The organism is Halomonas citrativorans (assembly GCF_014898005.1).
GTDB classification, from domain to species: domain Bacteria; phylum Pseudomonadota; class Gammaproteobacteria; order Pseudomonadales; family Halomonadaceae; genus Vreelandella; species Vreelandella citrativorans.
Map to the genome: position 1 here is coordinate 1 of NZ_JABUYX010000006.1, position 115,343 is coordinate 115,343.

The 115,343-nt window shown below is 52.3% G+C and carries 107 protein-coding genes and 1 pseudogene; 68 read left to right on the forward strand and 40 right to left on the reverse strand.

Translation table 11 applies throughout. The annotated features are described in order from the left end of the window. A pseudogene (locus INT20_RS08705) lies at positions 1-225 on the reverse strand (IS256 family transposase); the annotation flags it as partial. A gap of 420 nt (positions 226-645) precedes the next feature. On the opposite strand from INT20_RS08705, the gene INT20_RS08710 reads away from it, so the two are divergent. The 3 genes from INT20_RS08710 (at position 646) to rho (ending at position 3,468) form a co-directional block, all read left to right on the forward strand. Continuing rightward, a complete protein-coding gene (locus tag INT20_RS08710; RefSeq protein ID WP_193056802.1) occupies positions 646-960 on the forward strand; it encodes a hypothetical protein in 315 nt (104 codons plus the stop codon). 1,063 nt (positions 961-2,023) lie between these two features. Then, positions 2,024-2,422 (forward strand): GFA family protein, encoded by a 399-nt coding sequence (locus INT20_RS08715; protein ID WP_193053176.1) that lies wholly within the window; start codon positions 2,024-2,026, stop codon positions 2,420-2,422. A gap of 86 nt (positions 2,423-2,508) precedes the next feature. Next, the gene (gene rho / locus INT20_RS08720) at positions 2,509-3,468 is read left to right on the forward strand and encodes a transcription termination factor Rho (protein WP_193053175.1); all 960 of its coding nucleotides are present in this window, start codon (positions 2,509-2,511) and stop codon (positions 3,466-3,468) included. A gap of 135 nt (positions 3,469-3,603) precedes the next feature. On the opposite strand, the gene INT20_RS08725 is transcribed toward rho, so the two are convergent. After that, the gene (locus INT20_RS08725) at positions 3,604-4,791 is read right to left on the reverse strand and encodes a DEAD/DEAH box helicase (protein ID WP_193056803.1); all 1,188 of its coding nucleotides are present in this window, start codon (positions 4,789-4,791) and stop codon (positions 3,604-3,606) included. Positions 4,792-5,014: 223 nt separating this feature from the next. Here INT20_RS08725 and sugE point away from each other — a divergent pair, with 223 nt between their 5' ends. Then, positions 5,015-5,332 carry a quaternary ammonium compound efflux SMR transporter SugE gene (gene sugE / locus INT20_RS08730; RefSeq protein WP_193053173.1) on the forward strand — a complete coding sequence of 106 codons (318 nt, stop codon included), beginning with the start codon at positions 5,015-5,017 and terminating at the stop codon, positions 5,330-5,332. A 129-nt stretch (positions 5,333-5,461) separates the two neighbouring features. Here sugE and soxR read toward each other — a convergent pair whose 3' ends face one another. Further along, positions 5,462-5,941: a redox-sensitive transcriptional activator SoxR gene (gene soxR, locus INT20_RS08735; RefSeq protein ID WP_193053172.1), complete on the reverse strand. Its 480-nt coding sequence runs from the start codon at positions 5,939-5,941 to the stop codon at positions 5,462-5,464. Between the two features lie 95 nt (positions 5,942-6,036). On the opposite strand from soxR, the gene INT20_RS08740 reads away from it, so the two are divergent. The 7 genes from INT20_RS08740 (at position 6,037) to INT20_RS08770 (ending at position 10,208) form a co-directional block, all read left to right on the forward strand. Continuing rightward, complete coding sequence (locus tag INT20_RS08740; RefSeq protein ID WP_193053171.1) at positions 6,037-6,462, forward strand: VOC family protein; 426 nt, start codon at positions 6,037-6,039, stop codon at positions 6,460-6,462. 45 nt (positions 6,463-6,507) lie between these two features. Beyond that, complete coding sequence (locus INT20_RS08745) at positions 6,508-7,068, forward strand: flavodoxin family protein (RefSeq protein WP_193053170.1); 561 nt, start codon at positions 6,508-6,510, stop codon at positions 7,066-7,068. 369 nt (positions 7,069-7,437) lie between these two features. Continuing rightward, positions 7,438-7,884, forward strand: a complete 447-nt coding sequence (locus INT20_RS08750; RefSeq protein ID WP_193053169.1) for a GNAT family N-acetyltransferase — start codon at positions 7,438-7,440, stop codon at positions 7,882-7,884. A 13-nt stretch (positions 7,885-7,897) separates the two neighbouring features. Continuing rightward, on the forward strand, positions 7,898-8,173 hold the full coding sequence (locus INT20_RS08755; protein ID WP_193053168.1) for a putative quinol monooxygenase: 276 nt from the start codon (positions 7,898-7,900) through the stop codon (positions 8,171-8,173). Positions 8,174-8,300: 127 nt separating this feature from the next. Next, positions 8,301-9,032, forward strand: coding sequence for a glucose 1-dehydrogenase (locus tag INT20_RS08760; protein ID WP_193053167.1), 732 nt, complete (start codon positions 8,301-8,303; stop codon positions 9,030-9,032). A gap of 185 nt (positions 9,033-9,217) precedes the next feature. Then, positions 9,218-9,640: a tetratricopeptide repeat protein gene (locus INT20_RS08765; RefSeq protein WP_193053166.1), complete on the forward strand. Its 423-nt coding sequence runs from the start codon at positions 9,218-9,220 to the stop codon at positions 9,638-9,640. 85 nt (positions 9,641-9,725) lie between these two features. After that, positions 9,726-10,208 (forward strand): YehS family protein, encoded by a 483-nt coding sequence (locus INT20_RS08770; protein WP_172118236.1) that lies wholly within the window; start codon positions 9,726-9,728, stop codon positions 10,206-10,208. A gap of 95 nt (positions 10,209-10,303) precedes the next feature. Here the strand turns inward: INT20_RS08770 and poxB are convergent, their stop codons facing one another. The 3 genes from poxB to INT20_RS08785 are packed head-to-tail and all read right to left on the reverse strand — an operon-like array spanning position 10,304 to position 13,968. After that, the gene (gene poxB, locus INT20_RS08775) at positions 10,304-12,040 is read right to left on the reverse strand and encodes a ubiquinone-dependent pyruvate dehydrogenase (RefSeq protein ID WP_193053165.1); all 1,737 of its coding nucleotides are present in this window, start codon (positions 12,038-12,040) and stop codon (positions 10,304-10,306) included. Between the two features lie 8 nt (positions 12,041-12,048). Then, positions 12,049-13,551: a malate dehydrogenase (quinone) gene (gene mqo / locus INT20_RS08780; RefSeq protein ID WP_193053164.1), complete on the reverse strand. Its 1,503-nt coding sequence runs from the start codon at positions 13,549-13,551 to the stop codon at positions 12,049-12,051. A gap of 21 nt (positions 13,552-13,572) precedes the next feature. Next, positions 13,573-13,968: a cupin domain-containing protein gene (locus tag INT20_RS08785; RefSeq protein WP_193053163.1), complete on the reverse strand. Its 396-nt coding sequence runs from the start codon at positions 13,966-13,968 to the stop codon at positions 13,573-13,575. A 272-nt stretch (positions 13,969-14,240) separates the two neighbouring features. Here INT20_RS08785 and INT20_RS08790 point away from each other — a divergent pair, with 272 nt between their 5' ends. Further along, positions 14,241-15,284, forward strand: coding sequence for a linear amide C-N hydrolase (locus tag INT20_RS08790; RefSeq protein WP_193056804.1), 1,044 nt, complete (start codon positions 14,241-14,243; stop codon positions 15,282-15,284). 214 nt (positions 15,285-15,498) lie between these two features. Continuing rightward, complete coding sequence (locus tag INT20_RS08795; RefSeq protein WP_172118231.1) at positions 15,499-15,903, forward strand: DUF4019 domain-containing protein; 405 nt, start codon at positions 15,499-15,501, stop codon at positions 15,901-15,903. On the opposite strand, the gene INT20_RS08800 is transcribed toward INT20_RS08795, so the two are convergent. The 3 genes from INT20_RS08800 to INT20_RS08810 form a co-directional block, all read right to left on the reverse strand. Beyond that, positions 15,904-16,689 (reverse strand): class I SAM-dependent DNA methyltransferase, encoded by a 786-nt coding sequence (locus INT20_RS08800; RefSeq protein ID WP_193053161.1) that lies wholly within the window; start codon positions 16,687-16,689, stop codon positions 15,904-15,906. 136 nt (positions 16,690-16,825) lie between these two features. Beyond that, positions 16,826-17,281 (reverse strand): carboxymuconolactone decarboxylase family protein, encoded by a 456-nt coding sequence (locus INT20_RS08805; protein WP_193053160.1) that lies wholly within the window; start codon positions 17,279-17,281, stop codon positions 16,826-16,828. A 50-nt stretch (positions 17,282-17,331) separates the two neighbouring features. Next, a complete protein-coding gene (locus INT20_RS08810) occupies positions 17,332-18,135 on the reverse strand; it encodes a helix-turn-helix transcriptional regulator (protein WP_193053159.1) in 804 nt (267 codons plus the stop codon). A gap of 317 nt (positions 18,136-18,452) precedes the next feature. On the opposite strand from INT20_RS08810, the gene INT20_RS08815 reads away from it, so the two are divergent. After that, the gene (locus tag INT20_RS08815) at positions 18,453-18,770 is read left to right on the forward strand and encodes an antibiotic biosynthesis monooxygenase family protein (RefSeq protein ID WP_193053158.1); all 318 of its coding nucleotides are present in this window, start codon (positions 18,453-18,455) and stop codon (positions 18,768-18,770) included. Between the two features lie 36 nt (positions 18,771-18,806). Here INT20_RS08815 and INT20_RS08820 read toward each other — a convergent pair whose 3' ends face one another. Continuing rightward, on the reverse strand, positions 18,807-19,409 hold the full coding sequence (locus INT20_RS08820; protein ID WP_193053157.1) for a YqaA family protein: 603 nt from the start codon (positions 19,407-19,409) through the stop codon (positions 18,807-18,809). Positions 19,410-19,536: 127 nt separating this feature from the next. Beyond that, positions 19,537-20,211, reverse strand: a complete 675-nt coding sequence (locus tag INT20_RS08825) for a LysE family translocator (RefSeq protein WP_193053156.1) — start codon at positions 20,209-20,211, stop codon at positions 19,537-19,539. 146 nt (positions 20,212-20,357) lie between these two features. Here INT20_RS08825 and INT20_RS08830 point away from each other — a divergent pair, with 146 nt between their 5' ends. Together INT20_RS08830 and INT20_RS08835 are read left to right on the forward strand one after the other, a co-directional pair. Further along, positions 20,358-21,215: a methylated-DNA--[protein]-cysteine S-methyltransferase gene (locus INT20_RS08830; protein WP_193053155.1), complete on the forward strand. Its 858-nt coding sequence runs from the start codon at positions 20,358-20,360 to the stop codon at positions 21,213-21,215. 18 nt (positions 21,216-21,233) lie between these two features. Continuing rightward, positions 21,234-21,746, forward strand: a complete 513-nt coding sequence (locus INT20_RS08835; RefSeq protein WP_193053154.1) for an O-acetyl-ADP-ribose deacetylase — start codon at positions 21,234-21,236, stop codon at positions 21,744-21,746. A gap of 6 nt (positions 21,747-21,752) precedes the next feature. On the opposite strand, the gene INT20_RS08840 is transcribed toward INT20_RS08835, so the two are convergent. Next, positions 21,753-22,673 carry a glutaminase gene (locus tag INT20_RS08840; RefSeq protein WP_193053153.1) on the reverse strand — a complete coding sequence of 307 codons (921 nt, stop codon included), beginning with the start codon at positions 22,671-22,673 and terminating at the stop codon, positions 21,753-21,755. A 345-nt stretch (positions 22,674-23,018) separates the two neighbouring features. On the opposite strand from INT20_RS08840, the gene INT20_RS08845 reads away from it, so the two are divergent. The 3 genes from INT20_RS08845 to INT20_RS08855 all read left to right on the forward strand — a co-directional run bounded on the left by INT20_RS08845 (position 23,019) and on the right by INT20_RS08855 (position 26,704). After that, positions 23,019-24,380, forward strand: coding sequence for a cytochrome P450 (locus INT20_RS08845; protein WP_193053152.1), 1,362 nt, complete (start codon positions 23,019-23,021; stop codon positions 24,378-24,380). Between the two features lie 152 nt (positions 24,381-24,532). Then, on the forward strand, positions 24,533-25,984 hold the full coding sequence (locus INT20_RS08850; RefSeq protein WP_193053151.1) for a cobyric acid synthase: 1,452 nt from the start codon (positions 24,533-24,535) through the stop codon (positions 25,982-25,984). A 159-nt stretch (positions 25,985-26,143) separates the two neighbouring features. After that, on the forward strand, positions 26,144-26,704 hold the full coding sequence (locus INT20_RS08855) for a hypothetical protein (protein WP_193053150.1): 561 nt from the start codon (positions 26,144-26,146) through the stop codon (positions 26,702-26,704). Between the two features lie 28 nt (positions 26,705-26,732). Here INT20_RS08855 and INT20_RS08860 read toward each other — a convergent pair whose 3' ends face one another. Next, positions 26,733-27,914, reverse strand: coding sequence for a vWA domain-containing protein (locus INT20_RS08860; protein WP_193053149.1), 1,182 nt, complete (start codon positions 27,912-27,914; stop codon positions 26,733-26,735). A gap of 3 nt (positions 27,915-27,917) precedes the next feature. After that, complete coding sequence (locus tag INT20_RS08865; protein ID WP_172118209.1) at positions 27,918-28,772, reverse strand: AAA family ATPase; 855 nt, start codon at positions 28,770-28,772, stop codon at positions 27,918-27,920. 583 nt (positions 28,773-29,355) lie between these two features. On the opposite strand from INT20_RS08865, the gene INT20_RS08870 reads away from it, so the two are divergent. After that, entirely contained in the window at positions 29,356-29,961 is a 606-nt protein-coding gene (locus INT20_RS08870; protein ID WP_193053148.1) for an OmpW/AlkL family protein, read from the forward strand. An 89-nt stretch (positions 29,962-30,050) separates the two neighbouring features. On the opposite strand, the gene pepQ is transcribed toward INT20_RS08870, so the two are convergent. From pepQ to INT20_RS08905, 7 genes are all read right to left on the reverse strand, one after another. After that, positions 30,051-31,349 carry a Xaa-Pro dipeptidase gene (gene pepQ / locus INT20_RS08875; protein WP_193053147.1) on the reverse strand — a complete coding sequence of 433 codons (1,299 nt, stop codon included), beginning with the start codon at positions 31,347-31,349 and terminating at the stop codon, positions 30,051-30,053. A gap of 14 nt (positions 31,350-31,363) precedes the next feature. After that, the gene (locus INT20_RS08880; RefSeq protein ID WP_193053146.1) at positions 31,364-32,275 is read right to left on the reverse strand and encodes a LysR family transcriptional regulator; all 912 of its coding nucleotides are present in this window, start codon (positions 32,273-32,275) and stop codon (positions 31,364-31,366) included. Between the two features lie 49 nt (positions 32,276-32,324). Then, positions 32,325-33,371, reverse strand: a complete 1,047-nt coding sequence (locus INT20_RS08885; protein WP_193053182.1) for an ABC transporter ATP-binding protein — start codon at positions 33,369-33,371, stop codon at positions 32,325-32,327. A gap of 17 nt (positions 33,372-33,388) precedes the next feature. Beyond that, positions 33,389-34,405 carry an ABC transporter ATP-binding protein gene (locus INT20_RS08890; RefSeq protein WP_172118205.1) on the reverse strand — a complete coding sequence of 339 codons (1,017 nt, stop codon included), beginning with the start codon at positions 34,403-34,405 and terminating at the stop codon, positions 33,389-33,391. A 7-nt stretch (positions 34,406-34,412) separates the two neighbouring features. After that, complete coding sequence (locus INT20_RS08895) at positions 34,413-35,369, reverse strand: ABC transporter permease (protein WP_193056805.1); 957 nt, start codon at positions 35,367-35,369, stop codon at positions 34,413-34,415. Next, on the reverse strand, positions 35,366-36,415 hold the full coding sequence (locus INT20_RS08900; RefSeq protein WP_193053145.1) for an ABC transporter permease: 1,050 nt from the start codon (positions 36,413-36,415) through the stop codon (positions 35,366-35,368). Before INT20_RS08900 ends, INT20_RS08895 begins: the two co-directional genes overlap by 4 nt. 156 nt (positions 36,416-36,571) lie before the next feature. Beyond that, positions 36,572-38,143, reverse strand: coding sequence for an ABC transporter substrate-binding protein (locus tag INT20_RS08905; protein WP_193053144.1), 1,572 nt, complete (start codon positions 38,141-38,143; stop codon positions 36,572-36,574). Positions 38,144-38,433: 290 nt separating this feature from the next. On the opposite strand from INT20_RS08905, the gene INT20_RS08910 reads away from it, so the two are divergent. Continuing rightward, positions 38,434-38,934 (forward strand): hypothetical protein, encoded by a 501-nt coding sequence (locus INT20_RS08910; RefSeq protein WP_226912108.1) that lies wholly within the window; start codon positions 38,434-38,436, stop codon positions 38,932-38,934. An 11-nt stretch (positions 38,935-38,945) separates the two neighbouring features. On the opposite strand, the gene INT20_RS08915 is transcribed toward INT20_RS08910, so the two are convergent. After that, positions 38,946-39,335, reverse strand: coding sequence for a glutaredoxin family protein (locus INT20_RS08915; RefSeq protein WP_193053180.1), 390 nt, complete (start codon positions 39,333-39,335; stop codon positions 38,946-38,948). Positions 39,336-39,625: 290 nt separating this feature from the next. Here INT20_RS08915 and mpl point away from each other — a divergent pair, with 290 nt between their 5' ends. From mpl to INT20_RS08930, 3 genes are read left to right on the forward strand one after another with little or no spacing between them, the layout of a single operon-like run. After that, positions 39,626-41,011 carry a UDP-N-acetylmuramate:L-alanyl-gamma-D-glutamyl-meso-diaminopimelate ligase gene (gene mpl / locus INT20_RS08920; protein ID WP_193053143.1) on the forward strand — a complete coding sequence of 462 codons (1,386 nt, stop codon included), beginning with the start codon at positions 39,626-39,628 and terminating at the stop codon, positions 41,009-41,011. After that, positions 41,008-41,661, forward strand: a complete 654-nt coding sequence (locus INT20_RS08925) for a flavin prenyltransferase UbiX (protein ID WP_287077089.1) — start codon at positions 41,008-41,010, stop codon at positions 41,659-41,661. Before mpl ends, INT20_RS08925 begins: the two co-directional genes overlap by 4 nt. Next, positions 41,658-42,278: a LysE family translocator gene (locus tag INT20_RS08930; RefSeq protein ID WP_172118359.1), complete on the forward strand. Its 621-nt coding sequence runs from the start codon at positions 41,658-41,660 to the stop codon at positions 42,276-42,278. Before INT20_RS08925 ends, INT20_RS08930 begins: the two co-directional genes overlap by 4 nt. A 5-nt stretch (positions 42,279-42,283) precedes the next feature. On the opposite strand, the gene INT20_RS08935 is transcribed toward INT20_RS08930, so the two are convergent. The 3 genes from INT20_RS08935 to INT20_RS08945 are packed head-to-tail and all read right to left on the reverse strand — an operon-like array spanning position 42,284 to position 45,481. Continuing rightward, positions 42,284-43,681, reverse strand: coding sequence for a bifunctional DedA family/phosphatase PAP2 family protein (locus INT20_RS08935; protein WP_193053142.1), 1,398 nt, complete (start codon positions 43,679-43,681; stop codon positions 42,284-42,286). 28 nt (positions 43,682-43,709) lie between these two features. Then, positions 43,710-44,636 (reverse strand): diguanylate cyclase domain-containing protein, encoded by a 927-nt coding sequence (locus INT20_RS08940; RefSeq protein ID WP_193053141.1) that lies wholly within the window; start codon positions 44,634-44,636, stop codon positions 43,710-43,712. After that, positions 44,633-45,481, reverse strand: coding sequence for a hypothetical protein (locus INT20_RS08945; protein ID WP_172118362.1), 849 nt, complete (start codon positions 45,479-45,481; stop codon positions 44,633-44,635). Before INT20_RS08945 ends, INT20_RS08940 begins: the two co-directional genes overlap by 4 nt. 198 nt (positions 45,482-45,679) lie before the next feature. On the opposite strand from INT20_RS08945, the gene INT20_RS08950 reads away from it, so the two are divergent. The 11 genes from INT20_RS08950 (at position 45,680) to lipB (ending at position 56,083) form a co-directional block, all read left to right on the forward strand. Then, entirely contained in the window at positions 45,680-46,987 is a 1,308-nt protein-coding gene (locus INT20_RS08950; RefSeq protein ID WP_193053140.1) for a glutamate-5-semialdehyde dehydrogenase, read from the forward strand. A gap of 46 nt (positions 46,988-47,033) precedes the next feature. Next, positions 47,034-47,693 carry a nicotinate-nucleotide adenylyltransferase gene (nadD, locus tag INT20_RS08955; RefSeq protein ID WP_193056806.1) on the forward strand — a complete coding sequence of 220 codons (660 nt, stop codon included), beginning with the start codon at positions 47,034-47,036 and terminating at the stop codon, positions 47,691-47,693. A 78-nt stretch (positions 47,694-47,771) separates the two neighbouring features. Then, positions 47,772-48,158 (forward strand): ribosome silencing factor, encoded by a 387-nt coding sequence (gene rsfS, locus INT20_RS08960; RefSeq protein ID WP_193053138.1) that lies wholly within the window; start codon positions 47,772-47,774, stop codon positions 48,156-48,158. Beyond that, positions 48,155-48,622, forward strand: a complete 468-nt coding sequence (gene rlmH / locus INT20_RS08965; protein ID WP_193053137.1) for a 23S rRNA (pseudouridine(1915)-N(3))-methyltransferase RlmH — start codon at positions 48,155-48,157, stop codon at positions 48,620-48,622. The genes rsfS and rlmH overlap by 4 nt, the downstream gene beginning before the upstream one ends. A gap of 70 nt (positions 48,623-48,692) precedes the next feature. Then, complete coding sequence (gene mrdA / locus INT20_RS08970) at positions 48,693-50,600, forward strand: penicillin-binding protein 2 (protein ID WP_193053136.1); 1,908 nt, start codon at positions 48,693-48,695, stop codon at positions 50,598-50,600. Positions 50,601-50,603: 3 nt separating this feature from the next. Then, positions 50,604-51,764 carry a rod shape-determining protein RodA gene (rodA, locus tag INT20_RS08975; protein ID WP_193056807.1) on the forward strand — a complete coding sequence of 387 codons (1,161 nt, stop codon included), beginning with the start codon at positions 50,604-50,606 and terminating at the stop codon, positions 51,762-51,764. 103 nt (positions 51,765-51,867) lie between these two features. After that, positions 51,868-52,836: a lytic murein transglycosylase B gene (mltB, locus tag INT20_RS08980; protein ID WP_193056808.1), complete on the forward strand. Its 969-nt coding sequence runs from the start codon at positions 51,868-51,870 to the stop codon at positions 52,834-52,836. Then, complete coding sequence (locus tag INT20_RS08985; protein WP_193053133.1) at positions 52,833-53,807, forward strand: septal ring lytic transglycosylase RlpA family protein; 975 nt, start codon at positions 52,833-52,835, stop codon at positions 53,805-53,807. The genes mltB and INT20_RS08985 overlap by 4 nt, the downstream gene beginning before the upstream one ends. A 58-nt stretch (positions 53,808-53,865) precedes the next feature. Then, positions 53,866-55,065, forward strand: coding sequence for a D-alanyl-D-alanine carboxypeptidase family protein (locus INT20_RS08990; RefSeq protein WP_193053178.1), 1,200 nt, complete (start codon positions 53,866-53,868; stop codon positions 55,063-55,065). 55 nt (positions 55,066-55,120) lie between these two features. Next, positions 55,121-55,432, forward strand: a complete 312-nt coding sequence (locus INT20_RS08995; protein WP_193053132.1) for an HP0495 family protein — start codon at positions 55,121-55,123, stop codon at positions 55,430-55,432. Continuing rightward, the gene (lipB, locus tag INT20_RS09000) at positions 55,433-56,083 is read left to right on the forward strand and encodes a lipoyl(octanoyl) transferase LipB (protein WP_193053131.1); all 651 of its coding nucleotides are present in this window, start codon (positions 55,433-55,435) and stop codon (positions 56,081-56,083) included. A gap of 112 nt (positions 56,084-56,195) precedes the next feature. Here lipB and lipA read toward each other — a convergent pair whose 3' ends face one another. Both lipA and INT20_RS09010 read right to left on the reverse strand, forming a co-directional pair. Then, entirely contained in the window at positions 56,196-57,248 is a 1,053-nt protein-coding gene (gene lipA, locus INT20_RS09005) for a lipoyl synthase (protein ID WP_193053130.1), read from the reverse strand. A 167-nt stretch (positions 57,249-57,415) separates the two neighbouring features. Beyond that, positions 57,416-58,402 carry a LysR family transcriptional regulator gene (locus INT20_RS09010; protein ID WP_193053129.1) on the reverse strand — a complete coding sequence of 329 codons (987 nt, stop codon included), beginning with the start codon at positions 58,400-58,402 and terminating at the stop codon, positions 57,416-57,418. Positions 58,403-58,639: 237 nt separating this feature from the next. On the opposite strand from INT20_RS09010, the gene INT20_RS09015 reads away from it, so the two are divergent. The 6 genes from INT20_RS09015 to INT20_RS09040 all read left to right on the forward strand — a co-directional run bounded on the left by INT20_RS09015 (position 58,640) and on the right by INT20_RS09040 (position 66,220). Continuing rightward, on the forward strand, positions 58,640-61,012 hold the full coding sequence (locus INT20_RS09015) for a DUF3141 domain-containing protein (protein WP_226912109.1): 2,373 nt from the start codon (positions 58,640-58,642) through the stop codon (positions 61,010-61,012). A 305-nt stretch (positions 61,013-61,317) separates the two neighbouring features. Next, on the forward strand, positions 61,318-63,945 hold the full coding sequence (topA, locus tag INT20_RS09020) for a type I DNA topoisomerase (RefSeq protein ID WP_193053128.1): 2,628 nt from the start codon (positions 61,318-61,320) through the stop codon (positions 63,943-63,945). Beyond that, complete coding sequence (locus tag INT20_RS09025; protein ID WP_193053127.1) at positions 63,942-64,403, forward strand: DUF6586 family protein; 462 nt, start codon at positions 63,942-63,944, stop codon at positions 64,401-64,403. Before topA ends, INT20_RS09025 begins: the two co-directional genes overlap by 4 nt. Positions 64,404-64,494: 91 nt before the next feature. Continuing rightward, a complete protein-coding gene (locus INT20_RS09030; protein ID WP_193053126.1) occupies positions 64,495-64,959 on the forward strand; it encodes a ferritin family protein in 465 nt (154 codons plus the stop codon). A gap of 158 nt (positions 64,960-65,117) precedes the next feature. Further along, positions 65,118-65,747, forward strand: a complete 630-nt coding sequence (locus INT20_RS09035; protein ID WP_193053125.1) for a L,D-transpeptidase family protein — start codon at positions 65,118-65,120, stop codon at positions 65,745-65,747. 209 nt (positions 65,748-65,956) lie between these two features. After that, positions 65,957-66,220, forward strand: coding sequence for an Lpp/OprI family alanine-zipper lipoprotein (locus tag INT20_RS09040; protein WP_087107516.1), 264 nt, complete (start codon positions 65,957-65,959; stop codon positions 66,218-66,220). Between the two features lie 100 nt (positions 66,221-66,320). Here the strand turns inward: INT20_RS09040 and INT20_RS09045 are convergent, their stop codons facing one another. Both INT20_RS09045 and mfd read right to left on the reverse strand, forming a co-directional pair. Further along, a complete protein-coding gene (locus INT20_RS09045; RefSeq protein WP_193053124.1) occupies positions 66,321-67,442 on the reverse strand; it encodes a L,D-transpeptidase family protein in 1,122 nt (373 codons plus the stop codon). Between the two features lie 82 nt (positions 67,443-67,524). Then, a complete protein-coding gene (gene mfd, locus INT20_RS09050) occupies positions 67,525-70,974 on the reverse strand; it encodes a transcription-repair coupling factor (protein WP_193053123.1) in 3,450 nt (1,149 codons plus the stop codon). A gap of 239 nt (positions 70,975-71,213) precedes the next feature. Between mfd and INT20_RS09055 the strand changes: the two genes are divergently transcribed. The 9 genes from INT20_RS09055 to sthA all read left to right on the forward strand — a co-directional run bounded on the left by INT20_RS09055 (position 71,214) and on the right by sthA (position 80,985). Next, positions 71,214-72,674 (forward strand): glyceraldehyde-3-phosphate dehydrogenase, encoded by a 1,461-nt coding sequence (locus INT20_RS09055; protein ID WP_193053122.1) that lies wholly within the window; start codon positions 71,214-71,216, stop codon positions 72,672-72,674. Between the two features lie 311 nt (positions 72,675-72,985). Continuing rightward, positions 72,986-74,335 (forward strand): Na(+)-translocating NADH-quinone reductase subunit A, encoded by a 1,350-nt coding sequence (locus INT20_RS09060; protein ID WP_193053121.1) that lies wholly within the window; start codon positions 72,986-72,988, stop codon positions 74,333-74,335. A gap of 2 nt (positions 74,336-74,337) precedes the next feature. Then, positions 74,338-75,561 carry an NADH:ubiquinone reductase (Na(+)-transporting) subunit B gene (locus tag INT20_RS09065; RefSeq protein ID WP_193053120.1) on the forward strand — a complete coding sequence of 408 codons (1,224 nt, stop codon included), beginning with the start codon at positions 74,338-74,340 and terminating at the stop codon, positions 75,559-75,561. Next, positions 75,561-76,382 carry a Na(+)-translocating NADH-quinone reductase subunit C gene (locus INT20_RS09070; RefSeq protein ID WP_193053119.1) on the forward strand — a complete coding sequence of 274 codons (822 nt, stop codon included), beginning with the start codon at positions 75,561-75,563 and terminating at the stop codon, positions 76,380-76,382. The genes INT20_RS09065 and INT20_RS09070 overlap by 1 nt, the downstream gene beginning before the upstream one ends. 2 nt (positions 76,383-76,384) lie before the next feature. Beyond that, complete coding sequence (locus INT20_RS09075; protein WP_087107502.1) at positions 76,385-77,053, forward strand: NADH:ubiquinone reductase (Na(+)-transporting) subunit D; 669 nt, start codon at positions 76,385-76,387, stop codon at positions 77,051-77,053. Between the two features lies 1 nt (position 77,054). Further along, positions 77,055-77,672 carry an NADH:ubiquinone reductase (Na(+)-transporting) subunit E gene (gene nqrE / locus INT20_RS09080; protein ID WP_087107500.1) on the forward strand — a complete coding sequence of 206 codons (618 nt, stop codon included), beginning with the start codon at positions 77,055-77,057 and terminating at the stop codon, positions 77,670-77,672. Positions 77,673-77,743: 71 nt separating this feature from the next. Next, positions 77,744-78,976, forward strand: coding sequence for an NADH:ubiquinone reductase (Na(+)-transporting) subunit F (gene nqrF / locus INT20_RS09085; protein ID WP_193053118.1), 1,233 nt, complete (start codon positions 77,744-77,746; stop codon positions 78,974-78,976). A 267-nt stretch (positions 78,977-79,243) separates the two neighbouring features. Continuing rightward, positions 79,244-79,498 carry a (Na+)-NQR maturation NqrM gene (gene nqrM / locus INT20_RS09090; RefSeq protein WP_087107496.1) on the forward strand — a complete coding sequence of 85 codons (255 nt, stop codon included), beginning with the start codon at positions 79,244-79,246 and terminating at the stop codon, positions 79,496-79,498. Between the two features lie 95 nt (positions 79,499-79,593). Then, positions 79,594-80,985 (forward strand): Si-specific NAD(P)(+) transhydrogenase, encoded by a 1,392-nt coding sequence (gene sthA, locus INT20_RS09095; protein WP_172118387.1) that lies wholly within the window; start codon positions 79,594-79,596, stop codon positions 80,983-80,985. Positions 80,986-81,075: 90 nt separating this feature from the next. Here sthA and INT20_RS09100 read toward each other — a convergent pair whose 3' ends face one another. The 5 genes from INT20_RS09100 to leuS all read right to left on the reverse strand — a co-directional run bounded on the left by INT20_RS09100 (position 81,076) and on the right by leuS (position 86,664). Then, on the reverse strand, positions 81,076-82,005 hold the full coding sequence (locus INT20_RS09100; RefSeq protein WP_193053117.1) for a PA2778 family cysteine peptidase: 930 nt from the start codon (positions 82,003-82,005) through the stop codon (positions 81,076-81,078). A gap of 10 nt (positions 82,006-82,015) precedes the next feature. Beyond that, a complete protein-coding gene (locus tag INT20_RS09105) occupies positions 82,016-82,420 on the reverse strand; it encodes a PA2779 family protein (RefSeq protein ID WP_087107490.1) in 405 nt (134 codons plus the stop codon). A gap of 103 nt (positions 82,421-82,523) precedes the next feature. After that, entirely contained in the window at positions 82,524-83,591 is a 1,068-nt protein-coding gene (holA, locus tag INT20_RS09110) for a DNA polymerase III subunit delta (RefSeq protein ID WP_172118388.1), read from the reverse strand. Beyond that, on the reverse strand, positions 83,588-84,082 hold the full coding sequence (locus INT20_RS09115) for an LPS-assembly lipoprotein LptE (protein WP_193053116.1): 495 nt from the start codon (positions 84,080-84,082) through the stop codon (positions 83,588-83,590). The genes holA and INT20_RS09115 overlap by 4 nt, the downstream gene beginning before the upstream one ends. Next, the gene (gene leuS / locus INT20_RS09120; RefSeq protein WP_193053115.1) at positions 84,079-86,664 is read right to left on the reverse strand and encodes a leucine--tRNA ligase; all 2,586 of its coding nucleotides are present in this window, start codon (positions 86,662-86,664) and stop codon (positions 84,079-84,081) included. Before leuS ends, INT20_RS09115 begins: the two co-directional genes overlap by 4 nt. Before the next feature lie 160 nt (positions 86,665-86,824). Here leuS and INT20_RS09125 point away from each other — a divergent pair, with 160 nt between their 5' ends. Further along, the gene (locus INT20_RS09125) at positions 86,825-87,346 is read left to right on the forward strand and encodes a zinc ribbon-containing protein (RefSeq protein WP_193053114.1); all 522 of its coding nucleotides are present in this window, start codon (positions 86,825-86,827) and stop codon (positions 87,344-87,346) included. A 118-nt stretch (positions 87,347-87,464) separates the two neighbouring features. Here INT20_RS09125 and INT20_RS09130 read toward each other — a convergent pair whose 3' ends face one another. After that, entirely contained in the window at positions 87,465-88,781 is a 1,317-nt protein-coding gene (locus INT20_RS09130) for a hypothetical protein (RefSeq protein WP_193056809.1), read from the reverse strand. A 109-nt stretch (positions 88,782-88,890) separates the two neighbouring features. Between INT20_RS09130 and INT20_RS09135 the strand changes: the two genes are divergently transcribed. Then, entirely contained in the window at positions 88,891-89,412 is a 522-nt protein-coding gene (locus INT20_RS09135; RefSeq protein WP_087107479.1) for a GNAT family N-acetyltransferase, read from the forward strand. A 200-nt stretch (positions 89,413-89,612) separates the two neighbouring features. Here INT20_RS09135 and pgaC read toward each other — a convergent pair whose 3' ends face one another. From pgaC to INT20_RS09155, 4 genes are all read right to left on the reverse strand, one after another. Then, the gene (gene pgaC, locus INT20_RS09140; RefSeq protein ID WP_192528027.1) at positions 89,613-90,863 is read right to left on the reverse strand and encodes a poly-beta-1,6-N-acetyl-D-glucosamine synthase; all 1,251 of its coding nucleotides are present in this window, start codon (positions 90,861-90,863) and stop codon (positions 89,613-89,615) included. Further along, positions 90,860-92,821 (reverse strand): poly-beta-1,6-N-acetyl-D-glucosamine N-deacetylase PgaB, encoded by a 1,962-nt coding sequence (gene pgaB / locus INT20_RS09145; protein WP_193056810.1) that lies wholly within the window; start codon positions 92,819-92,821, stop codon positions 90,860-90,862. The genes pgaC and pgaB overlap by 4 nt, the downstream gene beginning before the upstream one ends. Further along, a complete protein-coding gene (pgaA, locus tag INT20_RS09150; RefSeq protein WP_193056811.1) occupies positions 92,818-95,244 on the reverse strand; it encodes a poly-beta-1,6 N-acetyl-D-glucosamine export porin PgaA in 2,427 nt (808 codons plus the stop codon). The genes pgaB and pgaA overlap by 4 nt, the downstream gene beginning before the upstream one ends. A gap of 494 nt (positions 95,245-95,738) precedes the next feature. After that, the gene (locus tag INT20_RS09155; RefSeq protein ID WP_193056812.1) at positions 95,739-96,623 is read right to left on the reverse strand and encodes a LysR family transcriptional regulator; all 885 of its coding nucleotides are present in this window, start codon (positions 96,621-96,623) and stop codon (positions 95,739-95,741) included. Positions 96,624-96,797: 174 nt separating this feature from the next. On the opposite strand from INT20_RS09155, the gene leuC reads away from it, so the two are divergent. From leuC to INT20_RS09230, 15 genes are all read left to right on the forward strand, one after another. Beyond that, entirely contained in the window at positions 96,798-98,249 is a 1,452-nt protein-coding gene (gene leuC / locus INT20_RS09160; RefSeq protein WP_193054626.1) for a 3-isopropylmalate dehydratase large subunit, read from the forward strand. 3 nt (positions 98,250-98,252) lie between these two features. Further along, complete coding sequence (gene leuD / locus INT20_RS09165) at positions 98,253-98,900, forward strand: 3-isopropylmalate dehydratase small subunit (protein ID WP_193054627.1); 648 nt, start codon at positions 98,253-98,255, stop codon at positions 98,898-98,900. Positions 98,901-99,016: 116 nt separating this feature from the next. Continuing rightward, complete coding sequence (gene leuB, locus INT20_RS09170) at positions 99,017-100,096, forward strand: 3-isopropylmalate dehydrogenase (protein WP_172118399.1); 1,080 nt, start codon at positions 99,017-99,019, stop codon at positions 100,094-100,096. Positions 100,097-100,223: 127 nt separating this feature from the next. Then, positions 100,224-101,336 (forward strand): aspartate-semialdehyde dehydrogenase, encoded by a 1,113-nt coding sequence (asd, locus tag INT20_RS09175; RefSeq protein WP_193054628.1) that lies wholly within the window; start codon positions 100,224-100,226, stop codon positions 101,334-101,336. A gap of 223 nt (positions 101,337-101,559) precedes the next feature. Then, on the forward strand, positions 101,560-103,056 hold the full coding sequence (locus INT20_RS09180; protein WP_193054629.1) for a type IV pilus assembly protein FimV: 1,497 nt from the start codon (positions 101,560-101,562) through the stop codon (positions 103,054-103,056). 184 nt (positions 103,057-103,240) lie between these two features. Continuing rightward, a complete protein-coding gene (gene truA, locus INT20_RS09185; protein ID WP_193054630.1) occupies positions 103,241-104,188 on the forward strand; it encodes a tRNA pseudouridine(38-40) synthase TruA in 948 nt (315 codons plus the stop codon). Further along, a complete protein-coding gene (locus INT20_RS09190) occupies positions 104,175-104,813 on the forward strand; it encodes a phosphoribosylanthranilate isomerase (RefSeq protein ID WP_193054631.1) in 639 nt (212 codons plus the stop codon). Before truA ends, INT20_RS09190 begins: the two co-directional genes overlap by 14 nt. 180 nt (positions 104,814-104,993) lie before the next feature. Continuing rightward, the gene (trpB, locus tag INT20_RS09195) at positions 104,994-106,181 is read left to right on the forward strand and encodes a tryptophan synthase subunit beta (protein ID WP_193054678.1); all 1,188 of its coding nucleotides are present in this window, start codon (positions 104,994-104,996) and stop codon (positions 106,179-106,181) included. Positions 106,182-106,202: 21 nt separating this feature from the next. After that, positions 106,203-107,006 carry a tryptophan synthase subunit alpha gene (gene trpA, locus INT20_RS09200; RefSeq protein ID WP_193054632.1) on the forward strand — a complete coding sequence of 268 codons (804 nt, stop codon included), beginning with the start codon at positions 106,203-106,205 and terminating at the stop codon, positions 107,004-107,006. A 93-nt stretch (positions 107,007-107,099) separates the two neighbouring features. Then, entirely contained in the window at positions 107,100-108,104 is a 1,005-nt protein-coding gene (gene accD, locus INT20_RS09205) for an acetyl-CoA carboxylase, carboxyltransferase subunit beta (RefSeq protein WP_193054633.1), read from the forward strand. Next, positions 108,082-109,383: a bifunctional tetrahydrofolate synthase/dihydrofolate synthase gene (folC, locus tag INT20_RS09210; protein WP_226912111.1), complete on the forward strand. Its 1,302-nt coding sequence runs from the start codon at positions 108,082-108,084 to the stop codon at positions 109,381-109,383. The genes accD and folC overlap by 23 nt, the downstream gene beginning before the upstream one ends. Positions 109,384-109,410: 27 nt before the next feature. Beyond that, complete coding sequence (locus INT20_RS09215) at positions 109,411-110,148, forward strand: SPOR domain-containing protein (RefSeq protein WP_193054635.1); 738 nt, start codon at positions 109,411-109,413, stop codon at positions 110,146-110,148. Positions 110,149-110,151: 3 nt separating this feature from the next. Further along, positions 110,152-110,724, forward strand: coding sequence for a CvpA family protein (locus INT20_RS09220; RefSeq protein ID WP_193054636.1), 573 nt, complete (start codon positions 110,152-110,154; stop codon positions 110,722-110,724). 131 nt (positions 110,725-110,855) lie between these two features. Next, on the forward strand, positions 110,856-112,376 hold the full coding sequence (purF, locus tag INT20_RS09225; RefSeq protein WP_172118409.1) for an amidophosphoribosyltransferase: 1,521 nt from the start codon (positions 110,856-110,858) through the stop codon (positions 112,374-112,376). 41 nt (positions 112,377-112,417) lie between these two features. Then, on the forward strand, positions 112,418-113,623 hold the full coding sequence (locus INT20_RS09230) for an O-succinylhomoserine sulfhydrylase (RefSeq protein WP_193054637.1): 1,206 nt from the start codon (positions 112,418-112,420) through the stop codon (positions 113,621-113,623). A gap of 112 nt (positions 113,624-113,735) precedes the next feature. Here INT20_RS09230 and INT20_RS09235 read toward each other — a convergent pair whose 3' ends face one another. After that, the gene (locus INT20_RS09235) at positions 113,736-114,023 is read right to left on the reverse strand and encodes a hypothetical protein (RefSeq protein WP_172118411.1); all 288 of its coding nucleotides are present in this window, start codon (positions 114,021-114,023) and stop codon (positions 113,736-113,738) included. 641 nt (positions 114,024-114,664) lie between these two features. On the opposite strand from INT20_RS09235, the gene INT20_RS09240 reads away from it, so the two are divergent. After that, on the forward strand, positions 114,665-115,222 hold the full coding sequence (locus INT20_RS09240) for a cytochrome b (RefSeq protein WP_193054638.1): 558 nt from the start codon (positions 114,665-114,667) through the stop codon (positions 115,220-115,222). The last annotated feature ends 121 nt before the right edge of the window (positions 115,223-115,343 follow it).

A 115,343-nucleotide genomic window follows, 5' to 3' on the forward strand; every position in this document is an offset into this window, starting at 1 on the left:
GGTTAGCTCAAAGCGGCCTGCAGGGCTTTTCATGGTCTTGGGAGAGCCCCCGTTTTTGCGGTTGGGCGTCTCTTGATTGTCGAGATGCGCGTCGAGCTCCGCCTGCATGGCAGCCTCGGTCAACTGCTTGATGAGCGGCGTCAGAATGCCCTCCTTGCCGGTGAGATCTTTCCCTTCTCGCAGGGCTTTCAGCGCCGCGTCCATGTCAAATGTTGGTTGTGTCATACATCACCTCTTTCCTCTTAGGGTAGAAGTGACACAGAATTCTGAACACTACCATTGTGACGTCTGCAAGCAGATTCGCCCTTTTCAAGACATGCGTCCCCGAGGCAGTGGCGCTGGCATGGCGATAAAAGCTCTTGAGTCTGGCACTTCATGTTTTGAGTTCTCATGTGTTTCTTGCAGGAAATCGCATCGTCTGTATCTGGTGGAGCAACTGCTTGGTGAGGGTTTTATTCGGATACAGAAATTTGGAGAGCTACCTAGAGCCAAGCTAAACAGGGATCGTAACCTTCAGAGGTTCTTGAAAGGCGATCGCGATAATTATGAAAAAGCCATTGTTTGCCTTTCGCACGAATACGGGATCGCTGCCTTCGCTTATTCCGCCGAATAGTAGAGAACAACATTTATAGGTTGCTGGACCTTGTGCAGGAAGATGCGCAATCTTCTGAGACCGAAAGTGAAGACCTAGAAGCCATAGATGAGCTTCGAAAAGAATCACCAATGAGCGAAAAGATTAAAGTGGCAAACCGAGCATTACCCGAACACCTCAAGCCGGATGGTCTAAATCCATTAGGGCGCCTATACCAAGCGCTAAGCCAAGGTGTGCACAGTTTGTCTGATGAAGAATGTCTCACAAGAGCAAATGAAATCAGCGTATGTTTGGCCTTCCTGGTTAGTGAGTTGGCAACACGAAAAGCTCACCGAGAAAATTTCAAAAGAATGGTTAGAAAGCTGTAAGGCTAACAAGGCCAAGCACAGTGACAGCGTTATAACGTTTTTACGCTCAGAAGTGTGATTGGATATTTTTAATAATCGAGAGTTAGCTACAGCTGCTCTTATTATAGTCGTCTTTATTTGGGCGTCTATAAAAAGTAAGGAGGTTCTGACTGCTATAAAGTTAGTCGTCAAATCCTTTTTTCAAAAAAGCCATACTGATAACCACTTTGACTTTTCTTTTATATATTTCAGCAGTTGTATATCTGCTCTATAGTATTAATATTTGGAATATAGGGTAGCTTAAAAATACGATACTGTGGTTTTTCTTTATCGGTTTTGTTCAGCTTATGAATACGACCAAAATAACCGATCCCCAAAAGTATTTGAAAATATCTTTAAGCTCTCAGGTTAAGCTCATTATACTAGTTGAGTTCCTCGTAGCGTTTCATACTTACGGCTTTATAACTGAATTTATTTTAGTAACGACAGCTACATTGTTGGCGTGTTGTAGTGCATTTGTTAAAAACAAACCTGAGTATCAGCAAGTACGAAAAGTATGTGACAATATTTTAGTCATAATGGGAACCTTGATTTTCATCAGCTCGATCTTAAATATATATGATGAGCCAGGTAGGTTTATCAGTATTGATATATTCAGGGATTTCTTGGTGCCAATATTGTTATCTGTATCTTTACTGCTATATGTGTATGTGTTTTATTTTTTTTTGGCGTACGAAAGAGCATTTATTATGACCCGTATCTATACTGATTCTCGACAACTTCAATGGTACGCAAAATTTCGCTCATTTGTTGCCTTCAAAGGTAAGCCAAAACATATCCATGAGTGGTTGCACTATTCTTGCATTTCAGAGTTTGAGTCAAGAAAAACGATTCGACTGTCAATAAGGAAATTTAAAGAACAGCAGCGTAGCTCAACAGTATAAAAAAGCGTTTAAGGCAGATTTCGCAACGCCCGCCATTTTTAGCTCAGGCTGAGTTTTTGTTTACGAAGCAATGGTTTTGATTAGGTGGTAGACGTCGCTCATTACTTAGCGCGGTGTTATCAAATAGAGAGTTTGAAAAAATGACCCTATCAGGTAGCTGCCTATGCGGCGGCGTCCAATACGAAATAACAGGCCCTCTTACCGACGTCTACTACTGCCATTGCACAATGTGCCGCAAGCTCCACGCGGCCGCGTTTCGAACCTGTGCCAAGGTGCAGTCCGAGCATTGGCGAACCGTCAAAGGCGAAGAGCTGCTTAAAACCTACGAGTCATCGCCCGGGGAGTTCAAGGTGTTCTGCTCGACCTGTGGGTCCAGCATTCATACCCGGTTCACTGAAAAGCCGGAGGTTTACGCGCTTCCTCTTGGCACCCTCGACACCGACCCCGGTGCGCGCCCAGGCCGCCATGTGTTCGTGGGCAACAAGGCGCCGTGGTACGAGATTGCCGATGACTTGCCCCAGTTCACCGAGAACGGCTGAGGCAGTGTTGCTCAGGCTTAATATCATTTTCAAAGCCCAGCCATTACTCTATGCACCCAGCTTACCCAAGGCGATCCACCAATCTTATGACGAGAAAAATACTAGGCTTGAAAGTCAAACGGCAGCAAGAAGCCAAGCCCGCCAACGAAGTTGAAGATCAATTCTCCGATGACCCCGAAAAACGCTTTCTAAATGGCGTCGCCATCCATCCGTCCCCACGCATTGATTTAGAAGCGGGTTCCAGTCAGCGCAGCGTACGAGCGATGGACTTGATCACGCCCATAGGGATGGGCCAACGCGGCTTGATCGTAGCACCGCCAGGCTCGGGCAAAACGACGCTACTCAAACATATCTGCCAGGCCGTGGCCGAGGCGCACCCGGATATCAAGCTGTATGCCTTGCTGATCGATGAGCGCCCGGAAGAGGTGACGGACTTCAAGCGCAGCGTGTCGGCAGAGGTACATGCGTCGTCTTCAGATGAAACCTACACCCACCATGTGCGTATGGCCGATAAGCTCCTTGAGGCGGCGCGTAAGCAAGCGGGTGAGGGGCACGATGTGATGATCGTGATCGATTCGCTGACTAGGCTTTCACGCGTTCATAACGCCGAGCAGCGGGGCAATGGCCGCACGATGACGGGTGGGCTGGATGCCCGAGCGATGGAAATACCCCGCAAGTTGTTCGGCGCCGCGAGAAAGATCGAAAACGGTGGGTCGCTCACGATTCTGGCTACCGTGCTGGTAGATACGGGAAGCCGTATGGATCAGGTGATTTTCGAGGAGTTTAAGGGCACGGGCAATATGGAGATTGTGCTGTCACGCGAGGTGGCCAATCAGAGGATTTTCCCGGCCATAGATATCTCCAAGAGTAGTACCCGCCGAGAAGAGCTTTTGATTGATACAAAGGATATTGAAAAAGTACGCACACTGCGTAGAGCGTTGACCCAGCTCAAGCCAGTCGAAGGCGCGCAGAAGTTATTTGAGTTATTAGGGAAATATCCAACCAATGCCGAGCTATTGGACGCGTTTTCACCAGGCTCCGCCTAGTCGTTAGAAAGACCTTTAATGGCCACACATGTTTACCCATGGCTTGGTAAAACAGGCCTTAATTGCAAACGCCTTTAGCAGAGAAGCTCACCTTTTATTCGTTAAGAGGTGAGCTTCTTTGTTATGGTTTAACGGTTACTTTTTCTTAAAGTTCAGGTTTGAAGCGGGCACTACTTTTCGAACTGGAAAGCCTTCAATTTCTCTGCGCTCAATGATGCTGTTTAATCGCCTTTCAATGGCACAAAGATTTTTAAAGTCAGCCAAGGCGACAAACGAGATAGCTTCACCAGAGGCACCCGCACGGCCGGTTCGGCCAATACGGTGAATGTACTCTTCTGGCTGAAAGGGTAAATCGTAATTCACCACACGGCTTAGCTCGCCAATATCCAAACCCCGTGCGGCAACCCCTGTGGCGACCAGGTACTTTAGCTCACCAGATTTGAACTGCGCCAAAATCTTTTCGCGCATGGCCTGGCTTCTGTCGCCATGAATGGAATCCGCTTTGATACCACGCTTTGCGAGTTGGTCAACCAGCTTGGCCGCGCCGTGTTTTTTCTCGATAAAAATAAGCGCCTGATCCCACGCTTGCTCGTTAATCAGGTGGCTCAGCAGGGCGGACTTGGTGTCTTTGTCTACCGCGATTAGCCATTGCTTGATGCTGGCGGCGGCGCGCTCGTTGGGAGAAATGGATATTTCAGACGCCAGGTCGGTCATCTTGCTGTCTGAAAAACCGTAGGCCAGCGCCCGAACGTCGCCATTCATGGTGGCCGAAAACAGCAGGTTCTGACGGTTTTCAGGCAGGCGTTCAATGATTTTGTTGATATCGTCGACAAAACCCATGTCGACCATTCTGTCCGCTTCGTCCAACACCATGGCTTTGAGTTCATCAAAGTGCAGCGCACGCTGATGCGCCAAATCCAGCAACCTGCCCGGTGTGGCGACGAGGATATCAATCCCTTCTATCAAGCGCTGTTTTTGAGGTTCGCTATCAACACCGCCATACACCGCCATGGAGGTTAAGTGCAGATGTTTAGCGTATTGAGCCACGCTGGCTTCAACCTGAACCGCTAGCTCGCGGGTCGGTACGAGAATCAGCGCACGGATGCGTTTGCCACGTAGCGTTCCCGCTGTACTGAACCGTTCTAGCAGAGGCAGAACAAAGGCTGCGGTTTTGCCTGTTCCGGTTTGTGCGGTGGCGATTAAATCGTTACCCGAAAGAATGGCAGGAATCGCTTGTTCCTGGATGGGAGTCGGGGTTTTGTAACCTAGTTCGGTAATCGCTTGAACTAGTGGGCTGGATAAGCCTAGTTTTGCAAATGACATAGGGGGCTCTGACGGGATGTCGTAAGGGGTGTCGAAATGAAAATATGTCGCAGTATAACGTAGTGCTTGTAGTAGCGCTGATTTACCGTGTTGCGTGAACTTTGCACATGCCTTGCTGCTCCGCATCCAAATTCCGAATAGGGCAGGCTGACCCGCAACGCCGTACGCCATTATGAGATAATCGAGTCAGAGAATTGATTAAGCAATCGACGAAGAGGAATACATGAGCTGGTTTATATTGTTTGTAGCGGGCCTTCTGGAGATTGGCTGGGCCATCGGGCTGAAATATTCGGTGGGCTTTACAAAACTCTGGCCGACTGCCTGGACGCTACTTTCGCTAGTGGCGAGTTTTCTACTGCTGGGCTTGGCGCTGAAAACCCTGCCCGTGGGTACCGCTTACGCGATATGGGTAGGGATTGGCGCAGTGGGGACGGCCATTTTAGGCATCGTGCTGTTTGGCGAATCTTTGGGCGTACTCAAATTAATGAGTTTAACGCTGATCGTTGCGGGGCTTGTCGGGCTTAAACTCGCCCACGCCTGATATCCATGGAAACCGCTAGTGGCTGCCCGTTCATTAAGCGTACCGGGGCGTGCTACCCGAAAGGCCACCGGGAGTACGTTGTTGAAAGTACGTTGTCGAAATCTGCTCTGTTAATGCCACCGTTATTGTTCATGACGCTTGATCATGTTTATCACCGGCAGCCCGCTCCTCCGCCTGATCCAACAGTACTGGGCCACTACCTGCCTCCGCCAACTCATCATCCGGGTTATACAGCGGGCAGCGGGTCATGCTTAAACAGCCGCAGCCGATACAGCCGCTGAGGTTATTGCGCAGCGTTTGCAGGTAGGCAATGCGGCCATCCAGCATGCGCTGCCAGTTCCGGGATAGCTGCTGCCAATCTTCCACCGTGGGCGTGCGGTTATTGGGCAGAGACTCGAAAGCTTGCTTGACCTCGTCCAGGCTGACGCCCACTTTTTGCGCGGCTTTAATCACTGAAATGCGCCTTAGCACCTCCGGTTTATAGCGGCGTTGGTTGCCCGCATTGCGCGAGCTTTGAATTAGCCCCTGCTGTTCGTAAAAGTGCAGGGCGCTGATATTAATGCCGCAGCGCTTGGCGACTTTGCCGACACTCCAGTTTGCCTCCGCCATTCTCGCTCCCGTTTTTCTTCTGGTTCAAAAAAAGCTTTACCTCAACTTGGGTTGAGGTTTTAACCTTTTATCCGAACCCACGCAAGGAGAGCAATATGTACTTGGAACACGTGAATCTGGTCGTTGCTGATATGAATGCCATGCTGGAGTTTTACCGCGCTGCCTTCCCACATTGGCATATACGCGATGAGGGGCAGGGTGAGTGGTACGGCAAACCGCGCAAGTGGGTGCACTTTGGTGATGAAAGGCATTACCTGGCGTTAAGCGATCATGGCGAAGGACAGAACCGAGCGCTGGAAGGCCATAGTGTTGGTCTGGCGCACTTTGCCTACGTGACCGATAACCTGGATGCCGTAGTGGCTCGATTAAATAACGCGGGCTTTTCCGTTGCCAAACCGGGTGCCACCGAGCCGTTTCGTAAAAACGTTTACTTCGTTGATCCAGCGGGGTTTGAGGTGGAGTTTGTTGAGTATCTGAGCGACATCCCGGCAGAACGTAATTTAAATCGCGATGCGCAGTAACCAGCAGTGTAGAAAGAATCAGAGCAACGGAAGGGAGATACTGTAGTGAAAGTCGTCGTCATTTTTCATTCTGTAACAGGCACTACCAAAAAGCTGGCCCACTCGATTGCATCAGGTGCTGCAATGGAGCCTGGTGTTGAAGTGGTCACAGTAGAAATTGTTGGCGCCGATATTGTTGAAGGGCGTTTCCGTAACATCGAGCTGCTGCGGCAACTCGATAATGCTGATGCGATTATCTTTGGCTCACCTACTTATATGGGCTGCGTATCAGCACAGTTTAAAGCGTTTACGGATGCCACAAGTGAGTGGTGGGCAAGGCAAGCATGGGCAAACAAAATTGCCGCGGGTTTTACCATTGGTGCTAACTTAAGTGGTGATCAACTGAGTACGATTCAGTACCTGCAAGTGTTCGCTAGTCAACACGGTATGTTTTGGGTGGGTCTGGATACACCGGGCAACTATGATCCTGCAATGCGTAACAGGCTTGGTGCACAGTCCGGGCTTATTGCCCATTCCGTGGATACTGATCTCAATGAAACGGACTTACTTACTGCGCGTTATTTAGGTCAGCGGGTAGTACAAACCGCTAAAAAGCTCGCGGCTTGAAGGAGAGAACGTGCAAATTTGTGAAACGGGATAGTATGAAACAGAGCGGTGCATTGAATGACAGCACATTGAATATGACAAGTGTTTAATGAATGATGAGCTTCGTAAGCATCTCGCGCCAAAACATAAGATAAAGTTAAAGCTTTCTATGAAGTGGCACTTAAAGTGGGGTGGAACATGCAAGGGCGCACGGGGTTACAGGCATAATTATCATACTGCCTTTATTCTGAAATAGGAATCGACATCACAGGGGCATTTAAATATGCCTACTCGTATGAAATTTTGGAGTACATGGGTAGCTAATAAAGGCCTCCATGAATGCTGTAACTCAGCGGTACTAATCTCCATCGTTATGGGCTTGAGATAAGAATGGACTATCTAGAAGTCAATGCCAGTGACATTCCCACCCAGCTTTTACTGGAAGCCGATCCTTCTGAACAGAGCATCGCATCTTATCTGGATGGCGCTTGGTGCTTCGCGGCAAAGCTAAACGGAAACGTCGTTGGTGCCTGTGTCACAAAATCTATTAACACCGACATCGCTGAAATATTTAATATCTCGGTTTACCCGGAATTTCAGCAGCAGGGCCTTGGTTCTGGACTGTTGAGCTTTGCCTTGTCTGAGCTGAAAAGCAAAAAAATACAGCGTGTGGAATTAAGTACCGGCACTTTTGGATATCAACTGACCTATTACCAACGCCATGGGTTTAGAGTTGATCATGTGGTTAAAAACTATTTTCTGAATAATTACCCTGAGCCGATTCTTGAAGATGGCATACAGCATCAAGACGCGCTGCGGTTGTACGTAACGCTATAAAAAGGTGAGTTCAGTGGCAAAAGTAACCTTAAAAGGGTTTATCGAGGTTCCCGGTAGCGATCTTGATGGCGTGCAAGCCGAACTTAACACTCACCGCCAACTTACTCTTGAGGAGCCTGGCTGCATAACGTTTAAGGTTACTCAAGATAAAACTGACCCGTGCCGTTTTGATGTTTATGAGGAATTTATTGACCGCAAAGCCTTTGAGGAACATCAACAGCGGGTGGCAAGCTCTGACTGGGGCAAGCTAACCCGTAACGTGAAACGCCATTACGATGTGTTTGAGTAGGTTATCGTATCGTTTTACTAATCAAGAGAGACTTCGATAGGCGGTTTTGCGACGCAGTAAAACTTGCCTGAGATGCGCCCTCGCTGCAAGGTAACCCCTTAATATCACCATTTTTCGAGGAATTCTTGTGAAAAAAGTCGCCATCGTAACCGGCGGAGGGCGCGGTATTGGCGCCGCTACTTCAATTAGGTTATCGGGCCAAGGGTATGCCGTTTGCGTTAATTACCTTAAAAATAAAGCAGCAGCAGACGCAGTGGCGGCGCATATTATTGAAGCGGGCGGTAGAGCGATGGTCTTCCAAGCGGATGTTTCAGTGGAAAGTGAAGTGCATTCACTGTTTGAGGCAACCCGAAAGCGGTTGGGAAAAGTAACGCACTTGGTTAATAACGCGGGCATTCTATATACCCAATCTGTGTTTACCGATATTAGTGCTGAGCGCTTTCAGAAGGTGTTGAGCGCCAACGTGATGAGTGCTTTTCTATGTTCGAAGGCATTTATCAATCAGGCAGAGGGAGCGGGCGCGATTGTCAATGTCTCTTCCGCTGCGGCACGCACCGGTGCGCCGTTTGAGTATATTGACTATGCCACATCAAAAGGTGCGATGGATTCGATGACCAAAGGCTTGGCTCTTGAGCTTGCTGACAGGAGTATTCGCGTTAACGGAGTGCGGCCAGGCTTTATCCATACGGATATGCATGCCGATGGCGGTGAACCGGGGCGGGTTGAGCGCTTGGCGCCCCAAATCCCTTTAAAACGTGGCGGCACCCCTGAAGAGGTTGCTCAGGCTATCACTTGGCTTCTATCGGATGAGGCTTCTTATGTGACCGGCTCGTTTATTGATATTGCGGGTGGTCGGTAGTTTGTCTTAAGCGAGTAGAGGCTTTTTCAATCGCCAACTCGACGTTACTGTCGGAAAAACCTTCAAGAGAGCGCTTCATGGGTATAATGCGGCCCATCGCCCATTGCCGTAGTGTGGGCGCGCATATCGGGTCGTATCGGCGAGTTTACCAGTCGATTCTCATTTTACTGTAGAAGGTAGCTGACATGATCAATACCAAAATTTACAAGGCCGTTTATGAGTTGGCTGAAAAGCTGATGAAGGCGGCAGAGAAGGACGATCGAGAGACGTTTGATTCGCTTTATGCAGAGCTGAACGCTATTTGTATCGAGCATGAAGATACCGATAAGGATCATCCGGAGCAGTGGGAAACGTTGGCGGATTTTACCGAAGAGCTGGATGACGCGCTGGTGATGTATGAAAAGGCGCTTCACAAAGCCGAGGTCGCCAATGCTAAAGACCACCTGTCGTCTATCGGTTTTTCAATGGCGACCCTGCAGGTTGAGTTGGGCCAGGAAGAGGCTGCTATTCAACATCTGAAAAATGCCAAAATCAGTGCCAACAAGATTGAAGATAAAGATTTGAAAGCAGAAATTGATGAGCTGCTTGAAAAACTGACAGCGAAATAGCTGGCTTTGTTGTTACCATGATGATCTTGATAAATGCACATCCAACGGGATTGTGCTGGGTTTTCCTAAGACCAGGAGCTATCGTTTGACCAATAATGATATTTTTCGCCGTATCCGGTACTGCTTTGATTTAAAAGATACTGCCGTATTGAAAGTTTTCGCGCTGGCAGAGTTCACAGTATCTGAGGAGCAGGTGTCCGGGTGGCTGAAAAAGGAGGAAGACGAAAAATTCCTCAAAATGAGAGACCGCGAGTTGGCCGCGTTTCTTAACGGATTTATTAGCTATAAGCGTGGGAAGCGCGACGGCGAGCAGCCCGCGCCAGAAAGTAACTTGAACAACAATATGGTGTTCCAGAAGCTGCGCATTGCGCTGAATTTAAAAGCCGATGATATTCTAGCTATTTTTGAGCAGGCCGAGTTTCGGTTGAGCAACCACGAGTTAAGTGCTTTCTTCCGCAAGCCTACGCATAAAAATTATCGTGAGTGTAAAGACCAGGTGTTGCGTAATTTTTTAATGGGTCTTCAGTTCCAGCAACGCCCTGAATCCAGGGGTTCAGAAGAAGTCTGAGGTTGTCACGCCGCTGCGATTTACAGGGTTTCAGAAGTAAAAATGGCCATTCAATGCGAATGGCCATTTGCTGTTAAGCGTTTTTTAAACAGAACCTAACGCTTTAGCAGGTTGGTTTTGGCCAGATCAATGACTTCGTGCATGCCGCCATCCATGACGGCACGTAGCCCCCAGAGGCTAAACCCTTTGACCTGCTCCATGCCGATGGTGGGCGGCAGTACCAGCTCTTGTTTGGCTGTTACTACATCAAGTACGGCGGGGCCATCGTGGGCTAATACATTGTCGATGGCATCGGCCAGCTCGCCAGGGTTTTCAACACGACGGGCATAAATGCCCATTGCGCTTGCAACGGCAGCAAAGTCGGGATTGTCCAGGTCTACGCCCGTATTAATGAAACCGGCTGCTTTCATTTCAAGTGCAACGAAGCCGAGTACTCCATTATTAAAGATGACGATTTTGATCGGAATGTTGTGCTGTTTAAGTGACAGTAAATCGCCCATCAGCATGGAAAGGCCACCGTCGCCGGAGAACGTAATAACTTGCCGACCCGGCTGCGCGTACTGAATGCCAATCGCCTGAGGCATGGCGTTAGCCATCGAGCCATGCGAGAACGAGCCGATAAGACGACGTTGGCCGTTCATTTTAAGGTAACGTGCCGACCAGACTGTGCACGTTCCTACATCGGCAGTAAAAATCGCATCCTCATTGGCCTTTTCGCTCAACAAGCGCGCAAGGTACTGTGGGTGGATAGGTGAGTGGGCCGAGTGATTTTGCGCCTGTTTGTCCAGGCCTTCGCGCGCTTTAACGTAGTGGGCCAGCGCTGCATCCAGAAAGTGCCGGTCAGTGCGCGTATGAAGCGCCGGCAGAATGGCCTCAATGGTTAACCCGATATCGCCGACCACGCCCAATGCCAGCTTGGCGCGCCTGCCCAGGTTTTCAGGGCGAATATCGACCTGCACGACGTTGGTCTTTTGCGGTAAAAACTGTTTATACGGAAAATCCGTGCCCAGCATCAGCAGCAGGTCGCACTCCTGCATGGCCGCGTAACCTGATGAGAACCCGATAAAGCCGGTCATGCCGACATCATAGGGGTTGTCGTATTCGACGTGCTCTTTGCCGCCGAGTGCGTGCACGATGGGGCTCTTAAGCGCATCGGCCAATTGCATTAGCTGGGCGTGTGAACCGGCGCAGCCTCGGCCAGCGAAAAGCGTAATGCGCTCTGCATCGTTGAGTAGTTTGGCGAGTGCTTCCACTTCGGTTTTGGCGGGCACCACACGTGGCGTGGGGGGTAATAAGCCATGGCGCTGCGTTACCGTTTTAACCGGTGAGGCGCGCAGTGCAACATCACCAGGCAACACCACGACCGCAACGCCACGCTGCCCAACGGCGGCGCGGATGGCATTGTCCAGCACATAAGGTAATTGGCTGGCGTCGGAGACCAGCTCACAGTAGTGGCTGCATTCACGAAATAGTTCTTGGGGGTGGGTTTCCTGGAAATAGCCGCCGCCGATCTCTGAAGAGGGAATATGCGCGGCAATGGCCAGCACCGGCGTGCGCGTGCGGTGGGCATCGAACAGGCCGTTGATAAGATGCAGGTTGCCGGGACCGCAAGAGCCGGCACAAACGGCTAGGCTACCGGTTAGTTGTGATTCGCCGCTGGCGGCGAATGCGGCAACTTCCTCATGGCGTAGGCCCACCCATTCGATGCCGGGCCGCTCGCGTATGGCCTCGGTTAGTCCATTCAGGCTGTCGCCGACAACGCCGTAGATCCGCTCAACACCACTTTCCACCAGCGTTTCGATCACTAAATCAGATACGTTTTTGATAGACATGAGAGACCTCAAACAAAGTCCAGGTTTAACGTTGCGGCTGTTTGCTTGCGCGTGTCGTAGCAGGCCTCTTTATCCGTTTTAAGGTCGATGCCGTAGGTGGGAATGATCGTCTTGAGTTGGGGGAGCCAGCCATCAGCAGTTAGCTTGTCGGCAAAGCATTTCTCCAATACCTCTAGCGCGATAAAGGCCGCCGTTGATGCGCCAGGAGAAGCGCCTAGTAACGCGGCGAGGGAGTGATTGGATGAGGCGATTAGCTCGGTGCCAAACTCCAACACACCGGCTTTTTCATGGCTGGGTTTAATGATTTGCACGCGCTGACCCGCCACGGCGTGGGTCCAGTCGTGATGGCGTGCCATTGGGTAGTATTGGCGCAGCATCTCAAATTGGTGGCTCTTGCTTTGCAGTACCTGGGAGACCAGATACTCCGTTAGTTGCCAGTTATCCTTTGCAACATCAAGCATGGGCATCACATTATCCAGGTGTACCGAACGGAACATGTCCGTTAGAGAACCTTGCTTGAGAAAGCGCGATGAAAAACCGGCGTAAGGGCCGAACAGCAGCGATTTTTTATCACCAATAATGCGCGTATCCAGGTGGGGAACTGACATCGGAGGCGAGCCATGGGCCGCCTTGCCGTACACCTTGGCGTGGTGACGTTCACTAATGCTGTCTATATCGCAGCGTAGCCAAATACCACTGACGGGGAAGCCGCCGTAGCCGTGCCCTTCAGGAATGCCAGACTTTTGCAGCAGTTCGATAGCGCCGCCACCCGCGCCGATGAAAACAAACCCAGCCTGAATGCTTTCATGGTGCTTGCTGTGCGTGTCGTGCATTTTCACGCACCAGCGGTTGTCGTTTTGTCGAGTAATATCCTGTACGTGCTTTAAGTAGTGAATTTCAAACCCGGATTGCTGCGACAAATGGTCGAACAGCAGGTGGGTAAGCGCGCCATAGTCGACATCAGACCCTGATACGATACGCGTCGCCGCGACGGGCTCGCCATCGCTGCGTCCTTCCATGATGAGCGGGGTCCACTGCTCAATCTGCGCGGGGTCTTCGCTATATTCCATGCCGTGATAGCAGTGGTGCGATGACATCTGTTTAAAGCGCTGGCGTAGATAGTTGACGTTATCCTCGCCCCAGACAAAGCTCATGTGCGGGCAGGGATTAATAAATGCCTGTGGGTTGGGAATGGCCCCTTTCTTGACCAGATAGGTCCAGAGTTGGCGTGAAATATCGAACTCTGTGTTGACCTCCAGCGCCTTGCTGATATCAACCGTGCCGTCTGAGCGAGCAGGGGTGTAGTTCATTTCGCAGTTGGCGGCATGCCCGGTACCTGCGTTATTCCAACCATTGGAGCTTTCCTGGGCGCAATCTTTCAGTGTTTCCAGCACCACAATCTTGAGTGAAGGTTCTAGCTCTTTGAGAAGAGTTGCGAGCGTGGCGCTCATGATGCCCGCGCCGACCATTACAATATCTGCCCGCTCGGGAATCTGTGCTGATGTAGGCATGAACGTTCTCCGCTTAGGAACTCAGCACTTGCTTGATGCGCTGATAAAGGGAAGGTCAATATCCTGCGGCACTATGGCATACACGCGTCGCCAGGGCTGGTTATCGATTAGATGCCAGCGGTGGCCGCCACCTGTGGTGTCTTCCGCCAATAAAATGTCGCCGGGGTGCAGCGTGAATGAGTCGCCCGTGCGCGTCTCGAAAGTGAGTGTGCCGCTAAGCGTTAAGACGAATTGACGGTTAGGAGCGTCATGCCAGCTAAAGCTGCCGCCTTCGCTTGTTTCGCGAAAGGAGATGCTGGTCGTTTCGATGACATCACTGAGCAAGTCATGGCGCTCACCTTTGGGAAGATCAATCCATCCTTCTTCAAAACACGATTGATGGTTACTGCCTGTCCATAACCTTACACATCGGAACATTACTGACTCCTGATTGTGAGTAGTGACAAAACATGATGAAAAATAGAACAATCATCTGAGTTTAAATACTAGTTCGGATTTTGTGCAATAAGGTGCGTGACCAAAGCTAAATTTATGCCTAAGGTGAAGTGGGTTTGATAATTTAAATATGGGCATGGGCTGGGGATTCCATGCCGCTATTCTTTTTATAAAAAAGGGGTTGGCGCTTTTCTGGTTAGCCGCCAATTATCTCTGGCAGGCTCTATAACGTTTGTAAATAAAAGGAAACCACCATGGGAATCAAAAAAAAATTAACGCTAGCGGCAAGCATGTGTGCCTTGTTCGTGGCCATCACAGCGGATGCATGCACGCGCGCGGTATATCAGGGCCCTGATGACATGATTATCACGGCGCGCTCCATGGATTGGAGGGACGAAATACATCCGAACCTATGGCTGTTTCCAAAGGGAATGGAGCGCGATGGTGCGGCTGGACCCAACTCCGTTACTTGGACATCCCAGTATGGAAGTGTCGTTACCAGCGCGTTTGATATCTCAAGCACTGATGGCATGAACGAAAAAGGCTTGGTGGCTAACCTGCTATGGCTTGCTGAGGCAGAGTATCCTGAATTTGGGCCGGATGACGAGGGGCTTTCCGTGGCTGCCTGGGTCCAGTATGTTTTGGATAATTTTGCGACCGTTGATGAGGCGGTGGAGGCGCTGCGCGATGAGCCCTTTGTGGTCGTCTCTGCTGAAATACCGGGCACCACTCGATTTGCTACGCTTCACTTGTCAATTTCAGATGCCAAGGGTGATAGCGCAATATTTGAGTATATCGGCGGTAAACTCACTATTCATCACTATACGTCATACAATGTGGTGACAAACTCGCCCACCTTCGAGCAGCAACTGACGCTGGATGACTACTGGAGACAGATCGGTGGTTTGGTCATGCTGCCTGGCACAAACCGTGCCGCAGATCGATTTGTCAGAGCGTCGTTCTACATGGATGCCATCCCTAAAACGAGCGATACAAGAGTCGCTGTTGGCAGTGCATTTAGCGTGATTCGCAATGCGTCTGTTCCTTTCGGCATCTCATCAGAAGAGGAGCCGAATATTTCTTCCACCAGGTGGAGAGCGGTATCTGATCAGAAACACCTTGTTTATTATTTCGAGACGGCACTTACGCCTAACACGTTTTGGGTGGATATGAAGGATGCCGACTTTACTGAGGGCGTGCCTGTTCGCAAACTGAGCCTCAAGAATAACAGTGTTTATGCAGGCAATACGGTCAACGCGTTTGAGGACGCCGAGCCCTTTGAGTTTGCTGGCCTGTAAGGTGCGTTAAGGGCATTTTTTTGCTAGTTAGCGCATGAAATAGCCCCCTGTGTCGCGGTTAGCGCAGGGGGCTTTCTCTTACTTAATAAAGCCAAGGGATAGAAAAAACTGCGGTTAGCTTGTTCGATTATTGTGATTAATACTAAAGTAATGGCGGCTGGTACCGATATTAAATTAAGCACACCTATTTACTGATCGCTGCCTAGAGTTATCCATGCCAAAAATCGTGATCTGTTTCATTACAGCCCTGCTACTGCTGGCACCGTATGCTCAAGCGAACACCGATGCGGCTGAGGCCGCGGCGCTGGCATGGCTTGATGCAATCGATAGTGGCGAGTATGAGCTGGCTTGGGAGGAGTCATCACCGCTTCTTAAGAGTCCGCTTTCGCCCAGTATGCTAGAGCGGATCATTAGCGCAGCGCGCCGTGACTTCGGGTCGGTGGAGGCAAGACGCCGCACACGCGTCATCACGCAAACCTCTATGCCCGGCGCTCCCAAAAATGATTACAAAAAGTTCATCTACCAAACGCGTTTTGCCAACAAGTCTGATATTACCGAAACCATTACGCCGCACTTTGAAGACGGCGTTTGGAAAGTAAGTGGGTACTATGTGAACTGATCAGCAACAAGTGGATTGCCCCGTTGCTACAACCGTGGGGGGGTGAATCTTCACGCAGGCAAAAATGGCGTTCCCCGAAGTGGTGTTCCACGGCGTGATAGCTTCAAAGTTGTGCTCGAATACATGCACTTCAAAGTAGGGCTCAAGCAGCGTAATTAGCTCAGCAAAACTAACCGCGACCATGGGGTGCTCATCGTTCCATACTTGGGTATCGCACGCGTTGGTTTTTGCAATACTAAGTTTGAGGGCCTGTTTTTCACCGCTACCGCTGTAATGCCACCCGGAACGAAACGTGAAGGCATCGTCGGCTTTTTTAACGGTGTGGCTCACAAACAGATTGTTATCGATTTTATCTTTATCGACTGCGTTGAAGCAGAAAACCCCGCCACTCATTAAGGCGCTGTGCGCACTTTCAATACACGCTTTGAGCTTTTCAATTCCGTCGCTGTAGTGAATCGAATATAAAAAACAGGTAATCAAATCCTGCGGGTCGCTTACCTGGAAGTTGCCCATGTCCTGACACGTAAACTGGGCCTCAGGGCAACGTGTGGCAGCAATATCCAGCATGGGCTGGTTAATATCCAGCCCGCTGCTCACATAGCCATTATCAATAAAATGGCGAACATGAGGCCCGGTACCACACGCGACATCGAGGTGAAGGTTGCCACCGTTACCAAAAATTTGGTGAAGCCTTTGCACGGCGTTGCTTTGCGCCCGGTAGTCGATGTCTTCGCACATCACATCGTAATAGCCAGAAAGGTCGGTATAGAGTGCGTTAAAGGACATGGCGGCCTGGGTAGCTTGGGAGTGAGGGTGGCGCATAGTAAACGAGTGGAGTGGCTTTTAGAAGCCAGCCGTGCGGAAGGGAATTTTGATCAAGACATCGCAGGCCGTCGCACAGGCTTGCGATGTCTTTTTCGGTTTATAGCGAGATGTCAGGCGCAAACTGCATACTTACCGCCACCCGGTTCCAACTATTAATGGCTAGAATCACCGTGGTTAGCTCAAGAAGGTCCTGTTCGCCAAAGGCAGCCAGAGCATTCTGGTAGACGCTGTCGCTAACAGACTGTTGGCTGATTAAGGTAAGCGCTTCGGCCCACTCAAGGGCTGCACGTTCCTGTTTATTGAAGCAGGGGGCTTCCCGCCAGGCAGGCAGTACATCCAGTCTTACCTGATGCTCGCCGTCGTCTCGGGCTTCCTGAGTATGCATATGCTGGCAGAAGCAGCACTGGTTGATTTGGGAAACGCGTAGCTTAACGAGGTGGATGATGGCAGGCGTTACCGCGCTATTAGCCGCTACTTCGCCCAGAGGCACCAAATGTTTAGCAAGGCGAGGGGTTAGCTTGTAAACGGCTTGTCGAGAAATACGCTGAGACATGGCAGTGACCTCGTTGATTGGTGAGGTCTCAGCTTATAAAGGTGTGCGTACTACGCCTTGTAAATTTGCGACAACTTGCGCTGGCGGTAAGAGGCGGGTGTTTCGTTGGTAAAAGATTGGAAGGCGTGGGTAAAGTGTGGCTGATCATAGTAGCCACAGTGGAGCGCTATTTCTGATAGCGGCCGGTCAGCTTCAAGTAAGCACCGTCGCGCTCGGTTGAGGCGAGCATACGTCACCAACGCGCCTGGCGAGACACCGACTTCACGTTTTAATCGACGTTCCAGGGTGCGTCGGGTTAACCCAACATTGGCAGCTAACTGCTCAGGTGGGAGCTGTAACTGGTTAATCGCCTGGATGATTCCTGGCACAGGGCTTTTACTCGTTAGTCGACTTTTGAGTAAACCCAGAAGCCATGTTTCAAGCAGGGCTAATCCTTTGGGTGCATCAAGCTGATAAAGGCGCTCCACCACCGGCATTAAACTGTCCATCCAGGAGGGGTTTATGTCATCGCCCAAGCAAAGATGCGCGTCTATACACTGTTCCGGGGCTAAGCCCAGGAGGCTATACATACTGGTCGGTTTAAACCGAATGCCCATCCGGGGGGTGGACGTATCAAACGTCTCAAGCAACATGTGTCTGTTAAAGCAGAGCGTGACGATGGGACGAGAGCTTCCAAGGTGAATGGTGAGGCTGGCGCCTGCATCGGGGTAAAGCTTTTCTACGATGGGGTGCGCAAGGGTGCTTTGCCCGCCCATCGACCAAAGGCATTGCACCCATGTGCGAAGGTTGGTGTTGGGCAGGCGCTGCTGGAAATTCAAATGAACGGCGTTACCGGGCAGAATAAAGTGGGCCATGGCGACAACCTGCTTTGTTGATGAATGGACTTCATCGCATAAGCTGTATTAAAGCCTAAACACAGGGGCTGGGAAAGTGGCTATGCTTGGACAGTGAAGTTCTCACTTCGCAATGAACTGTTTAATCATCAATCCACGTGGTTGAGCCCTTCAAAACAAGCGTCAAGCTGGGGCTCTTGCCCGCTGTGCCGTAGGTAAAGCACCATCTCACGCGCAACGATATTGATTTGATGAGTAAACACCAATAATTAGCTATGGAGTCTACTGCTTCGCCTACGGTATGCTTTTTTGAACTGCTTTCAGCTCAAGAGAACTTCATGGCCCTTATCTCAACGACTCCAGAACCCCCTTACTACGCCGTTATCTTCACTTCCGTGCGCACGGATATTGAAGATGGCTATGATGACATGGCGGAGCGTATGGTTGAGTTAGCCATGCAGCAGCCAGGTTTTTTAGGCGTTGAATCGGCTCGAAATGAGGTGGGGGTTACGGTTTCCTACTGGGCTGACTTGGCCTCGATTAAAGCGTGGAAGGCGCATGCCGAACATAAAGAAGCACAGCGGCTTGGGCATCAGCAGTGGTATCAGCACTTTAAAACTCGGATTGCCAAGGTTGAGCGGGATTACGGCATCTAGCGGATGCTACTTCCCTAGTCTTCTGCTTTATGTCGGTTACATCATCAAGCGCGTGAGTGCTTGTAGCCCCAGAGCAATCAACAGCACTATTACGCCGCCTATCAAGCTGGTAAACAACGCATGGCGCTTCCATAGCAACAGCACTCGATTACCGAAGCGATAAACCAGCCAGGCTAAGCCATAGTAGCGCAGGCCACGAGCAATTAATGCCGCCAGCAAGAATAGCAAGACAGGGTAGCCCGAAATGCCCGCCGTTATCATGGCTATCGGAAAGGGGATAGGCAGGATGCCCATGGCTATAATGGCAGCGAAACCGTATTGATTAAAAAACAGTTGAAACGCCTGAAAGCTCTCCTGCATACCGGTGACGTTGATAAACCATGTGCCTACCGACGTAAATAACAGCAAGCCTACGCTGTAGCCCACCAGGGAGGCGATCAGACAGCCCAATGTAGTGATGGTAGCCAAAAGCCAGATCCGCTGCTTGTTGGCTGCCATTAGCGGGATGAGTATTAGCTCAATGGGAATGGGTAAAATAATGGTTTCAAGAAATGAGAACACGCCCAGTAGCCATAGCATATTCTTTGAGCCGTTAATGCGCTCGAACCACACTTTAGGACTTTTTGAGATAATGGCCATGGATGGGGTCTACATCGGCGGACTAATACGGCGGTACATACTGGGTCAGTCCCATGGTATTGTCTAGCGTGAGCGGTGAGGTGGCGACACGCAGGCGGTAGGGTCATTTTACTCTTCATCACTTCTCTTATTGGCTGAGATATAACAGATGCCCCCACACTCTTCTCCTTTCGCAGCTCCTGTTTTTTGGCGTGACCCAAAATGCCGTATATAGAGCTTCGCAAAATAGGCAGCTAGCAGCCAATAACGCTGCAAGCAGTCGATTAATAGCGACTAACAATCGAGGCGTTTGAATGTAGCGCTTTAAGAAAGCCCCCGCGTAAACCCAGCTGGCTAACGATAACCAGCAAATAGGCAGGTAAAGCGCCGCGAACATGGCTATTTGAGCCGGGTCGTTACCCATTGTATAAGCGCCAATGCCAGACGCCGATGCAATCCATGCTTTGGGGTTTAGCCATTGCATGAGCGCACCTGTTATAAAACCAGGCGGTTTGGTGGTTGCTTGCACAGGCAACTTGCCGTCATCCATTGCTAACCTGATACTTAGATAAAGCAGAAACGCTACTCCGGCCCAACGAAGTAACACTTCAAGTAGAGGCACGGTGGTGAGTAAAGCGTAAAGCCCTGCACCAATTCCTAGAAACAGCGCTATAAACCCTAGTGTGGCTCCTGTCACAAAGATTAACCCTTTAACAATAGGGTAGTGGGTGCCGCTACTGAGGCATATCAAATTGACGGGGCCTGGGGAAATGGATGCGGCAAGGGCAAAGGCTGACATGGGGAGTAATAGCGAAATGCACATTGTGATCCTCCTAAACAGTGAGGGGAGTATGCGATGACGTGGCGACGGCGTATTGTATAAAATTGATATGCGCAAGATTCGGGTCGGCAGGCCGCTAGGGAGCGCTTAAGCTAGGAGAGCTTCGGTATCACACAGAGGAACCGGCAATGGATGATTATGCGCGTATCGAAAAGGCGATGGTCTACATGGTCGAGCGGGCGGTATTGCAACCCAGTTTGGAAGAGGTTGCGGCTCATGTGCATTTAAGTGCCTACCATTTTCAGCGCCTGTTCTGCCGCTATGCAGGTATTTCGCCCAAGCGCTTTTTGCAGGCCCTCACCCTGGAGAGGGGTAAGCAGTTATTAAAAGAGCCGCGGGCATTACTGGATGTTGCCCATGAGCTTGGGCTGAGCGGTGGCTCTCGGCTTTATGATCACTTTGTGCAGTTAGAAGCGGTGACGCCTGGAGAGCATAAACGTCAAGGGGAGGGCGTCTGTATCGAGTACGGCGTGCATGCAACGCCCTTGGGCAGCGTGCTGGTAGCGGTGACTCCGCGCGGCGTTTGCCGTATGGGCTTTGTGGATGCTACGAGCGCTGATGAACTGCTGGCGCGGCTTGCCAAGGAGTGGCCGCGAAGCTCGCTCAATCATCGCCCAGCGGCGACGGCGTATGTGGTGGATGCGCTATTGGCAACTTCTAAAACAAAACCTGGTACGTTATCGCTTCACGTGACCGGTACCAATTTCCAAGTCGCAGTATGGCGAGCACTACTCACCATTCCTGAAGGCCAGTTGGCAAGCTATACGCATATTGCTCAAGCGCTGGGCATGCCTAAATCGTCGCGAGCCGTAGGCAATGCGGTGGGTGCTAACCCAATTGCGTTATGGATCCCTTGCCACCGTGTTATCCAGCAAAGCGGGGCGTTAGGCGGCTACCGTTGGGGCGTCGCTAAAAAGCAGATGGTGCAGGCCTGGGAGCTGGCGCACTTAACACCTGAAGTGGAGCCGCTCGGTGCATTTAAATAGTCAACAAGGAGGTTTTAAATGAACATTACCGCGATACAAGCCGATATCACTACGCTTCATGTTGATGCCATTGTTAACGCGGCTAACACCTCATTACTGGGTGGCGGAGGCGTAGATGGCGCCATTCACCGTGCGGCCGGACCGGAACTACTTGATACCTGCCGAACGCTGGGTGGCTGCGCCACTGGCGATGCAAAACTGACCGAAGGCTTTAAACTGCCAGCACGTACTATTATCCATACCGTTGGCCCTGTATGGCACGGCGGAACACGCGGCGAAGCTGAATTATTGGCGTCTTGCTATCAGCGCTGCTTGGCTCTGGCTGAATCGGTAAACGCACGCTTGGTGGCGTTTCCAAGCATAAGCACGGGCGTATACCGTTATCCTATTGAAGAAGCTGCATGGATTGCTGTCTCAACGGTGAGCGAGGCTCTAAGGCAGGGCTCTACCGTTGAGGCGGTTACGTTTTGCTGCTTTTCTGCCGGGGATTTAGCGGTGTATGAAGCGTGTCTTGATCAATCTGGACGTTGAAGCGATTTAATGCCCAAACACTGACCAGCCGGTGCGTTGAGCAAACATTTCAAGTGCTTTCGTGCCCAGCAGACTATTGCCATATTCATCCAGGCCTGGTGACCAGACAGCAATGGCGCCTTGGCCTGGGGCGATTGCCAGGATGCCGCCACCGACGCCACTTTTTCCTGGTAGCCCCACCCGAAAAGCAAACTCACCTGAGGCGTCGTAATGCCCGCACATCATCATCAACGAGTTAATACGCCGAGCTCGTTGAGGGGAGACGACGCGAATGTTGCTGGGCTGGTTAACGCCATCAGACGCCAAAAATAGCCCTGCGTGAGCAAGCTGTTGGCAGCTCATGGCAATGGCGCACTGGTGAAAATAGGTACCCAAGACTTTATCGACATCGTGGCGCAGGCGGCCAAATGCTTTCATAAAGTGGGCAAGCGAGGCGTTGCGGTCACGGTGCGCCATTTCAGAAGCAGCGACAGTATGGTCAAAGCAGATGCTGTCGTCGTCCGCGATATAGCGCACAAAGCTTAGCAGTTCGGCAAGCGTTTCCCTGGGTTCATGACCCATCATGATGGCGTCAACGACCGCTATCGCTCCGGCATTAATAAAGGGATTCCGCGGTTTGCCCCCTTCGTGCTCAAGTTGAACGATAGAGTTAAATGGATCACCCGATGGCTCACGGCCTACATTGGACCAAAGCGCATCACCCATTTTTCCCAGTGCAATCGTCAGCGTAAATACCTTCGAGATACTCTGAATTGAGAAAGGGGTAGTGGCACAACCGGCGGAATAGCGCTCGCCCTTTACGGTGGCAAGAGAAATGGCAAATTGTTGGGGATCCACATGAGCAAGCTCAGGGATATAGTCGGCCACCTTACCACGCTCGGTTTCGGCGGCCATTGCCCTTGCGATCTCATTGAGTAAATCTTGCATTTATAGCCGTTAATTTTGGGTAAAAGAGGGCTGCCAAAATACCCGAAAACGGCGGCAATGTCTGCCAGAAGCCTATCGCTAGTAGGCCAGTGAAGAGCCTTGAGCAGTTAGATGGTTATTCTTCTTTATTGTACGAAATAGTGAAATAAGCAAACAATCGGTAAAGATCCCATTTTTTTAGTTTTACGATGGTAAAAGCATTTGCCGATTTCTTTAATTATTACTCATAAAATTATTTTATTTTAACAAAGGTTTGAAAGGCTAAAGATTTAAAGCGTTTCGCTTGCGGTGCGTTAAGGGGCATCTAGACTTGGCTCTCATGGACGATTTAAAAGGAGAGCGCTAATGGCAAAGGAAACCGTCACCGATTCACTGCCCACGGCATCGTTTAGCGAAACAGTATCGTTCTTGTTTAAGGTCATGGCGCCCAATATTGCCAAGGGCGTCATTATTCGCCGCCCAGGCGTTATGCACGTTGCTGAGCGATGGGCACTGGACAAGCGCTCCATTAAACAAGTACAGGCGTTTAATAATAAATATGGAAAGGGCCCGCTACTTTTTAAAACACCGTTCAAACCCATGGCATTGATATTAGACCCGGATGATGCAACCCGGGTAATAGAGGAAACGCCCGAGCCCTTCGCCACGGCTGAATCAGCAAAAAAGAGCGCACTTGCCCATTTTGAACCGGATGTAGCGTTGATCTCAAAGGGTAAGGCCCGCGAAGAGCGGCGGCGGTTAAATGAAGACGTTTTAGAAAGCGGTTGTCCGATGCACCGTTTTTCTGATCACTTTACCCAAGTGGCTGAGCAGGAGGTAAACGCACTCTTAAAGGCCGTTTATCATCATAATAATAAGCTGGACTGGCCCTTGTTTTTTGATGCCTGGAACCGTGTCGTGCGTCGCGTGGTGTTGGGGGATGCTGCTCGGGATGATTACCCGCTCACCCAAGAACTTATTCAACTGCGTAAGGCTGCTAATTGGGGATTCATGCGTCCCAAGCGCAAGCGGTTACGGCAAAAATTTCATAATCGTTTAGCGCACTATGTCGATCAGTCTGAAACCAATAGCCTGGCGGCGAAGGTGTCCCATTACGCCATCGGGAGCCAGGCAAAACCTGTGGGCCAGATGCCTCAGTGGCTATTTGCGTTTGAGCCTGCCGGTATGGCGACGTTTCGAGCGTTGGCGCTGCTATGCGCCCATCCGGCTCAGGCTGAACGGGCTCAGCGTGAAATTAACCTCTCCCCACCGCCAGACAACCCCTTTTTACAAGCCTGTGTGCTGGAAGCCTTGCGGTTGTGGCCAACAACGCCCCTTATTCTGCGCGAAACAACAGAGCGAACGTGCTGGTCGCAAGGCGAAATGCCTACCAATACCACGCTGCTTATCCATGCGCCCTATTTTCACCGTGATGACCGCACATTGGACATCGCCAACCGCTTTGCGCCCGATATTTGGCTAAACCCTGAGCAACTTAAACACTGGCCACTGCTGCCTTTTAGCGGAGGGCCGGGTATTTGTCCCGGAAGAAATATCGTCCTGCTGGTGACCAGTGCGGTACTGGCCGCGCTGATGAACAACCACACGTTTACGTTAAACCCGCCCGACAGGCTCACAGAAGATGAGCCCATGCCGGCGTTATTAAGCAACTTCCATCTCTGTTTTCAGGTTAAACAATCAGATGCTTTATCACGCCAGGAGGGCTGAGGGCGTGTAAAGCGCTTGTTTGAATCGCTAAGCCTGCTGGGGGTGCCGTCGCAAGGGTGGTCTTCTTTGCCCTTGATGTGCGTTGCATCCTTGTAGAGTGCTCGCTACAGTTCGGCCTTTGCTGGGCTAACTGAACGTATGGAGCATGTCGCATGGCCACCTTAATGATTCAAGGCACCACGTCAGATGCAGGTAAGAGCACCGTGGTCGCCGGGCTATGCCGAGTGCTTAAACGTCGAGGCTTTCGTGTGGCTCCTTTCAAGCCTCAAAACATGGCATTGAACAGTGCCGTAACGGAAGATGGCGGAGAAATCGGCCGCTCTACCGCTCTACAAGCACAGGCCGCTGGCGTGGTACCTCATAGTGATATGAACCCCGTGCTGCTTAAGCCGGAATCGGACCGTGGCGCTCAGATAATTTTGCGCGGTAAGGTGTACGGCCATATGGGGGCGCTGGATTACCACGCCTTTAAGCGGACTGCTCAGGAAAGTGTCATGGCCGCTTGGCATGCATTGCAGCGCCGTTATGATGTCATTATTGCCGAAGGGGCAGGCAGCCCTGCCGAAATTAATCTGCGAAAGGGCGATATCGCGAATATGGGGTTTGCGGAGTCGGCAGATTGCCCCGTATTACTGGTCGGCGATATTGATCGAGGAGGCGTATTTGCCCAGTTGGTAGGCACGCTTGAATTGCTCAGTAAAAGCGAGCAGGCGCGTACCAGGGGATTTATTATCAACCGTTTTCGCGGCGACATTGGCCTGCTGAACCCAGGGCTTGAGTGGTTGACCCAGCGGACAGGTAAACCTGTGTTCGGCACCTTGCCGTATCTGCAGGGATTATTACTGGATGCTGAGGATAGCGTTGGCCTCACCCAAAAAACAGCGCAGGCAGCGCCATTAACTATTGTTGTGCCGGCGCTTCCACGTATCAGTAACCATACCGACTTTGACCCGCTGCGCCTTCATCCTCACGTGGCGTTGCATTTTATTGGACCGGACCAACCGATTCCCGCGGCAGATGTCATCATATTGCCGGGCAGTAAAAGCACTGCCCACGATCTGGCGTGGCTAAAGCGCGAAGGATGGGAGGTGGCCATTAAACGTCACCTTCGCTATGGCGGCAAACTGCTGGGTATTTGCGGCGGTTTTCAAATGTTGGGCGAATGGGTAGAAGACGCAGACGGCCTTGAAGGTCCACCAGCGCGCGTTGCGGGGCTTGGGTTATTGTCGCTTACCACACAGATGGTCTCGGGCAAGCAGTTGCGTAACGTTGTGGGTCAGCTGCTGCCTGAAGGGGCCAGTGTCACCGGTTATGAGATCCATAATGGGGTTAGCGAGGGCGCGGCGCTGGCGAACCCGCTATTTGATTTGGAAAACCGTCACGAAGGGGCTGTTAGTGACGATGGACAAATAATGGGTACCTATCTGCACGGCTTGTTTGACCATCCTGATGCGTGCCAAACGCTCTTGAAGCGCTTTGGGCTGACCGAAGTAGGCCAAGTGGATTACCTGGCCCATCGCGAAAAAGAGCTTGAGCGTTTAGCGGATTCGCTGGAGGCGCATTTGGAAATAGAGGCAATTATTAAGCTTATCCAGCAAGCTTAATGGTCTGATAGCAAGCAGGGCTGGTCGTCTGCCTTGCAGTTGTGTCTTTGCTGATGCTGTCATAAGGATAAATTCTGGCTGGTATGCCGCGTCGGTATCCTCTAACCTTGCGGCGTTAACGTAGCTGATACTGGTCGCAACAGCGTAAAAGAGAGCGTCATGAAGGTAGTTCAGATTAAAGAAGCGGGGCAGCGAGATGCCTGTTTAGCGCAACTGTGCGCTAGCGTTTATGGTCAGCAGGCAGGATTAACCCCGCTGGTGGTGTTTGCCGGTACGCGCAAGGTGCTGTTTACCCAGGAAATAGCCCGTTTGGTGGCGGGTGTTGATGGCGCAGGTAAGCCGTTGTCGCTGGCGCTGTTGGTATTGGATGAGGCGGGCGAAGGCATGACGATTACTCACGCCTGCGAGTTTGAGCAAGGCGCCAAGCAGCGGCTCATCAGCGAATTGGCGCTTAAAGCGCCGCTGCGCGTTGAGGTGGATAATGCGGAGCAGGAGGCGGTTTATCAGGCGAGCGGTATCAAGCGCTGGTTTGATGGCGCTGACAGCAAACGCATTGGCTTAAGCGGCCGCCATCCGGCCAGTAATGCAGGCGAACTGGCCGCGACCGTTGTGTTGGATGAGGCGCTCATTTTACGACGCTTTAAGCACGACCCAAAAGCATTTGAAAGCGCCAAGCAGGACTTTCTAAACGGCTTGAACCAGTTTCCCGCAACGCTCTGAGCATGCTTATCCTGTGAGCTGGCCGAGGCTACTTTTTGGCCAGCTCGCGCATGGCGCTTTCCAGCCCTTCCAGTGTCATGGGGTACATGCGGTCCTCAATAATGTCACGAATCAACTGCGTGGAATACGTGTACTCCCAAGCGCGAGGTGGCATAGGGTTAAGCCATGCCAAGTGGGGAAAGGTCTCGCAGACGCGTTTCAGCCATGCGCCGCCGGGCTCTTCATTAAAATGCTCGACGCTGCCACCTCGGTGAGTAATCTCATAAGGTGACATGGCCGCATCGCCTACGATGACTACCTGATAATCCGCGCCGTAAGTGTGGAGCACGTCCATGGTGGGGATGCGCTCGCTGCCGCGTCTTGAATTATGTCGCCAGACCCCTTCGTATAAACAGTTATGAAAGTAGTAGTGTTCAAGATGCTTGAATTCAGATCGGGCAGCCGAAAACAGCTCCTCACAAACGCGAATGTGGTCATCCATGGAGCCGCCTACATCCAGAAACAGCAGCACCTTAACGGCGTTGTGGCGCTCAGGGCGCATCTGAACGTTTAGTAAGCCCCCATCGCGCGCTGTTTCACGAATAGTACTGTCGACATCGAACTCTTCCACTGCACCCTGGCGGGCGAACTTACGTAGTCGGCGCAGCGCCATTTTGATATTGCGGGTACCCAGCTCCAAAGAGTCGTCATAGTCGCGAAAGCGCCGTTCATCCCATACCTTTGTTGCGCGGCGATGGCGTGAGCCTTCCTGGCCGATACGAATGCCTTCAGGGTTATAGCCATAGGCGCCAAATGGGCTAGTGCCGCCTGTGCCAATCCACTTGTTACCGCCTGCGTGGCGCTCTTTTTGCTCTTCTAGGCGTTTTTTAAAGGTGTCGATCAGCGCTTCCAGGCCGCCTAGCGATTCAATGTTGGCTTTCTCTTCATCAGACAGCTGCTTTTCGAATTCCCGGCGCAGCCAGTCATCGGGAATCAACGCCTCAATGGCGGCGTCCATGTCTTCAAGGCCTTTAAACCAGGCAGCAAACGCACGATCAAAGCGGTCAAAGTGGCGTTCGTCTTTAACCATTACCGTGCGAGTGACTTGGTAAAATGCTTCCATATCGGCAAATACGACGCCACGTTCAACCACCGCGTGCAGGTCCAATAACTCACGCAGCGACACAGGCACGCCCGCACGCTTTAAGGTTTCGAACAGACCAATAAACATGGCTTAACGACCTGTGCCTTTCTGACGGCGTAACATAAACGCCAGGCGTTCAAGCAGCTGGGTATCCTGCTCGTTTTTAACCAGTGCGCCGGCCATGGGCGGCAGTGCCTTGGCTGGGTCGCGGTTGTAGAGCGCTTCCTGGGCAATTTCATCCGCCATTAGCAGCTTAAGCCAATCAACCAGTTCAGAGGTTGAAGGTTTCTTCTTAAGGCCGGGCGCATCACGTAGTTCGAAAAATACGTTCAGCGCTTCGCCGACCAGCCGCGGTGCAATATCCGGAAAGTGCACATCCACTATCGCCTGCAGAGTGGCTCGGTCGGGAAATTCAATGTAATGAAAAAAGCAGCGGCGCAGAAATGCATCGGGTAGCTCTTTTTCATTATTGGACGTGATGATAATAATGGGGCGTTGATCGGCTCGGATCGTTTCACCGGTCTCGTAAACGTGGAACTCCATGCGATCCAGTTCCTGGAGCAAGTCGTTCGGAAACTCGATATCGGCCTTATCTATCTCGTCGATCAAAAGCACGACACGTTCATCGGCCGTAAAGGCTTCCCACAGCTTGCCGGGCTTTATGTAGTTGGCCACGTTCTCCACGCCTTCGACACCTAGCTGAGAATCGCGCAGCCGGCTAACCGCATCGTACTCATAAAGCCCTTGGGCTGCCTTGGTACTGGATTTTATATGCCAGGTAATTAGCTGAGTGCCCAATGACTCGGCCAGCTCTTCCGCGAGCAGGGTTTTACCGGTGCCAGGCTCGCCCTTAATCAGCAACGGCCGTTCAAGAACAATCGCCGCGTTAACCGCTTGCTTTAGTGCATCAGTGGCAATGTAGGAAGAAGTAGAGTCAAACGCCATGAAGAGTGCCTCGACGGGTCGAAAACGTATTCAAACAAGTGTACGTGAGGGTAGGTGTCGGGGCCAACAGCCGATTCCGATGGCGTTAAATAGAAACACCAAGACCCAATGGATACACACAGTACCTTTTTGCACACACGGTACCTTTAGGGGGCAAAACTACCTAAGCACGAACAGGGTTGGTGCACTTTCTTCGCATGAGATATTGAGGTAGGCGAGTTGAGTGCAGGCGCTTTGTGTATATTTTTGTATTTTAATGATTTTTAGGATGTTGGCACGCAGTTGGCTATATCGTAAATAAGAAGCAAATGAACAGCATCACTAGCCACATTGGATGCTCTTCCTTCTTTACTACATCGCCACGGTAATGACCGTTTTGCGATACACCGTGTGAGCTGGCGTGCTCCACTTGGGTCCCCTTCGGGGGGCTTTTTTTTATGTTTGAAGAAAAGAGTTAACATTTTCAACATATAACAAGAATGTCACAAGAAATTTGGAAACACTGTTCGATTGGTATATATTGTATAGGTAAGCCGGTTGGTCGACACCAATCCCAAGCTAAAATGCATAGAGGGTGAACCTAATGAGCAATATGAAATTAATTTCAGCCGCTGTGGTAACTGCTGGCTTAGCACTGGCAAGCCAGGTTGCCTTAGCGTACAACGCTGGCGATGCATTTGTTCGTGGTGGCGTCGCTCAAACCGATACAGGATCAGGCAACGGCAATATCAATGGAGAGTCACTGAACGTTCAAAGCGAGACAGGCTTCACGTTCGGCGCTGGTTATCTATTTACTGATAAAGTGGGTGTTGAGCTTAATAGTTCTGAAAAGTTTGAACATCAGCTCAATGCGGCATCACAAGACCTGGGAAGCATTGACCGCTTACCCGTAAATTTATTAGTAAATTACTACCCCATGGGTGGGCTGGATTCACGTGTTCAGCCGTACGTTGGCGCAGGTCTTAACTACACACGCTTCTCGGGTGGTCCTGACAATATTGACGTACGCAGAAGCTATGGCGCTATCGGCCAAGCCGGTGTGGATTTAGCAGTCACCCAGAACGTGTTACTGAATGGCTACGTAAGCTATGCGGATGTTGATGGCGAGATCAAACGTGATGGCGAGCATATCGGTAAAGTCGATATGGACCCGGTCACCATCGGCGGTGGCGTGACATTCCGTTTCTAAGGCATAAGCCAGCTTCAAAATATCATCTAACACCCGGCCTTGCGCCGGGTGTTTTTGTTACGACTTAACAACAGGTTCTGCTACGGGCCTTATGGGGTCAGATTATCGTAACCATTTTCAGTGACCACTACGTTATCCTCGATACGAATACCACCACAGGACATTAACTGATCCACCAGCGTCCAGTTAATTGGAAGCGATGTGTCGCGCAACGGGTTTAGGAGCATCGGAATAAAGTAGAGTCCTGGCTCAACGGTTACCACCATGCCGGGTTTCAAAATACGCGTTAAGCGCAGGGCGGGATGTTCGCTGGGGGCGGGGGCCGCTGAGCCATCAGGGTGACGTAAACCGGCTACGTCATGCACTTGAAGTCCCAGGGAGTGACCTAAACCGTGTGGGCAGAAGGCGCGAGTGACTCCTTCGCTTACCGCTTGCTCGACGGTGCCTTTAAATATGTCATGGGCAACGAGGACGCTTCCCAGGGCTTGGTGCATTTGCTGGTGTAACTCAACAAAAGAGGCGTCCAGTTCGATGCGACTAATAATGTCATCTTTTAGATGGTGTAGCGCCGTTACCAGCTCTTCAAAAATCGCGGGGGCATCAGGCCCTGCGTGGGTGCGGGTGATATCTGCGCAGTAACCTCTAAAGCGTCGCCCGGCATCTACTAACAAGCTGTAGCGCTGGCTGGGTGGTGTTATATCGTAATGTTGGTAGTGCAGGACGCCTGCATGTCCATTCAAACCAATAATATTCTGGTAGGGAACGTTAGATTCGCGCTGTCGGCTAGCCGCTAGGTAGGTCAGTTGTATATCGAGCTCGCCTGAAGCGCCAATAAAGGCGGCTTGGGCGGCCTCGTGACCTGCCATTGCAAGGTGATTGGCTTCTCGTAGACAGGCAACTTCGTAAGGTGTTTTGAACATGCGAAGTTCATCAAGCGCTCGCACAACCTCATCAGGGGCTGTTTCAGCGTTCAGCGCTTGCTGAATATCGGGCGCCGTGCTTGCTATATCGCCGATGACGGCGCTGCGGCCCTCTAAATGAGGTGCGCGTGCGTGGGCACACTGATGTACATCAATGACGGATAGCCAAGGCTCATCGGGTAGCTGAGTAGGCTGATGCCAAAAATCAGCGGGCGCATGCAGATAAAACTGCGGTTTTTTACCAGGCTCAATGACTAGCCAGCTGTGCTGAATGTCCGCAAGGCCTACCCAGTGCATAAAATGGCCATAGGTTTGGAAAGAGGCGGCATGATCGTCAGCAAAATGATGGCTGGCGTGGCCGCTATAAATCACCAGACTGTCAAAGCCGTACTTTGTTAACACCTGCTCATAGGCATGCTGTAAATGAACGATATGATCAAGCTGCAGGTTAAAAAGCGTTGTTGACATGAAAATCTATCCTGTTAACTACGTGACGGGGCGAGTTCGCTCCAGAGTTTGTCTAGTTCTGCATGGTGCTGATGCTGATGGCGGTATAAGCGCAGCTCCATGGGCACATCCCAGCGGCTATCGCCTGCTCTGACAAGGGTGCCTTGGGCGAGCTCATGTGAAACGTTGCGCTCTGGCAGCCAGCTCATGCCATATCCCAGCAGTACCAGCTCTTTTATACCTGCCGCGTACAGATTTTCACTTTGTGCCACCAGGTGGGTGCTTTGAGGTAATCTGGCCAGGTGTGCCTTTATTGCAGAGCCCAGCAGGCCTCGCTTGGGGTAGGCAAGCCAAGGCGAGGGCTGCTGGCGTGTGCCCGGTAAAACGGTACAAGGCTCGCCTTGAGGGGCAAGGCCTGTCACGGGAATTAGCCGCTCATGGCCGATCACCCGATAGGTACAAGCGCTTGTATCGATATCCAGATCGCAACGCCCGGCAGGCCAGTAACAGATAGCCAGGTCGCACTCTGCGCGCATTAACGCTTGAAAATAGTCGTGAGCAATCCACCCGGTTGCGCGCAGGTAGGGCTGTACATGGTCCTGCCAGCCGGTAGACGCTAGCCATTCAGGCAGGAAATTCCCCAGCAGGCTTTGCGGGGCGGCTACCATAATGCGCCGCTGTTGACCGGCATTAATCTCGCGCAATCGGTCACGCGTTAAACGAACGCGCTCCGTTACCTGTTCGCATAAGGTGAGGAACTCCTCTCCGGCGGGGGTTAACGAAAGCGGTAGCGTTTGGCGATTAATGAGCGTAATGCCCATCTCTTCTTCCAACAGTTTAATCCGTCTAGAGAAGGTCGGCTGGGTTACGTTTTGGTCATCAGCGGCACGTGAAAAGTGCCGAGTCCTGGCCAGGGCAATAAAGTCTTCTAGCCAGCGAATTTCCATGCTTTACCTCGCAGTGAGATGGCGTGACTGGCCAGTAAATGCCTACGCTTCATAGGCGGCCTTCCTCAACAGCGTGGCAGGCTACACGCGTGCCGTCATCCTGCATTTTTAATTGCGGGATTTCTTGAATGCAGCGCGCATTGGCATACGGGCAGCGACCATGAAAAACACAGCCGCTCGGTAAGTTAACCGGCGTTGGCACCTCACCTTTAAGGCGAATATGTTGTGGCCGGTCATCTTCAAGGCGCGGAATAGATGAAAGGAGTGCTTGGGTGTAGGGGTGGCGGGGCTTGGCGAACAGAGTCGAGGTCGTGGCTATTTCGCACACGGTGCCCAGATACATCACGGCAACCCGCGTACCAAAATGCTCCACTACCGCAAGGTCATGGGTGATAAACAGGTAGGTCAAATTGCGCGCGTGCTGGGCTTCCATCAACAGGTTCAGCACCTGTGCCTGAATAGAGACATCCAGCGCTGAAATGGGCTCATCAGCAACAATAAACTCAGGGTCCACTGCCAGCGCTCGCGCAATGGCAATACGTTGACGCTGGCCGCCGGAGAATTCATGACCAAAACGCTTGCCCCAGTCTGGGTCAATGCCCACCGAGCTCATTACTTCTTCGACCTTATCGGCAATCTGCTGACGGTTCCATGCGGGGTGGTGCAAGCGCAGTGGCTCTTCCAGTGTTTGCTGGATGGTCATCCGCGGATTAAGCGACGCGTAAGGGTTTTGGAAGATCATCTGCATGCGCTTGCGATACGGCAGCAAATGGCGCGAGCTTAAATGGTCAATGCGCTGACCATCATAGTGAATCTCGCCTACAGATGGCGTAATGAGCCCCATGACTGTACGGGCAACGGTCGATTTACCGCAGCCGGATTCGCCAACGACGCAGAGTGCCTCGCCACGCATTATCTCCAGGTTTACGCCATTAATAGCGTGTACGTGTTCCTGGTGACGAACGAGCTTGCCGCCTTTAAATCGCAACTGGTCAAGAAAATCGCCTGATAGCGAAAACCGCTTTTTGAGATCGCGGATTTGCAGAAGTACTTGGGCTTCTTCGACGTTTTCAGCGGGGATGTGATGCTCTGCCATCGCACTTGCCTGCGTACTCATTGGCTTTCCTCCTTTAAACGACGATCTTCCAGCAGTTCAGCCACCATATGGCAAGCTACCTGGCAGTTGCCCGCTTGTACAAATCCGGGCACTTGCTCAATACAAGCGGGGCGGGTTTGTCCATCGGCGCGCTTAATAAAGTCGCAGCGCGGGTGAAAGGCGCAGCCGCTGGGGAGATTGGAAAGCGAAGGCATACTGCCACGGATCTGATTCAGTCTTTCACCGGGCGTTGCCATCTGGGGCAGGGCATTAATCAGCCCTTGGGTGTAAGGATGCTGCGGGTCATTAATGATCTCACGCGTTGGCCCTTGTTCAATCACGCGGCCGGCATACATGACCAGCATGCGTTGAGTGACCTGACTCACGACGCCAAGGTCGTGAGTAATCAAAATAAGCCCGACATTGTGCTGTTCGCAGAGATCCAGCAATAGCGCCATGATTTCTGCCTGAATGGTGACATCCAGCGCCGTTGTAGGCTCATCGGCAATAATGATGTCCGGGTCAAGCAGCAACGCAATGGCAATAATAATGCGCTGCCGCATGCCGCCGGAAAGTTCATGAGGGTATTGTTCCAGACGCTTTTCCGGTGAGGGAATTTGCACCTGGCGTAATTTATCCAGTGCAATGGCGCGGGCCTCTTTAGAGGAAATTCGTCGGTGAGCTTTTAGACACTCCACCATTTGAGCGCCAATCGATAACACCGGGTTCAGCGTCATCATTGGATCCTGGAAGATCATTGAGATTCGGTTGCCACGTATTTTACGCAGCCCGCGCTCCGACATGGTATTCAGCGTTTGTCCTTCAAACGTAATACTGCCACCGGCAATAAATCCGGGCTTGGCAATCAGATTAAGCAGCGAAAACGCCGCAACCGATTTGCCAGCACCAGACTCGCCTACAATGCCTAAACGCTCACCGCGCTCTAGCGTAAAGCTAACATCACGCAGTGCACGTACTTCGCCCTGGCGCAGGCCAAACCGTACATCCAGTTGGGAAACTTCAAGTAATGCCATGGTGCCCTCAGCCTTTATAGAGTCGTGGGTTCATGACATCGCGCAGCCAGTCGCCCAATAGATTGATAGACAGCACCAGCACTACCAGTACCGCACCGGGAATTAGCGTGATCCACCAGGAGCCTGATTGAATGTAGTCAAAGCCTGCCTTGATTAACGAACCAAGCGATGGACGGGTCTCGGGCATTCCCAGGCCCAAAAACGACAGCGCCGCTTCAGAAATAATGGCGTTGGCAATTTGCACGGTAGAAATAACGAAAATAGGCGATAACGTATTAGGCAACACATGGCGGAACATGATCCGTTTGCTGCGCAGTCCCATTACTCGTGCAGCGTCTACGTACTCCTTGTTTTTCTCGGCAAGTACGGAAGCGCGCACGGTACGGGCGTATTGTGGCCACTCGGCCAAGCCAATAATCAGTACCAGCATCAGTACTGCGTATTGACTATAAAAAGAGCTACCCAAGGTGGCCTTCACCACAGCGCCGACCACGATAGCCACCATCAAGGTGGAAAATGACAGCTGAATATCCGCCAGGCGCATAAAAAAGGCATCCACACGGCCGCCCAAATAGCCTGCCATTAGGCCAAACGTTACGCCTAAAAGTGCCTGCAAGATCACCGCACCAAAGCCGATCAAAAGCGATACTCGCGTACCGTACAAAATAATCGACCAAAGGTCTCGGCCCTGGGCATCGGTGCCCAGTGAGTAGCGTTCATCCGCTCCGTCGACCCAGAACGGTGGCAATTCGGAGGCCATAATATCGATCTGACGCAAATCGTAGGGATCGGTAGGTGCAATAAGAGGCGCGGCAAAGGCAGCCACTACCAGGCAGATAAATACCGCCAGGCAGAGCTGTGCCGTGCGGTCACTCTTGAAGCTGTACCATAAATAGGAGTCGCGAAAGCGTTGGAAATGGCTGGGCGATTTGCTCTTGGGCACGCTCTTTGTTGTCATCGTCATGCGGGTTTACCCGTCAGTTTTACGGTGGGGTTCACAAAGCTGTAAATCAAATCCACGATGGTGTTGGTCACCACGAAAATGACACCGACAATCATTAGATAGGCCACGATTAGCGGGATATCAGCCCGGTTGATCGCATCCAAAAACATCAGGCCCATGCCCGGCCACTGGAACACGGTTTCGGTCAGAATGGTGTAAGCCACCATCGTGCCGATTTGAACACCGCCTACGGTGATCACCGGTAGCATGGTGTTTTTAAGCGCGTGGACAAAATAGACGCGGCGCATTGAAATGCCCTTGGCGCGGGCATACTTGACGTATTCAGACTGCAGTACTTCCATCATTTCAGCGCGGATCAAGCGAATAAACAGCGGCAGCATGATAGAGGCGAGTGAAATGGCGGGCAGCACCAGGTGTTGCAGGCCGCTCCAGGTGGCCAGGTTGGTATCCCAATAGCCAAACACGTGCACCAGGTCATAACCGCGCCCAAACGAGGGCATATTACCTTGAGTGGATAGCGCACTGTTTAACCAGGCCCCCCACGCGGTCCCTTCGGGAAAAATTGAGACGGTAATGCCGATAGCAAAAATTTGAATTAATACAATCGCGGTTAAGAACACCGGAATCGAAATACCGATAATCGATGCCCCCATAAAAAAACGCGAGATAATCGAGCGCGGTTTGATAGCGCTGTACACCCCGATAGGTGCCGAAAAAACCACGATAATTAAGGTGGCCGCAAAGACGAGCTCAAGCGTTGCTGGCAGGTGGCGTGCAATAACGCTGAGTGCCGGCTCGCGGTAGAAGTAGGAGTTGCCAAAATCGCCTTGTACGGCATTTTTGGCAAAGCGCACATACTGCACCATGAAAGAATCATTAAGCCCCAAGCGCTCGCGCAGGGCCTCTCGTTCACTTTCGGGGACCGATTGTCCAACCATCTGCTGTATCGGGTCACCCAGGTTATCCTGGATGGCGAAGGCCAGCACGCTGATGATGAACATCACCAATACCGCGTGCATCAGCCGCTTGATTAAAAAGGCAATCATGGCGTACGCCACCTATGTAATAGTGTTTAGCAAAGGAAGTAGAGGTCAGTGCCGTTAAACATTTCGCAATGGGTTTTGACACAACAAGCGCTTCGCCCTCCAGTTGGCTGGAGAGCGAAGCATCCGTGCAGGCAATTTACAAACCGTTAGTCAAACTTAGCGGTTAATAACGAGATCGCCCAAGTAGGGGAAGTCGATGGCGTTAACGACAGGTTCAATCTCAACGCCTTCGGCAGCGGCATACGCAAGGTTCTGCCAATGCAGCGTAATAAAACCAACATCTTCATACAGCATGGCTTCTGCTTCACGCAGCATTTCATTGCGCCGCTCAAGATCGGTTACGCTGTCGGCTTCAGTGACCAGCGCGTCGATCTCTTCATTGCAGTAATTGCCATAGTTGTATTGGCCCGCACCGCTCTCTTCATCAATACAGAAGGTGAGGTACTGGAAGAAGTTGGCAGTATCTTCAGTATCCGAATGCCAGCCAAGCATGGCGATATCCGATTGACGGGTATCATACTCTGGCCAGTACTGGGCAAGCGGCATGGTGCGCAGGTTAACGTTGATATTGATACGCGATAGCATGTTCGCTACCGCTTGGGCAATTTGTGCGTCGTTGACGTAGCGATTGTTGGGCGCAATCATGTCAACGCTAAAGCCGTCTTCATAACCCGCTTCCGCCATTAGCTCTTGAGCGCGGGTCAGGTCATAGCGTGGTACCAGATCCGGGTTGTGACCGGAGTAGCCTTCCGGTGAAAACTGCCCAGCAGGCGTCGCAAAGCCACGCATTAAGCGATCAGCGATGCCTTCCTGGTTGATGGCAAGATCAACGGCTTGACGAACGCGCACGTCTTTGAAGGCTTCAACTTGTTCTTCGTTAAGCTGGAAGCCGATAATACGCGTGCCCGGTACTTCGAAAAGCTCAACGTCACTTGCTTCACGAACGCGCTCCAGATCATTCGGCGGCACAGCGTCAATAAAATCGACGCCGCCTGAGAGCAAGGCTGCTACGCGCGCGGCGTTTTCCGCAATCGGCGTGAGTACAATGCTTGAGACATTGCCTTCGCTTTCAGTATCCCAATAATCTTCAAAGCGTTCAAAATCGACACGTACGCCTTGGCGACGGTCAGTAAGAACGAAGGGGCCGGTACCGGAAACATTGCGTGAAGCAAACGAGTTGCCTGCTTTTACGATCTCCGCTTTATCGACGCCATTTTCGGTTTCACCAGTATAGAACTGGCTATCCATGGGAAAAATGTAGGTCGCCAGGTTGAGCAACAGCGGATAGGGGGTCGTCGTCGTGATTTCCACCGTGTAGTCATCAACCGCTTCGGCGGTAGCAATGGGCTCAAAAATGGCGCGGTAGTCAGGGCTCTCTTTTAAGCGCTCAATCGTCCATACCACGTCTTCAGCCGTCAGCTCGTTACCCGAATGAAACTTGACGCCTTCACGAAGCGTCATGCGCATATGCGTATCGTCTGTTTGTACCCATTCAGTTGCCAAGCGGGGCTCAAACTGAAAGTCCTTGGTCCAGCGGACGAGAGGATCAAACGCCAAGTGGGAGAAACGCAGCATACCGCCGGAAAGTTGTTCGTGAATATCAAGCGTTTCCGGATCGGCGGAGTAGCCAATGCGCAACGTTTCAGCGTTTGCTGTCAAAGGGAGCACTGCGCTACCCGCAACAGTTGCACCGACAATAGTGGCCAGTATCTTTTTTTTGAGCGCCATAATCGTTCCCGTCTTATTGATAATTTTATTGTTCACATTACCGTCTAAACGCTATTGGCGAGACAGCAAAGCAGACACGGTCAGCTTGTAAGCTATCCTATTAACATAGAGAGTGTTGAATGCGTCATACAATCGAAATAGTGATAGACCCTATTCAACTATTGAATGATTGGGCTTGTAGCAGTGAATACTGGAGTGCAAGCTAGTCTAAAGTCGTAGATGAAAAATAAACGGGCGTTTGGTATCAGCCCACGAAAGCCATTAGTGACCCGCTGGAAGGCAGGCTGAAAATGATGAAATGGAATCAATGGATCATTCTGGTGTTAATCGGTTGGCTTCCATTAACCGCACAGTCTGACACTATTGACGGCATGCTGGACGGCGAGCCGCGGGAGTGGTTTGTGCTGAGCCAGGGCCGTGACTCCAATGCTTCTTTTGTAGAGGTTGGCGATCAACGCCAAATCACTATCACAGGGTTTGTCGAGCCTGATCAAAGGGACGCCTACGAAGGGTTGTCTATTAGCCTGGCGGTTGAAGACAACCAGCTTATCGATGCCCAAGTGGTACAACTGATCGGTAGCACCACCGTACCGCCGCTTTACACCTCTGAAGGAGGCAGTGTTACCGTCACGTTGACGCAGCTTGAGCAGCAAGGCAGCCACATTCATATTGCTGGACGTGTCGAAGGCGTATTGGCGTTGCAAACTGCACTGGACGACGCGCCCAGCCGGGCTGAGGGAATCGACATCGATGTGCAGTTTGACGTTAATGCCTATCGAGCACGGTTCTAACAAGCACGGTTTTAAGCTCCAAATTGCTGATGCAGCCATGCATTAATATCATCAGACTCATACAGCCACTCTTCGCGACCATCTTCGTGGTGAATCTTTAAGCAAGGCACTTTGGTTTTGCCGCCGCCTTCAAGGAGGTCCTGCTTATGTGCGGGGTCATGCTGAACATCGCGCAGCTCAATGGTTAGTCCTAAGCGGGCAATTTCTTTACGCACCTTAATGCAGAAAGGGCAGGTACGGAATTGATAAAGGGCTAGGCGTTGGCAAGCCTGGTCGACGCGCGCTTGATCGGCGGGGGCACGCTCAATCGCGTTAGGCGTTGAGAGTTTTTCACTGATAAGCATGACCGGTGCCAGCACCAAACGAACACCACGGAAAAAATAGCGAATTAATACACGCATAATAAACTCCATCGCTAACCCTGGGGCATGGGTCAGCGTTCTTAGAAAAAGTACGTCATTGGAAACAGCGATGCTACGCGCCAACAGGTGGGCTTTAAACAAGCGTGCGCGCATCCTGCAATAATCGAACGCATTTGTCACTTGGCGACGCTCGCTATACGTATATTGGGGCATTTTCTAACCCCCAGGTGTGCTTAAATCCTTGCTTCTGGGTGAGTAAACAAGCCGAGCATGCTAGTCTTTTCAGCTATTTTAAGCTGTGTTTATTACGTTGTTCAGGGACAGAAACCATGCATCTCCATATTATCGGTATCTGCGGCACCTTTATGGGTAGTCTTGCGCTGCTCGCGCGCGAGCAGGGCCATCAGGTTAGCGGGTCAGATGCAAACGTCTATCCTCCGATGAGTACTCAGCTTGCTGAAGCAGGCATTACGTTAATGGAAGGTTATCGAGCAGAGCACCTTGGTGCTTCGATTGACCTGGTGGTAGTGGGGAATGCGCTGTCACGCGGAAATCCTGAAGTAGAGGCGCTACTTAACAGCGGTTTGCCGTATACCTCAGGAGCGCAGTGGCTTGCTGAGCATGTGTTACCAGGGCGGCGGGTAATTGCTATCGCCGGTACCCATGGTAAAACCACCACCGCCAGTTTGCTGGCCTGGCTATTGGAGAGCGCGGGCCAAGTACCGGGCTTTTTAATTGGCGGTGTGCCGCGTAACTTTGGTGTTTCCGCGCGGCTGGGGGATCCTCAGGGGCCTTTTATTGTTGAAGCAGATGAGTACGATACGGCCTTTTTTGATAAACGCTCCAAGTTTGTACACTATCGCCCCGATATTGCTGTGCTCAATAATCTTGAGTTTGATCATGCGGATATCTTTCCGGATTTAGCTGCTATTGAACGCCAGTTCCATCACCTTGCGCGCACCGTACCCAGCCAAGGGCGCCTGCTAGTAGCCGATGAACAGCCAGCGCTAGAGCGCGTCATAGCGATGGGAGCCTGGACACCCATTAAGCACTTTGGTGAGCAGTCCCAAAGTGCGTGGCAGCTCTGCCTTGAGCGCCCTGATGCCAGCCGTTTTCAGGTGATTCACCGCACAGACCAGGGCGAAGAGGATAGCGTCGTCGAGTGGTCGTTAAGTGGCGTTCACAACGCGCGAAATGCCTTGGCAGCGTTGGCGGCTGCCCACGAGTGCGGAGTTGATTTAGCCCGGGCATGCGCAGCACTAGCGCGTTTCGAAACGCCACGACGGCGCCAGGAAGTGCGTGGAGAAGTGGGGGGCGTTCAAGTCATTGACGACTTTGCCCATCACCCCACGGCGATTGCGGCGACCTTGCAAGGCTTGCGTGCCACAACGACCAAAGGGCGCTTGCTGGCGGTCATTGAGCCACGTTCCAATACCATGCGGTTAGGTGCGCTACGCGATCGACTCAACGACAGCATCGCTGGTGCGGACCAGGTGTATTGGTATCAACCTGCCGGTATTGATTGGTCGATGGAGGCGCTGGTAGCTGAGCAAGGTGCTAAAGCTCATCTTTATCAGCAGATTGAAACACTGGTAGAGGCGGTTGTTCGCCATGCCGAACCGCTGGATCGGATTGTGGTGATGTCCAACGGTGGCTTTGATGGCGTACATGAACGTCTACTAAATGCCTTAACGGCCAAGGAATTGAACGCGTGAGTACAGATTCCCTGTTCAAAAAGCCGATCACCGTGGCATTAACGGGCGCTTCTGGGGCGCAGTATGGCCTGCGGCTGATAGACGTATTGGTAGAGGCAGGCCATGAAGTGTGGGTCATGATCTCCAAAGCGTCACACATGGTGATTGCCACGGAAACCGACATTAGCCTGCCTGCTCAGCCAGAACGGCTGGCTGCTGCATTGAGAGAGCGTAGCGGCGCCGCGGCTGGCCAAATCCGCTGCTTTGGGCGAGAGGACTGGATGGCGCCTGTTGCCTCCGGGTCTGGAGCGGCCTCGGCTATGGTGGTATGCCCATGCTCGACGGGAACGCTCTCGGCTATTGCCACTGGGGCAAGTAACAACCTGATTGAGCGGGCGGCCGATGTCGCGATTAAAGAGCGCCGAACGCTAGTGCTGGTGCCCCGGGAGAGCCCATTTTCGCCTATCCATTTGGAACACATGCTGGGGCTAAGCCGCATGGGGGTTGTTATTTTACCTGCCGCCCCGGGGTTTTATCACCGCCCGCAATCCATTGATGACCTCATTGATTTTATTGTGGCACGCATTCTTAATCAGTTGGGCATTCAGCATACCTTGATGCCTCGCTGGGGCGAGGATGAAGCCGATAACATGTCTAAGGATAAGCAATGAACTGGGCCACGCTCTCTATATTTGTACCCACGTTTTTATTTGTGTCACTCACGCCGGGTATGTGCATGACGCTTGCCATGGTGCTGGGCATGACCCAAGGCGTGAAACGTACGCTGTGGATGATGATGGGAGAGCTGGTGGGCGTAGGGCTGGTCGCCGCAGCAGCAGGCGCTGGGGTAGCCGCCTTAATGCTCCGTCAGCCTGAACTCTTCACGGTGTTCAAGTGGGTGGGCGGCGCTTATTTGGCCTATTTGGGCATTATGATGTGGCGCTCTCGTGGGCGTATGGCGATACCCAGTGAACTAAATGCGGGGCCTGCCGCCGGGCGGCTAACACTTGCCATGCAAGGGTTTGTGACCGCTGTGGCTAATCCGAAGGGGTGGGCATTTTTTATGGTACTGCTGCCCCCCTTTTTGGATAGCAGCCGCCCGCTGGGTAGCCAGCTGGTTCTGCTGATTGTGGTTATTTTGTTGATCGAGTTTGCCAGCCTGTTGGTGTATGCCGTCGGCGGTAAAACGCTGCGTAAAACGCTGGGAAAAAGCGGCAATGTTCGTTTACTTAACCGCATTGCCGGCACGTTAATGATGGGCGTTGGATTATGGCTGGCGCTAGGCTAGGCCGCTTAAACCGGTGGGAAGAAAATCACGCGAAGGCTGATTAACACCAGCGAGGCCGACCCCAATAGCAGCCAAGGGCAGGGCGTTAATGGCTTTCGAGGATAGCGCTGCCAGCTTAAACGAACCAGCGCACAGATCATCAGCCCAAGCAGAGCGCCGCCGACCAGGTCACTAAACCAGTGCACGCCAATAACGAGCCGTGACAGTGCCATTGGCACCGCCAAAGCAATCGCCACCCAATAGATCCAGATACGTTTTTGGAGAGGTAGCTCTGAGGCAATAAACGCGGCGGCCAGGCCCAATACGACAACCGAGGTTGACGTATGGGCACTCGGATAAGAGAGCGAGCCGGTCAGGTAATCGGGGGTGTCAGGTCGAGCACGCCCGAAAATGGCTTTACCCAGTGTGTTAAGAAGCGCTACGCCTCCCACCGCCGCTCCCCAATGCAGCAAGGCATCCCATCTTCTATAAAAGATCATCCATAGTGCCCACGGCAGCAACAGGACAGCAATGCCCAACTTGTCGCCAATTTTGGCAAATACGGCACCAATAGCGATAAGGGTGTCACTTTGAAGCCAGCTAAAGAGCCGTTGGATATAGAGGTCGAGCGTCAATGGACCATTGTGATGCACAACCAGCAGTGTCCAACCCGAAAGGCAGGTTAAGGCAATAATAAATAGCAGCAGCGAAGCGAGAGGAACTTCGCCAGATTGGCTCATGACAAGCCAGGGGCGGCGCATAAACGGAATACGACGTGCTAAACGGGCGGTAGCAAGGTAGAGGCGTCCATGACGGCCCACCTGTGCTCGCCCCCAGGAGAACACTACCGCGAGTACCACCACGCTGGCGGCTATTATGAGCAACGCTGTTTCAATGCCCGGGGGTAAATCAAGGTGTTCTTGCCATGTTCGTCCGAGCAAATAGCCTGGCAGTACATAGGCAGGTGCCCACAGTGCGGCAGATGTGATATTTGCCCATAAAAAATTACGGGGTGGCATCCGCATCATGCCCGCTATGAGCGGAATGACGGGTCTTACCGGGCCAACAAATCGGCCAATAAAGACCGAGTAAAGACCATAACGATCAAAAAAGCGGGAGCCTCTGCCTAGCCATTCCGGATGTAGGGAAAGTGGCCAGCGTTGAGTGATTTGTGCATGGTGGCGATAACCAAGCCTGAAACTAATGCCGTCGCCGATCACCGCGCCTAAAAAGGCGGCCATTACTAACCACACTATCCCGATAGACTCATGCCCCGCCAGGGAGGCCACTGCCGTAATCAGCACCACGCCGGGCACCAACAGGCCCACTAATGCTAACGATTCTGCAAGCGAAATGAGCAGCATCAGCAGAAGAAGCATGAAAGGAGAGAGCGAGAGCTGTTGAAAGGTTTCGACTAAAGACACGAGGGACTCCTTGAAGGGCGATACGCTGTCATCCGTTTGCCAGCGCATGAGCACGGGCGTGCAGGCGTTGTATATAGCGCTCGAAGCTCTCTTTATGAGGCAAACAAGCTGCAATGCGGGCTTCAAGATGACCGGTTTCAACCAATACACACTGGGAAAGTGCATGCTGTAGCCGCTCACGAACCAGCAGCGCACCGCTTTCACTGGTGTCGGGCAGCACCAGCCAGAAGGTGGCCTCGCCAGCGCGCCCCAGTATGTCATGATCACGGCAGCGACCTATCACTTCGCTACACAGTGTATCAAGTAGCGCGATTTTAGCTCGAGAGCCGAACTGCTCTTCGGCCATATCCAGCTGTGGCAGGTGAATGACCAGTACCGCTAAGCGCTTGTTAAGCATGGCAGCACGCTGAAATTCGTTGTTTAAGCGCTCCTTTAGCGTTTCGTAGTTGTAGGCGCGACAGTGACAATCATAGGGGTCGGTGGCCTGTAGTAATGCGCGGCGGCGAGCATGCTCCCATCGAGGGAGGGCCAGCAGTAAAAGCAAAATAACATAGCCGAGATAGAAGGGTGGCTCAGGTGTCGGGTGAGAGATAAACAACCAGACAAGGGGGCCAAGCACCCCCGTCAGCACCAAGGCAAGCCAAAGGGGTAAGAGTATAAAAGCAGAGGTGATGGGTAGGCCAAGCCAGATGGCTGATGCGTTAGAGATAGAAAGCGTACTTAATACCGTGAGGTAGGTGCTGCCTACCAGCAGTATTTGAGATATGTATCCCTTTAATCCCTGCCCTAAATGCATCAGTAGGGCCGCTAATAGGGCCAGGGTAACAAACGCGGGTACCCATAAGCTCCGGTAGCTGCCCATTTTATAAAGCCATAACGCGTACCCCATCATTACTACCAGGCTGGTACTGTAAGTGATGATCATTAGCCGCTTGGAGAATGGATAGCTGTTCATGAGGAACCCAGCGTTGTGGGGGTATTGCAGAGGTGTTCAAGCGTTAAGGTTGAGGGCTCAATATCCATTAGCGGCTCATGATGGCTCACCACATTTTCAGGAAGTGCTGCCTGGAGCTGCGTGCGACGGCGTGTGGCTTCTTGTGGCGAGCGAGAAAGCATCAAGGCGGCAAGCGTTGTGCTATTCAGACGATAGGTGTTCTCAAAGGAGTAGGTTAGCTCACAAAGCTTTTTTGCGGTGGGCCAAAGCTGGCGCCGCTTAACCTGCAATATAAATAGCTCTGCGTAGATAGCCTCGCGCTCAGAACGGGTTTGCTCACGAGGAAGATCGCGCAGCAACTGTTCGCCAGCCCAAAGATTAACCTTTGGGATAAGCCGCAAACGCTGGCCGATAGCCCCATTCATATCAACCAATTGGCGTGCGCTAGAAACCGCCAGTAAGCACAGTATGCCCAATAACAGCACTATTAGCCCCCCGGCTGGAAAGGACAATTGTGGCGCTATTAAGGCGCCGCTAAGTAGTGCGGCCATGGCATTAAGTACAAGAATCCAGCGCGCCTGGGGTAGCATGAATATGGCCGCCCACGCCCAGATCAACATATCATGCTGTTCTGGTGCGCTGGCAATTAATCCCAGCAGTAATAAGCCCGGCAGCACTTGCCAGGGTAGCCCTCTGGAATGACGATGACTAAAGTCCAGAAGCAGAGCTGTAATGCAAAGCCAACTGACGGAGAGCCAAAGCAGCAGGATGGCCATGGGCTGTGCGCCCAATGTCCAGAACGCTAGTGCAGCCGCTGCGGCGAGTAAATTGGCTCTAAGCAAGTGAATTTTGTATTTGCTTTGCATGGTGGCTTACTATTCACCTTCACGAACTCCATGTACGTTCCCCGTCGTCTAATCAGCGGTGACAGGACCAAGTGTGAAACTTAAAATGCTCATTATAACGTTTAAGTAGCGTAATATATTGCCTACTACTGGACACAATTACGACGCGCCTGACCAGATAAAATGATGGCGGCGTGCATGATGATAAAGGGAGACAGCATGAGCGTTTCAACGCCCTTACAAGATGAGGCTCAACAGCAACTCACCGCCGGTGATGTTCCCGCATACATGCAGGCGCTTGGAAAGGCAGCGCGTTCAGCCGCAAGCGAGCTACGTCGTGCCGATACCGGCATCAAAAATCGTGCCCTTGAGTCAATAGCGCAGCAGCTGATGACGGCTCGCGCGCGTATTTTAGACGCCAACGCTCAGGATATGCAGCGCGGTAAGGAAAATGGTCTGGATAGTGCGTTACTTGACCGCTTGGCGCTTGATGACGCCCGTTTTGATGCGATGATTGAAGGGCTGCGTCAAGTGGCCGCCTTGCCTGACCCGGTGGGTGAGATAGACGATATGAGTTACCGTCCCAGCGGCATCCAGGTAGGCAAAATGCGCGTGCCTTTGGGGGTCATTGGCATCATTTACGAATCACGCCCCAATGTAACGCTTGAAGCGGCCAGTTTGTGCTTAAAATCGGGCAATGCCTGCATTTTACGCGGCGGGTCAGAGGCGAGCGCGTCCAATCAAACCATTGGCGAATGCATTACGCAAGGACTGGTGGATGTGGGACTGCCTGCTAACTGCGTTCAGGTGGTGGCGACGACCGACCGTGCCGCCGTCGGCGCATTGATCAGCATGCCAGATTACGTGGATGTCATTATCCCGCGTGGTGGGAAATCGCTCATTGAGCGAATCTCGCGTGACGCTAAAGTGCCCGTTATCAAGCACCTTGATGGTGTTTGTCACGTCTATATTGATACCACGGCTGATCCAGCTAAAGCCTTGGCTATCGCGGTCAATGCTAAAACGCATCGTTACGGCACCTGCAATACCATGGAAACACTTCTGGTTGATGCGCCGGTGGCTGATTTGCTGCTGCCAGAGCTGGCGCGGGCTTACGCAGGACATGAGGTTGAGCTACGAGGCTGTGAACGCACTCAAGCGCTGCTTCCTCAGGCCTTGGCGGCATCCGAGGAAGATTGGTACGCCGAATATCTTGCACCGGTACTAGCGATCAAAATAGTGGATGGCGTGGAAGAGGCGATTGCGCATATTGAGCGCTATGGCTCGCACCATACCGACGCTATTGTGACCCAGGACTACTCTCTGGCGCGCCGTTTTATGGCCGAGGTGGACTCAAGCTCTGTGATTGTTAATGCCTCAACCCGCTTTGCCGATGGGTTCGAGTATGGATTAGGTGCTGAAATTGGCATTTCGACCGATAAGCTGCATGCGCGAGGGCCGGTGGGTTTGGAAGGCCTTACCACGCGTAAATACGTTGTATTCGGCGATGGCCAGGTTCGCCAATAAGGCGTGTACGATATGAGTTTTGCAGCGCTATGAGTGGTAGGTCGATATGAATTCAGTACCCATAAAAGCAGGCATGCTGGGAGGGACATTTGACCCTATTCACCATGGCCATTTACGCAGTGCTTTGGAAGTGCGAGAAGCATTGGGCCTTGACCAGTTGCATATGATACCGGCGCCAAAGCCGCCTTTACGTGGTGCACCACAAGTGTCGGCAGAGCAACGAATGGCGTTGTTACAAGCCGGGATTGGCACTACGCCTGGGCTTTACGCGGATAACCGTGAGCTGCGCCGCGAAGGGCCATCCTACAGCGTTGATACGCTTGCTGAACTGAGGGCTGAATATGGTGAACAGGCACGTTTAGTAATGGTGATTGGCTTTGATGCCTTTTTACGCCTTCCTCAGTGGCAGCAGGTTGACACGTTGTTTTCCCTCGCTCACTTGGTAGTGATGGCTAGGCCTGGCTATCAAACACCCTGGTCTGATGAATTAAGGGAACTGGTAGGGCAACGTGAAGTCGAAGGCGTGGACTCGCTGATGCAGCGCCCCTGCGGTGGCGTTTTACTGCTGTCGTTCCCTTCGATGATGGCAATTTCAGCGACCTATATTCGTCAGCGGCTGCGTGAGGGAAAAAGCGTTCGGTATTTGCTCCCGGAAGCGGTTGAAGAGGCCATTTTACATAAAGGCTTTTACCAGGACGTTGAATAGCGCTGGTAGTCACGCAAGAAGCCGTTACAATGGCCCGCTTTGCTAGCCGAACACCATACGAGGTTATCTGCAGGAGTCATGCACATCGATACACTGAAAAGCCTAGCGCTTGATGCGTTAGAAGACCTTAAAGCACGCGATATCACTCAACTGGACGTTTCCAGCTTAACTGAGGTTACCGACCTTATGTTGATTGCTAGTGGTACGTCTACCCGGCATGTTGCGGCACTTGCGCAAAACGTCGTAGAAAAAGCCAAGGCAGCCGGTCTTGCGCCGCGCGGTGTTGAAGGCGGTGATAATGCGGATTGGGTATTGGTCGACCTGGGTGACATTGTTGTTCATATCATGATGCCGGAAGCCCGTGCACTTTATGACCTTGAACGCCTCTGGGCAGACCTGCCTAGCGATGCAAGCATGACGGATGAGGCACGCACGCTTTTTGAAGAGCGAGCCACGATGTCATGAGAATAAGGCTGTTGGCGGTAGGTACGAAAATGCCTGCTTGGGTTGAAGAGGGCATTGAAACCTACCGTAAACGGCTCCCTCGGGATTTCAGCCTTGAAATAGAAGAAATCCCGCTTGGCCAGCGCGGTAAAAATGCAGATATTGCCAAAGCGCGTGCTCAAGAGGCTCAACGCATTCGCGATAAACTGCGGGGTGATGAGTATCTGGTTGCGCTGGAAGTAAAAGGCAAACCCTGGACAACCGAACAACTGGCCCAGGAAGCGGATAGCTGGCGTATGGAGGGCCGCGATATCGTATTGCTGGTCGGTGGGCCTGATGGTCTTGAACCTTCCCTCTCTGCGATAGCCGATAAAGCGTGGTCATTGTCACCGTTAACGCTGCCGCACCCGTTAGTTCGTATCATGCTGGCCGAGCAGCTTTATCGTGCCTGGACGCTATTGGTTGGTCACCCCTACCACCGTTAACGGCTCAAAAGGTGGTGGTATTTGTTGGCTGTGTTGCGTCAATCGTCTGATTTGAGAGTCATCTGTTGCCATGCCCCAGCGCCGTGACACGCTAAAAAATTCTGAGCAAGAGTTGCGCATTTTTCGTGTCAGAACACTTCTTGCCGTTCTGGTCGTTATAACGCTTACCGGTCTTCTGGTAGGGCGTTTAGGCTACTTACAAATTGTTCAACATGAAATTTACACCACGCGGTCAGAAAAAAACCGTGTGCGTGTTGAGCCGCTGCCACCTAATCGAGGTTTGATTTATGACCGAAATGGTGTGCTGTTAGCTGAAAACCGGCCTACTTATAACCTGACGCTGGTGCGTGAGCGTGTTGATGACCTTGATGCAACGCTGGCCCTATTAGTGGAATTGCTGGAACTGCCAGAAGAAGATATCGAGGCCTTTAACGTACGTTCACGCCAGCGACAGCGTCCTTTCCAACCTGCGCTCTTAATGAGCGATCTGAGTGAAGCCCAAATTGCTCGGCTCGCGATTAATCGCCACCGCCTGCCAGGCGTTGAAGTCGAAGCCCAACTGCTACGTTACTATCCCGATTCAAACGTTATGGCCCATACGCTGGGCTATGTAGGGCGTATTAATGTTGATGAGCTGCAAAATTTGGATGCCGGCCGTTATGCCGGCACCCACTTTATTGGTAAAACCGGCATTGAACGCTTCTATGAAGAGGAGCTTCATGGCGAAGCAGGCCTGCGTAAAGTCGAAACCAACGCCCGAGGGCGAGTATTAAGAGAGCTGGGTCGCACCGACCCTGTGCCTGGGAAGAACATAACGCTGACGATTGATAAGTCTCTACAAACGCTTGCCTATGAATTAATGGATGGGCGGCGTGGGTCGATCGTCGCTATTGCGCCTGCAACGGGCGAGATTCTGGCCATGGTGTCGACGCCTGGGTTTGACAGCAACCAGTTTGTGACCGGGATCGATGTTGCCTCCTATCGCGGCTTGCAGAACGACCTGGACTTACCTCTTTTTAACCGCTCTATTCGTGGTCACTATCCACCTGGCTCGACCATTAAACCCTTTTTAGCCCTCGCGGGACTGGCTGGGGGGGTTATTACCCCAGACAGCACGATTAGCGACCCAGGCTATTATCAACTGCCTAATGACTCCCGGCGTTACCGGAACTGGTTGCGCTGGGGGCATGGTCGTGTGGATTTAGAGCGCTCATTAGCTGTGTCTAATAATACTTACTACTACACATTGGCCCATGATTTAGGTATCGATAATCTACATGAACGGATGAATGGGTTCGGATTCGGGCGGCGAGTCGCCTACGATGTTCAAGGGGAAAGCACTGGGCTGATGCCGTCTCGCGAATGGAAGCGGGAGCGTTTTAACCAGCCGTGGTACCCCGGCGAAACCTTGTCAGTAGGTATTGGCCAAGGTTACTGGCAAGTAACGCCGTTGCAGCTGGCAAGCGCAACGGCAACGCTTGCCAACCGGGGCCACTGGGTAAAACCCCGCTTAGCTCTCCAGGTGGGCGATACGCTGCTTCGTGAAGATTTACCCGACACGCTGGACGATATTCAGCTGGAAAATGATGCCTGGTGGGACCGGGTATTTAGCGGTATGGAGAAAGTGCTCAGCGGTAGCGAAGGCACTGCACGGCGGACTGGCGTTGGCCTTGAGTATCGAATGGGCGGCAAATCGGGAACGGCTCAGGTGTTTTCTTTGGGCCAGGACCAGCGCTATAACGCCGATGAGCTTGAGGAACGCCTGAGAGATCACGCCTTGTTTGTAGCGTTTGCGCCGGTTGATTCCCCCCAAATTGCCGTGTCGGTTATCGTTGAAAATGCGGGCGGCGGCAGTACCCATGCAGCGCATTTGGCGCGCGCCATGACCGATGCATGGCTTTTAAAAGATGAAGCGCCTGACGCAGATGATGTACGCGACGTGTTGGAAGAAGATACCGCTCAAGTGGAGGGGAACTGACCTATGCCCTGGCAGACGATTACCCGCCCATTGCGTCGTTATCCCGTTCGACCGCCCGATAGCGGTATCGCGCGACGTAAAAGTATTTGGGAACGCATCCATATTGACCCTTGGTTATTAGGCCTTTTATTGGTCTTAATGGTGGGTGGCCTACTGGTTTTATATAGTGCGTCTGGCCAGCGTATTGAGTCGGTAATCGCTCAGGCGATGCGGTTTGGCGTTGCGCTGGCAGTGATGGCATTATTGGCGCAGCTGTCACCGACCACGTTTTTACGCTGGGCACCCTTTGCCTATGGCGCAGGGGTCATCATGTTATTGGCAGTGGAAATTGCCGGTGATATTGGCATGGGGGCTAAGCGCTGGCTTGAGATCCCTGGCGTTATCCGATTTCAGCCCTCAGAGATGATGAAGCTAGCGGTTCCGTTAATGGTGGCTGCCTATTTGAATCGTTGCCAGCTTCCACCGCGATTAAAGGATATTGTGGTGTGCGCGGTGATCATTGGTGTGCCGGTTGTATTGACCGCTATTCAGCCGGACCTGGGTACATCGTTACTGGTGGCCAGTGCGGCTGTCATCGTGGTTTTGCTCGCGGGTCTTTCATGGCGCTTGATTGGATTTGTTGGTGGATTGTTGGCTGCGTGCGTGCCGCTTTTGTGGATGAACATGCACAATTACCAACGTCAGCGGGTATTAACCTTTCTTGATCCAGAAAGCGACCCACTAGGCTCGGGTTGGAATATTATTCAGTCAACCACGGCCATTGGTAGTGGAGGGCTATGGGGAAAGGGGTGGCTGGGGGGCACGCAGTCGCAGCTTGAATTTCTGCCTGAGCGGCATACTGATTTTATTATTGCCGTATTGGGTGAAGAGTTTGGGCTTATCGGGATGCTGGTTTTATTGGCGCTTTACTTGATGATCGTAGGTCGCGGTATTTGGTTGGCGGCTTCTTCACAGGATACGTTTGGACGCCTTTTTGCCGGTAGTATCATTCTCACCTTTTTCATTTATGTGTTTGTCAACGTGGGGATGGTTAGCGGTATTTTACCCGTGGTAGGCGTGCCGCTACCCTTGGTGAGTTATGGCGGCACCTCTAGCGTGACCTTGTTGGCAGGGTTCGGTATTCTCATGTCTATTCATGCCCATCGTCGGCTATTGCCACGTTAGTATTTCAGTCAGGACGGTGTGTTTTCAAAGGAGTGGTGAGTTGATAAAAAGGGCCCGAAATAAAGCTGGCAGTTGCCTTGTTGCCGCGCTAATAGCGTGTTCGATGCCTGCCGTATTCGCAGAGGAGCACTCGGCGGAAGGGGTGGACCTGCAACATAATGAACGCACCCAGATATTGGTAGATGAGTTAATCGCCCAAGGCATACCGGAAGCGTGGTTACGTGATGCTTTCTCTCAAGCCGCATATTCTCAAGCGGTGCTGGATGCCATGGAAGGCGCGGCAGAGCGCCGCTTAAAGTGGCACGAGTACCGCGATATATTTCTAACGGAGCAGCGTATCGAAGAGGGCGCTGCCTTTATGCAAGCGCACGCTGAGACCCTGGCGCGTGCGGAAGATGTTTATGGCGTGCCGGGTAATGTTATTACCGCCATTATTGGCGTAGAGACGTACTATGGCCGCCATAAAGGGCGCCATCGCGTGCTGGACTCACTGGCTACGCTGGCGTTTTATCATCCCAGTCGAGGGGGGGTTTTCCGTGGTGAGCTAGCTGCTTTTTTGCAGATCGCCCATGAGCAAAAGGTCGATCCGGCTGAACTTTATGGCTCGTATGCAGGCGCAATGGGGTATCCTCAATTTATTCCCACTAGTTACCAGGCCTATGCCGTTGATTTTGACGATGACGGCATTCGTGATTTATGGGAAAACCCAGTGGATGCCATCGGTAGCGTCGCGAATTATTTTGCTGAGCATGGCTGGCGGCGTGATGGTGCCATTTATCATGAAGCAACGGGACCGGAAGTGTTGCCCCAGGCGCTGACGTTTAACCAAACGTCTTCGCCGACCATGAGTGTGGCTGAGACAGCCAAGCAAGGGATTGAACCGCAAGAAGCGCTTAACGATACTTTGCTTGTGATGCCCTTGGTGTTTGAGATGGATGATGGACAGCTACGCTATCGGCTGGGTGAAAACAACTTTTATGTTATTACACGCTATAACCACAGTCATTTATACGCCATGGCAGTGACAGAGTTAGCTGAGGCCATTCAACAGCGGGCTGAGGAACAAGGATGAGCATGTTGCAATCAAGGACCTGGCAAGTAGGCAGTATGATCGCCTTGATAATAGTGGTAAGCGGCTGCGCGAATCGTGAAGCTCAGCGCGTTGCTACGCCAACTCAAACTCAACCTGACGCTGCACCCGCCGCAAGTACTACTGCCAGTGGAGGTGGGCGCTATGCCATGCATGGGGATGCGTATCCTGTTGCGCCGCCGGATGTATCCACCGTGCCGGATGCTGTACCACGTAATGAACCGCGTTCTGCGGGGGGCAACCGCTCAACCTATGAAGTATGGGGTGAAAAGTACCATGTAATGCCGGACGCTTCTGGCTATGCCAAGCAAGGTTTGGCCTCGTGGTACGGCGAAAAATTTCATGGCTATGCGACCTCAAATGGCGAGATTTACGACATGTATAAAATGTCGGCGGCGCATCGCTCGCTACCGTTGCCTACCTTTGCACGCGTTACCAGCCTGGACAGCGGGCAGTCGGTGATTGTCCGTGTTAACGACCGTGGTCCTTTTCATAGCGATAGAGAAATAGATCTTTCTTACGCAGCCGCCGCCCGGTTGGATATATTGGATAATGGAACAGGGCGAGTAAAAGTCGAGGCCATTGAGCCTGACCGTTGGCTAGCTGAGCGCGGCGGAGCGCCCGCGAGTACTGCGCCGAATGAGGATGCGCCCGTTGCGGAGCCCGCGCCAGCCGCATCTGTACCTCAAGCAGCTCCGTCTGTGGCCTCTAATAACCCCGCTGAGGGTGAGGTTTCAGGCGGCTATTACCTTCAGATTGCTGCGCTGGAAAGCGCTGATAGCGCTCGTAAGCTTAGCCAGCGATTGACAGACGAATTGCCTCACAGCGTTCGTGTAATGAATGAGGCTAATGTGCATCGTGTGCAGGTGGGGCCAGTAACACCGGCTCAAGAGACCCAAGCTCGGGAAGCACTTCGCCAAGCGGGGTTTCCTCAAGTTTTTATCGTGAGATAATTCATTTTTTATATTCTTTGGTGCTTAGCGCCACTTTCTTGCAAGTGAGATGTTAGTGATGAATGTATTCGTGTCGATTCGCCGCTCTGCCCAATTATGTTTGTTTGCGGCCATGACGGCTGTTGCGTTGCCGGCTGCGGCTCAAGTCATACCTCAGCCGCAAACGATTATTCCAGCCGCTCCGCAGCTCGCTGCCAGTTCCTGGATTTTAATGGATGCCAATAGCGGACGAATTCTGGTTGAGCACAACTCAGACGAACGTTTGGCGCCTGCAAGCTTGACCAAACTCATGACCGCCTACCTTGTCGAGCGTGAGTTGGATCGCGATACCATCACGTTGGATGATCTGGTCAATGTCAGTGAAAACGCCTGGCGGACTGGTGGCTCAAAAATGTTTATTGAAGTGGGCAACCAGGTCCCCGTCGAGGAGTTGCTGCACGGCATTATTATTGTGTCAGGTAACGATGCCAGCGTGGCCATGGCAGAGCACTTGGCTGGTGGGGAGGCTCCTTTTGCTGACTTAATGAACCAGCATGCGGCTCGACTGGGGATGGAAAATACCCACTTTGAAAATGCAACCGGTCTTCCTTCTGATAATCACTACTCAACAGCGCATGACCTGGCGCGGCTTTCACGTCATATCATCAATGATTACCCTGAGCACTATGCGATCTACTCGCAGCGCCACTTTTCCTATGGTGGAATTGATCAGCCCAACCGTAACCGCCTGTTGTGGCGTGACCCGTCAGTAGATGGTTTGAAAACGGGTTGGACAGATGCTGCGGGCTACTGCCTGGTGTCGTCAGCTGAGCGCGATGGCATGCGGCTTATTTCGGTTGTGATGGGCACCAATTCGGATGAAGCGCGCGCACAGGAAACTCAGAAGCTTTTAAGCTATGGTTTTCGTTTCTACGAAACCATGAACCTCTACGAGCGTGGTGCTGTGCTTGCAACGCCGCGTGTTTGGGGTGGTGACATTAACGAATTGCGTGCGGGGGTGGATGAAGAAGTGTTTATGACCCTTCCACGTAACCGTAATGAAGAGCTGCGTGCTCGTCTTAATCTACACTCTGATTTACAAGCACCTATTGCGGTAGGTGATGATGTGGGCACGCTAGAGGTCTACTTGGGTGAAGAGATGGTTGGCGAGCGCCAGTTGGTAGCGCTTGAAAATGTGCAAGAGGGCGGGCTGTTTAAACGCCTTTTTGATCAGGTTCAGCGCTTCTTCAGCGGTTTAATTGCGAACTTCACTGACTAAGTGATTCGGCTCAGGTGCGTCCTGGGCCTTTTTTACCTTCAATAAAAGGCGCGTTATGACTAAGGATACGAAAAAGGGATTTCGAGACCTGCGCGAGCCGGTGGCAGAAGAAACCCCCAAGATCACTTTTCCTTGTGACTACTCTTTAAAAATAGTGGGTGATGCTGCTGAGGATTTTACGGCTTGTGTTTGTCAAATCGTGGTGCGTCACGCACCGGATTTTGATGAATCGACGCTGCAAGTGGTGGATAGTCGAAACGGTCGTTTTCAATCCGTTCGCATCACGATTAATGCGACCAGCGAGCAGCAAATTAGCCAGCTGTTTGAAGAGCTAAAAGCCACTGGCCGTGTTCATATGGTGGTGTGAGTGAGTCGTTCTGCACCTGTTGAGCTGCACTGCTTGGGTCGCAGGCCGTATCTGCCTGTTTGGGAAGAAATGCGCGCCTTGACGGACTCTCGTGACAGTGAGACGCCGGATCAGTTCTGGCTGGTAGAGCATGACGCTGTCTTCACCCAGGGGCAGGCAGGCAAACCTGAACATCTATTGATGCCAGGCGACATACCGGTGGTGCAAACCGACCGTGGCGGGCAGGTAACGTATCATGGCCCTGGGCAGATAGTGCTGTATCCGTTATTGGATGTTCGGCGCAGTAAAATAGGCGTGCGTGACCTGGTGTCTGCACTGGAAAATGCAGTCATTACGGTGTTAGCCGACTATGGCGTCAGTGCACATGCGCGCCCAGATGCACCGGGTGTGTATGTCAAAAGCCCGATGGGCGAGGCCAAAATAGCGTCGTTGGGTTTGCGAATTCGGCGGGGGGCCAGTTACCACGGCGTCGCGTTGAATGTGGATGGAGACCTTTCTGCTTTTCAGCGCATCAATCCCTGTGGCTACGCAGGTATGGCGGTCACTCGCTTGGCTGATCTTGTTGCTTTGCCTAATGAGCATCACGTAGGCCAGCAACTGGCATCTGCGCTGGCACTAAAGCTGAACAGAGAGCTGGTGACTATCGGCTAATCGCAGTGTTTTCCGTATGGTAGTACATAAAAAGAAGCCGCCGCGATAGTTAATATTCGCGGCGGCTTCTTGTTTTAGACTTACTCTGATTAAGCCCGTGCTTAATTCTGTTTCAGCCTACATTTAGGGCGGGAATAATATTAGGGTCAGACTCCTGGCCGGGGATCGCTGCCGGTGAGGCCAGCCCGAGGTTGTTCTTTTCGAACACTCGGTCAGCGCGATAGCTTGAACGAACCAGCGGGCCGGAAGGCACTTCCATAAAGCCTTTTTCAAGCCCTAGCACACGGTAGCGATCAAAGTCTTCAGGGCTTACCCAGCGCTCAACCGGCAGGTGGTTTTTCGTGGGGCGCAGATACTGGCCGAGTGTCACAATATCGACACCAATTTCACGAAGATCATCAAACGTTTGCAGGATCTCCTCATCGGTTTCGCCAAGACCCAGCATAATACTGGTTTTGGTAATGACATCGGGGCGATGCTTTTTCGCGTAGGCCAGAACGTCGAGTGTTTTGCGATAGCCTGCACGGGGGTCGCGAACCCGGCTGGTCAGGCGTTCAACGGTTTCGACATTTTGCGCAAACACTTCAAGGCCCGAATCCACAACGCTCTCAATGGCTGCGTGTTCACCATCGAAATCAGGTGTCAGCGCTTCAACGACCACGTCTGGTGTGCGCGCTTTAATAGCACGGATACAGCTTGCGTAATGGTTCGCACCGCCATCGTCCAGATCATCACGATCAACCGATGTTAGGACGATATAGCGAAGCCCCATTAATTCAACGGACTTGGCGGTGTTTTCGGGCTCTTCGTGGTCCAGCCAGCCTTTGGGGTTGCCCGTATCAACGGCGCAGAAACGGCATGCGCGGGTACACACAGACCCCATCAGCATGATGGTGGCAGTTCCATTGCTCCAACACTCGCCCATGTTAGGGCAGTGTGATTCAGCACAGACGGTACTTAGACGATGCTCAGAGACATTGCGCTTAACGGCTTCAAAGCGCTCGCCACCGGGAATTTGAGCGCGCAGCCATTTGGGCTTGCGTTCAAGAGACGGGGCTTCAGCCTGCGCGCTGCGCACCTTCATGCCATCCTTGATCGCCGTTGTGCCGTGTTCATTACGGAATTTCTGGCCGCTGGGTACACGCTGTGTGGGGTTGTTGCTCATAGGAATAGAGCCTCTCTACTGTGCGGCAGGCAAGGCTTATCATAGAAACGTAAGCGCTTGCCCCCCAATCATGCCGATTAATACGTTGCCAATTAACAGATTACTAATTAATACATAGGTAGTAGGTGTAATGTAACATATCTGGTGATTAACAAGACACCGTCAACTTAGCTTACAGGCATGGGCAAACAGGCAACACCGTGGCTTGGTAAGGGGCTAGGAGATGCTGCAAAGTAGTCTTGATACTCAGTGACATGCTCGTGAATAAACCGCATGAAAAGCTCTGCCACAGGTGTGGGAAAGCGCTCAAGGCGATAAACCGTGCACCATGCGCGGCGGATGGGAAAGTCCGGTAGCGGCAGTTCAAACAAAAGACCCTGTTCAAGCTCTAGCTGCACGGCAAGCCGTGGCAGCACGGCCACGCCTAAATGTGCCATAACCCCTTGTTTGATGGCTTCGTTAGTACCGAGCTCAATACGGTGCGGCAGCGCGACTTTTTGATAAGCAGCAAGCTGTTCAAAGGCATTGCGCACGCCAGAGCCTGGTTCGCGCATTAACACATAGTGGCGGGAAAAATCAGCCAGGGTAGGCGTCAGCATGGCGAGTAAAGGGTGGTCAGGCCATACCACTGCTATTAGTTCATTATCGATGATGGGCGTCACGACTAAGCGATCATCCTCGGGCACCATGGCCATAATCACCAGGTCATCTTGCTGTTCGGCCAAGCGCTCAAGCGCCTGGCTGCGGTTACACACCTTTAAGCGCACATGAATATCAGGGTAGCTTGCGCGAAAGCGGGCCAGTATATACGGCACGATGTATTGCGCTGACGACACGGCGGCCAGGTTGAGCTCCCCGGAAATTTTTCCATTGATGTCTGACAGGTTCATCTGCAACCGGGAGAGCTGGCTAAAGATTTCTCTTGTTGATAGCGCCAGCGTATCGGCGGCAGGCAGCACATGCAGCGTTTTTCCCGCATATTTAAACAGCGGCTGGCCAAGTGCCTGCTCCAGTTGGCGTATCTGAGCGCTGACGGCGGGTTGGGTAAGCCCTAGCTGTTCTGCTGCGCGTGAGTAAGAGCGTTGGCGATATACTGCCTGGAAGACTTGTAATTGACGAAACGTTAGGCGATTGAGCAGCTTAGGGGATGACATAACAACCTCAAGAGAATTGCCCTCCGGCGGCGAATAAGACGGCGAGCGCTACGAATGACTAACGCTGCCTAAAAATGCTACCACTGTTTATGCCCGCCGTGTCGCTAGTTTGCAGCGCTTGCGGTAAATCAGTGGTGTTACCCATCGACGTCTGTTGAGAAGTGGCTTAAGCTATATTGCATCGCAGCATCATGGTTTTTAGGTTGATCGCCAGCGCATTCACCCTAGGGAGACTCTATGAATTTTCTCGCCAACCCTTTGCTTACCGCTAACTCATTAACACGTACCTTTTGGGGGCAGTCAAACGACTCCTCCACGCTGCTACCGGGCAGTGAGGCGCTCTCCTCTTTCATGGACCCCTTTGGGTTTGGGCGTGCCGCGGCCGATTACTGGCGAGATAGCGTTGAGCGTAGCGTGCTCTATTGGGATGTAATGCGCGAGCGTGGCAACCAGTATCTGGAGCACATGGAACAAACCAAGCCGAGTGTGCTTGGGTTTAAAACCGAAGTGCTGCTTGATGGTCGCACGCTTGCCCAGCCGACCAACTATGAATTGCTGCGTGTATTGCCCCCTGAAGATACCGTCACTGACCCCCGCAAGCGCCCGTTCGTGGTGGTTGACCCGCGTGCAGGGCACGGTCCTGGTATTGGTGGCTTTAAGCCTGACAGTGAGTTAGGCGTGGCGTTAAAAGCAGGGCACCCTTGTTACTTTATCGGCTTCTTGCCTTTCCCTGAACCGGGGCAAACGGTTGAGGACGTTGTCGAGGCAGAAGTTGCTTTTCTACGCCATGTGATTGAGCTGCATCCTGATATAAGCGAAAAGCCCATGGTGGTAGGCAATTGCCAAGCGGGCTGGCAGTTGATGATGGCGGCCGCACTTGAGCCGTACGTTTTTGGGCCTATCTTGATCGCGGGGGCGCCGCTCTCTTACTGGGCGGGGGTGCATGGCAATGCGCCCATGCGTTATACCGGCGGCATGACGGGGGGGAGCTGGATCACCGCATTCACCAGTGATATGGGTAACGGCTTATTCGATGGCGCTTGGTTGGTGCAAAACTTTGAGCGCTTGAATCCTGCCAATACGTACTGGAAAAAGCAGTACCACCTGTACGCTAACATCGACACAGAAACTGAGCGTTATCTTGATTTTGAGCGCTGGTGGGGCGGGCACGTGGTTCTGGGTGGCGAAGAAATCCAGTACATCGTCGATAATTTATTTGTCGGTAACCGGCTGTCGACGGCCCAACTGGTAACCCGTGACGGGCGGCGGATTGATCTGCGTAATCTACGTTCACCGGTGGTGGTGTTCTGTTCGCGTGGTGACGACATTACCCCGCCCCCTCAGGCGCTGGGCTGGATCCGTGATCTATACGAAGATACCGACGATATCATCGCCAACGACCAGACCATCGTCTACTGCATGCATGATACGACCGGCCATTTGGGGATCTTCGTATCCGGCAGCGTATCCCGCAAAGAGCACTCTGAATTTACTGCCAATATGGACTACATCGATGTGCTGCCACCGGGGCTGTATGAAACCTCGGTTACCGAGGCGCCAGAGGGTAGCGATGCCGCGCTGTATGAGCGTGACTACTTATTGGAATTTACGCCGCGTAACTTTGAAGAGCTGGATCGTGAAGTGCAGCATGATGCGGACGATGACCGGCGTTTCGCGACGGTTGCCCGAATTTCTGAGATAAATTTGGGCTTGTATCGTTTGTATGTGCAGCCCTGGTTGCGGGCCATAATGACGCCAGAAGCAGCGCGCTTTATTCGGCGTATGCATCCTATCCGCTTGGGCTACAAGCTGCTGTCGGACCGCAATCCTTTATCTGTCCCCCTGCCGGTAATGGCGGAAGCAATACGCAAGAACCGTCAGGAAATTGGTCCAGACAATCTCTTTAAAGCGCTAGAGACGATGCATTCTGACCAGATCGTCGCCGCCTTGAATGCCTGGCGCGATCTGCGTGATAGCAGTACAGAGCGTCTGTTTATGGATGTCTATGGCCAGCCACTGCTACAGGCGGCTGTCGGACTTTATGGTGATGCGCATGTACACCGCAGGAGGCCGGGCGCTGAGCCTGAGCATCGTCGCTTCCTGGCGCGGCGCCGGGAAGAGTTAGGTGAGCGCATTGCTCAAGGGGGCGCGCATGAAGCGATTATGCGTTCATTAATCTACGTGTTGGGTGGAGCACCCTCCACCGATGAGCGCAACTTCAAGCAGTTACGTGCCACAAGGACGAAGCTTGAGTCAGACATCGAGCTTTGCGAATTCAAGCGGTTGGTGCGCGAGCAATTCTTTATTTTAAAACTTGATCGTGAAAGGGCACTGAATACGCTGCCTGAGTTACTGGCCGGTGAAAGCAACAGTGCGATTGATGGCTATATTAAAAACCTGGAGCAGGTGTTTGCAGCAAGCGGTGAGCTTACTGAACACGCGGCAGAACGTTTTGTACAGGTAAAAGCGTTGTTTGATAAAGCACGCCCGGCCAAGCCTGCGGTCAAAAAAACGGCCGTCAATAAGGCAACCACGGTTGAGAACCCACCGAGCGAGGCCAAAAAGACCGACACGTCAGTGAGCCAAGGCAAGGCCCCCCGCAAACGTTAATCGGGTCCTGATTGAAAAAGAACGCCTCTACTTTACCGTAGGGGCGTTCTGCTTATGAAAGAAATAGTAGGTTGCTGATCTCGTAACGTCAGTCTAGTGTCTAGCTACTTCGGTATAAAAAAGTAAGCTTTTCTCACTACTGTTCGGTTGACACTGGCGCTAAGTGAAGGCCTGGGGTAGGGTAGGCGCATTTTTTCATCCGTATGTTTGTCTCGGCGAGTGAAATAACGCCGCAAACTCAAAACCATGCGGTACCGTATTCAGAGCGCGGGCTCTCGGCCCAAGCAATAGAAAAGTGGAGCACTATGGGCAAGTCACTGGTCATCGTCGAGTCGCCAGCGAAAGCGAAGACGATTAATAAGTATCTCGGCAACGATTTCATCGTCAAGTCGAGCGTGGGTCACATTCGTGACCTGCCGACCAGCGGCTCGGGCAAGGCTGCTTCCGACCCCAAGGAGCGCGCTCGCCAAGCCGCGGCAACACGTAAAATGTCGGCGGAAGAGAAGGCAGAGTATAAAAAGCGCAAGAGCCACGATCAGTTAATTCGGCGTATGGGTATTGATCCCAACAACGGCTGGGAAGCCCAGTATGAAGTGCTGCCGGGTAAAGAAAAGGTAGTGGCTGAGTTAAAGAAGCTTGCTGAAAAGGCAGACGCCGTTTATCTGGCAACGGATTTGGACCGCGAAGGGGAAGCCATTGCTTGGCACTTGCGGGAAACCATTGGCGGAGACGACAGCCGTTATAAGCGTGTGGTCTTTAACGAAATTACTAAAAATGCGATTCAGGATGCGTTTAAAGCCCCTGGTGCGCTCAATATTCCTCGTGTAGAAGCTCAGCAGGCGCGGCGGTTCTTGGACCGCGTGGTGGGCTTTATGCTGTCGCCGCTGCTGTGGGCCAAAGTGGCCCGTGGCCTCTCCGCTGGCCGCGTTCAGTCGGTTGCGGTGCGCCTTATTGTTGAGCGCGAGCGGGATATTCGCGCGTTTATTCCTGAAGAGTTTTGGGATGTGCACGCGGATTTAGTCTCACCAGACGGCGAACTGGTACGCTTTGCGCTCGCCAAGCAGGATGGCAAGGCGTTCAAGCCAACGTCTGAGCAAGACACGATGTCGCGTATTGCGGCGTTGCGTAATGCAAAGCTTGCGATTACCTCGCGTGAAGATAAGCCGACCAGCTCCAAACCAACGGCGCCGTTTATTACCTCTACGCTGCAGCAGGCAGCCAGTGGGCGCCTGGGCTTCTCGGTCAAGAAAACCATGACCATGGCCCAGCGGTTGTATGAAGCGGGCTATATCACCTATATGCGTACCGACTCCACCAACCTCTCGAAAGATGCGGTTGAAAGTGCGCGTGAGTTTATTGGCAGCGAGTACGGTGAACGCTACCTGCCCGAGATGCCCAATCGCTATAGCAGCAAAGAGAGCGCTCAGGAAGCTCACGAAGCGATTCGCCCATCCAGCGTTGAGCGCAAGGCAACCGATTTAGTGGGTATGGAACGCGATGCTGAGCGTCTGTATGAGTTGATCTGGCGTCAGTTCGTCGCCTGCCAGATGACGCCGGCCGAATATCTGTCGAGCACATTGAGCGTTGAAGTGGATGGCTACGATCTACGGGCTAAAGGACGTGTTCTGAAGTTTGACGGCTATACGCGGGTCATGAAGCCGAGCGGTAAAAATGAAGACCAGACGCTGCCCGATTTGCCCAAAGGCACGCCGATGGCGATGGAAACGCTGGACCCTCAGCAGCACTTTACCAAGCCCCCGGCGCGTTATACCGAGGCAAGCCTGGTTAAAGAGCTTGAAAAACAAGGGATTGGTCGTCCTTCTACCTACGCGTCGATAATTTCGACGATCCAGGATCGCGGCTACGTGCAGTTGGAAAATCGGCGTTTTTATGCCGAGAAACTGGGGGATATCGTTACCGAGCGCCTGAAAGAGTCGTTTCCTGACTTGATGGACTTCTCTTTTACCGCACGTATGGAAGATAGCCTGGATGAGGTCGCTGAAGGCGAACGCAACTGGCGAGCGCTACTCGATGCCTTCTATGGTGAATTTCGTGAAGAGCTTGCCAAGGCAGAAAGCGATGACGGGATGCGCCCCAACCAGCCCGTGCCAACCGATATTGACTGCCCCTCGTGTGGCCGCAAGATGCAGATTCGTACTGCATCTACCGGCGTGTTTTTAGGTTGTAGTGGTTATAACCTGCCGCCCAAAGAGCGCTGCAAAACCACGATCGATTTGATCCCGGGTGAGGAAGCAGTAGCGGCGGATGCCGGTGAAGAGGCCGAAACCAACGCCTTGCGTGCCAAACATCGGTGCGATAAGTGCGGCACGGCAATGGATAACTACCTGATTGATGAAACCCGCAAGCTGCATATCTGCGGTAATAGCCCTGACTGTGATGGTTATGAGATAGAGCAGGGCAAGTTCAAGATCAAAGGCTACGATGGCCCGGTTATCGAATGCGATAAGTGCGGTTCACAAATGCAGCTTAAGTCCGGCCGCTTTGGCAAGTACTTTGGCTGTACCAATGGCGAGTGTAAAAACACTCGTAAGCTTTTGAAAAGTGGTGAAGTGGCGCCGCCCAAGATGGACCCGATTCCGATGCCGGAACTTGCCTGTCAGAAAGTGGATGACCACTACGTATTGCGCGATGGGGCAAGCGGCCTGTTTTTAGCGGCCAGTAAATTCCCCAAAAATCGTGAAACGCGTCCGCCTTTGGTGAAGGAGCTGAAAGCTCATGCTGACGAGCTGCCTGAGAAGTATCACTTCATTCTCAAAGCGCCCAGCGAAGACCCGGACGGCCGCCCAACTCAAATTCGTTTTTCGCGTAAAAGCAAAGAGCAGTACGTGATGACCGATGAGGAAGGCAAAGCCACGGGGTGGAAAGCAACGTTTGATGCAGGCAAATGGCACGTAGAGGACAAGCGTAAATGAGCGACCGCTCCCGTACTAATCAACTGCTCTATCAGGCCGAGCTGCTGGTAAGTATGCCTGTTGGTGAGGATGAGTATGCGGTCGCTCGTCAAATGGCGCTCGAAGAGAGCGCCTTGGCCCTGTTTGAACTGGCGTTATGTTCGCTGCTGAAAGAAGTCACTGAACATGCTCGTCTGGAAAACCATGCCTGGCGTGAGTTATTAGCCCTTGATGGCCCGCCCATGGCAGAGCTTCAGCGGCTGCGTGATGTGAGGCGCGAACCGGGTAGTTGGCTAAACTGGCTGGCGTTCAAATTAGAGCAGTTGCACAGCAGCGACGGGGCTGCACGACGCACCGTCACTAATCCCGCCATGATCGCCATGGGGAGTCAGAAACGCCTGGGAGAGCAATTGCTTGATTACATAAGCGATGCCAAGCAGGAAATAGCCGCCCTAAGGGAGACAAGCCAGGAGTGGTAAGCTGCCACATGACGAATCTATCCTGACCGGCTACGCTCATAAAGCAGCATACTGTTGCCGAGATGATAGAACGACTGAAAAGGAGACACGGATGCGCTACAACCAGGTCAAGGACTTAGTCGTATGGGCTGAAGGTTTTCACCAGCGTATGGCTCGTCAGTACAGCGAGGCGGCCGATAAGACAGATAATGAGCGTTTGACCATGGTGCTGACTTATCTAGCCAGCCGAGAGCTTCGAATGCAGCAGGGGCTTGATGACTTGTTTCACGACGGTTCTGATCACAGAGACGTGTTGGAGACCTGGTTTGATGAGTCAAGTGAGTTTCCTCAGCCGCCTGAGCTTGAGCGCCTTACGGAAAAGTCTGAATGGAATTCAGTCGATGAAATAGCGCGCATGGCTGTTGAGTCCAATCGAAAGCTTCAAGAGCTCTATGAGCATCGCGCTTCCAGAGCCGCTATACCGCCAGAAGCAGAGTTTTTTAATGCGCTGGCAGAGGGGCACGAAGCAGAAATTCGTAAGCTGGTCAGCAGTATGCAAAAGTTTGACGATATTTAGCGCTGCGTTGAATAGCGTTTCATTGGCAGGGCTTGGCGTGTCCACATGGTTAAATTGTTCTCAAAATCGCTGACAGACGCGGTGTATATAAGGTATAACACCTTCAAGAAATGCTTAGTTGGCCAGTGCTGAGCTAACCTGTTTTTGAGAGTTAACCTATGCCTTTAAACCGTCGCCGCTTTTTAGCGCTGGCGCTTGGCTGGCCAGTAGTGGCCAGCGCTGCTGCGTCAAATGCTACGCTAAACTCACAGCCGATAGACCTGGTTGAGACGTTACTGTCTCGGGCTCATTTGCCCCGCTACAGCAACGAAGTATGGTTATTGATAAATGATCAAGAATCTACACTTAGCGTGTATCGTGGCGACACGCTGGTTGAGCTTTTTAGCCCGGTTTCGCTGGGTCGCTCAGGTGCAAAAACGCAGCGGGTAATGGGGGATAACGTTACGCCGCTGGGCGAATTTCGTATTAATCGTTTTAATTACGAAAGTCGATGGCATATCTTTATTGGTATCGATTATCCTACGCCGGCCCATGCGCGGATGGCGTTAGAAAATGGCATATACTCGCAACGCGATTATGAAGCCTATTTCGACTATTACCGCCGTTATGGCCATCCTCCGCAAAATACGGCGCTGGGTGGAGCCATTGGTGTTCATGGTATCGGCAGTGCAGACCCTGATGTTCATAGCCGTTACCACTGGACTCAAGGGTGCGTGGCGGTAACAAATGAGCAAATTGAGCGAGTTGTGCAGCTTGTTGATATTGGCACTCGCGTCGTGATCGGCTAGTCTTATGTTGTTGAAGGAAGTAAGAGGTTTTCTACAAGTGGCTATAGACAAGCGTTGTGGTCTATTATAAAACAGCGTTTGACTAGCGTGCTCATGCACAAGTCACTGAAAAGAACCTGCACCGCAGGTAGACAAAGCGCAGCTAAGCAATTAGCCTAGGTTTGTCATACCCTTAACGTTGTACCCAAGGAAGACTCAAGGAGAACATTATGACTTTGAAAACGACTCTGAAAATGACCGCCGCTGCCGCTTCTCTGGCAATCCTGGCTGGCTGTGCTTCTACCAGCGCTCTGGAAGAAGTTCGCATGACTGCTGAATCTGCACAGGCTGATGCCGCAGAAGCACGCAGCATGGCTTCACAAGCTCTGAACACTGCAAACCAGGCACAGCGTGACGCGAATGCTGCACTGCAGATGACTGAGCAAAACCGTGAAGAAATGAACCGCATGTTCCAGCGCTCCATGCAGAAGTAATTCTGCTTGGACCACTGGGTTGATGTTTGACTCAGCGGTTGCTGAAGATGTAAAAAAACCCCGCCTCGGCGGGGTTTTTTTATTGCTTGTCTATTTTAGGTTAAGCATCTTCTTCAGCCGCTCGTAGGTGGCTAAGTTCTATCTCCTCCAGCAGGCTGTTACGGCTGGCAGGCTCCTCTTCTACGGTTGGCTGTGCCTGAGGGCCATAAAGGGCTACAAAACGGCCGTCAGGTGATTCTACGGCGCTTTTTACTTTGGCATAGTCGACAGCTACCTGGTCCTCCGTTAGCGCATCAACGCGATCAATGGCATCCAGGAGCGGTTCAAAGTCACCCACGTTCTCTTCAAGCTGCGGGTAGGACTGCACGAATAGCGTGCCATCCGCTGCCCAGCCAGCTTTAAAAGGCGCATCCATCAGGTTTACTTGAGTGCCGCTTGGCAGGCGCTCGTAGAGTGACTTAATGTCTTCAGGGTACATGCGAATGCAACCGCGGCTGGCGCGCATGCCAACGCCATCAGGGCGGTTGGTGCCATGAATCAAGTAGCTCGGCATGGCAAGCAGGATGGCATGCTCGCCCAAAGGGTTGTTCGGCCCAGCAGGCACTACGGAGGGTGCTGGCTCGCCGCGAGCGGCCGCTTCACGACGCATGGAGGCAGGAGGGGCCCACGCCGGGTCTTTTACTTTAATGGTCGTGCGTGTAATGCCAACGGGGGTTGCAAACTCTTCACGGCCCACACTCACCGGATACGTTTCAACGATGCCCGGGTTGTCGGCAGGGTAGTAATACAGGCGCAGCTCGGAAAGGTTAACAACAACCCCTTCACGTGGTGCAGGCGGTAAAATATATTGGGCGGGAATAACGATTTCCGTTCCTTCGCCAGGCACCCACATGCTGACGCCGGGGTTGGCCATGCGAATTTCTTCGTAGCCGATATTATGACGACGAGCGATATCAATGAGAGTCTCAGCGGGGTCGTCAACCGTGATGGTATACGACTCACCGATAATGTCGCCTTGGTCAGGGAGCCGGAAATGCCCGCGGGGGAGTTCACGCGTGTCGGCAACCTGCTCAGCGCTTGCCACGGATTCATCGGCGATTGTAGGAGCGTTTTCCGCTTGTTCAGATGCGGTTTGCGCATAAGCAGGGCCAGTAAGGGAAGCTGCCAACAATACTGCCAGGCTAGTAGGACCCCAAAGGTTGAATTTGTGACGAATGTTCATGATCTTTCCTAATAAGTTAGTGCACTGCTAGTACGCGTAAACGGGCAAACAATGGTTGCTTGCCGTCAGTTTGCCCCAAGGTTCACGCCGCCGCTACTTTTTGATTAAGGGTCGTTATAAGTGCTTCAACTTGCTCGAAACGCTGATCACTGTTTTCCATGGTAAATTCAAACCGCAAGGTGTCTGAACCATCCAGGCGATAGTGCTTGGGCGATGTTTGAATCAACGTAACCAGGGTGAGTGGGTCGACCTTCGTTGTGCCATCAAACAGCACCCGGCCACGGCTTTCGCCTGCTTCAATACGGCTAATACCCAGCTGCTCTGCGCGTTGGCGTAGCTTTGTTTGACGTATCAGGTTCTTCAGCGGCTGTGGCAGGAGGCCGAAGCGGTCAATGAGCTCGACCTGTAGTTCTTTAAGCTCACTATCGCTTTGTGTATTGGCAATGCGCTTATACATAACAAGCCGCTGCTGTACATCATGAATATAGTCATCTGGAATCAGTGCGGGCAGGTTCAGGCTAATTTCTACGCCAGTATTGAAGGGCGCCTCAATATTAGGTGTTTTGCCAGCACGAATTGCTTTCACTGCTCGATCCAGCATTTCCATATAAAGAGTATAGCCAATAGTTTCCATTTGGCCGCTTTGTTCATCTCCTAGTAGTTCACCTGCGCCACGAATTTCCATGTCGTGGCTTGCCAGAGTAAACCCAGCGCCAAGGTCATCAGAGGCGCTTATAGCCTCAAGGCGTTTAACCGCATCGCGCGTGATGGCCTTGGGGGGAGGCGTAAGCAGGTAAGCATAGGCCTGGTGGTGGCTGCGGCCTACGCGCCCCCGTAGTTGGTGCAGCTGCGCCAGGCCAAACTTATCGGCTCGTTCTATGAGAATGGTATTGGCGCTGGGTACGTCAATGCCGGTTTCGATGATCGTTGAGCATACCAAGACATTAAAACGGCGATGGTAGAAGTCCGACATTACGCGTTCAAGGCTGCGTTCAGGGAGCTGGCCATGCGCCACGGCTACGCGAGCTTCTGGCACCAGCTCGCGGATCTGTTGAGCCGCGTTTTCAATCGTCTTTACTTCGTTGTGAAGGAAGTAGACCTGGCCGCCGCGAAGTATTTCCCGTAGTAGGGCTTCTTTGATAATGCTGTTATCACGCTGCTGTACAAATGTTTTAACTGACAAGCGGCGAGCGGGCGGTGTCGCAATAATAGAAAGATCCCGAATGCCGCTCATCGCCATATTGAGTGTTCGCGGGATGGGGGTGGCGGTGAGGGTGAGAATATCAATCTCTGCACGCAGGGTTTTGAGCTTTTCTTTCTGCGCGACGCCAAAGCGGTGCTCTTCATCGATAATTAGCAGACCCATTTGAGGTAGCTCAACACTTTTGGAGAGCAGCTTATGGGTGCCAATCACGATATCGGTTTGACCGTTTTTGATACTTTCGAGCGTCTGGGTCATCTCTTTGCCCGCCGTAAAGCGCGAGATCAAACGGATATTGACGGCCGTATCGGCAAAGCGGTCACGGAAGTTTTCAAAGTGCTGGCGGGCGAGCAGCGTGGTCGGCACGAGAACGACGACCTGGCGACCTGACTGCACGGCCAGAAACGCGGCACGCATGGCCACTTCGGTTTTGCCAAACCCAACATCACCACATACCACGCGGTCCATGGGCTGCGGAGAAACCATGTCCTCAATGACGGCTTCAATGGCCGCTTGTTGATCAGGTGTTTCTTCAAACGGAAAGCTGGCGGAAAAGCGCACGTACTCATCGTTTGGCGCTTCATAGACAACCCCTTGCTGGGCTTCTCGTCTTGCGTAAACATCCAGCAATTCAGCGGCAGTATCGCGAATCTTTTCGGCCGCTTTACGGCGCGCCTTTTCCCACTGATCAGAACCCAGCTTATGCAGCGGTGCCAGCTCATCATCAGCGCCGCTGTAGCGTGAAATAAGGTGAAGGCTGTCAACGGGTACATAAAGCTTGGCGCCATCGGCGTAAGAGAGGGCTAAAAATTCGTTGGCTTGCCCGCCGGCCGCGAGGGTTTCTAGCCCCAGGTAACGTCCTACCCCATGCGCCTGATGAACAACGGGCGCCCCTTCGCGAAGTTCTGAAAGGTGGCGAACCGCCAATTCATTGTCATCTGTGGCTTTTTCACGCCGTCGGCTTTGGCGGACGACTTCGCCGAACAGTTCCGTTTCGCTAATAATGGCAAGGCTAGGGTCAGTAAGCCATAAGCCACTATCTACCAGGCTTTCCGTGATCGCGAAGGAGTGTTGGCTTTTAAGAAATGACTGAAAGCTATCAACATAAGGCAGTGACAGGGTGAGTGGTGCAAGCACTTCCTCTAATGCTTCGCGACGCCCGCGTGACTCAGCGACAAACAGGACCCGCGTATCAGGTTCGCTATTTAAAAAACCTTCCAATTCGCTCAGCGGCTGTTTGGCGCGTGCATTGATGGCCAGCGGCGGAAGCGCTTTTGCTTCCGGCATTAAGGCATGGCGATGCGCTTCGTCTTCAGTGAGTTCAATGCGAGGGCGTGATTTGATCGCTGAAAAGACATCGTTAACCGGGAAAAATGCCCGGCCAGGCGGCAGTAGTGGGCGGGTAGGGTCAACGCCCAGGTTGATGTAGCGTGCCTCAATGGATTGCCAGTGCTGTTCGGCGGCCTGAAAAACGCCGGGTAGCAGTGCCACCCGCGTATCATCGGTTACGTGATCAAACAAAGACGCCGTTTCGTCAAAAAATAGCGGCAAATAGTGCTCGAGCCCAGGAGAGGGGATGGCTTTAAGAGCGTCGTTATAGAGCGGGCACTGGCGAGGGTCGACGTCGAACAGGGTTTCAAATTGCTCGCGAAAGCAGGCGATTGCGCTGCGGCTAAGCGAGTACTCATGGGCAGGAAGTAGTTCCAACGTGTCTATCTTGTCCGTGGAGCGTTGACTGCCAGGGTCGAAATGACGGAGTGTGTCGATCTCATCATCAAATAAATCGATACGAATCGGCTCATCCATTCCCATCGCAAAAAGATCAATGAGTGCGCCGCGTATGGCGTATTCTCCAGGCTCGTACACGGTTTCAACGGCGCGATATCCTGCCCGGGTAAGCGACTCCCTAAAGGTATCCCGATTAAGCTTGGCGCCTGCGTTCAGCGTCATCACGCGTCCCGCGATATACGAGACGGGGGGAAGGCGCTGCATTAATGTATTAATAGGCACCAATACAATGCCGCGTACACCGTCTTGTAGCTGGCGTAATGTGCGCAAGCGTGCTGAGACGATATCCTGATGCGGAGAAAAACTGTCGTAGGGGAGGGTTTCCCAATCAGGGAATGGCAGTACAGGGACATCGCTGTAGAACGCAAGGTCTTGTTCCAAGCGTTGAGCGCTGGCCGTGTTGGGGGTAATTACCAGCAGCGGAGCGCTAGAAGCTACCTGGGCTAACGCCAGTGCAGACGCACTACCCGGGGGCGCGGTCCAGAAAAGCGTGTCGCGGGCCCCGTGTGGCTGAGGCGGTTCGAGCAGAGAGAATGAGGGCATAGTCAGGTCATTTTGCGCTGAAACGGATATTGGATCATACACGATCGCCTCTTTCAGTTAGAGGGCCAAAACATTACTGTTACTGTGAGAGCCTATTTTGTGTTTGTAGTCAAACCTCTATTCCTGTAATACCCCTACAACGTGTGCGACCATCCTTCCATTGCGAGTAGCTAATAAGGCCGGGATAATGCGCCTGAAACCTTTTATCACTACCTTATCATTACCCAATGAGGCCGCATGTGAGTCAGCAAGCTCTCGAAAACGTTTTTGAGGAATGGCAGAACAACCAGGCTCTGGCCGAACAGATGATCCCGCTTGTTGGGCGCCTTTATCGGCATAACAATGTTGTGGCTACCATGTTTGGGCGCTCACTGATCAATCAGTCCGTTATTCGTATCCTGAAAGATCATCGGTTTGTGCGCAAAATTGAAGGGACAGAGCTGTCGGTTGAGGACACCTTCCCCATCGTTGAAGCGATGAGCGCGCTTAATCTGGGGCCTGCTCATGTTGATGTGGGTAAGCTGGCGGTCATGCTTAAAAAGCAGGGCGGTGGTGATGTAAACGCATTCTTGCATAACGAACTGCAGGATATTATTGGCGGTTATCAGCCGGGAGCCAGTAAAGGCGAGCCGCAGGATGTTGTGCTTTACGGTTTTGGGCGCATTGGTCGTCTGCTGGCGCGCGTGCTGGTTGAAAAAGCCGGTGGCGGAAACCTGTTGCGTTTGCGCGCGATTGTGGTGCGTGGGCGTGGCGATGTGGGTAAAGACCTTGAAAAGCGTGCCAGCTTACTGCGTCGTGACTCGGTGCATGGCCCGTTTGAAGGCACTATTTCTGTTGATGCCGAAGCGCGTACGCTTACTGTAAATGGCAATGTGGTTCAGGTTATTTACGCTGACTCACCCAGCGAAATCGATTACACCACTTATGGCATCAAAAACGCGGTCATTGTTGATAATACCGGTATTTGGCGCGATGAGGCTGGCTTGGGTCAGCACTTGGAGTGTAAAGGCGTGGCCAAGGCGCTACTAACGGCGCCAGGTAAGGGCGATATTAAAAATATCGTTTACGGTGTTAACCACGCGACCATTGGTGAGAATGACCGTATTGTATCGGCGGCTTCCTGTACCACCAATGCCATTGTGCCCGTTCTAAAGGTGCTCAATGATCAGTACGGGGTCACCACCGGTCATGTGGAAACTGTTCATGCTTACACCAACGACCAGAACCTGATTGATAACTATCATAAGGGTGATCGTCGTGGCCGCAGTGCGGCGCTTAACATGGTGTTAACCGAAACGGGTGCGGCCAAAGCCGCAGCAAAAGCGCTACCTGAATTGGAAGGCAAGCTAACGGGCAATGCGATTCGCGTGCCGACGCCGAACGTTTCGATGGCCATTTTGAATCTGACATTAGATAAGCCAACCGATGCTGCCGCGCTGAATGACTATTTGCGCCGTATGTCTATTGATTCGTCTTATCAGAAGCAGATTGATTACGTGGACTCTGCTGAAGTAGTTTCATCGGACTTCGTTGGCAACCGCCATGCTGGCATCGTGGACGCAAAAGCAACGATTGCTAACGGTAATCACGTGGTTGTGTACGTGTGGTACGACAATGAGTTTGGTTACAGCTGCCAGGTTATTCGTATCCTGCAGCAAATGTCGAACGTACAGTTTTTAAAACTGCCACGCCACGCATAGTGCCTCTATGCCGGTGAATTAGCTGCGGAATAGCTTTTTCCATCGCGTCTGGATTGCTTAACGCCACCTTCGGGTGGCGTTTTTAATTGTAAAATCAAGTGTCATGGATGGCATGTAACACTTTATGTGGGCATCAGGGATGTGGTCATTGTCCGCGCTTATCTTTATAATGTTGTAGATTTTTCGGGGTGGTTCAAGCGTGCTTGGGCCTGACTGGTAACGATCTGACAGAAAACAACAATTCACTGAACAGAAAATAAGCATTCGAACCCCTTACCTTCGTATATCCGATCCATCAACTGGGCGAGACTATGATCGAAGTCAAAAAAGGCCTGGATCTCCCCATCACGGGAGCGCCCGAGCAGCGTATTGAAGATGCGCAGCCTGTGCGTTACGTGGCAATCCTGGGCACTGACTACGTTGGCATGAAGCCAACCATGGAAGTTCAGGAAGGGGATAAGGTCAAACTGGGCCAGCTGCTCTTTACCGATAAAAAAATTGAGGGTGTCCGTTTTACGGCACCTGCAAGCGGTGAAGTAGTATCCATTAACCGTGGCGAAAAGCGTCGCCTGCTATCTGTCGTTATTAAAGTTGACGAGAATGAAGAAGCGATGGCATTTGCTTCTCATGATCGCGCTTCTTTAGCGCAGCTTGACCGACAGTTGGTCGTTGACCAGCTCGTTGAGTCGGGGCTTTGGACAGCGTTACGCACACGTCCTTTCTCTCGCACGCCAGCTATTGATAGCATTCCTGCTGATATCTTTGTAACGGCCGTGGATACCCACCCGTTAAGCGCTGATCCAGCAATTGTCATCAATGAAGAAAACCAGGCATTTGAAGACGGCCTCAAGGTGCTAACACGCCTGACCGAGGGCAACGTTTTTCTGTGCACGGGGGCTGATGCCAATATCCCTGGCGGGGATATTGACGGTGTGAAAACCGAAAGTTTTGCCGGTCCGCATCCTGCGGGTCTGGTGGGTACGCATATCCATTATCTTTCGCCAGTCGCGCTGCACAAACAAGTCTGGCATATCGGTTATCAGGATGTGATCGCGTTTGGTAAGCTCTTTGCCGAAGGCAAACTGCATACAACTCGTGTTGTCGCTGTTGGCGGCCCACGCGCTGAAAAACCTCGTCTTCTGCGGACCCGCTTGGGAGCAAGTACCCAAGAGTTTTTGGCAGATGAAGTCATCAAACCCGATGACACCCGAGTAATTTCCGGCTCGGTTTTTTCGGGCTTCTCGGCGGAAGGTCACCTGACCTACCTAGGGCGTTTCAGCAATCAGATTAGCTTGCTTGAAGAGGGCAACAAGCGTGCCTTGTTAGGCTGGCTTTCTCTTGGGGCCGATCGTCACTCGATTCTGGGTATTTACCTCTCGCGTATTAAAGGCCTGCGTAACTACGCGCCTACCACGTCGACCAATGGCTCTGAACGTGCCATGGTGCCGATTGGTACTTACGAGACGGTAATGCCGCTGGATATCATGCCGACTCAGCTGCTGCGCTCGCTGATCGTGGGCGACATTGAAGTTGCCATGCAACTTGGGTGTCTGGAGCTAGACGAAGAGGATCTGGCGCTGTGCACATACGTTTGCCCCGGCAAATATGAGTATGGCCCTATCCTGCGTGACAACCTCGCCATGATCGAGAAAGAGGCCTGATAATGGGTATTCGACAAACACTCGATAATCTCGAGCCGCATTTCCATAAAGGCGGTAAGTACGAAAAGTTCTACCCGCTTTATGAAGCCGTAGATACGATTTTCTACTCACCCCCAAGCGTTGCCAAAACAACGTCGTTCGTGCGCGATGGTATCGACCTGAAGCGCATTATGATCACCGTTTGGCTGTGTACTTTCCCGGCAATGTTCTTTGGTATGTGGAACGCGGGTTGGCAAGCCAACGTGGCTATTGATGCAGGCTATGCCTCCATGGGTGGCTGGCGTGAAGCGATCCTGATGACCTTGGCTGGCGGGCATGATGCGGGTAGCTTGTGGTCCAACTTTGTTCTTGGCGCCACGTACTTCCTGCCTATCTACCTGGTCACTTTTGCCATTGGTGGTTTCTGGGAAGTACTGTTTGCGATCAAGCGTGGCCATGAAGTTAATGAAGGTTTCTTCGTTACTTCAGTGCTCTTTGCGCTGATTCTTCCGGCAACTATTCCGCTTTGGCAGGTAGCGCTGGGTATCACCTTTGGTGTCGTGATCGGTAAGGAAATTTTTGGCGGTACGGGCAAAAACTTCCTGAACCCGGCGCTTACTGGTCGTGCCTTCCTCTACTTCGCCTATCCTGCGCAAATTTCCGGCGACGCCATTTGGGTGCCCGCTGATGGTTATACGGGTGCAACGGTACTTTCGATGGCGTTCCAGGACGGCATGGGTGCAGTCACTAATGCGTTTAGCTGGTGGGATGCCTTCATTGGCTTTATTCCAGGCTCAGTAGGTGAGGTGTCGACGCTTGCGATCCTTGTCGGCGCATTGGTGCTGCTCTACACGCGTATTGCCTCGTGGCGAATAATGCTTGGCGTGTTCCTGGGAATGGTAGCCACCAGTACGTTGTTTAATCTGATTGGCTCCGATACCAACCCCATGTTTGCCATGCCGTGGTATTGGCACTTCGTGATAGGTGGGTTTGCATTCGGTATGGTCTTTATGGCTACTGACCCCGTCTCTGCTTCCATGACGACCCAGGGCCGTTTGATATTTGGTGCGCTCATTGGTGTACTGACGGTACTGATTCGCGTGGTTAACCCTGCCTTCCCCGAAGGCATCATGTTGGCAATTCTCTTTGCTAACCTGTTTGCACCATTGATTGACCACTTCTTCGTCCAGGCCAATATAAAACGCCGTATCAAGCGTACTGGCGTTCCGGCCGAGGAGACTGCCTAATGGCACAAGGTAATAACTCAATCAAGAAGATCCTGATTGTCGCGTTTTCATTGTGTATCGTGTGTTCGGTAATCGTTTCGACGGCCGCCGTGGCACTACGTCCTGCGCAGCAGCTCAATCAGGAATTAGATCGTAAAACCAACATCCTTAACGTGGCGCGTTTATACGAGCCGGGAATGGATGTAGAGGAAGCGTTCCGGACCCAAATTACGGCGCGTGTGGTTGAGCTTGAAACCGGTGAGTATACCGATGAGTTTGACCCCGAAACGTTTGATGGGTTTGAAGCATCACGTGATCCGGCAACCGGCCGCACGCTGTCCGGAGACCGCGATATCGCCGGGCTTTCTCGGGTTGAAAATTACGCGACTGTTTATTTGGTCGGTAATGCAGACGACCCAGGCCAAATCGTATTGCCGATTCGTGGGCAAGGCCTGTGGGGCCGGATGATGGGCTTTTTGTCGATCGAAGGTGACGGTAATACTATCATCAGTATTACCTACTATGACCACAGTGAAACGCCGGGTCTGGGTGCTGAAGTGAACAACCCGCGTTGGCAAGCGCAGTGGGAAGGCAAAGAAATTTACGCTGAAGAAGGTTCTCTTTCGCCAGCCATCCACTTAACCAAAGGCGGCGCGAGTAACGAAAATGAAGTTGACGCGTTATCCGGTGCTACCCTCACCAGTAATGGTGTGACCAATATGCTGCAATTTTGGTTAAGCGAAGAAGGGTTTGGTCCGTACCTTGCGACATTCCGCAGTGGTGCTGATCCGGAAGATGCCGACAACACCGATACCGACTTCGAAGACGGTGAGGGGGCTTAATCATGGCGGACGTAAATGCAAAAAGCGTTTTAATAGCGCCTATTTTTCAGAACAACCCCATTGCACTTCAAATATTGGGGATCTGTTCTGCGCTGGCAGTAACGACCAGCATGAGCGTGTCGTTGGTAATGGCGTTAGCTGTTATTTTCGTCACATCGCTCTCAAGCTTTTTCGTATCACTGATTCGGAATCATATTCCTTCTTCGATCCGTATTATTGTGCAGATGACGATTATTGCTTCATTGGTAATCGTGGTTGACCAGATCCTCAAAGCCTATGCTTATGAAATGTCCAAGCAGCTGTCGGTATTTGTGGGTCTGATCATTACCAACTGCATTGTAATGGGTCGTGCGGAAGGCTTTGCCATGTCCAACACCCCCGGCATGTCTTTCCTGGACGGCATCGGGAATGGCTTGGGCTATGGGTTCGTGTTGCTGGTGGTTGGCTTCTTCCGTGAACTGTTGGGTGCAGGTAGTGTGTTCGGTTTTACTATCTTGCCTACCGTTCAAGATGGTGGCTGGTATGTGCCTAACGGTCTGCTGCTGTTGCCTCCGTCCGCCTTCTTTATTATCGGCCTGATGATTTGGGTTATGCGCTCAATCGATCCAGGGCAGGTAGAAGAGACTGAGTTCAAGATGAAGGAAAACTCCAAGCCACAGGAGGCTGTGTAAAATGGAACACTATTTAAGCCTTTTCGTTGCTTCGGTTTTTGTTGAAAACTTGGCCTTGGCATTCTTTCTGGGGATGTGTACTTTTCTCGCGGTCTCCAAGAAGGTTTCCTCCGCGTTTGGCCTAGGCATTGCGGTTATTGTCGTCCTGACTATTTCAGTGCCTGTTAATAACCTGGTATTCAACCTTCTGCTTGCGCAAGGTGCACTTTCCTGGACCGGTATTAGCGGTGCTGAGAACATTGACCTCTCATTCCTTGGGTTATTGAGCTATATCGGCGTCATTGCAGCACTAGTGCAAATCCTTGAAATGTTCTTGGATAAGTACGTGCCTGCACTGTATAACGCGCTTGGCGTATTCCTGCCGCTTATTACCGTCAACTGTGCCATCCTGGGTGGCGTGCTGTTCATGGTTGAGCGTAACTACAACTTCGGTGAATCCCTCGTTTATGGTTTTGGATCCGGTGTTGGTTGGGCGTTGGCTATTACGGCCTTGGCAGGTATCCGTGAAAGGCTGAAATACAGCGATGTGCCTGGTGGCTTGCAAGGGCTGGGTATTACTTTCATCACCGTAGGTCTGATGTCGTTGGGCTTTATGTCCTTCTCGGGCATTCAGCTCTAAACGGAGCCGGTTTTTCCCGGCGGCGTTCTGCGCTGCTGGGTTACAGGAAACCTCAGCAATAGGAAACCGACATGGTTGATACATCTGTCATCTTGCTCGGTGTTGTCATGTTCACGATCATCGTTATTAGCTTAACGGCGATCATTCTGGCAGCGCGCAGCAAGCTTGTGAGTAGCGGGGACGTGACGATTGAAGTTAATCACGACCCTGAGCACACCTTGACGACTCAGGCCGGTGGTAAGCTTTTAAACACCTTGGCGGCAAATGGTATTTTCCTCTCCTCGGCATGTGGTGGCGGTGGTTCTTGCGCCCAATGTAAATGCCGTGTGGAAGAGGGTGGTGGTTCCATTCTGCCGACTGAAGAGTCGCATTTCACCATGCGTGAAAAGAAAGAGGGCTGGCGGCTCTCTTGCCAGGTGCCCGTTAAGCAAGACATGAAGATCGAAGTACCTGAGGAAGTGTTCGGCGTTAAAAAGTGGGAAACCGAAGTTATCGCTAACCCTAACGTCGCGACCTTCATTAAGGAGCTGAACCTAAAACTGCCTGAAGGCGAAGAAGTTGCCTTCCGCGCGGGTGGTTATGTTCAGCTGGTTGCACCGCCTTACGATATTAAATTCTCCGATTTTGATATCGAGGAAGAGTATCGCGGCGATTGGGACAAGTTTGGAATTTTCAAGGTTGCCCATAAGAGCAATGAGGAAGTGATTCGCGCCTACTCTATGGCGAACTACCCGGAAGAGAAGGGTATCCTCAAGTTCAACATTCGTATTGCTACACCGCCCCCAGGCAGCAGTCATCCGCCGGGCCTAATGTCTACCTACGTCTTCAACTTGAAACCTGGTGACAAGGTGACCGTAATGGGTCCGTTTGGTGAGTTCTTCGCCAAGGATACCGACGCCGAAATGATCTTTATCGGTGGTGGTGCGGGTATGGCGCCGATGCGTAGCCATATCTTCGATCAGCTTAAGCGTCTTAAGTCTAAGCGTAAAATGTCTTTCTGGTACGGTGCTCGCTCTTGGCGTGAAACCTTCTACAACGAAGAGTACGATCAGTTGGCAGAAGAGTTCCCGAATTTTGAATGGCATCTGGCGCTTTCTGATCCGCAGCCTGAAGATAATTGGGAAGGGCCGACGGGCTTTATCCATAATGTACTGTATGAAAACTATCTGAAGGACCATCCGGCGCCTGAAGATTGTGAATACTACATGTGTGGGCCGCCCATGATGAATGCTTCCGTGATTAAGCTGCTGCTTGATCTCGGGGTTGAGCCTGAAAATATCATGCTGGATGACTTCGGCGGGTAAGCGCTCAGGTAATCGAAAGTAGCCTTCGGGCACATTTGGGGCTGGCCGTAAGGTTGGCCCCATTTGTTTTGAATAGACTCAAGCCTACGCTACCTTCGCTAATAGGTGCTGAGCGGTGAATAAGTGCTTGGCAGTTATAAGTACGTGGCAGCTAATAAGTATGTGTCAGCTAAGGTACAATTAAGGTATAGCGAGTATCTGGAAGGCACTAATTGCCTAAGCTGTTGTCGGTAGGTGGTGCATCCATAGCAATGCAGGGAGGTTAACATGGCGATTTGGCTACTGGTATTTGGCTTTATGGCGTTGATAATGTGCGCAATGGCGGTTGGCGTTTTAATGGGTCGTAAGCCTATCGCAGGTTCATGTGGCGGTTTAAACCAGATTGGTATGAAAGACGGCTGCGATATTTGTGGCGGTAAAGATGACGTATGTGAAGAGGAGAACCGCAAGCGAGGAAATGTGCGTCGCCGCAGTGATGAAAGCCGCGGAGCGGACTTGGGCTACGACGCTACACGGCGCTAGCACAATCCGTAACCGTATCGGAAAGAGAAAGAGTCAGGGCGCAGCCGAGAGATCAGCTGCGCCTTATTATTGGGGAACGAGGAGACGCAGAGAGTATGGCGGTTCACAATTACGATGTCGTGGTTATTGGTACAGGCCCTGCAGGTGAAAGCGCGGCTATTAACGCCGCCAAGCACGGTAAGCGTGTAGCGATTATCGAAAAGCAGGCACAGGTAGGCGGTAACTGTACCCATTGGGGCACTATTCCCTCCAAAGCGTTGCGCCACCAGGTTAAGCAAATCATGGCGTTTAACACCAACCGAATGTTTCGCGATATTGGTGAGCCGCGCTGGTTTTCTTTCCCTAAAGTGATGGAGCGTTCGCGCGGCACGATTGATAAACAGGTAGAAATGCGTACTACCTTTTATGCCCGCAATCGAATCGACTTGTTTCATGGTATTGCGCGCTTTAAAGATGCGCATACCGTGGTTGTGCGCGATCAGCATGAAGGAATGGAAGAGCTGGTCGCCAAAAAAATTGTGATTGCTACCGGCTCACGGCCCTATCGGCCCGCGGACATCAACTTCCGCCACCCACGTATCTACTGCTCTGACACTATTCTAAGCCTTTCTCATACACCGCGTACGTTAGTGATTTTTGGTGCAGGCGTTATCGGCTGTGAATATGCGTCAATTTTCTCAGGATTAGGCCTCAAGGTAGATCTCATCAACAACCGTGACAGCCTGCTTTCATTTCTTGATGATGAAATCAGTGATGCGCTCTCTTACCACCTGCGTAAACATGGCGTATTGATCCGTCATAACGAGGAATACGCGAGTGTAGAAGGTGATGAGTCTGGCGTTGTCGTGCATCTTAAGTCGGGCAAGAAGATCCGCGCTGATGCGTTCTTATGGGCCAATGGTCGCACGGGCAATACCGATAGCCTGGGGCTTGAGAATATTGGATTAGAAGCCAATGGGCGCGGCCAGCTCAGCGTTGATGAACACTACCGTACGACAATTCCGCATATTTATGCCGCCGGTGACGTGATCGGTTGGCCAAGCCTTGCCAGTGCCGCGTATGACCAGGGGCTAAACCTTTGCAATGAGCTGCTCGATAAAGAGTATCGCTTCGTCAACGATGTACCCACCGGCATTTACACTATTCCTGAAATTAGTTCGTTTGGACCTAACGAGCGCGAGTTGACTGAAGCCAAAGTGCCCTATGAAGTCGGAAAAGCGTTCTTTAAAGATACCGCGCGTGCGCAAATAACCGGCGATGTCGTGGGTATGCTGAAGATTCTCTTCCATCAGGATACGTTGGAAATCCTGGGGATCCACTGTTTTGGTGACCAGGCCTCCGAGATTCTACATATCGGCCAGGCCATTATGCAGCAGCCGGGTGAAGCCAATACGCTTAAGTACTTTGTGAACACAACCTTTAACTATCCAACGATGGCAGAAGCGTACCGAGTGGCAGCACAAAATGGTTTGAACAGAGTGTTTTAACGCGCTTTGGGTAGTGTAAAGCGCAGGTGTAGTGTCATACATCGCTGTGTAAAAGGGGCCACCAGAAATTGCGTGGCCCCTTTTGTATACTTAATATTCATCCAGTAACTGCTGCGCGCGTGCCTGCCAACTGCCGTCTATTGATGCTGCCTGCATCAAGGCGTTGCGTGCTTCGTCGGGCTTATCCTGTTGCAGCAGCAAAATCCCCAGGTTGAGCCAAGCGGCCCCCATGTGTGCATCGTGCTGGGTCGCTGCATCAAAGGCTGTCATCGCTTCCTTGGGCTGGCTGTCGGCGTACAGCGCGTTGCCCAGCGCAAACTGCGCCAGTGGGTCAGTTGGGTAGCGGTTAACCAGGGCTTGCCAACTGCTTAGAGCTTCTTTGGGGCCGTGAGCTTCTTCGTAAGCGCTAATAGCCTCCAGTGCATTACGGGCACTAATGCCTTCCGGCAGAGTGCCGGGGTTGGCCACAATAAATCCCCAGCGACCACTGCGCGCCCAGGTCGCATCAAAGCGGCTAAACGACAACGTATGTCGCTCACGTTCACCACTGCGCAGGATGAGCGTTTCATCAGGCAAATCAAATCCGATAGCCACCGCGTAGTGCCACATGGGATAAATAGGCAGTGACAGGTTCTGCATCACCACGACTGGGTCGCCGTTAGCCAAATGATTTAACAGTGCATCCATGGTACCGCGAATGGGGTAGGCAAGCTGTTGGTGGCGGCGAACGGTGGACAGCATTTCAGGTTGAACGCTACCGTCACGCCCTGGCAAGAATACTTGCGGAATCAGCTGGTCAACGCCCACCTCAACGCCTTGGTAGTTCAACACCATGGCAAGCGTTGCCGGGCCACACTGGTACTCGCTTTGGGCAAAAAACGGCACGGCACGATTTTCTACCTGAGGGGTCAAGGCTTCGTAGGTGCTGTCGAGTAAAATGGGGCTGCGGGCACAGGCAGAAAGCAGTAGGGCGAGCATAAAAACGCCCGCAAAGCGGGCGTAGGGTAACAATGTTTTCATAGTGACTGGCTTAGCGGGTAAACGGATAAACGTCGGTTAAACCGAGAATATCAGTAATCAGCAAAATGATGAAAACGGCAAACAGGGCACCGATAACACCGCCGCCTGCACCGGCAGGCAACTGATCAAGCTGCTGAGCCATTTGCTGTGCTTCGGCATCGCTTAGAGCGGCAACGCGGGCGTCTACCTCATCAAGATCCACACCCTGCTTTAGCAGTTGGTCCTGTACATCGGCACGGGCCAGAATTTCGTTTATCCGCTCACGGTCAGCGCCGACACGATCACCTGCTAAAACAGACTGAGTTGAAACTAAATCCATGGATTGGGGGGCGGCAGGCGCAGCAGCGACGGGCAGGCTGGTGATCACTAGCGCCGCGATCAAGAGGGTAGAGAGGTAAGCGCGCAATGTTTTCATCGTCTTCTTCCTTAGAGACTGGTCAGGGGTGTCGAGCATTGTGCTGCTCTAATCACTAGTATAGGAATAAAGAGGACAGGCTTTAAGTCTATTGTCCAATATGCTAATTATTTGCACTAATGCGATAGGTCCAGGCTGTTTCAGCAAGAATACCTTTACCGCCCGCCATGGTCATCGCCAAGTCATGAAGGCCAGGCCATAAGGGCACATTAGCGGCCCCTTTAACGGCTAAATCCAGCCGTTGGGCCATCAAAAGCAGCTTGTGCAAACGCTTCATGGGAAGACGCTTTATGGCCTTTTGATAAGCGGGGCGGCGCTTGTCAAAAATCATTGGCTTTTGGGTTTTGCAGGCGTGCTCAAAACTTTGGCCTTGATCCAGGTGCTGATGCAAAGAGAGTAGCGTGCGCAACTCACGGCTTAATGCCCATAACACAATGGGTGCTTCGACCCCTTCACTACGCAGCCCCTGCACTATGCGTGAGGCGCGGCTAACCTCACCTTTCAAGCAGGCATCTGCCAGGTTGAACACATCAAAGCGCGAGCTATCCTCTACGCCCTGGGCGATGCTCTCAACGTTTAAGCGGGTACCTTGCGGATGAATCAGCGAGAGTTTTTGAAGCTCCTGATCAGCGGCCAGCAGGTTACCCTCAGTGCGTTCACCCAGTAGGCGCGCAGCCTCAAGGTCAATCTGCAAGCCATGCATTGATGCTCGATCACGTAGCCAGTAGCCCAGGCGAGCATTATCTACGGGCCATACGGGGACAAACAGGCCGTGCTTATCAAGGGCTTTAAACCAGGCACTTTTCTGCTGTTTGCCATCCAGCTTACCCATGCTGAGTAGCAGTAGGTCGTCGCTGTTTGCGATGGTTTCAGCGTACTGCGCTAGTGCTTTGCTGCCTTCCTGGCCCAGTTTATGGGTGCCCAAGCGAACTTCCATCAACTTGCTGGTTGCAAATAATGAAAGGTTGCTGGCGGCCTCCAGTAAGCGGCCCCAGGCAAAGTTGGCATCTACGTCCAGTACTTCGCGCTCTTCAATACCGGCCTGGCGTGCGGCGGCACGTACTGCATCACAGGCATCGCGGTGCTGGAGCGGCTCATCGCCCGCTACGATGACGACCTTAGGCAGCGCTTTACTTAAGGCACCCGGCAATTGGTCGGCAAAAACCTTCACTCAACACCCTTAATGTTAACCAAGCGCTCCACAATACGTTGTGCTAGCTCCCGGGCAAGCGATCGCTCTGCTTCGTTGAACAAGGTTTCACGATTGAGCAAATCATCATCGTTAACACGTATGGTTCTGCTGACAGATACGTTACTGCCGTTAAGCGCATAGGCATTGGTCTGACGCTGCTGCACCGAGAGCGTTGTGCTTAGCACCAGCTCGTGTTCACGGCTGGCACGACTATCGCTACCAATACGTCGCTCCAGTAAGGAAGGGGTGCCTAACGTGACGCGCCAGGGCGCGTCAGGTCTCATCTCCGTTCCTAACTGTGTCAGGCGTGCACGTAGCTGCTGGGCCGTGGTGCTATTAATGTCTCCTTCCAGCGTCAGCGCGGGCAGGCTGGGCATGGCGCTATGGCCGCGCAGATGAAAGCCACAACCGCTGAGTAGCACCGCCGCTGAAGCGGCGATGCTGGTTGTCAAAAATGTGCGTCGATTCATCCGCTTACCACAATGTTTACCAGCTTGCCTGGCACGACGATCACTTTACGGACCGTTTTGTCTTCCAGGTGGCGCTGGACGTTTTCGTTTTCCATCGCCAGTTTCTCGATGGCTGCTTTATCTGCACTAGCCGGTGCTTCCAGGCGCGCACGCAACTTACCGTTTACTTGCACGACAAGTTCAATGCTATCGCGAGTAAGCGCTGCTTCATCAAGCACTGGCCACTGCACTTCAATAGCGGGCTCTGCATGCCCCAGGTTCTGCCACAACTGATGGCACACGTGCGGAGTGATTGGGGAAAGCAGCAAGATACATGCTTCCAGCGTTTCACGGCTAACCGCTAAACCAAGCTCAGAGGTGTCATCAAACTTGCCAAGCGCGTTGGAAAGCTCCATGACTGCAGCGATAGCGGTATTAAAGGTAGTGCGGCGGCCAATATCGTCGCTGGCTTTCTTGATGGTTTCATGCGTTTTTCGACGCAGTGCTTTTTGGTCATCATTAAGCGCATCAACCTTCAGCTCACCTGGTGTGCCGGCTTCAAGATGCTCGCTCACTTGGCGCCAAATGCGCTTGATGAAGCGGTGCGCACCTTCAACACCTGAGTCAGACCATTCCAGCGACTGCTCGGGCGGGGCCGCAAACATCATGAACAAGCGGACAGTATCAGCACCGAACTTGTCGATCATCGACTGCGGATCAACGCCGTTATTTTTCGACTTGGACATTTTTTCGATGCCGCCCATCTCAACCGGCTGACCATCACTTATCAGGATAGCGCTTAGCGGACGGCCTTTCTCATCACGCTGAACGTCGACATCGTCCGGGTTGAACCACTGTTTGCCGCCGTTATCGGTATGGCGATAGTAGGTTTCCGCGATGACCATGCCTTGGGTAAGCAACTGCTGGAAGGGCTCATCAGAATCCACCAGGCCAAAGTCGCGCATCAGCTTATGGAAGAAACGTGCGTATAGCAGGTGCAAAATGGCGTGCTCGATACCGCCGATATAAAGATCAACCGGTAACCAGTAGTTGGCGCGATCATCCAGCATGGCGTCATGGTTATCGGCGCAGCAGAAGCGCGCAAAGTACCAGGAGGACTCCATAAAGGTGTCAAACGTATCGGTTTCACGTACCCAACCATCGCCCAGGTCGGAAAACTCAGGCATTTTCTTGAGCGGTGAGCCGGAGGCGTCAACCGTCACTTCCATGGGCAGTGATACCGGGAGCTCTTCATCGGTCAGCGGAACGGTCTGGCCTTCCGGGCCGTATTTAACCGGAATCGGCGCCCCCCAATACCGCTGGCGGGCAACCCCCCAATCGCGCAGGCGATAGTTGGTTTTAACCTTGCCACGGCCCATTTCGGCAAGTTTTGCGGCAATCGCGTCAAAGGCCTGCTCAAACGCCAAGCCATCGAACTCACCGGAGTTGATCAGCGCACCATGCTCAATATACGCGGCTTCGGAAAGGTCGGGCGTATTGCCGTTTTCATCGGCAATAACAGGTTTAATATCGACACCGTACTTGGTGGCGAACTCCCAGTCGCGCTGGTCGTGGGCAGGTACTGCCATGACAGCGCCGGTGCCGAACTCCATAAGTACAAAGTTGGCCACAAACACCGGAACTTTAGCGCCGCTAAGCGGGTGAATGGCGACATGACCGGTGGCCATGCCAAGTTTCTCTTTAGTGGCCATTTCAGCTTCTGAGGTGCCGCCTTTGGCGCACTCTTCACAGAAGGCTGCCAGCTCTGTATTTTGTTCTGCCGCCTGTTTGGCAAGCGGGTGGCCAGCGGCTACCGCGACGTAGGTAACCCCTGACAGCGTATCCGGGCGAGTGGTGTAAACGGCTAGTGGTTCAGCCGCGCTACCGTCTGCCGCTTCGATATCAAACGTCAGCTCAACACCACGCGATTTACCAATCCAGTTGCGCTGCATGGTTTTGACCTGCTCAGGCCATTCTACTTTGTCCAGGTCGGTCAAAAGCTCATCGGCGTAGTCGGTGATCTTCAAGAACCACAGCGGAATTTCCTTACGCTCAACCAGCGCACCTGAGCGCCAGCCGCGGCCGTCAATGACCTGCTCATTGGCAAGTACGGTCTGGTCAACCGGGTCCCAGTTCACTGTGGACATCTTCTTGTAAACCAGGCCTTTCTCGACCAATTTGGTAAAGAACCACTGCTCCCAGCGATAGTAGCTGGTATCGCAGGTGGCGAATTCGCGGCTCCAGTCGTAGGCAAAGCCTAGCGCCTTCAACTGGTTGCGCATGTAATCAATGTTTTGGTACGTCCATTCCGCAGGCGGTACCTGGTTTTGGATCGCTGCGTTTTCCGCAGGCATGCCAAACGCGTCCCAGCCCATGGGCTGCATCACATTTTTACCCTGCATGCGCTGGAAACGTGAAACGACGTCACCGATAGTATAGTTACGCACATGGCCCATATGCAGCTTGCCGCTGGGGTAGGGGAACATGGATAGGCAGTAAAACTTCTCGCGGTTCGCGTCTTCTACTGCTTTGAAGCACTGATGTTTGTCCCAGTACTGCTGGGCGTCACGTTCAATTTCACGAGGGCTATAGTGTGCGTCCATCGGTTTTTTTAATGCCTTGGCGTATTCGCCCAATAGGGCGCAAAGTGAATGGTAGATGACGACTGTCAGATAAGTAGTGTCGATTGTATCCTATGAAGGGGTATCCTTGAACGGCAAGCTGATGATAGGAAACACCTGCGTCGACAAAAGGAGAGGCATCATGAGTGAACAACACAATGACCACCGCTTGCGCGAAGGCTATGAGCGCTTGCTGGAGCGCATGCAGCATGGCGCAAATGACTTAACCTGGGACAACCTGCAAAAGGATTTAGACGACGCAGTCGCTTTTGAAGCGGAGTTTGAAGAGTACACGAAAGATGAGCTGGCCCTGCTGCGTGCTTGGGTTGAGCGCGACTTAAAAGATATGCGCCACTACCTGGCAGATACCGGGATGCAGGTCGCTACCTGGTTGGGTGTCGATATCAGCGGGCTTTCACGTCGCGTTGCGGAGTCGCTACTTTCCATCGCAGATCGAAGCATTGTAGAGCGTGAACGCTTTGATGACGATCTTGAGGCGGCTCGGGCAGATTACTGCGAAGGTGAAATGGCAGCACCAGGTTTGATGGCCTGTGTCCACTGTGATGCCCAGGTAATGCTGCCCCATGTGGCGCGCCTTGAGCCTTGCCATCAATGTGGTCACCGCTACTTTTATCGGTTTCCCAGTAAGATTATCGAAACCTGAGCATCTCTCTAACCGCTAACAAACGGTGTGGGCAGCGAGGGCGGATCAGAGCAGGGGCTCGCCGAAGGGTGCTGCCCCTGTTGCGTTGGTAATTCCGTGTGATGCAATAGGCGATGAGCTATGTCACCAGATAGCTCATCGCCGTGATTGAGGCTAGCGAAAGTAGACTCATCACCGCTGCATAAAGAAGATTGTTCTTCATCATGTGGTAACCGTTGATCCCGTAGCGGCCCTGAAGGCTTAGGTTAATCCCTGATAAAGGCCCGACGCTGGTGCCCACGGCCCATGAACATAAACAGACAAACGCAAACAGAGTGTGCTCTCCACCGTGCAAACTTACGATGGAGGCCAGCACCGATACCCCAATAATTGGATGGAGCCCCACCAGCGCACTCAGCACAATGCTGAGAAAACTGATCATGCCTTGCTGCGCGCCAAAAGTTTCGAATAGCGTCCAATCGTTGCCCGCTACGGCAGCCACAAGCGCTGAAAGCCCCAGCGTAAAAAGCCCCGCCGCTAAAAACAGCGAGACTTCTCCTCGCATGGCCGGGAGCCGTGTGGTGGTGTGTTGGCGAACACGCCACAACGTATAGCCGATGCCTTCGCGCAGGTTATAGATCAAGGCAACGGCCGGGATCAAAAAAGTAATAATGCCAACGATTGAGAGCCTGGGCGTTAGCCAGAAATGAAACACCATGACCAACAAGGCCATGATCACGGGCATTAGCAGGCTGCGCGGTGCCAGAGAAAAGCCATACACCTCACGTAAATCAAATCGACGGCCAAGTTCAAGCGTCGTTAGCAACCCGGAAATCATTGCTAATGGGAATCCAAAGAGTGCCACGTAGGAGTACTGCATCTGCGGTGCGAGTGCGATCACTATTCCCATGGAAGCAAAAAACGGTGACCATAGCGCGGCACTTGACAGCCCTCGATTCAATGCCAGGTACTGTGGAATCGTTAAAGGAGCCGTTCGTGCCAGTCGGTCACCGACCATAATAACGGTCGATATATTCAAAATCGTGCCCAGAAAATGCACGCCAAGCCAGGTACGTAATACGCCGCCACTGCCCGTTAAGCGTTTGCCAGGCGCTTTTTTTCGCCCTTGCTGTTTACCTACCAGGGAAATAAAGCTGACGCCTACCAGCATGGCCACTACAAAGGCATTGCCCTGCAGCATTGCGGGCCAATCCACGTGGTCATGGTAATAAAAACGCGCCACCAGCAGCATTAATATGCCCAAAACCATCAACACGCCGGCCTGAAAACGTGAGCGCTTGGGAATGTCCTTCCACAGCAATATCACGGCGAGCCACAACAAATAGCTCACTGCGTGCGCCGTGTTTATCAGACCGGTAAACCCAAGAACCTGTGCGATCAACCCAAGCAGAATCAGCACACCCGCCAAGCGCTGCCGAAAAGTCGTTTCTTGCATGCTAAACCCTTAAAGTGAATTAGCAGGCTAATAGGGTTGGTGCTGAAAGGCTAGTCGCAGCCGATATGCTATCAATAAATTGATGAGGTTTTTAATGAAAATAAGGTCAATGAACATCGCTGATTTGGATGAAGCTGCAAGCGTCCATTCACTGGCATTTCCTCGCCAAACGCATTCGTATGAATGGTTGGAATGCAGTCTCAGTGCCTCTCCTCGATTTCTTTGCTTTGTCGTAGAGGAGGAGTGTAGCGTTATTGGATATATTGTTTGGATGCAAAAAAGCGGCTTCCGCCCGGAGGCGGTTCTGGAGTTAGAGCAATTGGCAGTATTGCCAAATCGTCAAGGTAAAGGGGTTGGGAAAAATTTAATCGAAAATTCACTCCCTTTGGTTAAAGAGCAGCTGGCAAAACAGGGTTCCACGTTAAAGCACGTATTGGTCACCACTAGAGCGGATAACGTTGCTCAACGATTATATAGATCCACATTAGGCGCTGAGATTGAAGCCACTATTAGTAATTTATATTCATCAGACGAAGTGTTGATGATTGCGCGTAATGTTAATGGTGTTTCACAATGCGGGTATACAGGTATTGGTTGTAAACCGCCCAGCAATGAAAAAGCAGAAAGGTAACGACAAATCCAGAGGCGACGACTTTGATCATAAGGGAGCCATAAAGTTGTTCCAGAATGGCCTCTTCAATAACAAAGAAGGTGTATAACCTTGCCAGCACGAGTAGCCATAAAATAAGTGTGGCAGCCGTAATAAGGAGGTCGCGGATACGGTAGCCCCAGCCTCGTTGGGAAGGGTTATCAATAATGATAGGCACGAGTTTATTGTTCATGGAAGGGCTCTCCTCGGTCTGGGCTGGTCCAGGTCGCAAGCCTTCCTTGTTGGCGCATGATGGCTTTTGGGAAGGCAATAACAACGGTCGCCATATTGATCATCCAGTAGGCAAATGGGTACCAAATGCTCCAATAAACGCAGCGAAATATCTGTTTGTCGTAGCGACTGTCGATATAAAAACTGACGGTAAATTGGATAAAGCTAATCGCGATAAGAAGGCTGCCAAAATATGAGAATGTCTGTGTTGTGATCGGCCAAGCCGTGGGCTGAGCCGCCAGGGAAATAAGCCAGGCGATAAGTAAAGCGATCACCGAGTAGCACCAGACCACACTGACGATATATTCCAGCATCAATGGCCAGAAGCGCCGATTCCTCCAGCGAATGGTTTGAGAGAAATAACGCAAAACGACTTCTCCACCACCTTGGGACCAGCGCAGCCGCTGCTTAAAAAGCCCGCGCAGCGTTTCAGGCATCAGCACCCAGCACATGGCGCGTGGCTCGTAGCGGACATGGCCGCCTGCCAGCTGCAAACGCCAGCTAATGTCGATATCTTCGGTAATCATATCGGTGTTCCAGCCGCCGACTTTCTCCAGAGCCGTGCGTCTAAATGCACAGATAACACCGGATATGGTAAACACCATGCCGTAGATACGCTGGGCTCGTTTGATAAGACCGATAATCGCGGAAAATTCGCCGGTTTGTATTTTGCCAATAGCCGTTGAACGGGTTCTCACGCGAGGGTTGCCGGTGACGCCGCTTACTTTAGGGCTGCTTATAAAATGCCCCATCATGTAGCTAATAGCGTCGTAATCGAGAATGGCATCTCCATCAATGCCCACAATGATCTCGCCCGTTGCCTCACCCAACCCAAGATTCATAGCGCTAGCTTTACCCTGGTTGGGTTGGTGCAGCACTTTTAACCCAGGATACTCAACCGCGAGCGCTTCAAGCCGACTACCGGTGCTGTCATTGCTACCATCATTAATGGCAACCACTTCTATGTGCGGATAGTTTTGCTTGAAAAGATGATGAACAGTTTCATCGACATTAGCGCTTTCGTTATAACAGGGCAGCAACACCGTGACTGAAGGCGCGTTTTCATCCCATTCAAACGTATCGGGCCAAGGCTGCTTACGTTCCCAATGCACATAAAAGTAGATGCCGCCACAAATCCAGATGGTTGCCATTAGGCTCGGGTAACCAAGCGTGAACATGGCTAGGTAGTCGAGTATGTTCATGGGAGAGCCCTAAAGCGACGTCCAATGGAGAAGGCGGGCTTAATAACACTGATTTCAGGATGGCTTTGAATAAAATCGTCCGGATAGTAACCGATATGTTTGATGCCTTCTTCGCGCAGCAAACGTATCCATTCAGCGATTTCTACGCTGGGGATCGGGGTTTGGGTGCGCCAATCCTGGGTCTGTAATTCAAAGACCAACTGATTGGCATTAACCTGAGAAAGTGAGCGTTGCGCCAGCGCCCGCAGCCATTCGTTAGGGTTGTCTGCTTCTTCCATATAGGGCATGGCCATGACGGCAACAAAGTCGTAGCTCTCTGCGAAATTTTGGATATCCTGGGAGAACCACTGCTGGCTTTCTGGGTTCATTATCGTGCCTGCATAAAGGTTGCGCGCCGTTGTGAATACTTTGTTGTCGGCTTGGCGGTAGTAGTCAGCGGCTTGTGTCAGTTCGTCAGTGAAATTTGTCAAGAACTGGGTCTTATGCCGCGTCCATAGATCCATCAGGTTGTCATCGTTCTTGATCGAGGCCACATCAGCAGGCAGAGAAACCTGTGTATAGGCGGACAGTGCTTCGGGGTTGTTATCTTCAAAATCAGTGAGAAAAGCATCATCGTGGAAGATCAGGCCATCGAATTTCGTCAGCCGTCCGAGGTCTTGATAAATTTCACGGATAATACGACGGTTATTTTCTACATAGGGTGAGAGTCGGCGGTATTGGCCGGGGTTCTCGGCACCCGTCCTAATATCGGTGACATAGCGATGTCCGTCACCAAGATCAAATGAGAGAACGGGCATCCAGGCATAGACTTTTACCTCGGCACGTTTTTTAAGCTGCCAGGCGACTCGGTTGAAAAGGTCGGCTCTTACCGGTAAATGACGATTAGGGAAGTAGAGTTCATCGGCGACGCCGTTGCCATCTGGGTCTGCAAATGCTTGTAAATAAACGGTGCTAATTCCGTAGTTAAAAATTCGTTCAATCAGCCTGTCGAGGTTTCGTTCTTGCTGCACGGGGTCTTCATCAAAAACGTAATCCAAATCAACGTGGACGATACGGAGTTCTTCGGGCTGCCATACGCGATCAGACAGTATTTCATCAATGGTTTGAAGGCCGGTTTCCTGGTCAATGAGGTAGCGGTTAATAGTTCGCATGGCGTCGTTGAGTTGATTGGGCGCACTTAGCAAGCTAAAGGTGTACGTCATCCCGTATTCGCCAGCGATATCCAGCGTTGCTTTGCTATAGGCACCGTAAGGCCACACCATTATGCGAGGAGAGCGACCCAAATGCGTTTGGAACTGCTGCCGGGTTCGCGCCATGTCGTCATGAATTCTTTGAAGATAGGTGGCTTCACTTTCATAGCCGGTTTGGGGGGCCCAAATGCTGGTGACAGAGGCGGCTTGCTCGTTACCCATCGGGTTTCCCTTAACGCCATAGTGTAGACGGTAGGTATGCGAGGCAATTTCGACCAAGGGCGATTCATCAAGCGTTCGGACCTGCTCCCAGGTTAAGAAACGTTCGCGAGGCAAGGTTGTATTGCCATAGGGAACTTGCCCGCCGGCGGGAACATCCATCCAGCTTCCCACCACCGCTTGAATAGCCGGAAAGTTATAGAGTTTGAGTAGCGGAAAAACGATGTCATAAAAGCTGCGGTACCCATCATCAAAGGTAAGCAGTACGGCCTTTTCGGGGAGCGGCGGCCCACCAGCCTTGGCGTCGATAATTTGTTGAAGGCTAACAGGATGGTAGCCGCCTGTTGCCAGCAGGTTAAAGTGCTCAATTAAACGGCTTCGGGTAATGGTTTGTGAGTAGATGGGTAAATCGGGGGTAACCGCCGTATCAACAATGTCATGATAGCTGATAACCACGTAATCACCGGGCACCCGGGCTGCGTGGGCACTTTGAAGGCTTAGCATGGCCAGCAAGGCAGCGCTAATTACAAAAACACGCCAATGTTTCATAAGAACCTCCATATAAAGCTGGCCTCAATGCGGTTGTCATATTCAGGGGTGCCGTCGTAAACGGATCTTTCTCTGAAAATGCCATATTCAATATTGAACGTGGGTGCTAATTGCCACTGATGCTCGTAACCCAGCGACCAGGTGTTTTCGCTGCCATTGTCTTCTTGCCAGTAGCGTCCGGAGCCTAGCGATAGGGTCTGAATAAACGACTGTCGATAATCGAGGGGGAGTTCATAATTTAGTGATAAAACACCACCGAGGTTGGCGTCTCGACGTGGGTTGAAGTAGCTGGCCTCAACCTCATCGTTGCGTGACGTGGTGGTATACACTTCACCGTTAATTTGCCAGCGATCAAGATGATAGAGTGTTTGGTTCCAGTAGCCATAGACAGATTGGCGCAGATTGTTGTCTTCAAAGTCGGTCACCATCAGGCCGATCGCTCCTGCGCCGCGCTCATCATGACGATAGGCGATCTCTCCGCGATATCGGTCGGCATTAATGCCGTCACGCAACGCCCGTAAAGGAGTGTCTGGTGTGTTAAGTTCGATACCCAGCGTGGTGGTTAGGTGGTCTGAAGCGGCGTAGCGCAACTCAACCGAGGCCATAAAGTTATTGTTAAGTTGGGCACCGTGCCCGGCGGCAAATTTTATGGTCGCTGGGTGTAAGTTCCACTCATAACCCGCTATGTCGTAGGCTGCGTAAAGGTTTGTGTCATCAAATTTCCCATACTGACCGATGCGTTGTGCAAATGCGCGGGAGCCGCTTGTATTACGTGGTCCTTCCAAAAGCACGTCATAGCGCCATTCCCGCGAGGCTTGGGTGCCGCTACCTTGCCCCTCGCTACGCGTTACCGAGCTAGTCAGCTGTGGTGCACGTAGCTCACGCAACGTTCGTACTAGCTCATCCCGGGTTGCGCTGGGTTTGGCTTCGGCGATCTCTTGCGCGGCGGCCGTTGTAGTGCCTTTCCATTGCCCGCGCTCCAGGTTGGCCAGCAGCATCCCATGGCGGGCTGCGTCTTGCTGGTCTGGGGAAAGTAGCTCTGTCGCGCGTAGGTAAGATACTTCCGCTTTTCGTTGCCAGCCTCGGTCTCGTTCAAGGTCACCTTTAACCTGCCAAAGATAAGGGTCGCCAGGTGCCTGGTCTTGATAATTGGCCAAGCGTTCGCTGGCCAAGCCAGCTTGACCACGCCAGGCAGTAAGCAACACGTCAAGTAGCAGGACTTTTTGATAGTTTGGGTTATTGATACGCGTGGTCTGAGTGAAATCCCAGCGCTGTTCGGGTTCGCTCGCACGCCAGGAAGCCAACAGTCGATCAGCATCACGAAAACGCTGAGCGTCGGTATAGCTATAAAAGAGCCCTTCGTTAAGCGGGTCATCAGGATCAGTGCCACGCTGAGGGGTTTGTTGTATCAGGCTTTCGTAAAGCACAATGGCTTCATCAGGGCGGCCCAGGCCATTCAAGGCATACGCTCTGGCCCGGTTCACGTAACTTGGCAACGGGCCATGCTGATGTTGGAGCCTAACGGCGAGGACCTCCGCTTCGGAAAAGTGCCTTAGCTGGGCAAGTGCGACGACTTTGTCATATTCGGCAAGCTTGGCTAATTCCTGGGGGACCGCTGGCGAATCCAGTACCTGGTTTAACTGGGCCAGGCCACTGCGCGTTCTGGGTGGCTGATCCGTCTGAATGCCCAAGCGTATATCAGTAACTGCTTCGTAGTAGACAAGCCAAAGGCGGTCACTTTCAGAGAAAACCGTTGGGTTGTCCTGCATGATGTTACGGGCGGCGGAGCTGGCGCCTAAACCCACTGCCAAGCGGTAGAGTGCCTGTAACTCGCTGGTATTGGCGGGGTCTTGCTCTACCAGTGCTTGCCGAACCTGTAGCTCTTGAACGGCATTCATTGTTTTTGCGGCCAAATAGCCTTTGGCTTCTAGGCCGGCGGTCGTCGTGCCTGCCACTTGGCTATATTGCTGTAAGGCGATATCGGCCAAGGTATAATTAGCCATGTCGGTGTGAACTAACGCTTGCCCAAGCCAACCTTCTGCATAGGTAGGGCTGCGATAGGTAAGCGATTGAAATAGCGAGAGCGCTTTAGGGTAATCACCTGCACTACGCGCTGCACTGCCCAGGTTGGCAAGTTCAGAGTCGCTGTAATCCTGGGGTCGACACGCTGAGCAAACTGCCAGCGCTTCTTCATACCTTGTTGCACGTACCAGCAGGGCTATCAAATCCTCACGAACACGACTGTTTTGTGTTCGATAATAAAGGGATTGTAAGCCATCAATTGACGGCCCCACTGCTCCCTGGCGTGCTTCTATCACCAGGGCTTCCCGCTGTGCATTTATAGTGGTTTGCCCATACACCGTATCTACGCTTAAGCAAGCGAATAAGCAAATGGGTAATAAGGCGCGAGGATGACCGTGCATAGTGTTATTCCTACACTGAGGAGTAGTAGCAAACGCTATTGCTAAGAAAAACGTGTATATTCAGTGTATAGGAGTATCTAATAGGTTGAACCAGGATAAAGGTTGATATTGAAGCCGGTAATAATAGGTCGTAATGCCGAACGTCTAAGTAGTATTGATGAGTATTGAAGTATTATTCTTTTTAATTATTTTTCTTCGTGAATGATTAAAATGTTGAGTGTTTCTCAAATTACTTTATAAAAAGTTGAATTTAAAAGGTAATATTTAAAAGAGTGGATAAAGGTAGAGGTTGAAGGTTTTAATGGTTATATGTTAGTAATTACGATTAATTGTAAGTTATTTTCCTGGGTGTGAAGTATGTGCTTTTAAGAAGCAGTAGGTAGGTAAGTTGGGCATAAAGTTGGTCGAGCTCAGGATGAGTTGTAGGCGCAAGTGGCTAGACACATCATTGCGATAAATTGTCTGCTGAACTTAAAAGGATAACATATACTTGGTTATCCATGATGCGTCGTTTTCGTCGCCTCCAGCGCCTCAATCATTTTTATCGCGGCGTTGGAAAGTGTCCGATTGGTATGCACCAAATAGCCGAGCGGCCTGTAGATAGGCGGTGTATCTATTTTCAGCTCGACCAGCTCACTATTAATCATCCCCTCAGGCAGCAGGCTCCATCCAAGCCCAACACTACACATCATCTTTAATGTTTCCAAATAGTTGGTAGCCATACTGACCTGTAGAGACAGGCCCGCCTTGGCAAAACGTTGCTCAATCAATGTACGGGTAAATGTTTTGGCGCTAGGTAGAACACATTTATAGTGACAAAGTGCTTCAAGGCTAAGGATAGCGGCTTGAGCTAGCGGGTGGTCGGGCGCGCAAACAAAACATAGCCGGTCATGCCAAAGGTTCACCACGTTTAATTGCTCAACAGGGTGGGGAGCGAGCGTCACCACGGCCATTTCCAGGGTGCCATCCTGCACGCCCTGGTAGGCAAACTCTGAATCCAGAAAATGCAGATCCAATTCTACTTCTGGATGGCGCTGGGTGTAGTTTTTTAACACAGGTGGCAGGCGGTGTAAGCCAATGTGATGGCTGGTAGCCAGCGTTAATTGGCCACCCACCTGGCCAGAAAGATTCGCGAGTGCTCGGCGGCTATCTTCTACCGCTAACAGAATTCGCTTGGCTTGTGGCAGTAATAAATGGCCTGCCTCGGTAAGTGAAATACGCCTGCCAATACGGTCAAACAGCCGCGTGCCCACCAGCGACTCCAGCGTGGCAATGCGTTTGCTAACCGCTGGCTGAGTGAGGTAAAGCTGCTCGGCGGCGCGTGAGAAGCTTTGTGTTTCAGCAACGGCTAAAAACGCTTGTAGGCTCTGGGTGTCCACGTGGTGCTCACTATTGTGTGGTTAGTATTGGTGTATTCCAGTATGGAATCATACCTATAAATAACATGAATTGCTTTTATGGTCGCTACGCGTAACACTGGCTGCATCGTCACATTAAGCAGCACGTAGAGGCTGCGATACCGAACTAGCAGGGCGCTTGCCCAGGAGAGCCACATGTCAGGTCAAACCCTTTACGACAAACTCTGGAACCAGCACTTGGTGAAGCAGCGCGATGACGGCACGGCGCTGATCTACATTGACCGCCAACTGCTTCACGAAGTGACCTCTCCGCAAGCGTTTGAAGGGTTGCGCTTGGCCAAACGTATGCCGTGGCGCCTGGATGCAAACCTGGCAACGCCGGATCACAACGTCCCAACGACGACGAAAGAGCGTGCCGAAGGTAATAGCGGCATTAAAGACCCGGTGTCGTTGATTCAGGTTCAGACGCTTGACGATAACTGCGTTGAGTACGGAATTGAAGAGTTTAAAATTAACGACCCCCGCCAGGGAATCGTGCACGTGGTTGGGCCAGAGCAGGGCGCCACGTTGCCCGGCATGACCGTCGTTTGCGGTGACTCCCATACGGCCACTCACGGTGCTTTTGGCGCGCTGGCGCACGGTATCGGCACGTCTGAAGTTGAGCACGTATTGGCGACGCAATGCCTGTTGGCACAAAAAATGAAGAACATGCAGGTGCGCGTTGAGGGGGAGCTTGGTCTCGGCGTGACCGCCAAAGATGTGGTACTGGCCATTATCGGCAAGATCGGTACAGCAGGTGGTACGGGCTACGCTATCGAATTTGCGGGCAGCGCTATCGGATCGCTCTCCATGGAAGGCCGTATGACCGTGTGCAACATGGCGATTGAAGCGGGTGCCCGGGTCGGGTTGATTGCGGTGGACGACACGACGATTGATTACCTGGCCAAGCGCCCCTTTGCGCCGACCGCCGAGCAGTGGGAAGCCGCAGTAGCTGACTGGCGTCAACTGGTATCAGATGACGATGCCGCGTTCGACAAAGTAGTGACTCTGAAGGCCGAAGAGATCGAGCCGCAGGTCAGTTGGGGAACCAGCCCCGAGATGGTGACAGGTATTTCCGGGCACGTGCCAGACCCGCAAGCCTCGCAGGATGAAACCGTTCAGCGCAGCCATGCTCGCGCGCTTGAATATATGGGCTTGCACGCTAACCAAAAAATTACCGATATCAAGCTCGATAAAGTGTTTATTGGTTCGTGTACTAACTCGCGTATCGAGGATTTGCGTGAGGCTGCCAAAGTGGCTCAAGGCAATAAAGTGGCAGGTTCCATTAAGCTTGCCATGGTGGTGCCGGGTTCTGGCCTTGTGAAACGCCAGGCAGAAGAGGAAGGGCTGGATAAAATCTTCATCGACGCTGGTTTCGAGTGGCGCGAGCCGGGCTGCTCCATGTGTCTGGCCATGAATGCTGATAAATTGGGCGCAGGCGAGCACTGCGCATCGACCTCCAACCGCAACTTCGAAGGACGCCAAGGGTACGGTGGTCGTACGCACCTGGTGAGCCCTGCCATGGCGGCAGCGGCTGCGATTGCTGGCCACTTTGTTGATGTACGCAGTTTATCCGCCAACGATGCTACCCACGCCCAGGAGGCTTAACCCATGAAAAAGTTCACTCGTTTTGAAGGCGTGGTTGCCCCGCTTGATCGCGCTAATGTCGATACCGATTTAATTATTCCCAAGCAGTTCTTGAAATCAATCAAACGAACCGGCTTTGGCGTTAACCTGTTTGATGAGCTGCGTTATTTAGATGAAGGACAGCCGGGGCAGGATTGCTCCAGTCGCCCGCTTAATCCTGATTTCGTGCTCAACCAGCCGCGTTTTAAGGGGGCCGAGGTGTTGCTGGCTCGGCGCAACTTTGGTTGTGGAAGCTCGCGTGAACACGCGCCGTGGGCACTGGAAGATTTTGGTTTTAAAGTAGTGATTGCGCCAAGCTTTGCAGATATTTTTTACAATAACGCGTTTAAAAACGGCATCTTGCTGATCACGTTAAGCGAAGAAGAAGTGGATCGCTTGTTTACAGGCGTTGATGCTAATGAGGGCTATCAGCTGGATATCGACTTGGAGAACCAGCGGGTCATCACGCCGAGCGGCGAAATTCTTGAGTTTGAAGTGGACGCGTTCCGCAAGCACTGCCTGCTCAATGGACTGGACGATATCGGCATCACGCTGCAGGACGAAGAGGCGATCCGTGCCTTTGAGCAAAAACACAAAGATGCTCGGCCCTGGTTGTTCCGTCAGCCTGCCTGATACAGCCGCATAAGCGTCATTCAGAATAGTTAAAAAGACACACATAGCGCAGTGCAACGCCATTGCACCGCGCTAAGCGGCGGTAAGCCGTGCTGACTCTCTATTAAGGATTTAACATGACCCATAAGGTGCTTCTATTACCCGGCGACGGTATTGGCCCAGAGATTGCTGCTCAAGCTGCGCGTTTGCTAAAAGCGTGCCAAGAAGCGGGTTTGGATATTGACGTTGAAGAAGCACTGGTCGGCGGTTCGGCTTACGACGTGCATGGCGACCCACTGCCTGCTGAAACGCTTGAAAAAGCCAAGGCGGCCAGTGCGATTCTGCTCGCTGCGGTGGGTGGCCCCAAATGGGACAAAATCGAAGACCTTTCCAAGCGCCCTGAAAAAGGTTTGTTGGGCCTGCGCAAGAACCTGGGGCTGTTTGGCAACCTGCGCCCGGCCATGCTTTACCCGCAGCTGGCCAGCGCCTCCAGCCTGAAGCCTGAATTGGTGGCAGGCCTGGATATCATGATTGTGCGTGAATTGACCGGCGGCATTTACTTCGGCCAGCCGCGAGGTATTGAGGAGCGTAACGGGGAGCGTGTGGGCTATAACACCTACATTTATTCCGAAAGTGAGATTGAGCGCATCGGCCGCGTCGCGTTTGAAATGGCCCAAAAGCGTGGCAAAAAACTCTGCTCGGTAGATAAGGCTAACGTGCTGGAAGTTACCATTTTGTGGCGTGAAGTGATGGAGCGTTTGGCGCCAGAGTACCCGGACGTCGAGCTTTCGCATATGTACGTAGATAACGCCGCGATGCAGCTGGTACGTGCCCCGAAACAGTTTGATGTCGTTGTGACCGGCAATATGTTTGGCGATATTTTGTCTGACGCCGCCGCCATGCTTACCGGCTCCATCGGTATGCTGCCTTCGGCCTCGCTGAACGAAAGCGGCCAAGGCATGTATGAGCCTTGCCACGGAAGCGCGCCGGATATCGCTGGGCAAAACATTGCCAACCCGCTCGCCATGATGCTGTCGGTTGCCATGATGCTGCGCTACTCGCTCAATGAAACGGCCATGGCCGAACGCATTGAAACCGCGGTGGGTAGCGTTCTGGATAACGGCCTGCGCACGGCGGATATCGCCGCAGAAGGAACGCGTCGTGTTTCGACGGTCGAAATGGGCGATGCGGTACTGGCGGCCTTTGCAAAAAGTTAAATGCGCTATAAAGCGTGCTAACTATTTGATATGAAAAGTGTGATGCCTCGGCCACTCAAAGAGTGGCCGACGTTATTTATCAGATTTGTGTATAATATATGTCTCATTCTTTGCTGGAGGACTTCGCATGTTGAAAGTCGGTTTCGTAGGATGGCGTGGCATGGTGGGTTCTGTGCTGATGCAGCGCATGCAGGAAGATGGTGATTTTAACGGCATTGAGCCGGTCTTTTTCACCACCTCCCAAGTAGGCCAGCCTGGTCCCGACATCGGCGTAGACGTACCTGCGTTAAAAGATGCGTTTGCTCTTGAAGAATTGAAAGCGTTGGATGTTGTTATTACCTGCCAAGGCGGTGACTACACCAAGCAAGTTTATGGTGACCTGCGTAAAAATGGCTGGCAGGGTTACTGGATTGATGCCGCCAGCACGCTGCGCATGGAGGATGAAGCTACCATCGTGCTTGACCCGGTTAACCGTAAGGTCATTGATGCGCAGCTTGCCAAAGGTGCCAAGACCTTTGTCGGCGGTAACTGCACCGTTAGCCTCATGCTGATGGGCTTGGGCGGCCTGTTTGAAGCCGATATGGTTGAGTGGATGACCTCCATGACCTATCAGGCGGCTTCCGGTTCTGGCGCCAAGCACATGCGCGAACTGCTCAATCAAATGGGTCAACTGCGCGACAGCGTTAGTAGCGAACTGGCTGACCCCTCCAGCGCGATTTTGGAAATTGACCGCAAGGTAACGGCGGCCATGCGTGGTGGCGACTTCCTGACCGATAACTTCGGCGCCCCCCTTGCCGGTAGCCTACTGCCGTGGATTGACACCAAGCTTGAAAACGGCCAGAGCCGTGAAGAGTGGAAAGGCTTTGTTGAGACCAATAAAATTCTGGGTCTTGGTGATAATCCTGTGCCGATTGATGGTCTTTGCGTGCGTATTGGTGCCATGCGCTCTCACAGCCAAGCATTCACCATCAAGCTGAAACATGATGTGCCGCTGGATGAGATTGAAGAGCGGATCGCTCAGCATAATGAGTGGGTCAAGCTGATCCCCAACGAGAAAGAGGCCACCATTGCAGGTTTAACGCCTGCCGCCGCTACCGGCACATTGGATATTCCGGTGGGGCGTTTGCGTAAGCTGAACATGGGCGGTGAATACCTTTCGGCATTTAGCGTTGGCGACCAACTGCTATGGGGTGCTGCCGAGCCGCTTAAGCGCATGCTCAAAATTTTGCGCGAACAGTAAAACAACGCAGTACGTCAGCCAAAACCGGGGCGCTTTTAGCGCGCCGGTTTTTTTGTAAGTGTTTTAACTTAAATTAAGTAACCCGCCTCCATGCGTTACCTGCGTATTTGTGTTAATTATAATTTGCGTTCTGTGTTGGCATTTACCGCACTTGCTAGCGCGGTTTCCATAAAAAAACGGATTGGGTAACGTGGCGAAAAAATATTCAAATTATCGCGTTTTCTTGAAAACGATCGCACTGCTGTCGATTGCTGGGGTGCCGTCTTTTGCGCAGGCAATTGAAGCCGGACCTGCCGAGGTGGAATCCTGGCTGGAAGCCCCGCTAAATGCTTCGTTACCGTTGCTTGACTCAAACGCCTACGCGCTAGACGAGCTAAGCGTACAGGTTGCTGATGAACCCTCATTTATCGCCTCTGGGCTTGAGTGGATGCCTTTGGCTCGTCAGGTGCATGCCGAGATTCAAGAGCAAGCGGGCAGTCGTCGCATTATCCTGCGCTCATCACAGGCGGTAACAACGCCCTGGTTGGATTTGCTACTGGTCATTGATTCGCCGGAAGGGCAGCAACAGCACGCGGTCACGTTGCTTTTTGACCCGGCTGACTACGCTAATTATCCATTGAACCAGGCGGAAGCTGACGGCGTCGTGTCAAGCTCAGGCTCGGAAATGACAGAGCCTCTTCCACGTGCCGAGGTAAGGGTGCAAGAGGGTGATACGTTGTGGCGTATTGCCTCGCGCAGTAAACCTGAGCGCGCGAGCGTTCAGCAGATGATGTTGGCACTGGTAGCGGCGAATCCTGAGTTCTTTCCTGAGGGCAATATTAATAGTTTGCGGACGGGCCAGGCACTGCGCTTGCCCGCAGAAGGGCAAGTGCAGCTACGTTCAGCCGATGAGGCGGCTCACGCTGTCCAGGTGATGGTGGCAGGCGAGCAGCGCGCCAATACAGCAGTGCCTCAGAGTATTCCAGTGGACGTTGAGGTTGAGGCGCCTCCTGGACCTGAGCTGGCTACTGCCCAGATAGAAGCCGAGCTGACTCGTACCATGGCCAGGTTTTCAGAGCAGCTGGAGCAAAGCCAGGCAAGCTTACTGGCGGCTAATGAAGAGCGTGAGCAGCTTCGTCTTGAACTCAGCGAACTGCGTCATAATCTCAGTCAATTCATCGAGAATAGCGTGTTGGTAGAAGCGTCTCCTCCGATGCCATTAATGGCTGAGGCGACTGCTGCGGCACAGCCAATTGCTGACGTACACGATGCGCCATCAAGTGGTGTTTTGAGTAGTATTGAGCGTTATCAATGGCCACTCATTGCCCTTGGGCTGGTACTGCTGTTGACGGGATTAATATGGCGCAGAAAGCGGCGCGAGGCTGAAGAGCCGGTTGCTCAAGCGCATTTGAAGAGCGCGTCGCTTGCCGAGCCTCAGGTGTTCAAACCATCGCCACCCGTTAGTAGTGACCTGCAAGCCTCTACACGTAAACCCGAGAGAGGCGATGCTTTTGGCGCTAGCTATGCTAAAAGTCAGGCAGCAGGTTTGGCAGGCCATGGCAGCCGACGGTATCCGCAAGAAGATGCGCTGTTATTAAAGGGCATGGACTTTAAGCGGGTTGAAGCGCCCGAGCTGACACCGTCTGAAACGCTGAAAAAAGTAAGCACGGCTCGCTCGATAGGCACAGAGTGGGAAATTGAAGAGGTAGCATTCAAGCCGCCGGGTCGGGATAATGGCTAGGCTTTGTACGAAAACTGCTTGCGCTCGACCATACGACGTTAAAAATCAGCTCAAAATACTCATTTACCCATGTAAACTCGTGCGCGAGCTCGGTCCGTTTTTTCGCTGATTTTTGCCTTGTCTGGCCTTCGCTCAGCAACTTTTCGTATAAACCCTATCCTTTCAAACTTTATGACGTGGCTTGATGACCCAGTTTTACCACTTTGATGAAACCCGGCCGCTGAAAGGCCGTTTGGCAATAGGCATTGAATATGATGGCACGCGTTTTTGCGGCTTTCAGCGTTTAAAGCATGCTGCTTCTGTTCAAGGCGCCGTAGAGGATGCTTTGGCAAAAGTGGCCGGTGCCCCCGTTCAGATACATGCCAGCGGACGTACGGACTCAGGCGTTCACGCCACGCGTCAAATAGCGCACTTTGACCCACCGACTGAGCGGACTGAGAAAGCCTGGATTTTTGGTGCCAACACCAACTTGCCACGCGATGTCGCCGTGCGCTGGGTGAAGCCAGTCTCGGACGATTTTCATTCCCGGTTGGGCGCGCTTGGCAGGCGTTACCGTTATTTACTGCTCAATCAAATCAGTCGCCCTGTGCTTGAACGCACGAACGTAACGTGGTGCCGCGATCCTCTGGATGCAGATGTCATGCATCGCGCTGCGCAGGCTCTGATTGGCGAGCATGACTTTTCAAGTTTTCGTGCTGCAGGCTGCCAATCCAAAACGCCATGGCGGCAAATGCATTTTGTCGAGGTGAAGCGGTTTGGCCCGCTGGTGGTCATTGATATTCAGGGCAATGCGTTTTTACATCACATGATTCGCAATATCGCTGGCGCCCTGGTTAGCGTAGGTCGTGGGGCGCAGGACGAAGGTTATATTGAACGATTGCTGGCGCTAAGGAATCGTAAGAAAGGTGATGTAACCGCTCCCGCGTGTGGGCTGCATTTTGTTGATTCAATTTACGACGAGCGGTTTGATTTGCCCATGGAGCCGGTAGGGCCTAACCTGCTCGCTTTTACCGGGGAGTGGACAGGCGAACGAGAACTGCCAGACACACCCAGAATAGCGGCGCGGCGTAAACTGACATTTGCTAAAACAACGTCTGATCCCGCTCAGGAGGCGCTAGATGAAGACGCTTAGCCCTATGCGGACGCGGGTCAAGTTCTGTGGGCTTACCCGCAGTGATGATATTAAAAGAGCCGTAATGCTGGGGGTAGATGCGCTGGGTTTTGTCATGTGGCCGAAAAGCGCGCGCAGCATTACGCTTGAGCAACTTGAAACGCTTTCGGGTGAAGTACCTGCTTTTGTTACCCGGGTAGGGTTGTTTGTTGATCAATCCGTTGACGTGATTCAGCAGTGCTTACCGTACCTGGACATGATTCAGTTTCACGGTGATGAGTCTCCTGCGTTTTGCGCACAGTTTGGGCGCCCCTGGATTAAAGCGCTGCGAATGCGTGACGATATCGATTTATCTCAGGCAGCTGCTGACTATCATCAGGCACAGGCGCTGCTGTTGGACGCCTACCGGCCGGGCACGCCAGGTGGCACAGGAGAGGTCTTTGATTGGTCGAGAATCCCCGCAAAACTGGCAAAACCTGTTATCCTCGCAGGCGGGTTAACGATTGATAATATCGCCTCTGCCGTTCACCAAGTGGCGCCTTATGCCGTTGATGTGTCGGGTGGGATTGAAGCAGCGCATGGTCGTAAAGACGTTGAAAAAATGACACTGTTTATTCAGCAAGTCGCGTTAGCCGACGCCCGTTAAACACGCCGCGCAGTCTGTTTTTTTATGACGCTGCGCTCTATGTCCGCTTATTCAATTGTTGCCTGTTCTGGCAACCTTGTGAGGTATCCTGTGACTGTCTCAGCAACTGGTGGCGCTAATACTGTTTCTGAAACCGTTCCTGACACGGCTTCCAAGACCAGGTTCAGCGACCTGACCCGAATGCCGGATGCCCGCGGTCATTTTGGCCCTTATGGTGGCCGGTTTGTATCCGAAACATTGAGCTACGCCCTGGAAGATCTTGAGAAAATTTACGTAAGCCTGCGTGATGATCCTGCTTTTCAGGCCGAGTTTGATAGTGATCTTGCCCACTACGTAGGGCGCCCGTCGCCGCTTTATCATGCCAAACGTTGGTCCGAGATGCTCGGTGGTGCGCAAATATGGTTAAAGCGCGAAGATTTAAATCATACCGGCGCGCATAAGGTAAACAACACCATCGGCCAGGCACTGCTTGCCAAAAAAACCGGCAAACCACGGGTCATCGCTGAAACCGGTGCCGGGCAGCACGGCGTGGCGACGGCAACGGTTGCCGCGCGCCTGGGTCTTGAATGCGATGTGTATATGGGTGCTGAAGACGTGCAGCGCCAAAAGCTGAATGTCTATCGTATGCGTTTATTGGGCGCACGAGTGATTCCGGTAGAGTCGGGCACGCGCACCCTTAAAGATGCCATGAATGAAGCGCTGCGCGACTGGGTAACGAACGTTGATAACACGTTTTACATTATCGGCACGGTAGCAGGGCCACACCCATACCCTGAGCTTGTGCGCGACTTTAATGCGGTAGTGGGGCGTGAAGCACGCCGCCAGTCGCTGGAACAAATCGGCCGCTTGCCGGATGCGTTGGTCGCGTGTGTTGGTGGTGGGTCCAACGCGATTGGGCTATTTTATCCGTTTGTTGAAGACGATGCCGTCGCGATGTATGGGGTTGAGGCCGGAGGTGATGGTGTTGAGACGGGCCGTCATGCCGCACCGCTTTCATCGAATGCCCCGCGCGGTGTGCTGCACGGAAACCGTACTTACTTGATGTCTGATGAAGCGGGGCAGGTCGCCGATACACACTCCATTTCAGCCGGGCTTGATTATCCGGGCGTTGGCCCTGAGCACGCGCTTTGGAAAGATGTTGGTCGTGTTAGCTATGTCACCGCTAATGACAGCGCTGTGCTGGAAGCGTTTCGAGAACTGACGCAGATGGAGGGTATAATGCCTGCCTTGGAGTCAGCCCACGCGCTGGCGCATGCCAAGGTGCTGGCGCCTACCATGCGCCCTGACCAGCATATCGTCGTTAATCTTTCAGGCCGTGGTGATAAAGATATTATGACCGTAGCCAACATTGACGGTATCGAATTTTAAGGCCCGCTTTTAAGGACAAGCATGAACCGTATCGATCAGCGCTTTTCTGAACTCAAGCAACAGGGCCGCAAGGCTCTGATACCTTATATTACGGCGGGCGACCCGGCGCTACAGTACACCGTTGGCTTTATGCATGCGCTGGTAGAAGCGGGTGCGGATGTCATTGAACTTGGTGTGCCGTTTTCTGATCCAATGGCGGACGGCCCGGTTATTCAAAAAGCCTGTGAGCGCGCCTTAAAGCAGGGCACCCGCTTGGTCGACGTGCTGGATATGGTGGCTGAATTCCGTCAGGCCGATGCCACAACCCCGGTCGTGTTAATGGGGTATCTAAATCCTATTGAGCGTATTGGCTACGAGGCCTTCGCTGAGCAGGCTGAAAAAGTGGGCGTTGATGGTGTGCTAGTGGTCGATATGCCGCCAGAAGAGGCCGATGAATTGGGTCCGCTGTTAAAAGCGCATAATTTAGCAGCAATTTTCCTTGTGGCGCCTACCACTTCACCTACGCGAGCCGCTACAATATGCGCCCAGGGTGAGGGGTACCTTTACTACGTTTCGCTAAAAGGCGTTACTGGTGCGGCAACCTTAAATGCAAGTGACGTCGCTGAACGCCTGGCACCGCTACGTGAAATGACCGACCTGCCGCTATGTGTTGGTTTCGGTATCCGCGATGGCGTAACGGCTGCTGAAGTGGCTAACGTAGCGGATGGAGTGATTGTCGGTAGTGCGTTAGTAAACCGTATTGCCGAAAATGTAGAAACGCCCGAAATTATCGCTGGTCAGCTTAGAAGCGTGCTAGCAGAGATGCGCACCGCAATGGACGTCTAACGCTGCCCCTCATCGTCTATACTTGAAGTTGATTGACGACACTCATCAAGCTTGGCGCTGCCAGGCATGACGTAAAACGGAAGCCTTTTTGATATGAGCTGGTTAGACAAGATAGTGCCCTCCATGGGGCGTATCCAGCGTAAAGACCGTCGTGCCAGTGTGCCCGACGGCCTCTGGCGTAAATGTCCCAAGTGTGAAGCCGTTCTCTATCTTCCTGAGTTAGAGAAACACCATAGTGTTTGTCCGAAATGTGACCATCACTTGCGGCTGACTGCGCGGAAACGCTTGGACTGGTTCCTGGATAAAGAAGGTCGTGAAGAAGTCGCGGCAGAGCTTGAACCTGTTGATCGCCTGAAATTCCGCGACTCTAAAAAGTACAAGGACCGCTTGGCGGCCGCGCAAAAGGACACCGGCGAGAAAGATGCGCTGATTGCTATGCGTGGCACGTTGGACGGTTTGCCGGTCATTGCGGTTGCTTTCGAGTTCACCTTTATGGGCGGGTCGATGGGGGCCGTAGTGGGTGAGAAGTTTGCCCGAGCGGCGACTATCGCGCTTGACGAAGGTATTCCGCTGGTTTGCTTTGCGGCTTCCGGTGGTGCGCGTATGCAGGAGGCGCTTTTCTCACTGATGCAAATGGCCAAAACATCGGCGGCACTTGAGCGACTTAAGCAGGCCGGTGTGCCCTATATCTCGGTGCTTACCGATCCAGTGTTTGGGGGCGTATCCGCTTCGCTCGCCATGCTGGGCGACTTGAATATTGCTGAGCCCAATGCATTGATTGGTTTTGCTGGTCCGCGTGTTATTGAGCAGACCGTCCGCGAAACGCTGCCAGAAGGTTTCCAGCGCAGCGAGTTCCTGTTGGAGCATGGTACGGTCGATATGATTGTACATCGCCAGGAAATGCGTACCCGTGTGGGCGGCGTACTACGCAAGTTGACTCATCAGGAGGCGCTTTCGTTAGCCAGTGAGTTGACGGATGATGAAGCCGTCGCTGAGCCGGTGGTTGATGAAGCACACATCGCCGATACTGACGTAACGGTTGACGAGACAGGTCCGGATTCTATTGACAAGAGCCATGAACCACACCGCAATGCCTAAGTCGTTAGCAGAGTGGCTTCAGCATCTGGAAACCCTGCACCCTGTCGGGATTGATTTAGGCCTGGAGCGTGTGTCACGTGTTGCTGAGCGTATGGGGCTATTTAAACGCCCCATTGCCAATCGCGTTGTCATTGTGGCGGGCACCAATGGTAAAGGCTCGACGGTTGCCATGGTTGACGCGGTGGCTCGCGCACATGGTTGGCATGTGGGTACGTACTCCTCGCCTCATCTATTGCGTTACAACGAGCGGGTGCGTATCAACGGCCAGGAAGCTGGCGACGCGTGCCTGGTCGAGGGGTTTGAACGTGTCGAACAGGCTCGCCTGGAAGCGCCGGAAATTAGCCTGACCTATTTTGAAGCAGGTACATTGTGCGCACTCTGGTGTTTGGCACAAGCTGAACTGGATCTTGCGGTACTTGAGGTGGGCTTGGGCGGTCGTTTGGATGCCGTCAATATCATTAATGCGGATGTTGCGGTTGTCACTACGATAGCCCAAGACCATGCGAGCTTTTTGGGAACCGATATTTCGCAAATCGGGCTTGAGAAAGCGGGTATATTTCGCCCGTTGCGGCCAGCGGTATTGGGCAGTGAGTCGCTTCCCGGTAGCGTGGCCGATGCGGCTATTGCCTTGGCGGCGCCGGTTTACCGGTTAGGATTAGCGTTTAACCACAGTGCCGAGGAAAACAGCCATTTACCCTGGTGCTGGAGTGGGTTGACGGCAACGGGGGAGACGCTTTCTCTGGATGCGCTGCCTGATCCTGGTCTGCCTGTCGATAATGCCGCAACTGCGCTACAAGCGCTGGCGCTTACGGGGCTGACGCTAACGCTAAAAGCCACGCAAAATGCATTAGCCAGTGTTAATCTGCCAGGCCGGATGCAGTGGATAGGGCAGTGGTGCCTGGATGTGGGGCATAATCCTCATGCGGCTACCTATGTTGCTCGCCATTTGCCAGTACCGCCTGATACAGGACGGCAGTGGGCAGTGATAGGTATGCTCAATGATAAAGACGTTGATGGTGTTATTGCGGCGTTAGCACCGCGTATTACTGACTGGGTCTGTGTAACGCTTGATGGCGAGCGCGGCCACACGGCCAATGAACTCGCTGAGCGTATTAAAGCCCATGGTGGCTGTGTGCGGCTTTGTGCAGACTCGCCTGAAGCCGGTGTTGATGCCATGGCTGAGATGCTCACTGACAAGGATCGCATTTTGGTAACGGGTTCCTTTTTTACCGTCGCCGCTCTGTTAGCTCGATCACTGCCACAAGCCAGCCGTTCTTAAGGCGTAGTCCCGCTAGAGGGAGATGATATGAAATATGGTAAAACAGAGCGCATTAGCGGTGTTGTGATTCTGCTTGCGCTACTCGCAATCGTTGTCCCTTGGCTGATGAGTGACCCGGCGCCGCGTGAGGAGCGACAGCAACCAACGTTCATTATTGAACAGCCCATAGAAACGGCGCGCCATGATGTAGACGCTCCCCAAATGCCCTCTACCATTAACCCTCAGCCCTCTTCAAATGTGGCAAGCAATGATGGGGTTAATGCACCGATAGATGCATCTCCGAGATTACCTGATACTTCTCAAATTGATGCGCCCAGTGAAACGGAAACCGTCGCACAAGCGCCTATGTCATCTTCAAACACTGACGCTCCCCAAAATGACCCCATTGCCGACCTGGTAGCCTCGAATAGCACGTCGACATCCAACAGCCAAAGCGCTGCAGGTTCTTCAAGTGCAGGTTCTTCAAGTACAGGCTCTTCAAGTTCAGGTTCATCAGGGGCGGGTTCATCGAGTGCTGGGCCAGCGTCTACACAGCAAGGTGGGTGGGCGGTCCAGGTGGGTAGTTTTGGCGATGCCGCGAATGCTCAGCGACTAGGTAGCCAGCTTACAGGCGAAGGATTTAGTGTTTTCCAACGCCAGCGCGACAATAACTTGACCACAGTGCTCGTGGGGCCTTACGCATCATCAGAGGATGGCGAAGCGGCGATGGCCTTAATTAAACAGCGCGCAAACGTGCAAGGTCTGTTAGTGCGAGTAAGAGATTAAACGATGGCGCTAACGTGGATTGATGCTGTATTTCTTGCCGTGCTGGCGCTTTCGATGCTGGCCGGCTTTGTTCGTGGTTTTGTTAGAGAAGCGTTGGGGCTTGGGGCATGGGTGGTTGCGTTAATGGTCGCCCGCGTATTGGCAGAGCCGGTCGCCGAGTTAATGAGCGGGTTTATCGAAAGTTTTGACGCTCGACTTGTATTGGCCTTTGCACTGGTTATTTTTGCGGTGATCTTGCTTTGCAGCATTGTTATTCGCTTGGTGCACGCGGCCATTGTATGGGTAGGCATGGGGCTTTTGAACCGTTTTGCGGGAGCTGTGTTTGGTATCGCGCGTGGCACGATCATCTTGCTGGTGGCCACGGTCGTTATTACGCTCACGCCGCTTGCCGAGCTTCAGGCATGGCAGCAAGCTTCGTTACGGCCCACCTTTATCGAGTTGCGCGATTGGGCGGTTAGCCAGTTGGATCAGTGGGAGCGTGAGCTGCCAGAAGCGCCCGCCTCTTTACGCGATATATCACTGCCTGAGATTCGCCCGCATGGCAGTTTTGCGCCGCAGCCCATGGATAGTCAATAACGCCTAACAGCGTGTTTTGCGCTTGGCTAACTGCTTGACGGGTACTGGTTAAACGCAAACGTATTAAAATGAGTTTTAAGAACGTACGGGCTTGTTTTGGCAAGCCATGGCACTAAAGCGAGGTAACTTGAATGTGCGGTATAGTGGGCCTTCTGGCCAAGCAGGCGGTAAATCAGGGAATCTACGATGCCCTGACCGTACTTCAGCATCGCGGCCAGGACGCTGCCGGTATGATGACCTGGAGCGAGGGACGCTTCTTACTGCGCAAGAGCAATGGGCTAGTGCGCGACGTCTTCCACACTCGCCATATGGCTCGCCTTAAGGGCAACCTGGGCATTGGTCACGTACGTTATCCTACCGCTGGTTCATCCAGCGAAGCGGAATCTCAGCCGTTTTATGTCAACTCGCCTTACGGTATTGCGTTGGCCCATAACGGTAACCTAACCAACTCTGAACAGTTGAAGCAGGAGCTTTTCTCAACCGATTTACGGCATATCAATACCAGCTCCGACTCTGAAGTGTTGCTTAACGTGTTTGCCCATGAGCTGGGTAAGCAAGGCCTGCATCTGGAAGCGGAAGATATTTTTGATGCGGTACGTAGAGTGCACCGGCGCTGCAAAGGCGGCTACGCGGCGGTCGCGATCATTAACGGTTTTGGTATGGTGGCATTTCGTGATCCTCACGGCATTCGTCCAGTGGTGTTTGGTACTCGCCAAACGGACGAAGGGCAGGATGTCATGATTGCGTCTGAGTCGGTCGCGCTAGACGTGGGCGGCTTTGAGCTTGAGCGTGACCTGTCACCCGGCGAAGCGATATTTGTGGATATGCAGGGCCAGTGTCATACGCAAGTATGTGCTGACCGCCCGGAACTGCGCTCGTGTATTTTCGAGCATGTATATCTGGCACGCCCTGACTCCATTCTGGACGGTGCCTACGTCTATGGCACGCGCATGCAAATGGGGCGCAAGCTGGGCGACCGAATCCTGAACGAATGGCCTGATCACGATATTGATGTTGTGATCCCCATTCCGGATACGTCCCGTACCTCCGCGCTGGAAATGGCCCAGCACCTTGGGGTGACGTATCGCGAAGGCTTTATGAAGAACCGCTATATTGGCCGTACGTTTATCATGCCTGGCCAAACGCAGCGTAAGAAATCGGTACGCCAAAAACTCAACGCCATCGACATTGAGTTCAAAGGCAAGAACGTGCTGCTGGTGGATGACTCGATTGTACGTGGTACGACCTGTAAGCAGATTATTCAGATGGCCCGAGATGCGGGTGCGCGTAAGGTTTACTTTGCCTCCGCTGCGCCGCCTGTGCGCTACCCTAATGTGTACGGTATCGACATGCCTGCGGCGGTGGAGTTAATTGCCCATGGCCGCACTGAAGATGAAGTAGGCGAGCTGATTGGCGCTGACCGAATTTTCTACCAGGATCTGGAAGACCTGAAAGATGCTTGTCGCGAAGTAAACCCGGAAATGGAAGCCTTCGACTGCTCGGTCTTTGATGGCAAGTATGTTACGGGGGATATCGATGAAGCGTATCTGGCCGTGCTTGAAGCCAGCCGGAACGATGCCGCGAAAGATCAAAGTGCGGGTGATCATGCGCTGGTCGATATGCACAATCAGGATGATGACCTCGACGACTAACGACAGGTCACTGATGCTTACTGAAAATAAGGGGTACGTCCATGCATAATGACAGCCAACAGGATGAGTGGTCGTTAGAGACGCTGGCGATCCGTGCAGGCCATCATCGCACCTTCGAGCAAGAGCATGCGGAGCCTATTTTTCCGACCTCTAGCTTTGTCTATGAAAGCGCTGCGGAAGCAGCGCGTAAGTTTGGTGGGCAAGAGCCTGGTAACGTTTATTCGCGTTTTACGAACCCCACTGTACATACTTTCGAGCGCCGCTTGGCAGCACTTGAAGGTGGGGAACGCTGTGTGGCAACAAGCTCGGGTATGTCGGCCATTTTATCGACGGCGCTTGCGTTATTGTCTGCCGGCGATGAAATCGTGGCATCGCGTTCGCTCTTTGGCTCGACCGTCAGCCTATTCGATAAGTACCTGGGCAAGTTTGGCATCACCACCCGCTACGTTGAACTCTCTAATGTAGAAGCGTGGGAAGCGGCTATTACGCCCAAAACGCGGCTCCTGTTCGCAGAAACGCCCTCAAACCCGCTTTCCGAGATTGCCGATATCCCGGCGCTTGCTGCCATAGCAAAACGTAATAATGCCCTTTTGGCCATTGATAACTGCTTTTTGACACCTGCGCTGCAGCAGCCTCTTGCGTTGGGTGCCGACCTCGTCATCCACTCCGCGACTAAGTACCTGGACGGTCAAGGGCGGGCCATCGGTGGCGCTGTCGTGGGTAAGCATGATGTACTGGAAGAAGTCTTCGGTGTGGTTCGTACCTGCGGCCCTTGTCTCAGTCCCTTTAATGCTTGGATATTTACCAAAGGGCTAGAAACACTCTCTCTACGAATGAAAGCTCATTGTGAAAATGCGCTCACGCTGGCGCGCTGGCTGGAACAACATCCTGCAGTAAGCAACGTGCATTACAGCGGTTTGGAAGCGCATCCGCAGCATATGCTTGCCAAGCAGCAACAGAAGGGCTTTGGCGCTGTGCTTGGGTTTGAGGTTGTTAATGGGCAGGAGGGCGCTTGGCAGGTGATTGATGCGACTCGTCTATTATCCATCACCGGTAACCTGGGGGATGTAAAAACGACGATCACTCATCCCGCGACGACCACGCATGGACGCTTATCCGATGCGCAAAAAGAGGCAGCGGGCATTGTTCCTGGGTTGATTCGTGTGGCGGTGGGACTGGAAAGCCAGCAGGACATTCAGCGTGATTTAGCGCGTGGCCTCGATGCGCTAGCAGCGGAACAAGGCTGACAATATAAGCTCTGTTTTATCGTTAGGCTTGCTTTATTGGCATAAAAAACCCCACGTGCGTGGGGTTTTTTGCGACAGATCTGCTTTCTAGAAGCTGTCAGTATTGCCTGCCTTACGAGTTAAGGCTGTGCAGGTCATTACCTTTAATTGTCCGGTCTGCTACTGTTTGCTGGCTTTCGTCGAAAGAGGCATCAAGTACCTTGTTTTGAGCCTGGCCGCCATTGATCGCAGGTAAGTCCGATGGGGACATAGTGAGGTCTTCCTGGCTGTAATGGGCAGTCGATGTTGGAATCATCACGGTGTTCAGTTTCTCTGAACCACGCTCAGCCAGTGCAGCTGCTGAAAAGGTAGTGGCAGATAAAGCGACGGCAATAGCGGCGACAGTAGTAAATTTTTTCATGATATAAACCTCATTAGTGTGTGGTTGTTCTCCCATGCATGGTGTGCTTTTTGCCAAGTCACTCGAGAACATGACGAGATTGTAAGCCTGCAAACTAGATAATAAAATTGATTAAAAGTACGCGAAATATTCTAAAAAATTGAATTAATTTCAATAACATTACCGGGAGTGTTTTTTTCTTGTTTTTTTCTTGTTTTTTTCTTGTTTTTTTCAATGCTCCTTGCCTCTGTTTTTTAAATTCTCCACACCTATCAGTAGGAACCGCTTACTGGTTGCTGATTGTGCGGTCCATGAAAGCTGTTAGCATGTTAATCAATGGTTTTTACGAACGCTGTATTCTGCTTTTTTCAGCAGTCTTTTAAAGCGCCAGCCGGTATGCTCCTGATATTCATAGCGGTAGCCGCGCAAGAGTCGCTCTTTCGGCGGCTTGAGAAACCGAAGGTCGTTTTGATATTTGATGATAGTGTTCAGCTGAGTGCTTTGATGGGGGCTCCGCTGGGATTAACGGGCGCTCTCGCACTGTCTTGACTTCGATAAGAGCAGGCCTGCGATAGCCATGAGCGAAATGCCAACACTTGGGCATGTTTGACAGGAAGTCGAGTCAGCATAGCGTTTGTTTGGTAGTAACGAGGAAGAAAATAATGTGGCGGAACACGCAGCGCACTTGGGGTCTCGTGAGTATTCTGTTTCATTGGCTTAGCGCCATAGCAATTATTGGCCTGTTTATATTGGGCTGGTGGATGACGGGGCTTGGCTACTACGATAGCTGGTACAATCAGGGGCCATGGGTGCATCGTTCGATTGGCATGCTACTGTTGATAGCCACGGTTGCACGCATAGCGTGGCGCTTACTGCAGCCGACGCCGGCAGGTGAAGGCAGCCGCTTCGAAGTCCTGGCAGCCCATCTGGGCCATATCGCGCTCTACATCGTTTTGCTTCTTGTCATGCTTAGCGGTTATATGATTTCTACGGCTAATGGCCGGGGTATTAGCGTTTTCGGTTGGTTTGATGTGCCTGCATTACTGCATGGCCTTCCTAATCAAGCCAGCATCGCCGGTGATATTCATTGGTACAGCGCATTAACATTGGTAGTTTTGGCTGCAGGCCATGCGTTAGCCGCATTTAAACATCACTGGATTGATCGACACGCTACACTGGTGCGTATGGTTAATCCGGTGCGCCGATCTGAGCATTCATAAGCAATAAATGCTAATACATAAGTGCTAATTAAAAAGTACTAGTTAAAACGTACTTCGAGCTTGGTGAGCAAGCTCGTAAATACTGGCTGGAATCGCGTTTTCGAGCATGGAGTAAATAAAA

Bases quoted from the DNA above. Each gene is read 5' to 3' on its own strand.
- INT20_RS08895 (WP_193056805.1), bottom strand. From the start codon at position 35,369: ATGACGATGACAACAAAGAGCGTGCCCAAGAGCAAATCGCCCAGCCAT.
- INT20_RS08915 (WP_193053180.1), bottom strand. From the start codon at position 39,335: ATGCGTGTATTAATTCGCTATTTTTTCCGTGGTGTTCGTTTGGTGCTG.
- INT20_RS09030 (WP_193053126.1), top strand. From the start codon at position 64,495: ATGCGCTACAACCAGGTCAAGGACTTAGTCGTATGGGCTGAAGGTTTT.
- INT20_RS09240 (WP_193054638.1), top strand. From the start codon at position 114,665: ATGTGGCGGAACACGCAGCGCACTTGGGGTCTCGTGAGTATTCTGTTT.
- sugE (WP_193053173.1), top strand. From the start codon at position 5,015: ATGAGCTGGTTTATATTGTTTGTAGCGGGCCTTCTGGAGATTGGCTGG.
- INT20_RS08790 (WP_193056804.1), top strand. From the start codon at position 14,241: ATGGGAATCAAAAAAAAATTAACGCTAGCGGCAAGCATGTGTGCCTTG.
- INT20_RS08995 (WP_193053132.1), top strand. From the start codon at position 55,121: ATGACTAAGGATACGAAAAAGGGATTTCGAGACCTGCGCGAGCCGGTG.
- INT20_RS08880 (WP_193053146.1), bottom strand. From the start codon at position 32,275: ATGGAAATTCGCTGGCTAGAAGACTTTATTGCCCTGGCCAGGACTCGG.
- INT20_RS08750 (WP_193053169.1), top strand. From the start codon at position 7,438: ATGGACTATCTAGAAGTCAATGCCAGTGACATTCCCACCCAGCTTTTA.
- INT20_RS08910 (WP_226912108.1), top strand. From the start codon at position 38,434: ATGATGAAATGGAATCAATGGATCATTCTGGTGTTAATCGGTTGGCTT.
- rho (WP_193053175.1), top strand. From the start codon at position 2,509: ATGACGAGAAAAATACTAGGCTTGAAAGTCAAACGGCAGCAAGAAGCC.
- trpB (WP_193054678.1), top strand. From the start codon at position 104,994: ATGCCGGATGCCCGCGGTCATTTTGGCCCTTATGGTGGCCGGTTTGTA.
- INT20_RS09010 (WP_193053129.1), bottom strand. From the start codon at position 58,402: ATGTCATCCCCTAAGCTGCTCAATCGCCTAACGTTTCGTCAATTACAA.
- INT20_RS08870 (WP_193053148.1), top strand. From the start codon at position 29,356: ATGAGCAATATGAAATTAATTTCAGCCGCTGTGGTAACTGCTGGCTTA.
- INT20_RS08715 (WP_193053176.1), top strand. From the start codon at position 2,024: ATGACCCTATCAGGTAGCTGCCTATGCGGCGGCGTCCAATACGAAATA.
- accD (WP_193054633.1), top strand. From the start codon at position 107,100: ATGAGCTGGTTAGACAAGATAGTGCCCTCCATGGGGCGTATCCAGCGT.
- INT20_RS08810 (WP_193053159.1), bottom strand. From the start codon at position 18,135: ATGGCCCACTTTATTCTGCCCGGTAACGCCGTTCATTTGAATTTCCAG.
- INT20_RS09035 (WP_193053125.1), top strand. From the start codon at position 65,118: ATGCCTTTAAACCGTCGCCGCTTTTTAGCGCTGGCGCTTGGCTGGCCA.
- INT20_RS08830 (WP_193053155.1), top strand. From the start codon at position 20,358: ATGGATGATTATGCGCGTATCGAAAAGGCGATGGTCTACATGGTCGAG.
- INT20_RS08815 (WP_193053158.1), top strand. From the start codon at position 18,453: ATGGCCCTTATCTCAACGACTCCAGAACCCCCTTACTACGCCGTTATC.
- INT20_RS09075 (WP_087107502.1), top strand. From the start codon at position 76,385: ATGGCGGACGTAAATGCAAAAAGCGTTTTAATAGCGCCTATTTTTCAG.
- INT20_RS08850 (WP_193053151.1), top strand. From the start codon at position 24,533: ATGGCCACCTTAATGATTCAAGGCACCACGTCAGATGCAGGTAAGAGC.
- leuD (WP_193054627.1), top strand. From the start codon at position 98,253: ATGAAAAAGTTCACTCGTTTTGAAGGCGTGGTTGCCCCGCTTGATCGC.
- INT20_RS09040 (WP_087107516.1), top strand. From the start codon at position 65,957: ATGACTTTGAAAACGACTCTGAAAATGACCGCCGCTGCCGCTTCTCTG.
- mpl (WP_193053143.1), top strand. From the start codon at position 39,626: ATGCATCTCCATATTATCGGTATCTGCGGCACCTTTATGGGTAGTCTT.
- INT20_RS08855 (WP_193053150.1), top strand. From the start codon at position 26,144: ATGAAGGTAGTTCAGATTAAAGAAGCGGGGCAGCGAGATGCCTGTTTA.
- pgaB (WP_193056810.1), bottom strand. From the start codon at position 92,821: ATGAAACATTGGCGTGTTTTTGTAATTAGCGCTGCCTTGCTGGCCATG.
- poxB (WP_193053165.1), bottom strand. From the start codon at position 12,040: ATGTCTATCAAAAACGTATCTGATTTAGTGATCGAAACGCTGGTGGAA.
- INT20_RS09215 (WP_193054635.1), top strand. From the start codon at position 109,411: ATGAAATATGGTAAAACAGAGCGCATTAGCGGTGTTGTGATTCTGCTT.
- INT20_RS08900 (WP_193053145.1), bottom strand. From the start codon at position 36,415: ATGATTGCCTTTTTAATCAAGCGGCTGATGCACGCGGTATTGGTGATG.
- INT20_RS08905 (WP_193053144.1), bottom strand. From the start codon at position 38,143: ATGGCGCTCAAAAAAAAGATACTGGCCACTATTGTCGGTGCAACTGTT.
- rlmH (WP_193053137.1), top strand. From the start codon at position 48,155: ATGAGAATAAGGCTGTTGGCGGTAGGTACGAAAATGCCTGCTTGGGTT.
- INT20_RS08985 (WP_193053133.1), top strand. From the start codon at position 52,833: ATGAGCATGTTGCAATCAAGGACCTGGCAAGTAGGCAGTATGATCGCC.
- leuC (WP_193054626.1), top strand. From the start codon at position 96,798: ATGTCAGGTCAAACCCTTTACGACAAACTCTGGAACCAGCACTTGGTG.
- INT20_RS08820 (WP_193053157.1), bottom strand. From the start codon at position 19,409: ATGGCCATTATCTCAAAAAGTCCTAAAGTGTGGTTCGAGCGCATTAAC.
- INT20_RS09115 (WP_193053116.1), bottom strand. From the start codon at position 84,082: ATGAATCGACGCACATTTTTGACAACCAGCATCGCCGCTTCAGCGGCG.
- INT20_RS09130 (WP_193056809.1), bottom strand. From the start codon at position 88,781: ATGCAAGAAACGACTTTTCGGCAGCGCTTGGCGGGTGTGCTGATTCTG.
- INT20_RS09070 (WP_193053119.1), top strand. From the start codon at position 75,561: ATGGCACAAGGTAATAACTCAATCAAGAAGATCCTGATTGTCGCGTTT.
- INT20_RS08765 (WP_193053166.1), top strand. From the start codon at position 9,218: ATGATCAATACCAAAATTTACAAGGCCGTTTATGAGTTGGCTGAAAAG.
- nadD (WP_193056806.1), top strand. From the start codon at position 47,034: ATGAATTCAGTACCCATAAAAGCAGGCATGCTGGGAGGGACATTTGAC.
- sthA (WP_172118387.1), top strand. From the start codon at position 79,594: ATGGCGGTTCACAATTACGATGTCGTGGTTATTGGTACAGGCCCTGCA.
- INT20_RS09230 (WP_193054637.1), top strand. From the start codon at position 112,418: ATGCATAATGACAGCCAACAGGATGAGTGGTCGTTAGAGACGCTGGCG.
- INT20_RS09220 (WP_193054636.1), top strand. From the start codon at position 110,152: ATGGCGCTAACGTGGATTGATGCTGTATTTCTTGCCGTGCTGGCGCTT.
- pgaC (WP_192528027.1), bottom strand. From the start codon at position 90,863: ATGAACATACTCGACTACCTAGCCATGTTCACGCTTGGTTACCCGAGC.
- INT20_RS08865 (WP_172118209.1), bottom strand. From the start codon at position 28,772: ATGGCGTTTGACTCTACTTCTTCCTACATTGCCACTGATGCACTAAAG.
- INT20_RS09060 (WP_193053121.1), top strand. From the start codon at position 72,986: ATGATCGAAGTCAAAAAAGGCCTGGATCTCCCCATCACGGGAGCGCCC.
- INT20_RS08800 (WP_193053161.1), bottom strand. From the start codon at position 16,689: ATGTCCTTTAACGCACTCTATACCGACCTTTCTGGCTATTACGATGTG.
- INT20_RS09015 (WP_226912109.1), top strand. From the start codon at position 58,640: ATGAATTTTCTCGCCAACCCTTTGCTTACCGCTAACTCATTAACACGT.
- INT20_RS08990 (WP_193053178.1), top strand. From the start codon at position 53,866: ATGAATGTATTCGTGTCGATTCGCCGCTCTGCCCAATTATGTTTGTTT.
- pgaA (WP_193056811.1), bottom strand. From the start codon at position 95,244: ATGCACGGTCATCCTCGCGCCTTATTACCCATTTGCTTATTCGCTTGC.
- mltB (WP_193056808.1), top strand. From the start codon at position 51,868: ATGCCTGCCGTATTCGCAGAGGAGCACTCGGCGGAAGGGGTGGACCTG.
- INT20_RS08845 (WP_193053152.1), top strand. From the start codon at position 23,019: ATGGCAAAGGAAACCGTCACCGATTCACTGCCCACGGCATCGTTTAGC.
- INT20_RS08825 (WP_193053156.1), bottom strand. From the start codon at position 20,211: ATGTGCATTTCGCTATTACTCCCCATGTCAGCCTTTGCCCTTGCCGCA.
- purF (WP_172118409.1), top strand. From the start codon at position 110,856: ATGTGCGGTATAGTGGGCCTTCTGGCCAAGCAGGCGGTAAATCAGGGA.
- INT20_RS08890 (WP_172118205.1), bottom strand. From the start codon at position 34,405: ATGGCATTACTTGAAGTTTCCCAACTGGATGTACGGTTTGGCCTGCGC.
- INT20_RS08725 (WP_193056803.1), bottom strand. From the start codon at position 4,791: ATGTCATTTGCAAAACTAGGCTTATCCAGCCCACTAGTTCAAGCGATT.
- INT20_RS08835 (WP_193053154.1), top strand. From the start codon at position 21,234: ATGAACATTACCGCGATACAAGCCGATATCACTACGCTTCATGTTGAT.
- leuB (WP_172118399.1), top strand. From the start codon at position 99,017: ATGACCCATAAGGTGCTTCTATTACCCGGCGACGGTATTGGCCCAGAG.
- INT20_RS08795 (WP_172118231.1), top strand. From the start codon at position 15,499: ATGCCAAAAATCGTGATCTGTTTCATTACAGCCCTGCTACTGCTGGCA.
- asd (WP_193054628.1), top strand. From the start codon at position 100,224: ATGTTGAAAGTCGGTTTCGTAGGATGGCGTGGCATGGTGGGTTCTGTG.
- rodA (WP_193056807.1), top strand. From the start codon at position 50,604: ATGCCCTGGCAGACGATTACCCGCCCATTGCGTCGTTATCCCGTTCGA.
- mqo (WP_193053164.1), bottom strand. From the start codon at position 13,551: ATGCCTACATCAGCACAGATTCCCGAGCGGGCAGATATTGTAATGGTC.
- INT20_RS08805 (WP_193053160.1), bottom strand. From the start codon at position 17,281: ATGTCTCAGCGTATTTCTCGACAAGCCGTTTACAAGCTAACCCCTCGC.
- pepQ (WP_193053147.1), bottom strand. From the start codon at position 31,349: ATGTCAACAACGCTTTTTAACCTGCAGCTTGATCATATCGTTCATTTA.
- INT20_RS08940 (WP_193053141.1), bottom strand. From the start codon at position 44,636: ATGAACAGCTATCCATTCTCCAAGCGGCTAATGATCATCACTTACAGT.
- rsfS (WP_193053138.1), top strand. From the start codon at position 47,772: ATGCACATCGATACACTGAAAAGCCTAGCGCTTGATGCGTTAGAAGAC.
- INT20_RS08930 (WP_172118359.1), top strand. From the start codon at position 41,658: ATGAACTGGGCCACGCTCTCTATATTTGTACCCACGTTTTTATTTGTG.
- INT20_RS09135 (WP_087107479.1), top strand. From the start codon at position 88,891: ATGAACATCGCTGATTTGGATGAAGCTGCAAGCGTCCATTCACTGGCA.
- INT20_RS09100 (WP_193053117.1), bottom strand. From the start codon at position 82,005: ATGAAAACATTGTTACCCTACGCCCGCTTTGCGGGCGTTTTTATGCTC.
- INT20_RS08945 (WP_172118362.1), bottom strand. From the start codon at position 45,481: ATGCAAAGCAAATACAAAATTCACTTGCTTAGAGCCAATTTACTCGCC.
- INT20_RS09065 (WP_193053120.1), top strand. From the start codon at position 74,338: ATGGGTATTCGACAAACACTCGATAATCTCGAGCCGCATTTCCATAAA.
- INT20_RS08740 (WP_193053171.1), top strand. From the start codon at position 6,037: ATGTACTTGGAACACGTGAATCTGGTCGTTGCTGATATGAATGCCATG.
- INT20_RS08840 (WP_193053153.1), bottom strand. From the start codon at position 22,673: ATGCAAGATTTACTCAATGAGATCGCAAGGGCAATGGCCGCCGAAACC.
- nqrE (WP_087107500.1), top strand. From the start codon at position 77,055: ATGGAACACTATTTAAGCCTTTTCGTTGCTTCGGTTTTTGTTGAAAAC.
- INT20_RS09235 (WP_172118411.1), bottom strand. From the start codon at position 114,023: ATGAAAAAATTTACTACTGTCGCCGCTATTGCCGTCGCTTTATCTGCC.
- truA (WP_193054630.1), top strand. From the start codon at position 103,241: ATGACCCAGTTTTACCACTTTGATGAAACCCGGCCGCTGAAAGGCCGT.
- INT20_RS09125 (WP_193053114.1), top strand. From the start codon at position 86,825: ATGAGTGAACAACACAATGACCACCGCTTGCGCGAAGGCTATGAGCGC.
- nqrM (WP_087107496.1), top strand. From the start codon at position 79,244: ATGGCGATTTGGCTACTGGTATTTGGCTTTATGGCGTTGATAATGTGC.
- soxR (WP_193053172.1), bottom strand. From the start codon at position 5,941: ATGGCGGAGGCAAACTGGAGTGTCGGCAAAGTCGCCAAGCGCTGCGGC.
- folC (WP_226912111.1), top strand. From the start codon at position 108,082: ATGAACCACACCGCAATGCCTAAGTCGTTAGCAGAGTGGCTTCAGCAT.
- nqrF (WP_193053118.1), top strand. From the start codon at position 77,744: ATGGTTGATACATCTGTCATCTTGCTCGGTGTTGTCATGTTCACGATC.
- trpA (WP_193054632.1), top strand. From the start codon at position 106,203: ATGAACCGTATCGATCAGCGCTTTTCTGAACTCAAGCAACAGGGCCGC.
- INT20_RS08950 (WP_193053140.1), top strand. From the start codon at position 45,680: ATGAGCGTTTCAACGCCCTTACAAGATGAGGCTCAACAGCAACTCACC.
- mfd (WP_193053123.1), bottom strand. From the start codon at position 70,974: ATGCCCTCATTCTCTCTGCTCGAACCGCCTCAGCCACACGGGGCCCGC.
- INT20_RS09025 (WP_193053127.1), top strand. From the start codon at position 63,942: ATGAGCGACCGCTCCCGTACTAATCAACTGCTCTATCAGGCCGAGCTG.
- INT20_RS09105 (WP_087107490.1), bottom strand. From the start codon at position 82,420: ATGAAAACATTGCGCGCTTACCTCTCTACCCTCTTGATCGCGGCGCTA.
- INT20_RS08885 (WP_193053182.1), bottom strand. From the start codon at position 33,371: ATGGCAGAGCATCACATCCCCGCTGAAAACGTCGAAGAAGCCCAAGTA.
- lipA (WP_193053130.1), bottom strand. From the start codon at position 57,248: ATGAGCAACAACCCCACACAGCGTGTACCCAGCGGCCAGAAATTCCGT.
- INT20_RS08860 (WP_193053149.1), bottom strand. From the start codon at position 27,914: ATGTTTATTGGTCTGTTCGAAACCTTAAAGCGTGCGGGCGTGCCTGTG.
- topA (WP_193053128.1), top strand. From the start codon at position 61,318: ATGGGCAAGTCACTGGTCATCGTCGAGTCGCCAGCGAAAGCGAAGACG.
- leuS (WP_193053115.1), bottom strand. From the start codon at position 86,664: ATGGACGCACACTATAGCCCTCGTGAAATTGAACGTGACGCCCAGCAG.
- mrdA (WP_193053136.1), top strand. From the start codon at position 48,693: ATGCCCCAGCGCCGTGACACGCTAAAAAATTCTGAGCAAGAGTTGCGC.
- INT20_RS08785 (WP_193053163.1), bottom strand. From the start codon at position 13,968: ATGTTCCGATGTGTAAGGTTATGGACAGGCAGTAACCATCAATCGTGT.
- INT20_RS09190 (WP_193054631.1), top strand. From the start codon at position 104,175: ATGAAGACGCTTAGCCCTATGCGGACGCGGGTCAAGTTCTGTGGGCTT.
- INT20_RS09045 (WP_193053124.1), bottom strand. From the start codon at position 67,442: ATGAACATTCGTCACAAATTCAACCTTTGGGGTCCTACTAGCCTGGCA.